This window comes from Bradyrhizobium macuxiense, from assembly GCF_007993935.1.
In the GTDB taxonomy this organism is placed as follows: domain Bacteria; phylum Pseudomonadota; class Alphaproteobacteria; order Rhizobiales; family Xanthobacteraceae; genus Bradyrhizobium; species Bradyrhizobium macuxiense_A.
In genome coordinates, this window is record NZ_VITY01000002.1 from 1 (window position 1) to 115,095 (window position 115,095).

Consider the following 115,095-nt stretch of genomic DNA (forward strand, 5'->3'; position numbering starts at 1 on the left):
AGAACGGCCTATAATCCTCTCGTAGGACCTCTCGAGCACGGTCTGCCCCCACACGCTTCTCCATCGCAACCTCCTTTGCTGGAGTGTTGCGACGAACGGTTGAATCCGCCCAGTACGCCGCGGCCTCTCCGCTCAATAGCAACTGCCTCTGGATACTGGATCACCCGCTTTCGCGGGTGATGACACCGAGAGCTTGGCTGTTTGACGTTTTGAATCGAGAACAATCCTCATCGTCGTCCTGGCGAAAGCCAGGACCCATTACCCCAGTTGCCAATTGTTGCACGACGCTGGGGCGGCAATCCCTCTCACAACTTGCATCGGTGGTTATGGGTCCTGGCTTTCGCCAGGACGACGACGGAGAGAGTTGTGTACTCCGGTGTCATCGACCGGGCGATCCAGTACGCCGCAGCCTCTCGGCTCAAGCACTGCTACCTCTGGAATACCGAATCACCCGCTTTCGCGGGTGATGACACCGAGCAAGCTGTTTGACGGTTGCGAGAGAACTACTCGGTCCGCGTCAGGATCGCCTGCTGTGCCGCATGCCAGCTCTCCTCGTCAGGCGCGCAGAGCAGGCCGCCGGTCAGATTGACCGGCTTGTAGGGTGATCCGTCGAAATGCGCGCTATAGCCGCCGGCCTCGCGATGCAACAGCCAGCCCGCGGCATGATCCCATGGCATCAGCTTGTTGTAGAACAACAGATGGCAATGGCCGGACGCCGCCATGCGATACTCATGGGCAGCGCATCGGAGCCAGGCGCTGACGCCAAGCTTGGACAGGTTGCCGGCGACGATCGGGCGCAGCGCCTCGGGCAGGAAATTGACGCCGATCACCGCGTCCATCTGATGGACCGGCACCGCCGGGGCCACCTTCAGGTCATGCCGCCGGCCGTCCGGCAATTCGAGCCATGCGCCCTCACCGCGCAGCGCGAACGCGGTGTCGTTGCAGACGGGATCATGGATCGCGCCGAACACGATCTCGCCGCGGATCGTGGCGGCCACCATGGTGCCGAACAGCGGCAGGCTCGAGGTGAAGTTCCGCGTGCCGTCGATCGGATCGACGATGAAGGCGAGCTCCGCGGTTCCGACCTGATCGAGCGCGGCCGGATCGCGCGATGTCGCTTCCTCGCCGATCACGGCCGCATTCGGAAACGCCCGGAGCAGCGCCGCCGAGATCGCCTGCTCGGCGAGCTCATCAGCTTCAGTGACGACGTCGAATGCCGATGTCTTGGTACGGACCTCGATCTCCCGGACGCGGCGAAACCGCGGCATGATCTCGGCACGGCCGACCTCAGTGAGGATGTTCCCGATGGTCAGCGCATCGGCATGGGACAGTTTCACGCGGCATTCTCCTGCGTTGCGCAGGCATCATATCGTGAAATCATGACCGCGCGGCAATCACCGGCGCTGGTTGTAGACATCGATGCAGACGGCGCCGAGCAGGACGAGGCCCTTGATCACCTGCTGATAATCGATGCCGATGCCGAGGATCGACATGCCGTTGTTCATCACGCCCATGATCATGGCGCCGACCACCGCGCCGCCGACCCGGCCGACGCCGCCATAGGCCGAGGCACCGCCGATGAAGCAGGCGGCGATCACGTCGAGCTCGAAGCCGAGCCCTGCCTTGGGCGTTGCGGTGTTGAGCCGCGCCGCGAACACCAGTCCGGCGAGCGCGGCCAGCACGCCCATGTTGACGAAGGTGAAGAAGGTCAGCCGCTCGGTCTTGACGCCCGACAGCTTCGCGGCCTTGGCGTTGCCGCCGACGGCGTAGATCTGCCGGCCGATCACGGTCCGCCGCGTGACAAAGCCATAGGCCGCGATCAGCACCGTCATGATGACGAGCACGTTCGGCAGGCCGCGATGCGAGGCGATCAGATAGGTGAAATAGAGCACCGCGCCCGCCAGCGCGATGCTCTTGGCGATGAAGAACGCGTAGGGCTCGACCTCGATGCCGTGCGACTGCTCGCGCGCCCGGCTCTTGGCGCTCGCCAGCACCAGCGCGAACGCCAGCACGACGCCGATCAGCAGCGAGGTCGGATACAACGTGCCGGCGCTCGGGAACAGTTCGGGTATGAAGCCCGACGACAGCTTCTGGAAGGTCGGCGGAAACGGCCCGACCGACCGGCCCTGCAGCACCGCGAGCGCAAGACCCTTGAACACCAGCATGCCCGCCAAGGTCACGATGAAGGACGGAATCTTGAAATAGGCGACCCAGTAGCCCTGCGCCGCGCCGATCGCGGCACCGATCAAGAGACAGGCAATGAAGGCGATCGGGTAGTCGACATGGTAGGTCACCATCAGCACCGCCGCGACCGCGCCGACGAACCCCGCGACCGAGCCGACCGACAGGTCGATATGCCCGGTGACGATCACCAGCAGCATGCCGAGCGCCATGATCACGATGTAGCTGTTCTGCAGCACGAGATTGGTGAGATTGACCGGCTGCAGCAGCGTGCCGTCGGTCACGATCTCGAAGAACAGCATGATCGCGAGCAGCGACAGCAGCATGCCGTAGTTGCGCAGATTGTTCTTGATGAAGCCGGAATGCTTGGGGGCCTCGGGAAGTGACACCGTCTTGTCGGTCATTGTGCTCCGCCTCCCGCGCGCGCCTCGCTGGCAGGGGCGCCGCTTCCGGACATCCTGACATTGCGCATGATGGCGCGCATGATCTTCTCCTGCGTCGCATCGTCCCTGGCGAACTCGCCGACGAAGGCGCCGTCATTCATCACACAGATCCGATCGCAGATGCCGAGCAATTCCGGCATCTCCGACGAGATCACCACGACGCCCTTGCCGGCCGCCGCGAGCTCATTGATGATACAATAAATCTCGTATTTTGCCCCGACGTCGATGCCGCGGGTCGGCTCGTCCAGCAACAGCACCTGCGGATCGGTCATCAGCCATTTCGACAGCACCACCTTCTGCTGGTTGCCGCCCGAGAGCTGCCCGGCCTCCTGATAGACGTCGGAACAGCGGATCCGCATCCGGTTGCGGTAATCGCTCGCAGCCTTCAGCTCGACGACATCGTCGATCACGCCGCGATCGGCGACCTGGCGAAGGCTCGCCAGCGTCACGTTCTTGCGGACGTCGTCGGCGAGGATCAACCCGAGCTGCTTGCGGTCCTCGGTGACATAGGCGAGGCCGGCATGGATCGCGGCCGGCACGTTGGCGAAGCTCGCCTCGCGTCCGTCAAGGCTGATCTTGCCGGTGATGTTGTAGCCCCAGGCCCTGCCGAACAGGCTCATGGCGAACTCGGTGCGGCCGGCGCCCATCAGACCGGCGATGCCGACCACCTCGCCGCGACGCACCTTGAAGTCGACGTTCTTGATCACCTGCCGGGTGGTGTGCAGCGGGTGATACACCGACCAGTTCTCCACATTCATCACGGGATCGCCGATCGCGACATTGCGCTCCGGGAAGCGATGCGCGAGATCGCGGTTGACCATGCTGCGGATGATCCGGTCCTCGTCGACCGCTTCGGTCCGGCAATCGATGCTGTCGACGGTGCGGCCGTCGCGCAGCACCGTGATGCGGTCGGCGACGCGTGCGACTTCGTTCAGCTTGTGCGAGATCAGGATCGAGGCGATGCCCTGCTCGCGGAAGGCCAGCAGCCGGTCGAGCAGCGCGGCGCTGTCGGCCTCGTTGAGGCTCGCGGTCGGCTCGTCGAGGATCAGGAGGCGCACCTGCTTCGACAGCGCCTTCGCGATCTCGACCAGCTGCTGCTTGCCGACGCCGAGATCGGTGACCAGGGTGTCCGGCGATTCCCGCAGGCCGACTTGCGCCAGCAGCTCCGCGGTCCGCCGGTACACCGCGTTGCGGTCGATCACTCCGTACCGCGACGGCGCGCGCGAGAGAAAAATATTCTCGGCGATCGACATCAGCGGGATCAGCGCCAGTTCCTGGTGGATGATGATGATCCCCAGCGCCTCGGAATCGTTGATGTCGCGGAACCGGCGCTCCGCGCCGTCGAACAGGATCGACCCTTCATAGCTGCCGGCGGGGTAGACCCCGCTCAGCACCTTCATCAGGGTCGACTTGCCGGCGCCGTTCTCGCCGACCAGAGCGTGAATCTGGCCGGCTTCCACGGTGAAGCTGACGTCACGCAACGCCTGCACGCCAGCAAAGCTCTTGCTGACGCCGCGCATCTCAAGCATTGCCGTCATCGGATCATGTCTCGCAGCGTCGATCGGTTTCGGCGGGGTGCGTCCAGCTCACCCGCCTTAGTCGAATTGCGAGCGCTTATAGTAGCCGCTGTCAATCAGGACTTTCTCCCAATTGGTCTTGTCCACCACGACCGGCTTGAGCAGATAGGACGGAACCACCTTGACCCCATTGTTGTAGGTCTTGGTGTCGTTGACGCTGACCTCCTTCTTGCTCAGCACGGCATCGACCATGTCGGCCGTGACCTTGGCAAGATCGCGGGTGTCCTTGAAGATGGTCGAGTATTGCTCGCCGCGCAACATCGCCTTGATCGACGGCACCTCGGCGTCCTGGCCGCTGATATACGGCATCGGCTGGTCCTTGCTGCCGTAGCCGACACCCTTCAGCGAGGAGATGATGCCGATCGACAGACCATCATAGGGCGACAGCACCGCATCGACCCGCTTCTTGCCGTAGAAGGCGCTGAGCAGATTGTCCATCCGCGCCTGCGCGGTCGCGCCGTCCCAGCGCAGGGTCGCGACCTTGTCCATGCCCATCTGGCCGCTTGCGACCACCAGCTTGCCGCTGTCGATATACGGCTTCAGCACCGACATCGCGCCGTCGTAGAAGAAGTAGGCGTTGTTGTCGTCGGGCGAGCCGCCGAACAGCTCGATGTTGAAGGGCCCCTTGCCATCCTTCAGCCCGAGCGCGCTCACGATCGAGCTCGCCTGCAGCACGCCGACCTGGAAATTGTCGAAAGTCGCGTAATAGTCGACGTTGGGCGTGTCACGGATCAGACGGTCATAGGCGATGACCGTGATGCCCTGGGCCTTGGCCTGCTTCAGCGCGTCGGACAGCGTGGTGCCGTCGATTGCCGCAATGACCAGCACCTTGGCGCCCTTGGTCACCATGTTCTCGACCTGGGAGAGCTGGTTCGGAATGTCGTCATCGGCATATTGCAGGTCGGTGCCGTAACCGCGCTCCTTCAGCACCTTGACCATGTTGTTGCCGTCGTCGATCCAGCGTGCCGAGGATTTGGTCGGCATCGCGATGCCGATGGTCGGCTTGCTCTGGGCGAGCGCGTCCGGTGCGGCCGCGGTGAGACCTGCCAACGCCAGCGCAATCAACGAGACCTTCAATCTGAACATGCATCACTCCCTTGGCTTTTTGAGTTGTGTGTCGTTGCCTTGGACAGCGTCAATCGACCGCCATCATTCGTTGGATGGTCGCAAATCTACGGCGACCGCGGATTGGCGCCGGGGCCCGTCACGAACCGAAATCGCGCAAATGTCGATTAGACTCGTCAACAGCGCCATGCTCGCTCCGCACGATCAACCATATCGATCCTGCGATGCCGAAGTCACGTGCGAGTCATGCCGTGCGACGAACGAGCCGCAGCAGTGACGCGGAGGATCATAAGGCTCTGTCTCCCGGAATTGTTGGCGAGCGCCAGCATCCCCCATAACCTCTGGTGGCTTTGCACGGCATCTGGCAACCTTTGGTGGATGCTGCCCTTGCCGTTCTCCGGATGCAAGCACCATTTATTCAATCACCCGAATAAATTGATCGGAGACACGGAGGGTCACGAGGCGCTATCTCCCGAAATTGTTGGCAGTCGTCACCACCCGCCAGAATTTCCGGCGATCTTGCACTGCTTCTGGCCGAAGATGCCCCTACTGCGCTACGGAAGCAAGCGCGATTTATTTAATTTACCGAAGAAATTATTCGGAACCGGCGCGCGACAGCGGCGGAGGCTGCGGCCCTCTAATCGTCGATCTCGGAGAGATCATCGACGACCAGAAGTGCCTCGGCGAAATCGTCATCGCTGAAATAGGTGCTGCGGGTGATGACCACGGGGATGCCGGCCCGCGCGGCGGCGGCGAGGCCGTTGCCGGAATCCTCCACCGCGATGCAATCCGCCGGTCCAAGCCCGAGCCGCGCCAGAACCTCGAGATAGACGTCCGGCGCCGGCTTCTTCCGTGGCACGTCGTCGCCGGCGACGATCGCCTCGAACTGACCCGCCCAGTCCTGCCCCAGCGCAACCGACAGCAGCGCATCGATATTGCCATGCGAGGTCGTGGTGGCGATCGCGAGCCGCTGGCCGCGGCGGCGCGCACCGGCGAGCCAGGCGCGCACACCCGGCCGCAACGGGCAGCCGCCTGCCGCGATCAGCGCCGCGTAGCGCGCGGTCTTGATCGCGTGCAGGTCGGCGATATCTGCGAATGTCAGCGTAGGCACCGCGTTGCGCTCATCGAAGGCGCGGATGCGCTCCTTGCCGCCGGCGACCCGAAGCAGCCGCCCGTAAGTCACCTGGTCCCAGAACCAGTCGAGGCCGGCCTCGGCGAACGCCTCGTTGAAGGCGCGGCGATGCACCTCCTCGGTCTCGGCGAGCGTGCCGTCGACATCGAAGATCAAGGCACGCGCACCCGCGATGATGTCGCGCATCCCGGCAGTCCGGATCATCGCGAGCGCCTGATTCATCGTCCCTCGCCCGCCCCTTTCGCGAACACCCGGCTCGCCAGCACATCGCCGGCCTCGATCGACATCACGTCGTCGGCCGTGAGGGTGCGGTCGAGCTTCGCCACGATCCGGTTGGCCTGGCGCAGCCGGATGCGGTCGAGCGCGTTGCGGATCGAGCGGGCATTGGAGAACAGCGGCTGTTCCTTGCGAATGCCGATGTACCGGGTGAAGGCCCCGCGTGCTTCCGGGGAGAAACGATAATTCTGCTGCTGCAGCATCAGCTCGGCGATCCAGAGCAACTCCGGATCCGAATAATCCGGGAAGTCGATGTGATGCGCGATGCGGGAGCGGAAGCCCGGATTGCTCTGGAAGAACTTCTCCATGCGGTCGCCATAGCCGGCCAGGATCACCACGAGGTCCTCGCGCTGCGCTTCCATGATCTGCAACAGGATCTCGATCGCCTCTTGCCCGTAGTCGCGCTCGTTCTCGGGACGGTACAGGTAATAGGCCTCGTCGATGAACAAGACGCCGCCCATCGCCTTCTTCAGTATCTCCTTCGTCTTCGGCGCGGTGTGGCCGATATATTGCCCGACCAGATCATCGCGCGTGACGCTGATGACGTGGCCGCGGCGAACGAAGCCGAGCTTGTGCAGGATGCCGGCCATCCGCAGCGCGACCGTGGTCTTGCCGGTGCCGGGGTTGCCGGTGAACGACATGTGCAGGGTCGGAAATGTCGTCGCCAGCGCCATCTTCTGCCTGATGCGTTCGACCAGCAGGAGCGAAGCGATCTCGCGGATGCGGGTCTTCACCGGCTTCAGGCCGATCAGTTCGGAATCGAGCTGGTCGAGCACGTCGCCGATGCCGAGGTCGGCGAATTCATGCCGGAGGTCGATGGTCTCGATCGGCGTCTCGCGGATCTGTTGGCTGACTTGTTCTTGCGGTTGCGTCATCATCCTCTCGCTTCGAAAAAAGCTCCGTCGCCGCGGCGGGCGACGACGGAGAAGTGCATCCGGACCAGGCGGTCGAGGGAGCAACCCGCCTGGTTTGCCAACCGGACGCGGTCACTGATCGGCGTAGCGTTCGCCCTCGGGGCGCCCCGCCGCATAGGAATACGTCGCGTAGCGGACGTTGCGGCCGGCAGCTTCCTGACGGTCGAGCCGGAAGCCGGGCTCCTCGCGCGGCCGGTTGACGATGAAGGAGATCCGAACCGACTCCCAGCCAGGGCTGGAATCAAAACCGGAGATCCGGATATAACGGTCGCCATAGACCCGCCGGCAATCGGCGAGCTCCTTCATGATGCCGGCCGCATCGCGCAGGTCGAACATCGGCAGGCCCCACATGTCCCAATAGGTGTTGCGGGGATGCGGATCGTCGGTGAACTCGATGTTCACCGCCCAGCCCTTGTCGAGGCAGTATTGCACCTGCGCGGCGATCTGCTCATCGGTCAGATCAGGCAGGAAAGAGAAGCAGCCTTGGGTCACGCGCATGAGAAACTCCTGTCAGACCGCCGTGCTCGGCGTGGGAATGAAATCGGGGGCGTCCGTCGATTCGTAGTTGAAGGTGACGTCCTTCCAGACATCGAGCGCCTCGCGCAGCGGCGTGCAGGTCTGCGCCGCCTTGGCCAGGATCTCCGGGCCTTCATGGACGTAGTCGCGGCCCTCGTTGCGGGCGAGGATCATGGCTTCCAGCGCGACGCGGTTGGCGGTGGCGCCGGCCTGGATGCCGCGGGGGTGACCGATAGTGCCGCCGCCGAACTGCAGCACGACGTCCTCGCCGAGCAGGTCGAGCAGCTGGTGCATCTGGCCGGCGTGAATGCCGCCGGAGGCCACCGGCATCAGCTTGTTGAGGCTCGCCCAGTTCTGGTCGAAGAACACGCCGTGCTCGAGCTGCATCGGGTTGAAGTCCTCGCGGCAGATGTCGTAGTAGCCGCGCGTGGTGTTCGGGTCGCCCTCGAGCTTGCCGACCACGGTGCCGGCATGGATGTGATCGACGCCGGCGAGCCGCATCCATTTCGCGATCACACGGAACGAGACACCGTGGCTGCGCTGCCTTGTGTAGGTCGAATGACCGGCGCGGTGCAGATGCAGGATCATGTTGTTCCGGCGCGCCCACTTCGCCATCGACTGGATCGCGGTGTAGCCGATCACGAGGTCGATCATGACGATGTTGGAGCCGAGCTCATGGGCGAATTCGGCGCGCTCGTACATGTCCTCCATGGTCGCCGCGGTGACGTTGAGGTAGGTGCCCTTGATCTCGCCGGTCGCGGCCTGCGCGCGGTTGACCGCTTCCATGCAGTACAGGAAGCGCTCGCGCCAGTGCATGAAGGGCTGCGAGTTGATGTTCTCATCGTCCTTGGTGAAGTCGAGGCCGCCCTTCAGCGCCTCGTAGACGACGCGGCCGTAGTTGCGGCCGGACAGGCCGAGCTTCGGCTTCACGGTGGCGCCGAGCAAGGGACGGCCGAACTTGTCGAGCCGCTCGCGCTCCACCACGATCCCGGTAGCCGGGCCCTGGAAGGTCTTCACATAGGCGGTCGGCAGCCGCATGTCCTCGAGCCGCAACGCCTTGAGCGGCTTGAAGCCGAACACGTTGCCGATGATCGAGGCGGTCAGGTTCGAGATCGATCCCGCCTCGAACAAATCGAGGTCATAGGCGATATAAGCGAAGTAGCTGCCCGGCGAGTTCGGCACCGGATCGACGCGATAGCATTTCGCCCGATACTTCTCCGCGGCCGTCAGCCGATCGGTCCACACAACGGTCCAGGTCGCGGTCGAGGATTCGCCCGCCACCGCCGCGCAGGCCTCGGTCGGATCGACGCCGTCCTGCGGCGTGACGCGGAACAAGGCGATGACGTCGGTGTCCTTGGGCTCGTAGTCCGGCTCCCAATAGCCCATCCGCTTGTATTCCATCACGCCGGACTTGTAGCGATCCTTGCCACGCACGGTGATCGACTGCTGGACGTTCATCACAATCTCCTGTGTTTCGCTGGCCATTTGCTCAGGCGGCCTGGGTCATTTTTCCAATCTGCGGATCGAGCGCACCGGCGCGATAGCGGCGGGCCATCTCCGGCAGCGCGACCACCTTGATCCTCGCGGCATTGCCGGCGGTGCCGAACTGCTCGAAGCGATCGCGGCAGAGCTCACGCAGTGCATCCATCGCAGGCTTCAGAAATTTGCGCGGATCGAATTCGCTCTTCGACTGCGTGGCGACCTTGCGGAAGGCCGCGGCCATCGCCAGGCGGCAATCGGTGTCGATGTTGACCTTGCGCACGCCATGCTTGATGCCGCGGACGATCTCCTCGACCGGCACGCCCCAGGTCTGCGGCATCTCGCCGCCGAACTGGTTGAACACGTCCTGCAGCGCCTGCGGCACCGAGGACGAGCCGTGCATCACCAGATGCGTGTTGGGCAGGCGCGTGTGGATTTCCTCGACCACGCGCATCGCCAGGATCTCGCCGTCGGGCTTGCGGGTGAACTTGTAGGCGCCGTGCGAGGTACCCATCGCGATCGCCAGCGCATCGACCTTGGTGGCGCGGACGAAATCGACCGCCTGGTCGGGATCGGTGAGCAGCTGGTCGTGGCTGATCTTGCCTTCAACCCCGTGACCGTCCTCCTGCTCGCCGCCGCCATGCTCGAGCGAGCCGAGCACGCCGAGCTCGCCTTCGACCGACGCGCCGACCCAGTGCGCCATCTCGACGACCCGGCGGGTGATATCGACATTGTAGTCATAATCGGCCGCGGTCTTGGCGTCGGCCTTGAGCGAGCCGTCCATCATCACGGAGGTGAAGCCGTAGCGGATCGCGGTGGCGCAGGTCGCCTCCTCGTTGCCGTGGTCGAGATGCAGGCAGAGCGGGATCTGCGGATGCATCTCCTCCAGCGCATCGATCATCTTCGCCAGCATGATGTCGTTGGCATAGGACCGCGCGCCGCGCGACGCCTGAATGATGACCGGCGCGTCGCAGGATGCCGCCGCCTCCATGATGGCGAGGCCCTGCTCCATATTGTTGATGTTGAAGGCCGGCACGCCGTAGCCGCGTTCGGCGGCGTGGTCCAGCAATTGCCTCAGTGTGATCCGCGCCATCGTGGCGTCCTCCTTTCAATTCGCTCGTTGCATGAGCTGTTTTGCCGCCGCGGCGATTGCCGCAGGCGTGATGCCGAATTCGCGGTACAGCACGTCGGCCGGCGCGGACGCGCCGAATCCGGTCATGCCCACGAAGGCTCCGTTGTCACCGAGCCAGCGGGCCCAGTCGCCTTCGACGGCGGCTTCGACGCCGACGCGCGGCGCGCTGCCCAGAACTTTTGCGCGATAGTCGCTCGGCTGCTGGCGGAACAGGTCGAAGCACGGGGCCGAGACGACCGCGGCTTGTACTCCTGCTTCCGCCAGCAGCTTTGCGGCTTCGAGCGCGATCGCCACCTCCGAACCCGTTGCAATCAGGGTGACGTCACGCGCGAAGGCCGGCTCGACGAGAACGTAGGCGCCGAGCGCAACCTGGTTGTCCCTGCTGCCCTCGCGCACCGTCGGCAGCGCCTGCCGCGACAGGCAGAGGATCGACGGCGAAGTCTCTGCCTTCAGCGCGCAGTCCCAGGCCTCCGCGGTCTCGACCGCGTCGGCCGGACGGAACACCAGCACGTTCGGGATCGCCCGCAGCGCCGCCAGATGCTCGACCGGCTGATGTGTCGGCCCGTCCTCGCCAAGCCCGATCGAATCGTGCGTCATCACATGGATGACGCGGATCCCCATCAGCGCCGCCATGCGGATCGCCGGGCGGCTGTAATCCGCAAAGCTGAGGAAGGTACCGCCATAGGGAATGAAGCCGCCATGCAAAGCGATGCCGTTCATCGCCGCCGCCATGCCATGCTCGCGAATGCCATAGTGGATATAGCTGCCGTCCAGCGTTTCCGGCCGCACCGAAACCTGCGACTTCGCCTGCGTCAGGTTGGAGTGCGTGAGGTCGGCCGAGCCGCCGAGCAGATTGGGCAAGGCTTCCGCGATCACGTCGATGACCTGCTGCGAGGCCTGCCGCGTCGCGAGCTTCGGCCGCTCGGTCGCAAAGCGCTCGACGAGCGCCGCCATCGCCTTGGTATAGGCGCAGGGCAATTTCCGGTTCAGCGCGTCGTGGAACGGCGATCGCTCACGCTTCTCGGCCTTGCAGGCGCAGCGCGAGCGCTCGATCCAGGCGCGCCGTGCGTCGCGGCCGCGGCCGCCGAGCTCACGCCATTCGGCCAGCACCGCCGCGGGGACTTCGAAGGCCGGATACGGCCAGCGCAGCGCGCTGCGGGTCTTCACCACCTCGTCGGCGCCGAGCGGCGCGCCATGCACCTTCTCGCTGCCCTGCCGGTTCGGCGCACCGAACCCGATCACGGTGCGGCAGGCGATCAGCGAGGGCCGATCGCTCGCGCGTGCCTGCCTGATCGCCGCGGAGATCGCCTGCGGATCGTGACCGTCGATGCGGCGGACGTTCCAGCCGCTGGCCGCAAACCGCGCCGTCTGGTCGTCCGAGCAGGACAGCGAGGTCGCACCATCGATCGAGATCTGGTTGTCGTCGAACAGCACGATCAGCCGGTTTAGCCGCAAATGGCCGGCGAGCGAGATCGCCTCATGGCTGAGGCCTTCCATCAGGCAGCCATCGCCGGCGATCACATAGGTGTAGTGGTCGACCAGATCGTCGCCGAAGCGGGCGTTCATCAAGCGCTCGGCGAGCGCCATTCCGACCGCGGTCGCGATCCCCTGCCCGAGCGGCCCGGTCGTGGTCTCGACACCCGGCGTATGGCCATACTCGGGATGGCCGGGGGTTTGCGATCCCCACTGCCGGAACGCCTTGAGCTGATCGAGCGTCATGCTCTCGTAGCCGGTGAGGTAGAGCAGCGCGTAGAGCAGCATCGAGCCGTGCCCCGCCGACAGCACGAAACGGTCGCGGTCGGGCCAGGCCGGATCGGCGGGATCGAACTTCAGGAAGTCGGTGAACAGCACAGTCGCGACATCGGCCATGCCCATCGGCATGCCGGGATGGCCGGACTTCGCCTGCTCCACCGCGTCGACGGCGAGGAAGCGGATGGCGTTCGCCATCTCGTCGTGGCTGATGTCGGGGCGGCTGGCAACGGACGCAAGTGCGGTCATATCGTTCGCCTCTTTCGTTCGATCAATTGCAGGATCAGCGGGGTCAGGATGAGCTGCATCGCGAGGTCGAGCTTGGCGCCGTGCACCACGATCGAATTGGCGCGCGACATGAAGCTGTTCGGGATCATCGAGAGCAGATAGGGAAAGTCGATGCCGCGCGGGTTCTTCAGCCGGATCACGACCATCGATTCATCCGGCGTCGGGATCCAGCGCGCGATGAACGGGTTCGAGGTATCGACCGTCGGCACGCGCTGGAAGTTGATGTCGGTCTCGGTGAATTGCGGGCAGATGTAGTTCACGTAATCCGGCATGCGGCGCAGGATGGTGTCGGTCACCGCCTCGGTGGAATAGCCGCGATGGCTGCGGTCACGGTGCAGCTTCTGGATCCATTCGAGGTTAATGACCGGCACGACGCCGATCTTGAGGTCGGCGTGCTGCGCGACGTTCACCTTGTCGGTGACCACGGCGCCGTGCAGGCCCTCGTAGAACAAGAGGTCGGAGTTCTCCGGCAACGCCTCCCAGGCGGTAAATGTGCCGGGCTTGGCGCCATAGAGCCGCGCCTCCTCCTCGTCGTGCACATAGTGCCGCGTCGTTCCGGTGCCGGTCTCGGCATAGTCGCGGAACAGCTTCTCCAGCTCCTCGAACAGATTGGTCTCGGGGCTGAAATGGCTGAAGTTCTTGTTGCCGCGCTCGGCCCGCTCCGCCATCAGGCTGCGCATCTCGGCGCGGTCGTAGCGGTGGAAGGCGTCGCCCTCGATATAGGCCGCAACCACGTTCTCGCGGCGGAAGATGTTCTCGAACGTCTTCTTCACCGAGGTGGTGCCGGCGCCGGACGAGCCGGTGATCGAAATGATGGGATATCGACGAGACATACGGTCCCCCTTCAGCGGAACAGGCCGCGCCGCGCGAACAGCGGGGCATCGCTGCTCTCGAACAACGGCTCGACGGTCAGGTGGATCGCATCGACGTCGCGCACGGCGCGCGCCGATCCCATGATCAGCGGCACGCGCTGATGCGGCGTGCGTGCCGACAGTTCGAGAATCCGCGACCGGCCGCTGGATGCCGCGCCGCCGGCCCATTCCATGATCAGCGCGATGGGATGCGCTTCATACAGCAGCCGCAGCCGGCCTTCGCGGTAGCCCTGGCGCGCATCCGCCGGATACAGGAACACGCCGCCGCGCATCAGGATGCGGTAGGCTTCCGCCACCAGCGAGCCGATCCAGCGCATGTTGAAGTCCTGCCCGCGCTCGCCGTTCACGCCGGCCAGGCACTCGTCGATATAGTTGCGCACCTGGCCGCTCCAGTGCCGACGGTTGGAGGCATTGATGGCGAATTCCGGCGTATCCTGTGGCACCCGCAGGTCGCGCGCAGTCAGCACGAACTCGCCGGTTCGCGGATCCAGCGTGAAGCAGTCGACGCGCTGGTCGAGCGCCAGCACCAGAACGGTCTGTGGACCGTAGATGAAGCAACCGGCGGCGCATTGCGCCGTGCCGGGCTCGAAGAAGGTCGAGATGATGTCGTTGCCCTTCGGCCGGATCGAGAAGATCGTGCCGATCGAGATATTGTTTTCGAGATTGGCGGATCCATCGAGCGGATCGATCGCGACACAGAGCGACGCGTCCGGATCGAGCGTCTCGGGCAGTTCGACCTCCTCCGAGACAACGGCGGCGACCGGCGCGGCGCGCAGCGCGTCGCGCATCAGGCGGTCGGCGACGATGTCGATGGTCTTCTGGCGATCGCCGTCGGGATTGACACCACCGCTCTCGCCGACCATGCCGGCGAGCGGCCCGGCGGCAATGATGCGCGACAGCTCGATCGCGGCACCGGCAAGCGCTTCGATCACCGCAACGGTCGCGGCGCGCAACGGGCTATGCTGCGTCGGCCACTCCAGATGGGCATGCAATGCAGGACGAATCTCCACCGGCCTCTCCCTTTGATCGCGCCCTCTGTCCCGAGGTGTCGAGAGGCGACCGCTGGGGAGTCGCCTTCGCCGTATCAACGCGCGAATTGCCCAATTAGGGAAATTTTATTATCTTTGGTCCGGGCAAAGTATTTCTTATGGAGCTGGGCATGGCCGGCAACTTCACGCGGGATCTCACCATTCGCCAGTTGCGCGCACTCTCCACCCTGCACGAGGCCGGCTCGATCACGTCGGCGGCCAACCGGTTGAACCTGACGCAACCCGCGGTGACACTGCAGCTCCGCAACCTGCAAACGCTCGCGGGACTGCCGTTGATCCAACGCACCGGCGACGGCATGGCGCTGACGGATGCCGGCGCGCATGTGCTGACGCTGGTCGAGCGGATCGAGGCGGCGCTGAAGGATTGCGAGCAGTCGCTCGACATGATCGCGGGCCGCAGCGGCGGCCGCGTCGCGATGGGCGCGGTCTCGACCGCGAAATATTTCGTGCCGTTCGCGATCGCGGCGTTCTCGCGCCGCTTTCCCAAGATCGAGGTGACGCTGCGGATCGGCAACCGCGAGGAAATCCGCGACGCGCTGCGCGGCTACGACCTCGACATCGCGGTCATGGGCAGGCCGCCGGCCGATGTCGAGGTCGAGATGAAGCCGCTCGGCCGCCATCCGCACTTCATCATCGCCGCCCCCGATCATCGGCTGGCGCGGCGACGGCACGTCTCCCCGCCGGAGCTCGCCAATGAAACCTTCATCACCCGCGAGCAGGGATCCGGAACGCGGATGCTGATGCAGCAATATTTCGAGCGTGTCGGGCTTGAGCCGAAGCTCGGCATGGCCATGGACAGCAACGAGACCATCAAGCAGGCGGTCATGGCCGGGCTCGGCATCGCCTTCATTTCCCAGCACACCGTGTTCCACGAGCTGGAGGACGGCCGGCTGGTGGTGCTCAAGGTGAAGGGCCTGCCGATCGTCCGGCAGTGGCATGCAATCAGGCGGTCCGACAAGATCCTGCTGCCGCCCGCGCAGGCGATGCTGGACTTCCTCGGCAAGGAGGGCTGGCGCTACTTGCCGAATTCGCACTAGCCGCAACGCGTGCGCGATCGAGAAAATCAAGCCGCTACCGTATGTTAACCATTGAAGTTCCGGCAAGCGCATGGCACATCTTGAGCGCGGTCGCCTGGCGGACCGTATCCCTGCGAGGGAGGATGAACTGCAAAACCAGTCCCCGCCGATGCCTGACTTCAAGGCGTTATTCGAGGCGGCGCCCGGCCTCTATCTGGTGCTGACCCAGCCCGACTTCCGTATCGTGGCAGCAAGCGACGCCTATCTGCGCGCCACCAAGACCGAGCGCGCCGCTATCCTTGGGCGCGGGCTGTTCGACGTGTTTCCCGATAATCCGGACGATCCGGCCGCCGACGGGGTGCGGAACCTGCGCGCCTCGCTCGAGCGCGTGGTCCAGTTCCGCCGCCCCGACACCATGTCGGTGCAGAAATACGATATCCGCAAACCCGAGTCGGAGGGCGGCGGATTCGAGGAAAAGTACTGGAGCCCGCGCAATACACCGGTGTTCGGGCCGAGCGGGCAGTTCATCTACATCATCCATCGGGTCGAAGACGTCACCGGCTTCATTCAGCTGAAGCAGCGCGGCGCCGAGCAGGACAAGCTGACCGACCGGCTGCGCGAGCGCACCGAGCAGATGGAAGCCGAGATCTTCATGCGCGCCCGCGAGGTCGAGGCCGCCCGCGAGCAGCTCGAAACCGAGCAGAAGCTGCGCCAGGTGCAGAAGATGGAGGCCGTCGGGCACCTCTCCGGCGGCATCGCGCACGACTTCAACAACATCCTGACCGTCATCACCGGCCTAATCGACATCCTCGCGGAAGCCGTTGCACATGATGCCGCGCTGTCGTCCGTGGCCAAGATGATCACCGACGCCGCATTCCGCGGTGCCGAGGTGACCAAGCACCTGCTGGCCTTCTCGCGGCTGCAGCCGCTGCAGCCGCGTGAAGCCAATCTCAACACGCTGGTACAGGACACCGCGCGGCTGCTGCGGCCTTCGCTCGGCGAGCAGATCGAAATCGACACCGCACTCGAACCCGACGCCTGGACCGCATTCATCGATCCGAACCATATGGCAACGGCGCTGCTCAATCTCGCCGTCAACGCCCGCGACGCGATGCCCGACGGCGGCAAGCTGATGCTGGAGACCAGCAACGTCATCCTCGACGAGGTCTATGCCGCCGCCAACCCCGATGTGCGGGCCGGTGAATATGTGATGGTCGCGGTCAGCGACACCGGCGAAGGAATCCCCGCGGCGATCCGCGACAAGGTGTTCGAACCGTTCTTCACCACCAAGGATACCGGCAAGGGCACCGGCCTCGGGCTGAGCATGGTCTACGGCTTCATCAAGCAGTCCGACGGCCATCTCAAGATCTATTCCGAAGAAGGCCACGGCACCTCGATCAAGCTCTATCTGCCGCGCAGCATGGGCGACATGGTCGATGTCGAGCCGCCTGCTCCGGTCGACACGCGCGGCGGCCATGAATCCATCCTGGTCGTCGAAGACGATCCGCTGGTGCGCAACTATGTCAGCGCCCAGCTCGAGCAGCTCGGCTACCGAACGATGGTCACCGCCAACGGTCCGGAAGCATTGGCCGCCGTCGACAACGGGTTCGTCTGCGACGTGCTGTTCACCGACGTCATCATGTCCGGCGGCATGAACGGCCGGCAGGTGGCCGATGCCGTGACCGCCAGGCTGCCCTCGGTGCGTGTGCTCTTCACCTCCGGCTATACCGAGGACGCGATCATCCACCACGGCCGCCTCGATCCCGACGTAACGCTGTTGCCGAAGCCGTATCGCAAGGCCGATCTCGCCCGGATGATCCGGCAGGTGCTGACGCAGCCCCCCGCATCGGCAGTGGCTGCCAAGTAACGCCTAAAGCGCGATGAGTTTTGGTTGAATCAGCTTGGCGCGGTCTCGCTTCACCTCTCCCCATTGGGGAGAGGTCGGATTGCGAAGCAATCCGGGTGAGGGTTCTTGCTCTCTCGATAGACCGCAACCCCTCACCCGATTTGCTGCGCAAATCGACCTCTCCCAAGGGAGAGGTGAACTACCGACGCCGTTCCAGCTCAGCGTAATCTCGTCAGGCTCTAGGGACCAAAGCTCGAGCGGCTCTGGATCTTCCAGGCGCCGCCGAGCAGGCTCAGCACGTAGAGCGAATCGTAGATCCCGATGACCGATCCATCCTCGCGGTAGCGCGTGTAGCGGACGGCGTAATGCGCCTTCGCCGGCGAGGACTGGACCAGCCTGGTCTCGTTCCAGGCGCTGTGATGCCAGCCGTCCTGCTTCCGCAACCGCTCGAACAGGTCCATCGGATTGTTGCCGCTCTGCTGATAGACGGTGACCGCCCCACCCGCGATCCGCACATGCGGGAAGTGCATCAAAGCGTCCATCGCAGCGGCATCGTAGTGATTGAGCGCGGTCATCCAGCGCGTCAGCACATCCTCGCATCTCACTTCATCGTCGCGCGAGATCTGCGCTTCGACGGTGTAGGTCGCGGCTGGCTCAGCCATCATGCCTCTCCGCTCTGCTTTCTGATCTGGTCAGCCGGCACCGCACAGCCGGACAGGAAGAGCGCCGCACACGCCTTGGCGCGCGCTTCCATCTCGCTGTGCAGTGGCGCAGGCTTGTGCCCGTACATGACATCGCGCTGCGGCTTGAAGACGAGCATACCGAGCAGCATGCCCGCCGCGGCCTCAGTATCATCGAGCACGATCCGTCCGCGCCGCTGCTGCACATTCAGCCAGCTCGCGAGCGAGGCAATGGTTCGCTGCATCGCCTTTTCGTAGAACGTCTCGGCGATGTCGGGAAACTTGTCGCTGTCGGCCAGGATGATGCGTTGCAGGGCGATGACCTCGGCATCGAGCACGAGCTCGGCGCAGGTCAAAAGCACGCCCTCCAGCGCCGCCGCCACGTCGCGGCCGTCGCAGGCGCCGAAATTCACGATCGACACGAACCGATCCATCCGATCCGTCACCGTTTCCTCGAACAGCGCCAGCTTGGTCGGGACCAGCCGGTACAGCGTCTTGGTGGAGACGCCGGCGCGGCAGGCCACGTCGGCGATGTTCGCCGCCGCGAACCCGCGCTCCGAGAACTCGCGCCGCGCGGCGTCATAGATCAGCGCCCGCGTCTCGTCGTCGGAGCGAAGCTGCGGCCGCCCGCGGCCGCGCCGTTCCGGCACAGCCAGGCTTTGCTCAGTCTGATCTTTGTCATTCCGGTTCATCGGCAAGCCATGCTTTTAGATGATGCCTGTCATTCTATTGACAGTCCCAATATGGGCTCTATTTTGGAAAACATCAAGTTTCCTAATTATCCCGGGCAACCGATAGCAGAATTCACAAGGTTTCCCAGATGGATAGAAAGATTTCAGGAGCGACTGCCATGAGCCAGCATGAAACCTCTTTCAAGGCCGAGAGCCAGGTTCCGGCCGAAACCGCCAAGCAATTGATCGCCACCTCGGAAACGGCCAAGCCCCCCGCCGCCAAGGGCAAGCTTCGCCGCCTCCTCCTCGCCGGAGCGGCCTTGGCCGTCCTCGCGGGCGGCGCCTGGTACAGCTGGGACTACTGGACGGTCGGCCGCTTTCAGGTCTCGACCGACGACGCATATGTGAAGGCCGACAACACGACCATTGCGCCGAAAGTCTCCGGCTATCTCAGCGCGGTGCTGGTGGGCGACAATGAGCATGTACGTGCCGGCCAGATGCTGGCGCGGATCGACGATCGCGATTTCAAGGTCGCACTCGATCAGGCCAAGGCCGACGTCGCCGCCGCTGAAGCCGCGATCACAAGCAAGCGCGCGCAGCTCGACGTGCAGCAGTCGGTGATCGAAGCGGCCCGCGCAACGCTCGCCGTCGATACCGCGAACCAGACCTTTGCCGAGCAGGAGAACAAGCGCTACACCGATCTCGCCGGCACCGGTTTCGGCAGCGTGCAGAACGCACAGCAGGCGCAGTCGCGCTACGCCAGCGCGCAGGCCGCCGTCGCCCGCGATAACGCGAACCTCGCCTCCGCGCTGCATCAGGTGGAGCTGCTCAAGGCCGACATCGCCCAGGCCGTCGCGTCGCAGGCACGGGCGACCGCGCTCCAGCACCAGGCCGAATTGAACCTCGGCTACACCACCATCACCGCGCCGATCGACGGCGTGGTCGGCAACCGCACGCTGCGCACCGGCCAGTTCGTCCAGGCCGGCACGCAACTGATGTCGCTGGTGCCGGCCACCGGCGCCTATGTGATCGCGAACTACAAGGAGACGCAGCTCACCAATGTCCGCAAGGGCCAGCCGGTCGAGATCGCCGTCGATATGTTCCCGGGCCACGTGGTGCGCGGCCATGTCGACAGCCTCGCGCCCGCCAGCGGTCAGGAATTCGCGCTGCTGCCGCCGGATAACGCGACCGGCAACTTCACCAAGGTGGTGCAGCGCATCCCGGTGAAGATCGCGCTCGATGCAACGCCGGTCGAACTGCGGCCCGGCATGTCGGTCATCCCGACCATCGCGACCACAACGCAAACCGCTGAAGCCCCGCGCTCCAGCGCTTCTCCCAAGCTCGCTGTCGCCTCTTTCAAATAGGTGATGTCATGTCCGACCTCGCGCTCTCCTCCCCGGCTGCGGCGCCCCGCGCAGCAGCCGCAGTCGATCCCAACCGCGCCAGCATGGCCGTCTGGATTTCCATCGTCGCCGCGATGATCGGCGCCTTCATGGCGATCCTCAACATCCAGATCACCAACGCCTCGCTGCTCAACATCGAAGGCGGCATCGGAACCGGTGTCGACAACGGCTCCTGGATCTCGACGTCCTATCTGATCGGCGAGATCGTGGTGATCCCGCTGACCGACTATCTCAGCCGCGTCTTTTCCTTCCGCAAGATCATCATCTCCTTCGCCACGCTGTTCGCACTCTTCTCGGTCGCCTGTGCCTTCACCCACGACCTGCCGTCGATGATCGCGATGCGCGGCCTGCAAGGCTTCTTCGGCGGCGTGCTGATTCCGATGGCCTTTACGCTGGTCTTCACCAAGCTGCCGAAGGTGCAGCAGCCGATCGGGCTTGCGATGTTCGCGCTCGCGGTGACGTTTGCCCCGGCGATCGGACCGACCATCGGCGGTTACCTGACCGAGAATTACGGCTGGCAGACCATCTTCTTCGTCAACGTGGTCCCGACCGCCGTCATGGTCGGCACCCTCTATCTCACGCTGGAACGGCAACCGATGCAGTTGCATCTGCTCCGCGAAGGCGACTGGGTCGGCATCATCACGATGGCGATCGGTCTGTCGGCGCTGCAGGCCGTGCTCGAGGAAGGCAACAAGGACGACTGGTTCGGCTCGCCCTTCATCGTCAAGCTCGCTGTCATCGCGGCGGTCAGCCTCACTTTGTTCGTCTGGATCGAGCTCGTGGTGGAGAAGCCGCTGATCCGGCTGCACCTCCTGACCCAGCGCAGCTTCGGCTTCGGCACGATTTCGGCGGTGTTCGTCGGCTTCGCGCTGTTCGGCTCGGTCTATCTGCTGCCGGCCTATCTCGGCCAGGTGCAGCGCTACAACGCCGAGCAGATCGGCCAGGTCTTGGCCTGGACCGGCCTGCCGCAGCTGATCCTGATCCCGCTGGTGCCGAAGCTGATGCAGCGTTTCGATGCCCGCTACATCGCCTTCACCGGCATGATGCTGTTCGCGGCCTCGTCCTTCATGAACATCCAGATGTCGCTCGACTATTCCGGCGACCAGTTCTTCGTCCCGAACATCGTCCGCGCCATCGGCCAGGCGATCATGCTGGCGCCGTTGTCGGCCGTCAGCCTCGGCAGCGTCGCACCGCAGGATGCACCGGCGGCCTCCGGCATCTCTAACATGATGCGCAACCTCGGCGGCGCGATCGGCACGGCGCTGCTGTCGACCATCGTCACCAAGCGCGAGCAGTTCCACTCCAACATCATCGGCCAGTCCGTCGATCTCGGCCGCGAGGAAGTGCGCACAAGGATCGCCGAGGTCACCAATTACTTCCTGAGCCACGGCATCTCCGATCCGGCGACCGCGCACAACCAGGCGATCGTGGCGCTCGGCAACATCGTGAAGCGTCAGGCACTGGTGCTCGGCTTCAGCGACACCTTTGCCGTGATCGGCATCGTGCTGGTGCTCGCCGCGATCGCGATCCTGCTGACCGGCAAGCCGAAGAACACCGCAGGCGGCGGCGCGGCGCACTAATCCCGGGGGCGACCGTCGTAGGCCGCCGTCCACTCAGAATGACGGTACTATCCTCGTCATTGCGAGCCAACGGGTCGCGCGAACGCGCGCCCGATGACAGGCCCCGCGAAGCAATCCATCGCGCAGCATACACGGAAGCATGGATTGCTTCGCTTCTCGCAATGACGGGGTGAATAGACCCACCGCCTCTCAGCTCGCCTCGCGCAGCTTGAAACGCTGGATCTTCCCGGTCTGGGTCTTCGGCAGCGCCTCGACGAAGGCGATCGCGCGGGGATATTTGTAGGGCGCGATCGTCGCCTTGACGTGATCCTGCAACAGCTTGACCTCGACATCGTCGCAGCGCGCGCCCTGCTTCAGCACGATGAAGGCCGAGACGATCTGTCCCCGCTCCTCGTCGGGCGCGCCGATCACCGCACATTCCGCGACATCGGGATGGCCGAGCAGCGCCGCCTCGACCTCGGGACCTGCGATGTTGTAGCCCGCCGAGATGATCATGTCGTCGGCGCGCGCCACGAAGGACAGCCGGCCGTTCTCGTCGCTGACGAAGGCATCGCCGGTGATGTTCCAGCCGTCGCGGACATACTTCGTCTGTCTGGCGTCCGCGAGATAGCGGCAGCCGGTCGGGCCGCGAACCGCCAGCTTGCCGACCTGCCCCGGCGGCAGCTCGTTCATGTCCTCGTCGACGATCTTCGCCTGGTAGCCGGTGACGGGCGTGCCCGTGGTGCCGCCAACGGCGCTGCCGGTGCGGTTGGTGATGAAGATGTGCAGCAGCTCGGTGCTGCCGATGCCGTCGAGGATCGGCTTGCCGGTCTTCTTGGTCCAGCTCTCGAACACCGGCGCCGGCAGCGTCTCGCCCGCCGAGACCGCGAGCCGCAGTGACGACAGATCGGCGCCCTTGTCCATCGCGGCCATCATCGCCCGATAGGCGGTCGGCGCGGTGAAGCAGATCGTCGCCTTGTAGGTCTCGATGATCCGGATCATCTCGCTCGGCGCCGCATTCTCCAGCAGCGTCGCGGTGGCGCCGAAGCGCAGCGGGAAGATCGCGAGCCCGCCGAGACCGAAGGTGAAGGCAAGCGGTGGCGAGCCGACGAACACGTCGTCCGGCGTCACCTTGAGCACTTCCTTCGCATAGCCGTCCGCGACGATCAGGAGATCGCGGTGGAAATGCATCGTCGCCTTGGGTTCACCTGTCGTGCCCGACGTGAAGCCGAGCAGCGCGACATCGTCGCGGCCGGTCTTCACCGCATCGAACTTGACCGGCTTGTTCAGCGCTATCCGGTCGAGTTCGGCATCGTGGTTCTGGGTGCCGTCGAAATTGACCACCTGCTTGAGGAATTTGCTGGTCTTGGCGCAGGCCACCAGTTCGTCGGCGATGCGGCTGTCGGTCAGCGCCAGCGCGATCTCGGCCTTGTCGACGATCTTGGCCAGTTCACCCGCGCGCAGCATCGGCATGGTGTTGACGACGACGGCGCCCGCTTTCGTCGCCGCGAGCCAGGCCGCGACCAGCGCCGGGTTGTTGCCCGAGCGGATCAGCACCCGATTGCCGGGCTTGACGCCGTAATTCTCCACCAGCGCATGCGCCAGGCGGTTCGACCAGTCGGTCAATTCCTTGTAGGTGCGCTGGCGGCCGTTGCCGATCAGCGCGATGCGATCGCCCATGCCCTGCTCGACGATCCGGTCGGTCAGTTCGACCGCAGCGTTGAGATAATCGGGATAGCTGAATTCCGGTCGGTCGAGCAGCAGCTGCGGCCATTGTGCTGATGGCGGCAAGTTGCGCCGTGCGAAATCGTCGACATGCCCGGATGGGCCGAGCCCGGGAAATTCACCTGACATTCGATTGCCCCTCGCTTTCCATCCAGAAAGGCCAAAGACCAACGTCGAGACGACTGATATCGGGGACGCCCGGCAGCGTTCCAATCGCCAATCATTTTATACTTAAAATAATTTGGCGCAAGCGTAGATATCGCGTCGAAATCGCCGGCGCCCCTCCGAACTCAGATCTGCGTGAGCTGCTTCAGCCGCGCGACCATCGCCGAGCCCGGGTCGGCGAGCGGTGCGATCGCGGTGAAATGATTGGCGTCGGGCACAGTGCCGAAGCGTGTTGCCACGCCCGCCTTGCCCCAGACATCGGCGATGGTCCGGCTCTGCCGGTGATATTCCGCGCTCTCGGCGCCGCCGACGACGGCATCGAGCGTCGCGCCGGCGGGTGCTTTCCAGAGCCGCGGGCTTGCCGCCCTTGCTGCGTCGCGGTCGAGGCCGAGCGCCTTGTTGATGGAGGTGGCGACCAGCGGCTCGAGCTCGAACAGGCCTGATATCGCGTAAGCAGCCCTGACCAGATTGTTCGGCAGCGCCGCATCATAGGCGGCCCAATCGGTCGCGAGCATGCATGCGGCAAGGTGTCCGCCGGCAGAATGTCCCGACACGACCAGCGACCGGCCGAGCTTCGCCAGCTCGCGGCACGCCGCGCGCATCTCGCCGATGATGTCAGCGACCGAGACCGTGGGGCACAGATCATAGCTCGGCACCGCGACGCTGATGCCGTGGCCATTGAGGCCTCGCGCGCAGTGGCTTGATGACGAGCCGTCCAGCGCCTGCCAGTAACCACCGTGGATGAAGACTACGAGCGGCCCCTCGCGATCGCCCTCGAACAGGTCGATGGCGTTGCGCTCGCCCGGACCATAGCTCAGACGCCGCGGCGGGTGCTGCTCGCGATAGGCCGCGGAGTCCCGCGCCCAACCTGCCATGATCGTCGGGTTCTCCGGCACCCGCGCCCGGTTGTTGTACTCGACCTCGTAGTCGATCCCGCTCACGGCTTAAGCGCTCCGCGCCTTGGCGGAGCGCTGGGCCGAGCCCTTGGTCTTGGCGAGCAGCCGCATCAGCTCGCGGATATCCTTCGGCGACAGGTCGCCGAAGACATCGGCGATCCATTTCTCGTGCTCGGCCGCCATCTTGCGGAACTCGGCGCGGCCGGCCTTGGTCAGCCGGATGAATTGCACGCGGCGGTCCGTTTCCGAGGTACGGCGATCGAGATGGCCTGATTCAACCAGGCGCTCGACCAGCCCGGTGACGTTGCCGTTCGACACCATCATCCGCTTCGACAGGTCCGACAGCGTCATGCCGTCCGACACCTTGTCGAGCTGGGCCATCAGGTCGAAGCGCGGCAGCGTAACGTCGAATTTCTCGCGCAGCCGGCTGCGGACCTCGCCTTCGATCAGCGTGGTGCAGGTCAACAGCCGCAGCCACAGCCGCAGCTCGGTGCCGTGATCGTCGGGCAGTTCGACGGCTTTGGTTTCGGAATCGAGGATCATGCGGCGATCGTGCCTCCGCGGCGGGGTCCGGCCGGACCGATTACTTTGAGCTTCAAGCAATTCGTGGCGTCCCGCAAGGACAATTGCGAATCTTGCGGGGAACGCCGACGCCATCCTGCAATTTCTTTAGACTTCAAGCAAATTGGCGCGGCGCTTGCATGGTCGCGCGACAGCGCTTGCGACTTGCGCAACTGACAGCCTGACGCAATGCCACATCGCTTGCAGCGGTCGCGCGCGTCAGACTAAGCTGAGAGCAAACAAGCAGAGGCCAATTCGGCTGAGACAAAGACATCAAGCCTGTGATCGGGGGAGCGACATGAAACAATTGGCGAAGCTTGCGGGATTGGCGGCGCTGCTCGGGATCGCGGCGACCCCGGCGGCCGCGCAGGAAAAGATCAAGATCGGCGTGCTGGTCACGACTTCCGGCCCTGCCGCAGCGCTGGGTCAGCAGGTCCGCGACGGCTTTGCGCTCGCGGTCAAGGATCTCGGCGGCAGGATGGCCGGCCGCGATGTCGAGATCGTCAACGCTGACGACGAGCTGAAGCCCGACGGCGCCGTAGTCAAGGTGCGCGGCCTGCTCGAACGCGACAAGGTCGATTTCGTGGTCGGCCCGATCTTCTCCAACATCCTGCTGGCGATCCACCGCCCGGTCACCGACAGCAAGACCTTCCTGATCAGCCCGAATGCCGGGCCCTCCAGCTACGCCGGCAAGGAGTGCAACCCGTTCTTCTATGTGACGTCGTACCAGAACGACCAGGTGCACGAGATCCTCGGCAAGGTGGCGCAGGACCGCGGCTACAAGCGCGTCTATCTCCTGGTGCCGAACTATCAGGCCGGCCGCGATTCCGTCGCCGGCTTCAAGCTCGACTACAAGGGCGAGATAACAGAGGAATCCTACACGCCGCTGAACACGCTGGATTTCCAGCCGGAACTGTCCAAGATCGCCGCGCAGAAGCCGGACGCGCTGTTCACCTTCATGCCGGGCGGCATGGGCGTGAACCTCGTCAAGCAGTACAAGCAGGCCGGCGCCACCGTGCCGGTGCTCTCGGCCTTCACTGTCGACGAATCCACCCTGCCCGCGCAACAGGACGCCGCGGTCGGCATGTTCGGCGGGGCGAACTGGGCCCCGAACCTCGACAATCCCCAGAGCAAGAAATTCGTCGCCGCCTATGAGGCGGCCTATAGCGGCGTACCGGGCACCTATGCCATGCAGGCCTATGACGCGGCGCTGTTGATCGACAGCGCGGTGAAGGCGGTGAAGGGCGACCTCTCCAACAAGGACGCGGTCGCGGCGGCGCTGAAGAAGGCCGACTTCACCTCGCTGCGCGGTAACTTCAAGTTCAACAACAACGGCTATCCGATCCAGGATTTCTACCTCACCAAGGTCGCCAAGCGGCCAGACGGCAAATTCCAGACCGAGATCGTCGAAAAGGTGTTCTCGAATTACGGCGACCGCTACGCCAAGGACTGCGCCGCCAAGTAAATCGCTCAGCGCTTTCGCTCGCTTGAAGAAAACGCGTCAAATGGAGACACAGGAGGAAACATGACGATGAAAGACGAGATCGCCGGCATCACCCGCGCCAATGAAGGCATGCAGGGCATTTCCTGGGGCATCCTCGGCCAGACCTACGTGCCGAAGAGCCGCACCGAGCATTCCTTCTCCTGGCACGCCACCTTCCCGCCCGGCACCTTCGTGCCGCCGCACATCCATCCCGACCAGGACGAGTATCTCTATATCCTCGAGGGCAAGCTCGACTTCATGCTCGACGGCGCCGACGAATCCGCAACGCCGGGCGACCTGGTGCGCCTGCCGATGGGCAAGCCGCACGGCATCTTCAACAAGTCGCAGCAGACGGCGAAGACGCTGTTCTGGGTGTCGCCGACGCGCCGGCTCTATGACCTGTTCTGGGCGATCCACAACATGAAGGAACAGAACCCGGACGACGTGGTGCGGCTCGCCGCCGAACACAACATCCACTTCCTGCCGCCGCCCCCGGCGTAGGCCTCTTCCGTCATTGCGAGCGAAGCGAAGCAATCCATGGTTCCGCAATCGCGGTGCGATGGATTGCTTCGTCGCTTCGCTCCTCGCAATGACGATGTGGAGATGGCCAGCCGAGCCTCTCCTTCAAGGACCTACTGCCGCGCCACCACGCGTGCGGCGAAGCCGGCCTTGGCGGCATAGCCGCGCACGATCGCCTCGCGCGCCTCGTAATTGAGGATGGTGTCGACGTCGGTAAAGCCCTGCGGCGCGAGCTGCTCGACGGCGTCGATCACGCCCTCCGGCCCGCCGCGGCGGTTGGAGGCGACGATGTCGGCGGTCATCGGCAGCCGCTGCCGCTCATAGGCCGCCAGCGCCTGGCGCGGATGCTCCGATCGCGCCAGCAGGTCGGCAAGGCAGCGCGCATCGAGGATCGCCTGCGAGGCGCCGTTCGAGCCCACGGGATACATCGGATGCGCGGCGTCACCGAGCAGCGTGACGCGGCCGCTCGACCAATAGGGCAGCGGATCGCGGTCGCAGCACGGATACTCCCAGAACTCCGGCGTCGCGTTGATCAGGCCGGCGAAATCGACCTGCGGGATCGTGAAACCAGTGACATAGGGCATCATCTCGTCGCGCCGGCCGAGATTGGACCAGCCCTCGCGGCGCGGCGGCGGCGAAGTGCCATCCCCGATCCGCACCAGCACCGCCCAATTGGTGAGCCGGCTTGCCGGGCTCGAGCCCGGCGCGATCGGATAGATCACGGCCTTGGCGTTCAGCCCGCCGGCAATGATCATCGAGCGTCCGGTCAGGAAGGCCGGCCAGTCGGTGGCGCCGCGCCACAGCATCAGCCCGTTCCAGCAGGGTCCGCCCTCACCCGGGAACAGCGTCTCGCGCACCTTGGAGTGGATGCCGTCGGCGCCGATCAGGATGTCGCCACGCGCGGTGTGCACATGGGCTCCGCTGCGATCGAAGAAATAGGCCGAGACGCCGCCCTCGTCCTGCGTGAACGAGCCGAGCCGGCAGCCGGTGCGGATCGCATCCGCGCCGAGCCGGTCGATCACCGCCTGATGGATCACACCTTGCAGGCGGCCGCGATGAACAGAGAATTGCGGCACCTCGTGGCCGGCATCGAGCCCGCGCTTCTCGTGCCAGACCTGCTGGCCATGTCGCGTCAGATAAAACAGCTCATAGGTGCGGATCGCGACATCGTCGAGCTTGTCGAGCAGGCCAAGCCCCGCCAGCTCGCGGATCGCATGCGGCAATGTGTTGATGCCGACGCCGAGCTCGCGGATCGTCTCCGACTGTTCGTACAGCTCGCAAGCAATGCCACGCGAGCGCAGCATCAACGCAGTGGTGAGGCCTCCGATTCCGCCTCCGACGATAATCGCCTTCATCGTCCCTTACTCCACTCACAACAGGACGTTTTACGCTTTGGCTTAGGGTCGCATGGCCGGTTGCTCGGCCGCAAGCGGGTTTGTCGTCCGGGACCCGGACCCACCTGTGCTGGTTCGCCTTAGGATTAACATTCGCTCAGCGTACCCCAATCTATACCCGTCACCCTGAGGAGCGCGGAACGCGCGTCTCGAAGGGTCGACGGCCACCAGCTGGGCCGTGCATCCTTCGAGACGCGCGTTCCGCGCTCCTCAGGATGACGGGAGCAGCAGGAGCTGCGATCCTTCAATCCGGCACCACCGCGATGGCTTGGATTTCCACCTTGGCGCGATCTTCGATCAGGCCGGCAACCTGGATTGCGGTCATTGCCGGAAAGCGCCGGCCGATCACGTCGCGATAGACGGCGCCGATCTCCTTCAGCCGCGCGGAATATTCCTTGCGATCGAGCAAGAACCAGGTCATCGACACGATGTGCTCCGGCCCCGCGCCGCCGGCGGCAGCGACCGCGACGATGTTGCGCAGGGTCTGGCCGATCTGCGCCACGAGATCGTCGGTCTCGAACACGCACTGCCCGTTCCAGCCGATCTGGCCCGCGATGAAGATCTGTTTGCCGCGCGCGGCCATGCCGTTGGCGTAGCCGATCGGCTTGGCCCATCCGTCCGGTTGCAGGATCTCGATCATCTCAATTGCCCTCGAAGGCGGGTTTCTGCTTGGCGGCGAACGCTTCAAAGGCGCGGCGGAAATCGCCGGTCACCATGCAGATCGCCTGCGCCTGCGCTTCGGACTCGATCATCTCGTCGACGCCCATCGCCCATTCCTGGTTGAACATCGTCTTGGTGACGCCATGCGCGAACCACGGTCCATCCGCGAGCGAGCGCGCCAGCTCCTGCGCGGCAGCGGCGAGCTCGGCCGGCGGCACCAGGCGGTTGTGGAAGCCCCACGCGAAACCTTCGTCAGCGCTCATCGCGCGGCCGGTGTAGAGCAGATCGGCGGCATGGCCCTGCCCGATCACCCGCGGCAGCAATCCGCACGCGCCCATGTCGGCGCCGGCAAGGCCGACGCGGGTGAACAGGAACGCGGTCTTGGCCTGCGGCGTCGCCAGCCTGAGGTCAGACGCCAGCGCCAGCATCGCGCCGGCCCCGGCGCAGATGCCGTCGATCGCGGCGACAATAATCTGCGGGCATTTGCGCATCGCGCGCACCACCTCGCCGGTCATGCGGGTGAAGGCGAGCAGATCCGGCATCGCCATCCGCGTCAACGGCTCGATGATCTCGAACACGTCGCCGCCGGAGCAGAAATTGCCCTCGGCGCCGGTCAACACGATGGCGCGAACGTCGGAGGCATATTTGAGGTTGGTGAAGAGGTCGCGCAGCTCCTCGTAGGATTCGAAGGTCAGCGGGTTCTTCTTGTCCGGCCGGTTCAGCGTGATGGTTGCGACGCGGCCGCTCGCATCGGCCTGCCAGCGGAAGTGCTTGGCGGGATAATCCTTGAACGGCCGGAGCTTTGCTTTCATCTCGGACATGATTTTTTCCTTCACCCGGTAAAGACTTCGCCGCCGGCAACCGCGACGGCTTGTCCGTTGATTGACGATGCGCTCTCGGAGGCAAGCCAGAGGATGCTGTCTGCGACCTCCTCCGGCGTCACTAGCCGCTGCATCGGATTGACCTTTGCCAGCGCGGCGCGCGCTTCCTGCTCGCTGCGCCCGGTCTTGGCCACGATGTTCGCGGCGGCATCCGCCACCAGCGGCGTATCGGTATAGCCGGGGCAGACCGCATTCACGGTGACGCCGCGCCGTGCATATTCCAGCGCCAACGAGCGCGTCAGGCCGACGACGCCGTGCTTGGCCGCGACATAGGCCGAGACGTAAGCGTAACCCGTGAGGCCCGCGGTCGAGGCGACATTGATCACGCGCCCGCGGCCGCGCTGCGCCATCCCCGGCAGCACGGCCTGCGTCACCAGGAACACGCTCGAGAGATTGCTCGCCAGCATGTCGGCCCACAGCTCAGCGTTCGTCTTGTCGAACGGCGCGCTGCCGGCCTTGCCGGCGTTGTTGACGAGGATATCGATCGGGCCCGCCTCGCGCTCGATGTCAGCGACACCCTTGGTCACCGCAGCCTCATCGGTCACGTCGATCGAGACGACAGCGCCCGCCTGTTGGCCGAGCGACGCTGCCGTCGCTTTCAGCGCATCGATCCGGCGCCCGGCGATGCTGACGCGCACGCCGGCCGCTGCGAATGCGATCGCCGTCGCGGCGCCGATGCCGGAACCGGCGCCGGTCACCAGCGCATGTGCGTTGGGCCAGAAGCGTGTCATGCCTTCCCTCCCGCCGCGGCGCGCTCGAGATTGGCCTCATATTGCGACTTGCCGGACAGATACTGTTTCGGCCAGGAGACAGATTTGACGCCGATCTTCGCGGCCTCGTGCAGTGTCCAGGCCGGATCGGCGAGATGCGGCCGGGCGATGGCGCAGAGATCGGCGCGGCCGGCGGCGATGATCGAGTTGGCGTGGTCAGCTTCCGAGATCGCACCGACCGCGATGGTGGCGATGCCGACCTCGTTGCGGATCTTGTCGGCGAACGGCGTCTGGTAGAGCCGGCCGTAGATCGGATGGTCGTCGGCCCAGACCTGCCCCGACGAGCAGTCGATCAGATCGGCGCCGGCCTGCTTGAACAGCTTTGCGAAGGCAAGCGCATCCTCGGGCGTGTTGCCGCCCTCGGCCCAGTCGTGACAGGACAGGCGGACCGACATCGGCTTGTCCTCCGGCCACACCGCGCGGACGGCGCGGAACACCTCCAGCGGATAACGCGCGCGGTTCTCGATCGATCCGCCGTAGTCATCGGTGCGGCGGTTGGTCAGCGGCGAGAGGAAGCTCGACAGCAGGTAGCCGTGCGCGCAGTGCAGCTCCAGAATATCGAAGCCGGCGGCGGCGCCGCGCCGGGCCGCCGCGACGAATTGGTCGCGCACCTCGTCCATCTCGGCGCGGCTCATCGGCTCCGGGATCTGGCCGTCGGGCAGATAAGGCACGGGCGAGGCCGACACCAGCGGCCAGTTGTGATCGGGCAGCGGCTCGTCCATTCCTTCCCAGGCAACGCGGGTCGAGCCCTTGCGGCCGGCATGGCCGAGCTGGATGCCGATCTTCGCTTCCGAATTGCGATGCACGAAGTCGACGATGCGCTTGTAGGCCGCCGCCTGTGCGTCATTCCACAGGCCGCAGCAGCCGGGCGTGATCCGCGCCTCCGGCGAGACGCAGGTCATCTCGGTGAACAAGAGGCCGGCGCCGCCGAGCGCGCGGGAGCCGAAATGCACCAAATGGAAGTCGTTGGGCACGCCCTCCTCGGCCGAATACATCGCCATCGGCGAGACGATGATCCGGTTATGCAGCGACAGGCCGCGGATGTGGAACGGCGTCAGCATCGGCGGCGTGACGCGGTCGTTGGTGGCGGGCACGCCGTTGCGCTCCGCGAACCAGCGCTCATAGCCTTCGAGCCAGGTCTTGTCGCGCAGCCGCAGGTTTTCATGGCTGATGCGCTGGGAGCGGGTCAACAGCGAATACATGAACTGCTCAGGCTCGAGCGTATCGGCATAGCGCGAGCCAACCACCTCGAACCATTCCATCGCGTTGCGCGCGGCGTTCTGGATCCGCGCCACGTCGACCCGCCGCAGCTCCTCGTACGCCCTCAGTACGGCGGGAATGCTGTCCTTGCTCGCACCGTGGATCTTGAACTGGTTGGTGAGCTCGATCGCATCTTCCAGCGCGAGCTTGGTGCCCGAGCCGATCGCGAAATGCGCGGTGTGCGCGGCATCGCCCATCAGCACGACGTGGCTGTTGCCGTTGAACGCAGTCCACTTGCCGCAGATCAGCCGCGGGAACGACAGCCAGGCCGAGCCGCGCAGATGCCGCGCGTTGGAGACCAGATGATGACCTTCGAGAATCTCACTGAACACGTTCTCGCAGAACGCGATGGAGTCGCCCTGCTCCATCTTGTCGAGGCCGTGGGCGAGATACGCCTCCTCGGTGGTCTCGACGATGAAGGTCGCCGCGCCGTCCTCGAACTTGTAGATGTGCGCCTGGAACCAGCCGTGCTCGGTCTTGCGGAAATCGAAGGTGAAGGCATCGAAGGGACGGTTGGTACCCAGCCAGATGTAGCGGTTCGGCCGCATCAGCATGTCGGGCTGGAACGCCTCGGTGTATTTGGCGCGGATCTTCGAGTTCACGCCGTCGCACGCCACGATCAGATCGGCATCGGGGAACTCCAGGTCGGAATTCACCTCGCGCTCGAAGATCAGTTCGACGCCGAGCTCCTCGGCCCGCGCCTGCAGGATGTTGAGCAGCCGCTTGCGGCCGATGCCGACGAAGCCGTGCCCGGTGGTGCGCATGCGTCGGCCCTTGATCAGGACCTCGATGTCGTCCCAGTGATTGAAGGCCTGCTCGATCGTGTCAGCGGTGACCGGGTCCCATTTGCGCATGTTGTCCATGGTCGCATCCGAGAACACCACGCCGAAGCCGAACGTGTCGTACGGCCGGTTGCGCTCGACCACCGAGATCACGTGCGTCGGATCCAGCATCTTCATCAGGATGCCGAGGTAGAGCCCGGCCGGCCCGCCTCCAATGCAAACGATGCGCATGGCGTTCTCGCCTTTCGGTTTGAGCATGATCTTCTCGAAAAACCGGTTGCCACTTTTTCGGATCATGCTCTGGCTTCGGCGGCCGGGGCGTCTTCTCCAGCGGGCCGATGGGGAGATAATATTTTATACTTAAAATAATTGTCAAGGGCGGGTTTGGCCGCACCACAACCGTCGTCCCTGCGAAAGCAGGGACCCATAACCCCAGGCCTTTGTTGTTGAATTAGGCTGCGGACCCAGCGCTGCAAAACAACAGCGATTGGTGGCTATGGGTCCCTGCTTTCGCAGGGACGACATCGAATCTGAGGTGCCTGGCGCGCGCCCATCTACTCGTCATTCCGGGGCAGCCCAAAGGGCTGAGCCCGGAATCCATCAGGCCGCATCATGCGCGGCCGAATGGATTCCGGGCTCTCGCTTCGCGAGCCCTCAGGTGCGCAATCGCGCACCGGGGAATGACGGTGGAGAGAGGTCGGGCCGCGTCACGGCCCTCAATGCACCGCGGCGTACAGGATCTTGTCCTGGGTCGCGTCGGCCGCGTCGAACTCGGCGACGATGCGGCCGGTGCGGGCGACCAGGATGCGGTCGGAGACGGCGAGAATCTCCGGCAGGTAGGACGAGATCACTACCACCGCCTTGCCCTCGTCGGCGAGCCGGCGGATTTCGCCGTGGATGTGCGGGATGGTGCCGACGTCGACGCCGCGGGTCGGCTCGTCGAAGAAGATGATCGAGGGTTCCTGCACCAGGGTCTTGGCCAGCACCACCTTCTGCTGGTTGCCGCCGGACAGCTCGATGATCCGCGCCTTGCGTTGCAACGCGCTGATCTTGAGCCGGTCGACCCAGTAGTTGGCGAGCTTGCTGCGCTTTGCGCGCGACAACAGGAAGCTCCAGCCCTTCTTCGTGGCAAGGCTGCCGATATAGACGTTGTCGTCGACCACCATGGTTTCGAAGAAGCCGTTGGCCTTGCGGTCCTCGGTGATGTAGGCGATGCCGTCATTGATCGCCTGCCGCGGCACGCGGTAGCGGATCGGCTTTCCGCGCAAGCGGATGGTGCCGCCATTGACCAGATTGCGCTTCAGCGCGCCGTAGATGATTTTTGCGATTTCGGTGCGGCCCGAGCCGATCAGGCCGGCGATGCCGACCACCTCGCCGGCATAGACCGAGAACGACATGTTCTTGACCGCCATGCCCATGGTGACGTTCTCGACCGTCAGCACCTTCTCGCGGCGCTGATGGGTCTTGGCCTTGCCGCCATAGACCGCCTGCGCCACCTCGCGCCCGACCATGTGCTGCACCAGCGCATCGCGGGTCAGCTGCTTGGCGGGCGCCGTGATCACCAGCTTGCCGTCGCGCAGCACGGTGATGCGGTCGGCGATCTGCAGCGACTCTTCCAGCGCATGCGAGATGTAGATGATCGAAACGCCGCGGGCGCGCAGGTCGCGCACCAGGTGGAAGAAATGGACGATCTCCTCCGGTGTCAGCGACGCGGTCGGCTCGTCGAAGATGATGATGCGCGCCTTGTTGTAGATCGCGCGCGCGATCTCCACCATCTGCTTCTTGGCGGTGCCGAGCAGCGCCACCGGGGTTGCCGGGTCGACATGGAAGTTGAGCGACTGCAACAGCTGCTGGGCCTGGATGTTCAGGGTGCGGAAGCGCGTCAAGAGCTTCTCGTTGCCGAGCTCGATGTTCTGCGCCGCGGTCATGGTCGGCACCAGGCTGGTCTCCTGATAGACCATGCAGATACCGGCATCGAGCGCGTCGCGCGGCTGCTCGAAATTGGCCGGCTTGCCGTCGAGCAGATAGTCGCCGGAGGTGAGGTTGATCGCGCCCGCGATCGCCTTGCACAGCGTCGACTTGCCGGCGCCGTTCTCGCCGACCAGCGCATGCACCTCGCCGGGATAGAGGTCGAAATTGACGCCTTCGATGGCGTGGACGCCGCCATAGATCTTGGAGCCGTTGCTGATCCGCAGCACCGGCTCGCGGGCTGCCGACTGGGTCGCGGTCGCCGCCTGCATCACGCCGTCATTCATCGCAGCTCTCCCGTGGTGCGCAGCAGCCGTCCCGCGCCACGCGCGGCGATCACGATGCCCGAAGGCGTCGCGCAGGCGGCCGTGATGCCGTGGAAGCGACCGCCGGCGCGGCTGTGCAGGCTGTCGGTCGCATCGCCCTCGGCGTCGAGATGCACCAGCAGGCCATAGGAGCGCGGCGGCGCCCATGGCTTCTGGATGCCGAGCGCCTTGACGCTGCCGATCTGCATCGGCTCCAGGCAATCGCTGCCGCCGACCAGCGCCGGCGCCACCCAATAGTCGGGCGGCATCGTCGCCATCATCTCCTCGCGGAAATCGTCTTCCTTGAGCACGAACTCGATCAGATGGGTGCGGCGCGCGAACATGCCGAGCAGCAAGCCGCCATCGCCGTCCGGATGCAGTCGCGCCGGATAGCCCGGCATGTTGGCGGCGATAATCTCGCGCGGACCAAGCCCGTTGCTACCGAGCGCGAACCGGCTCAGGCGATGCGCCCAGCTCTCGGTGAGCCACAGGCTGTTGCCGTCGGCGGAGACCATCACACCGTAGGGATATGGCAGGTCGCGCAGCAGCACCTGCGGATTGTCGAGGCCGGCCCCGCAGCTGATCAGGCGGCCAGCCGCGCGCTTCTCCATCAGATCGTGCCGCCACTCGCCGGGTCGGCGGCCGATGCTGCCTTCGACCGCATAGATACGGCCATCGGGCGCCGCCGTGACCGACAACAATCCTGTGAGCGCGCTGCCGCCGACTGCATCCAGCCAGCGCGGCACGGGCTTGGCGGGATCGATCGCGGCAAGCCCCCTGCCCGCGACGCAGACCAGCAGGCGGCCGTCCGGATGCAGCGCAAGCCCGCCCGCGTCGTCCTCGAACTCGGCGATGACGGTGCGGGTCGAGAAGTCGTCGCCGCTGAGCTTCAGCACCTTTCGGCCGGCGGAGACATAGATCGCGCCGTCGCCGGCAGCGATCACGTCGTCGACGCCGGGCAGCGGCTCGCCGATCGCGACAGCGGTGTCGAGCCGGTCGTTCGGGCTCAGCGCACCGTCGAGCGGCGGGATCGCGTTCTGGCCGCCGTCGCGGTCGACGACGCTGCGGATGTCGCGCAGCAGATGATCGAAGAATCCCATTATGTCGTCACCCTGCTTTTTGCGCCCCAGTACGCGTCGTAGCCGGTCCAGCTGTCGTCGACGCCGTCGAGCTTGACGCGGCCGATCCGGTTGTTCTCGAGCCCGCCGAGATAGAGATAGCCCTGGTGCTCGCGCATCGAGGTCAGGGTCGAGTGCGAAATGCCGGTCGGGTCCCACCACGATTCCAGCGCCTCGCCCTGCTCGTTGAACTTCAGCACGCAGCCATGGTTGAGCGCTGGCGCCAGCCATTCGTCGGTCGGCACCTGCTTGACCATGCGCAGGCGGAAGCCGGGCTTTCGCGCGGCAAGATCGAAGGTCGGGGTGCGGATGCCGACCAGCGCCAGCCAGTAGGTGCCGTCGGAGGCGCGGTTGATGTTGTCGGGATTGCCCGGCAGCTCGTCCATCAGCACTTCGGTCTTGCCCTTGTTCGGCCCCGCGATCCAGTGCCGGAACACCTTGCACAGCGAGGTCGACGCAATCAGGATCGACTTCCCGTCATGGGAGACGCAGATCCCGTTCGGGAAGTAGAAGTGGTTGATCACCGTGCGCGTGGTCTTGGTCGCCGGGTCGTAGCAGACCACGCGGCCGTTCGGCCGGCCCTCGAGGATGTCGAGGGTGTTGGTGGTCATCTCGTAGCGCGTGGTGCAGTCGCTGAAATAGATCTTGCCGTCGGGCGCGATGTCGAGGTCGTCGGCCATGCGCAGGCGCGAGTCGTCGTTCAGCTTGTACCAGGTGCGGTTGGTCTCGTCGGTGACCTTGAAGATGCGGCCGTCCGGCGCGACGCCGTAGACGCCCATGCCGGCCACGGCGACAATCAGGTTCTCGTCGCGATCGAACTGCATGCCGAGCGGCCGGCCGCCGATATGGGCGAACACCTCGCGGGTTTCGAAGTTCGGCCCGGAGAAGCGGATCACATTGCCGTCGCGGGTCGAGCCGTAGAGCCGGCCCTGGCGGTCGAGGATGACGTCCTCGGGGCCCTCGACCTGGTCGACGCCGATCGCCTGCGCCTTGATCAGCCGGTCGTTCTGCGCGTAGGGCGATGCCGCGCCCGGCTGCACCGCCGGCGCCGAGGCCAGCGGCACGAAGGCCGGATTGACGTAGATCTTCTGGATCGCCTTGCCGCGGTTCTTCGACCATTTGACGTCGATGCCGACGGCGGCGAGCAGGATCATGCCGGTCACCGCCGAGGTGACGTAGCCCGGGATGCCCATCCGCACGAGGCCGTTGATCAGGAGGAAGATGATCAGCGCGCCGATCATCGCCCGCCACACCGTGCCCTTGCCGCCGGCCAGCGACACGCCGCCGAGCACCACGGCGGTCAGCGCCTGGAACTCCCAGCCGACGCCGGTGGTGGAATCGGTCGAGGCCTGACGCGCGGCATAGAAGATGCCGCTCGCCGCGCACAGCGTGCCCGACAGCACATAGGTCATGAACAGCATCAGGCGGACGCGGATGCCGGCATGGCGCGCCGCCTTGCGGCTGGCGCCGATCGCGGTGAGATGCCAGCCGTAGCGCGAGCGCGACAGGAAGATGTGGCAGATCAGCAGCACCGCGAACAGCGTCGCGGCGTTGACCGGGATTCCGAGCACGCTGCCGCCGCCGATGAAATCCCAGGTGTCGCTGTCGATCGAGTTGGTCGCAAACACCTGCGCATAGCTGGTGTTGAGCAGATTGACCGAGGCGCGCAGGATGATCAGCGTCACCAGCGTGGTCAGGAACGGCCGTGTCTTCAAGAACCCGATCAGGAAGCCGTTGATGCTGCCGAGCAGCGCGCCGACCAGGAGCGTCGCCGGTACCGCGAGGCCGACCGGCCATTCGCGCACCAAGAGGAAATACAGCGCCGCGAAATTGCACAGCGCGAAGATCGCGCCGACCGAAAGGTCGATGCCGCCGGTGACGAGGCAGAAGCCCATCGCGAGCGCGACGAAGCCGAACTCGGCGAACAGCCGCAGCAGCGACACCGAGTTCTGCACCGAGGCGTAGTCGGGAATGGTCAGCGCGAAATACGCCCACAGCCCGATCATCACGGTGAACGGAACGACCGGCTCGAACCATTGTTTCAGCAACAGCTCCGACAGCAGGAGCCGGGGTGAGAACCGCCGCACCGATGCGGCAAAGGAATCAACGGCCATCGACATCGTCAAAGCACTCCCTCGATCCGGCTTCCACTTTTCCGGATCATGCTCGTGATACAGCCGGCGCGGGAATGCCCCCCGCGCCGGCTGCCCCGCGCCTTGTTAGTTCTTCTTGGGTAGCGCGAAACAGTTGGCGCCGGAGGCGTTCGACTTATCGAGCCAGATCGGCCGCGTGTAATAGGACAGGTTCTTCGTGCCGGGCTTGTCGCTGGACATCAGCAGCGTCTCGGCCGCGAACATCAGATCGTGGCCCTGCTCGGTCGCCTTGTAGCTCAGGAATTTGTCGAAATTGCCCGAGTTGACCTGGTCGCAATCCAGCTGCGACCCCTCGCCGGAGGCGAACACCTTGACGTCGTCGATCTTGCCCGCATTGCGGATCGCTTGCGCGGCGCCCGACTCCATGATGCCCCAGAAGCCGATCGAGGCGCAGAGATCGGGATGCTGCTGGATCACGGTCGCGGTGATGTTGAGCGCGGTGTTGGCGTCCCAGTTCGCCGCCTGGTTCGACACCACCTTGATGTTGGGATCCTTGTTCAGGACGTCCATGATGGCGCCGACCTGGTCGACGCTGGCGGCCGCGGTCAGTTCGCCCTGCACGATCTGCACCTTGCCCGACTTGCCGGACCCGGTGCCGCAGGCTTTGACGGTTTCGTTGGCGAGCATCCTGCCGATCTCGCGCCAGTCGACGCCGACGAAGGCGCCGGACTTGTAGTTCGAGGCCATGTTGACCTGAATGACATGCGTGCCCTGGGCCTCGGCGCGCTTGAGGTCTTTCATCAGCAGCGTCACGCTCGGGTTCTGCACGATCAGGACGTCGGGCTTCTGGTCGACCAGCGCGGTCAGCGCCTGCTGCATGGCGGATGGGTTGTTGTTGGGATCGCGCACGACGTATTTCATGCCGCGCCACTCGGCCTCTTCCTGCACCACGCGGCCCCATTCGTCCGACAGCGGCACGCCGAGCGCGATCGGCAGATAGGCGATGGTCTTGCCTTGCAGCGATTTGTCGTAGGCGGCGCGCAATTCGCGCCCGGCCTTGGTGCCTTCCTCCTGCGCCGACGCCGCGAACGGCATCGCGGCGAGCGCCGCGCCGGCGAGCAGGATCGTCCAGAACTTCGTCGTCTTCATCGTCTCCTCCACACAAAATTCTTTTGATTGATTTGGACTTGTTATGATTGATCTTGGCGCTGGGGACACTCGCATCAGTCGCCTTGTTTCAGTCCCCTTGCCGCGCGGTCTCCTCGTCGCGGGGATGCAGCCAGTTGTCGAGCACGATCGCGGCCAGCAGCACCACGCCCTTGATGATGTTCTGCACCTCGCTGTTGACGTCCATGATCGTGAAGGCGTTGAGCAGCGTGCCGATCAGGACGCAGCCGACCACGACGCTGAACACGCTGCCGCGGCCGCCGATCAGGCTGATGCCGCCGATCACGACGACGAGGACGACGTCGAAGATCATGGTGCCCTGCGTGATCGCCATCTGCATGCTGCCCGTGGTGCCGACCCAGACCAGGCCTGCAATCCAGGCGAGCAGCGCAACCAGCACGTGCTCGAGCACGATCAGCGGCCGCAGCGGAATGCCGGTCAGCCGCGCCGCGTCCGGATTGTCGCCCTGCGCATAGATGAAGCGGCCGATCGAGGTGCGCGATAGGAACAGATGCATCGCGATCGCACAGGCCGCGAACACCAGGATCGGAACCGGGACGCCGAACAGCCGTCCGGCGCCGAGATACATCAGGCCCGGCGCATCCTTCGGCGCGTAGACCACCCAGGCCGGCGCGATCCAGAACGCGAGGCCGTAAATCACGAAACCGGCGGCCAGCGTCACGAACAGCGCCGGCGCCTCGACGAAGGCCACCATCACGCCGTTGACGACGCCGATCAGCACCGCAATTGCCAACGCCAGCAGCACTGCCGTGAAAACGGGCATGCCGTTCTGCATATAGATCAGCGCGATCGCCCAGGAACCCGCCATGATCGCGACCTCGGAGAGGTCGATGCCGCGGCTGATCACGATCAGCCCCATGCCGAGGCCGAGCACGCCGAGGATGGAAATACTGCGCAACAGATTGAGCAGGTTGGAGACGGTGGCAAAACCGTTCAGCGTCAGGCCGAACACCACCAGAAGCGCGATCGTGATCAGGAGCACGATCTGCTCCTGGCTCGGCTTTGCGAACATTGAGCCCGAGCGAGATGATGCCGCAGGGACAGCAACGCCGCGCGATGGCGATTGCACGCTCATCGTTTCCTCCAGGTATTATTTTGCTTGAGACTTTAAGAGTGGCAACTCATATTCGTCAAATGCATTCGACGGATACGGATTGATTATTTACATGCATGTGCGCGATATCGATCTGAACCTGTTCGTGGTGTTCGACGCGATCTATTCCGAGGGCGGCGTCAGCCGTGCCTGCTTCCGTCTCAACCTGACGCAGCCCGCGGTGAGCCACGCGCTGAGCCGGCTGCGCGCGATGTTCAACGATCCCTTGTTCGTGCGCCGCCATCACGTGATGACGCCGACGCCGCTGGCGCGCCAGATCATCACCACGGTGCGCCAGGCGCTCAACGGCCTCGAGACGACGCTGACCCACACCAACCGCTTCGATCCGGCGAAGACGCCGAAGCGCTTCGTGATCGGCCTGCGCAACAATCTCGAGGCGCCGATGCTGAGCGCGCTGATCAACCGCATCAGCAGCGTCGCGCCGCTGGTCGAGATCGCCACGGTGCGCAGCGAGCGCAACAATCTGGAGCGGGAGCTCGCCGCCGGCACGCTCGATGTTGCGATCGATACGCTGCTGCCGCTGTCGACCGAGGTGCGGCGCGAGCAGGTCCTGACCGAGCATATCGCGGTGTTCGCCCGGCGCGGCCATCCCGAGCTCGGCGCGCGGCTCGACAAGAAGGCCTATCTGCGCATGGAGCATGTCTGCGTGACGTCGCGGCGCAGCGGCGTGTCGTTCGAGGATTTCCAGCTGCAGCGCCTCGGCTTGACCCGCACCGTCCGCCTGACCTGCCAGAATTTCGCGACCGCCTGCCATGTCGTGAGCCGCAGCAACATGCTGCTGACGGCATCGGAAAGCGCCGCCTCGGTGCTGGAGGATCCCGGGTTGTTGCAGTGCTTCCCCTGCCCGTTCCCGATCAGCCCGCACGTCAACTATCTCTACTGGCATGCCACCGCCGAGGGCGACACCACCAATCAATGGCTGCGCGAGCAGCTGCGTGCCGCCGCCGCGCTGCTGGCCGGCAGCCGCTTCAGCAAGAAGAGCCGCCGCGCGGCGAAGACCGGCCCGAAGGTGGCAATCCCGATCCCGACCAGCATCGCCGCAGAATAGAAGCGCGGCCTCGCGCCTCCGCTTCACCTCGCCCCGCGTGCGGGGAGAGGTCGCATCGCATCAAAGATGCGATGCGGGTGAGGGGGAGTCTCCGCGCACGCACCTATCGCCATATTCGCGGAGACAGCCCCTCACCCCACCCCTCCAAGAGCAAGCTTCGCTTGTCTCGACCCCGTAAGAACGGGGAGAGGGAGCACATCGGGATGCGCCGCTAAAGTCCGCTCAGCCCACTATCCACCGCCAGCGTCTGCGCGGTGACATAGACGCTCTCATCCGACATGAAGAACAGCACGGCATAGGCGATCTCCCACGCCGTCGCCTGGCGGCCGAACGGGACCTGGCTCTTGCCGCGTGACGGCCGGCCTGCGCCGGCCTCGCGGCCGTTCGGCGTATCGACCAGGCCGGGATAGACCAGGTTGGCGCGGATGCCGCGCCGCGCGCCGGTATGGGCGATGTTGCGCATCAGACCGCCGAGCGCGGCCTTGGAGGAATCATACACCGCCATCTGCGATCCCGCCTTCAGCGCCGCGATCGAGGAGATGAACACGATCGAGCCGCCATCGGCGAATTTCGGCAGAGCGGCGCGGCAGCACAGCATCGGACCGCGGACGTTCACGTCGTAGATTTTGTTCCATTCCTCGGCGCTGACATTATCGAGCCCGGTCTTGCCGAAGGTGCCGATGTTCAGCACCATGCCGTCGAGCCCGCCCATCGCGTGATGAGCTTCATCAATCATCCTGATGACGTCGGCTTCCCTGGTCACGTCGGCGGCGATCGCGAAGGCGCGACCGCCATCAGCGGCGATGCGCGCGACTGTGTCCTCGGCGGAGGCGCGGTTGAGGTCGGCGACCGCGACATGCGCGCCCTCGCGGGCGAACAGCAGGCTCATCGCGCGGCCATTGCCGATCGGATCGGTCGCGGCATCGAACACGCGCTGGCCGCCGCCAACCACCAGGATGCGGCGGCCAGTGAGGCGTCCCCTGCCCGGCGCCGTGCCGGACGATTCCGCGCTTAGGGGACGGACATAGCGCTCCGGCTTGGAGTCTTGCGAGATCTCCGACATCCGATCACCCACGCTTCCTGCCGCTCTCGTAGACCACCATGCCGGCGGCCGGATCGAGATCGGTCTCGGTCGCTTCCGTCAGTCGCGCCATCATCATGTAGAAGCCGAGCGTGACGATCGCCTCGACGATCTCCTGATCGCTGAAATGCTCGCGCACCCCTGCGAAGGCCACATCGCCGACCCGCACCTTCTCGACCACCTCGCGGCCGAAGCCGAGCAGCGCACGCTCGGCAGCGTTCAGCGAAGCATCGTCGTAATGGCCGCGCTCGACGGCATCGATCTGCGCTTGCGTCACGCCGACGCCGAGCGCGATCGGCACATGCTGGCGCCATTCATAGGCGCCGCCCTCGAGCTGCGCCGCCTGCAGGATCAGCAGCTCGCGATTGACCGCGGAGAGTTTCTGCTTGTGCAGGATCGAGTTGGCGAGCCGCATCAGGGGCATCGCATTGGTCTCGGCATGGGCCATCATGCAGAAGATGTTGAGCTTGACCGGCATGCGGTCGAACGCCGCGCGGATGTCGCCGCTCGTGGTATCCGGATCAATCAAAGGCAGCCTTGCCACGCGTCTCTCCCTTTTTTCGTTGTTTGTTGTCCGAGATATCTGCGTCCCTGGCCGCAATCAGCGACAGGAAGAACGCGAGATAGCGGTCGATCGCCTCGATCACCTTCGGTCGCGGCGAGGCCTCCGCGCCCATCACGTAATGTTCGAGCCTGACATAGATCAGGCCGGCCGCGAACAGCCGCGCCGCCTCGCGCGGATCCGAGGTCGAGATCAATCCGGCCAGCGCGAAGCCGCGGAAGTAGTCCGTCATCAGGCTTTGTTCGCGCGCATAGAAATGGTCGGCGAACTTGGCCCGAATGCCGGGCACGCGGTTGCGTTCGGCGGTGATGACCTTCTGGAACTGATGCTCGCGCGGATCGGACCATTGTTCGACGAGATCGAGCGCGAACTGGCGGCAGAACGCGGTCGGCCGCCGTGCCAGCTGCCGGTAGCGCGACTCCTCGAGCCGGTCGGCCGAACTCGCCGGGCCGTGCTCGCTGACGATCGCTTCGAGGATCGCGGCCTTGCCGGGAAAATGATTGTAGAGGCTGCTCTCGCGGATGCCGACGCGGCGCGCGAGTTCGCGCATCGAGGCCCCGCCATAGCCGCTCTGCGCGAACAGGCAGAGCGCCTCGCTGAGGATGCGCTCACGGGTGGATGTTGCGACCGCCTCGGCCGCGCTGGATATGGAAGCCGCCATGGCGCCTTGACTAACGAACGATCGTTCGCTAGTCAACCGTACGAACGATCGTTCGTCTGCTCGACGGCGGGTCAAGATCCCCGGCGAGGCGAAGTGCTCGCGTTTCAACTCCGCCCCGAAGAGGCGGAGGGCAATCTGGGGAGATCACGTCATGGCGTACCTCGTCCGCTCTCATTTGCGCGCGGCCCTTGTCCTGCTGCCGCTCATCGCCGCAGGTGCCGCGCGAGCCGAGAGCGCGAAATACGACGCAGGCACCGATGACAAGTCGATCAAGATCGGAACCACTGCGCCGCTCTCCGGTCCTGTCTCCGCTTTCGCGCAGATCGCGAAATCGGCGGAGGCCTATTTCCGCAAGGTGAACGACGACGGCGGCATCAACGGCCGGCGCATCCAGATGATGATCGCCGACGACGCCTACAGCCCGCCGAAGACGGTGGAGCAGACACGCCGCCTGGTCGAGAGCGACGAGGTGCTGTTGATCTTCGGCGGCGTCGGCACGCCGACCAACAGCGCCGTGCACAAATATCTCAACGACAGGAAGGTGCCGCAGCTCTTCCTCGGCTCGGGTGCGGCGAAGTGGGACGATCCGAAGAATTTTCCGTGGACCGTCGGTTGGCAGCCGACCTATCGCGACGAGGCGATCGCCTACGCCAAATACATCAAGGCGAGCCATCCGAACGCCAAGGTCGGCGTGCTCTATCAGAATGACGACCTCGGCAAGGACTATCTGAAGGCGCTGGAGGAAGGCCTCGGCAGCACCGAGGCCATCGCGGCGCGCGCGCCGTATGAGACGTCAGCGCCCACCATCGACACGCAGATATTGCTGCTCAAGAGCAGCGGCGCCGACGTGGTGCTGGTCGCGGCGACACCGAAATTCGCGGCGCAGGCGATCCGCAAGATCGGCGAGATCGGGTGGAAGCCCACCACCATCATCTCCAATGTCTCGGCCTCGATCAGCGGCGTGCTCGAACCCGCCGGCCGCGACAATTCCACCGGCGTGATCTCGAGCCAGTACCTGAAGGATTCGACCGACCCGACGCTGAAGGACGATTCCGGCTACAAGCAATGGGTCGCCTTCATGGACAAGTATTTGCCCGACGCCAACAAGAGCGACTGGCTCAATGTCTACGGCTACACCATCGCACAGACGCTGGTCGCGGTGCTGAAGGCCTCCGGCAACGACCTGACCCGCGCCAATGTGATGAAGCAGGCGACCAGCATGAGGGATCTGCATCTGCCGATGCTGATCAACGGCACGGCGGTCAGCAATTCGCCGGAGCACTATACGCCGATGACCAGCCTGCAACTGATCCGCTACGATGGCACGCGCTGGGTGCCGTTCGGCGACCTCATCAAGAACTGAGCACGGCATGCGCCAGATCACCATCGGCAGCATGCGGATCGATCGGCTGGTCGAAATCCCCGCGCTCGCCTTCGAAAAGACATGGCTGTTCGCCAACGTCACCGACGAGGTCATCGCCGCGAACCGAAGCTGGCTCGATCACCGCTATATCGAGCCGGAGACCGGCCGCTTCATCCTGAGCCACCACTCCTATCTGGTGCGTACGCCGCGCTGGACCGCTGTCGTCGATACCTGCTGCGGCAATCACAAGCCACGTCCGCGCGTGCCGGTGTGGGACAATCTCAACCAGCCCTATCTGGAAAACATGGCCGCGCTGGGCGTGCAACCCGAGCAGGTCGACTTCGTGATGTGCACGCATCTCCATGTTGACCACGTCGGCTGGAACACGCGGCTGCTCAACGGGCGCTGGGTGCCGACCTTTCCGAAGGCGCGCTATCTGATGGGACGCGCCGAGTTCCGGCACTGGGAGGCCGCGCACCGCGCGAGCCCGTCGGCACCGGTCAATCACGGCTCGTTCGAGGACTCCGTGCTACCGGTCGTCGCGGCCGGACAGGCCGAATTCGTCGAGACCAATCATCTGTTGTTCGACGATCGCGATGCGGGCTTGCGCTTTGCGCCGGCGCCGGGCCACACCGCCGGCAACATGCAGATCCATCTCGACGGCGGCGGCGCTCATGCCGTGATGTCGGGCGATGTGATCCATCATCCGATCCAGTGCGCGGAGCCTTGGCTATCCAATGCCGCCGACGTCGATCCCGCGGCAGCGCTCGCCACCCGCGTGACGCTGCTGGCGCAGTTGGCCGATACACCGAGCTATTTGCTGACAGGGCACTTCCCTGCCCCGACGGCAGGCCGCGTGGTCCGGCATGGCGACGCGTTCAGGTTCAGGTTCGAGGATTGAGCGTCTGAGAAGATCGGGCCAGGAGGGCTCCGCGAAACCAGCGACGCCCCGTCTTCCGTTCGCCCTCGCCAGCGCGGCCGGGATCGAAGTCAAATAGCGCGATCCAGCCATGCGGTTCCGCGCTTGAATCCGCATCGACGGGCAGGCATAAGGGCTGCCATCTCCCTTAAAAAATGACCTTAGCCCAAGGATTTATGATGCCCGCCTATCGCTCCCGCACCACCACCCACGGCCGCAACATGGCGGGTGCTCGCGGCCTCTGGCGCGCCACCGGCATGAAGAACGAGGACTTCGGCAAGCCGATCATCGCGGTGGTCAATTCCTTCACCCAGTTCGTGCCCGGCCACGTCCATCTCCAGAACCTGGGCCAGCTGGTCGCACGCGAGATCGAGAAGGCCGGCGGGGTGGCAAAAGAGTTCAACACCATCGCGGTCGACGACGGCATCGCGATGGGCCATGACGGCATGCTCTACAGCCTGCCCTCGCGCGAGCTGATCGCCGACAGCGTCGAATACATGGTCAACGCGCATTGCGCCGACGCGATGGTCTGCATCTCCAACTGCGACAAGATCACGCCCGGCATGCTGATGGCGACGCTGCGCCTCAACATCCCGACCGTGTTCGTCTCGGGCGGCCCGATGGAATCGGGCAAGATCCTGCTCAAGGGCAAGAAGCGCGCGGTCGACCTGATCGACGCGATGGTCGCCGCCGCCGACTCCAATGTGTCAGACGACGAGGTCGAGGTGATCGAGCGCTCGGCCTGCCCGACCTGCGGCTCCTGCTCGGGCATGTTCACCGCGAATTCGATGAACTGCCTGACCGAGGCGCTCGGCCTCGCGCTGCCCGGCAACGGCTCGGTGCTGGCGACCCATGCCGACCGCAAGAGCCTGTTCGTCGAGGCCGGCCATTTGATCGTCGATCTCGCCCGCCGCTATTACGAGCAGGACGACGCCAAGGTGCTGCCGCGCAACATCGCGAACTTCAAGTCGTTCGAGAACGCGATGACGCTCGACATCGCGATGGGCGGCTCGACCAACACCGTGCTGCATCTGCTCGCCGCCGCGCGCGAGGGCGAGGTGCCGTTCACGATGGCCGACATCGACCGTCTGTCGCGCAAGGTGCCGGTGCTGTGCAAGGTCGCACCTTCGGTGCAGGACGTCCACATGGAGGACGTGCATCACGCCGGCGGCATCATGGCGATCCTCGGCGAGCTCGACCGCGCCAAGCTGCTCACGACCGACGGCCCGACCGTGCACGCCTCGACGCTCGACGACGCGCTGAACCGCTGGGACGTGGTGCGGACCACGAGCGACAAGGTGCGCAATTTCTATCGCGCAGCCCCCGGCGGCGTGCCGACCCAGGAAGCCTTCAGCCAGGACCGTCGCTTCGACGAGGTCGATCTCGACCGCGAAAAGGGCGTCATCCGCGGCGCCGCGCATGCCTATTCCAAGGACGGCGGGCTCGCCGTGCTGTTCGGCAATCTTGCGGAAGACGGCTGCATCGTGAAGACCGCCGGCGTCGATCAGAGCATCCTGAAGTTTTCGGGTCCCGCCCGCATTTTCGAAAGCCAGGACGCATCGGTCGACGCCATCCTCACCAACAAGGTGAAGGCCGGCGATGTCGTGCTGATCCGCTATGAAGGTCCGCGCGGCGGCCCGGGCATGCAGGAGATGCTCTATCCGACCAGCTATCTGAAGTCGAAGGGGCTCGGAAAGGCCTGCGCGCTGATCACCGACGGCCGCTTCTCCGGCGGATCGTCGGGCCTGTCGATCGGCCACGTCTCGCCGGAAGCCGCCGAAGGCGGCCTGATCGGCCTGGTCGAGGAAGGCGACATCATCGAGTTCGACATCCCGAACCGCAAGGTCAACCTCAAGGTCGACGATGCCGAGTTGAAACGGCGGCGTGCGGCGATGGAAGCCAAGGGCAACGCGGCGTGGAAGCCGGCAGCGCCGCGCAAGCGCGCGGTCTCGACCGCGCTGAAAGCCTATGCGGCGTTCGCCAGCAGCGCGGCGAAGGGAGCCGTGCGCATCCTGCCGGAGTGATACGCGCGACGATGTCCGCAGCGTCCCCTACCTCTCCCAAGGGAGAGGTGATTTTCGATGCCAATCGTGTCCGGCTGCGCGCGCGATGCGTCAGTTCACGTGCAAGTCGGCCGCTTCGATCCGGATGCGGTCGGCGTGCAGTGACCAGTCGCACAGCGATTGTTCCTGACAGAATTTGACCTTGGCCATCTCGGTGGCCTGGCCTTCGCTCATCGCGTCGATCTCGAGCGCGCCCTGGCAGACCTCGCGCTCGCGGCCATTGCCGCCGAGCACGTCCTTCATGAAATGAACGACGAAGCGTGACATGGAACCCTCCCTGCAGGACCGGCAGAGCCCGGGAGTACCACGTTAGCACTAACGCGAAATGGGGGTGAGTTAATTCGGAAGGACGCGTGCGACCGTTCGCAGCGGGGAAAGCTAGGCGCCGGCCTGGGGCAGGCTGGCGGCAGCGATCGCGACGATCTGCGCAATGCGGCGGCCGATCTTGGCGGGCGCGTTGCGGAGCAATGACTGGACCTGTCGCATGACACATCTTCCTTCCATGCCCGGTATGGTCGGGCACATCGGGAAAATGGCGATTTGGGGCTAAGTCGTCGATATCTCAGGGAAAATAACAACGGACGCTTCGCGAGGCGGCGCTTTGGCAGTGGGTTTGTTGCCTCGATCGAGGCTCCGGCGAAGGAGATATTCTCCGGCGTTTTTGGGCCCACACACCCGCGCACGGCTCGCCATCTGCGTAAGCGACGCACCGGCGCAAGGGTTTCCTTCCCCTCGCGGTAACCCTCCCCCCGCAAGGGTCCCACAAGGGGGGCGTTTGCACGATTTCGGAATATTAGAAATGTACCCCTGAGTTGCCCGACGCGTCAAGTCGCCTGGTCGAACGCCGGCAGCCGCCGGCTCCTTTGCATGGGGTTGTTTTCGATATTTTGGCCGCGCGCGCAGCCGCGGCACCCCTCGCGAGTGAGGGACGCACCAACGGCAGGGTTCCCTCCCCCCTTGCGGGGGAGGGTTAGGGAGAGGGGTACCACACGGGTGCTCTCTCACTCTGCGTTCGGACGACGCAGGGTCCGAATTGCGATGATCGTGCCTTCGTCGGTTGTCTCGCCCGGGGCCACCCCTCTCCCCACCCTCTCCCGCAAGGGGAGAGGGTGCCCACGAGCGTGCTCCCCTGACAAGATCAGGCAGTGCGTGCCAGTATCAGCGCCACCTAGCCGGGCATAAACCCGAACGCCTTCTCGAACCGCTTCGCATAGACCGGCCAGACCTCGGGATTGATGACGCGCGGCGGGCGCTTGCCGTCGAGCGCATCGAGGATCTGTTCAGCGGCGATCCGGCCCATGTTGATGCGCGCTTCGCGGGTGACGCCGGCGGTGTGCGGGCTCGCCAGCACGTTGTCGAACTGCAGCAGCGGATGATCCGGCGGCGGCGGCTCCTTGGCCCAGACGTCGAGGCCGGCGCCGGCGATGCGTTTTTCACGCAGCGCCTCCTCGAGCGCCTTCTCATCATGGATGAAGCCGCGCGCGGTCGTGACGAAGTAAGCGTGCGGCTGCATCAGCGCGAATTCGCGCGCGCCGATCATGCCCCGGCTCTTGCTGTCCAGCGGACAGGAGATCGAGACGAAATCCGCCCGGCGCAGGAGATCGTCGAGCTCGACCTTCTCGCCGCCCCGCTTCGCCATCTCGTCTGCCGCCAGATACGGATCGTAGGCAATCACCTTCATGTGCAAGAGGCCCTTGCACAGCTCGGCGATGCGGCGGCCGACATTGCCGAGACCGACGATGCCGACGGTCTTCTCCTTCAGCTCGTTGCCGATCAGATCGTTGCGGTTGACATTGGCCTCGCGCCGCAGCCGGCGGTCGGACTGGATGATCCGCTTCGACAGCGTCAGCATCATGCCGAGCGCGTGCTCGGCGACCGAATTGGCATTGCCGCCGGACTGGTTGACGACCAGCACCCCCGCCGCGGTGCAGGCCTCGACGTCGACGGGATCGAAGCCGGCGCCGTTCGAGGACACGATCAGAAGGTTCGGCGCGCGCTTCAACAGCTCGGCATGGGCATGGAAATGCGGCGCCAGCTCATCGCGGGCGGCGCCGATCTGGTAGGCATGCGCATCCGCCAGCACGGGGGCGAATTGCGCCTCCGGCGTCTCGTTCTCCAGACGGTCGAGCCGGACATCCGGCCGCTTCTTCAGGATATCGACATAGATCTCGTGGGCGAGGTATTTGACGTAGAACACGCGCTTGTTGTTGACGGTCATATCTTCGGGCAGCTTTCAGTTTGGGAAGCCATAGAGTTTTGCGGGATTGTCGACGAGGATGCGGTGCCGGGTCGCGGCGTCCGGCGTCCACGCCTGGAACAGCGTCAGAAGATGGCCGGCATCGGGCATTTCGCCCTCGACCCGCGGATGCGGCCAGTCGCCGCCCCACACCAGCCGCTCCGGATTGGCGGATACCAGCGCCTCGTGGAACGGCCGCGCATCCGGATAATCCGGCGCGCGCTGGCTGAGGCGATGGGCGCCTGACAGCTTGGCCCAGCACCAGCCCTCGCCGACCGCACGCAGCAGGCTCTGAAAGCCGGCGGTGTTGATGCCGGCGGCAGCATCGGTGCGCCCCATGTGATCGACCACCACCGGCAGCCCCAGCGCCTTCAGCGTCGGGATCGTGTCGGGCAGATCCTTCACGTCGATCCAGAGCTGCAGGTGCCAGCCGAGCTCAGCCATCACGGCCGCATGGGTCTCGGCGACGCCGAGCGGGATGCCGCCGCGGTAGTGCAACTGGCCACCGCGGAAGAAATGATTGAAGCGCAACGCGCGCACGCCGAGCACATGCCATTGCCGCAGCGTGCCCACCGCCACGTCGGCATCGGCCACCGCGACGCCGCGCAGCCGCGCCGGCTCGCGCTGCAAGGCATCCAGCATCGCCGAATTGTCGCGGCCATGCGCACTGCCCTGCACCAGCACGCCGCGGGCAAATCCAAGCGCGTCGAGCATGCCGAGATAGGTCTTAAGCGGCGCGTCGGGCGGCGTGTAGCTGCGATCATTGGCATAGGGGAAGCGGTCGGCCGGGCCGAACACATGCGCATGCGTATCGCAGGCCTTCGCCGGCAGCTTCTCGCGCGGCGGCGTGACGGGTCGCGGCGGCAGGCAGGCGGGAATCTCTGATGCGGCCATCGCTATTCCGCCTTCATGCCGGCGGCCTTGATGATCGGCCCCCATTTGTCGTAGTCGGCCTTGATCTTGGCAGCGAACTTGTCCGGCGTGCTCCCGATCGAGATCGCACCGAGCTTGCCGAGCCGCTCCTTCACGGCATCGGTGTTCACCGCCGCGACGAAATCGTGCGAGATCTTCGCAACGAGATCGGGCGGCATGTTACCGGGACCGAGCAGGCCCCACCACACCTCGGTGTCGTAGCCCGGCACGGTCTCCGACATGCTGGGCACGTCAGGCAGGAACGGCGCGCGCGAGGCCGTCGTCACCGCCAGCGCGCGAACGGTGCCGGCCTGCAACTGCCCGACCGATTCCGGCCCGTTGTTGAACGACATCGGAATTTGTCCACCGATCAGATCGTTGATCGCGGGCGCGCCGCCCTTGTAGGGGATCGCATTGATCTCGATTTTTGCGAGATAGTTCAGCAGCTCGCCGGCGAGATGGGTCGAGGTGCCGTTGCCGGCATGGGCGAATGACAGGCTGCCGGGCTTCGCCTTCGCCGCGGCGATGACGTCGCTGACCGACTTGAACGGGGAGTCCGCCCGCACCAGCAGCACGTTCGGCGACGACGCCAACAGCGAGATCGGCGAGAAATCCTTGAAGGTGTCGTAGGGCAGCTTTGGATAAAGGAACGGATTGGTGGCGTGCCCGCTCGCCACCATGATCAGATTGTAGCCATCAGGCGCGGAGCTTGCGATCGCCTGCGAGGCGATCACCCCGCCGGCGCCGGGACGGTTCTCGACGACGATCGATTGCGTCCAGGTTTTCGATACGGCTTCGGCCAGCGTGCGCGTCAGCACGTCGACGCCTCCGCCGGACGGATATGGAACGAGGATGTGAACGGCCTTGGCCGGGTATGGCTGCGCGGACGCGAAGCCGGCCGCAACCATGGCCGCTGCCACAATGGCGGTCCGCCAGACCCATCCGGCCATCGACGCCTCCCGTCCCTTGATCGTTCCGTCCCTTTGTCGTTACCGTCTGTATCGCACGCCGGTTCGACTCAGCGATGGCCGAATTGCGCAGATCACGTTGCGGCCGCGGCATGTTGACAATCACAGGCACCGCGTCAAGTTTCGATCCGCAAGCGAACATCAGCGTCGCACGAGCAGGGAGGACAGGATGGCGGCCGCGGAACAAGCCTCGTCCCAGAAGACGGCGACCACCTGGCACGGCATCGTGCTGCAGACGCTGAAGCGGAACGAGATCAAGCTGGTGCCCTATGTGCCCGACCGGGTGCTGACCACGCTGATCAAGGACCTGCACGCCGATCCCTATTTCACGACATTTCCGGCCGCGCGCGAGGAAGAGGCCGTCGGCATCGTCTCCGGCGCCTGGATGGCCGGCATGCGCGGCGCGGTGCTGATGCAGACCTCGGGCTTTGCCACGCTCGCCAACGTGCTGGCCTCGCTCGCGGTGCCCTATCAGATCCCGCTGATCATGTTCGTCTCGGAGCGCGGCACGCTCGGCGAGTTCAACTACGGCCAGGCGCTGGTCTGCCGCACCATGCGCCCGGTGCTGGATTCGCTGGCGATGGAGCACCACACCATCACAAGACTCGACGAGCTCGAATTCATCGCCGACCGCTCGATCAAGCAGGCCGTCACCACCCAGGCGCCGGTGGCGCTGATCCTCTCGCCGCTGTTGACCGGCGGCAAGACCTTCGACAAGTGAGATCAGCCATGACCAACACCCCCGCGCGCAACACCAAGGTGATGAACCGCTTCGATCTGACCCAGCGCCTCGTCGCCGGATTGAAGGACGAGGCCGTGATCGGCGGCATCGGCAACACCAATTTCGATCTCTGGGCCGCCGGCCACCGCCCCGAGAATTTTTACATGCTGGGCAGCATGGGGCTGGCGTTTCCGATCGCACTCGGCGTTGCCCTCGCGCAGCCGAAACGGCGCGTGTTCGCGCTCGAAGGCGACGGCTCGCTGCTGATGCAACTCGGCTGCCTCTCGACCATCGCGACGCTGGCGCCGAAAAACCTGACGATGGTGGTGATGGACAACGGCATCTACCAGATCACCGGAAGCCAGCCGACGCCTGCCGCGGGCCATACCGATCTCGTCGCAGTCGCGATCGCCAGCGGCCTCGCCAACAGCTCATGGGCCGCCGACGAGGACGATTTCGAGCGACTGATCGCGCAGTCGAAGCAGGCTGCAGGGCCCACGCTGATCGGCGTCCGCATCGACGACAAGCCCGGCACCGGAACCACCCGCCGCGACCCCGTGCAGATCCGCGAACGGTTCATGCATGGGATGGGAGTGAGGCAGCCTTTGTAGCCGAGGAAGAGCTCGCAGCCTACGCCCCGTCATTGCGAGGAGCGAAGCGACCAAGCAATCCATCTTTCTACGCATCCGGAGAGATGGACTGCTTCGCTTCACTCGCAATGACGGCAATGGATGCTCAATTCATCCGCAATTCGGTAATGTGCCGCGGATCCGGCTTCAGCTCGCCGCGTTCGACGCGCTTGACGATGTCGGTCAGCGCGGCGTTGGCCGCGCATGACATGCCGAGCTTCTCGCCCTCGCGCACCACAAAACCGTTGAGGAATTCGATCTCGGTGCGGCGGCCCTTCTGCATGTCCTGGCCCATCGAGGGTCGCTGCGCGGACGAGGTGCGCTTGGCATCCTTGAAGCGCTGCTCGTCGCAGGCACGGGTCGCGGCCTCGTCGCCCTCGCCGGCGCGGGCGATGGTCTCGGGCGGCAGATGCAGGATCTCTTCCAGCTGATAGCCATGCGCCTGGCCAACGCGGATCGCCTCGCTGCCGAGCCGCGTCGAGAACCGGCGCAGCGGTTCGCTCTGCAGCACCTCGCCGCCCGCCAGACCCGTGCAGGCCGAGAGCCCTTTGCCCATCACATTGGCGACGAGCTTGGACCAGCGCTCGCCCCAGAGATTTGAGGTGACCTTGGCGCTGTCGGAATGAGCGACCAGCCGGCACACCTCCTCCGCCCGCGCGGTGATGCGGCCATGCACCTCGCCGGCGCGAAACACGGTATGCGCTGCGCCGCCCTTGCCGGCGCCGCGGTGGATATGGCCGGGCCCGGGCAGATTGACGGTGATGCTGCTCGCGATGCAGCCGAGCGTCTTGCCCCAGCCGACGACGCCGGCGATCGTCTCCTCGTTCATGCAGTTCTGCAGCGACACGACATAGCCGTCCGCCGCCAGATATTGCCGGATCAGCATGGTGGCCCAGGCCGTGTCGTAGGACTTCATGCAGACGAAGGCGATGTCGACCGGCTTCTCCTTGGCGAGCTGCTGCGCGTCGGTGATATCAAGCGCACGCACCGGCACCGAGAACTCGGCAACATCCATCGCGTGGGTGACGCGCAGTCCGTGCTTGCGCATGTGCTCGACATGCTCGGGCCAGGGATCGATGAAGGTGACGTCCTCACCCGCCTGCGCCATATGCGCACCGGCATAGCCGCCGACCGCACCCGCGCCGACGATCGCGATCTTCCGACCCATGTTTCCATCCCCTGATCTTGTCCGAAGCAGACGCTTGCTGCGTCCGTTGCCGACCAGTCTAGGGGATCAGGCGGTCAGGCCAACCGGTCGCTTCATGAAAAAACGGGCCTGTGCCATGCCAGTATTCATGGGGCCGAAAAAAATCCCCGCGGGCGAGCTGCCCGCGAGGATGTCCGCAGTCAGATGAAGCCAGGCGCAATCAGTCGATGATCTTGACGATCCGGTGGGTGCGCGCGTCAACGATCACACGGCGATCATTGACGACCGCATAGCGATACTCGGTGTAGCGCGGCACCGGGCGGAGCACGACGGTGTCGGGCAGCGGCTCACCGACCACGACGCGTTCGCGCACCACGACCGACGGCTCGTTGCGCGGGATCGAGGAGATCACCGCATTCGGAATCTCGAGGCCGGCGCCGACCGCAGCACCAACCGTACCGCCGACGATCTCGCCCAGCGGGCCCGCGATCTCGCCGCCGGTCCGCGCACCGTTCGCGGCGCCCGCAGCAGTCGTGGACTGCGCGAAGGCCGAACCGGACGCGAGCAGCGACGCAGCAACGACAAGGGAAACGGCAAAACGCTTGTTCATCATTCTCCTCCTCCGAGTTGATCGACGCATCTCAACATCGGAGCGAATGAGACGTTCCAGTTCCAGCGCGGCAACTTGCGCGTAAATTCTGGTTCCGCAGCAACCACCTGTGGTTCCGGCGCAAATGAGAATGCTGCTTCGAGCATGTCGCAATCGGCATTCATCATTGGTTCAGGTTCAGAGACGGTTCAGTGCAGTCCGCAGTGCGCGTCCTTCACTGCGGCGGCTTCTGTTCGGTGCGTCGTCTTGACGTTCGCGGTCTCGGCGCCGGTGTAGCCACCGGCTTGATGCGGATCCGCATCGCGCCACCCTTCGGATGATCGATCTCGAAGGCGTTGGTCCTGCGCACCAGTTCGCCGAGGGTGCGGAAGCCGTAAGTCCGTTGATCGAAATCCGATGCGACATTGGCAAGCTGGCGTCCGACCTCGCCAAGCGTCACCCAGCCATCTTCACTGGCGATCTGGCCGAGCACCTTCTTGATGATCGGCGTCGCGGTCTCGGGCGGCTGCAATGGCTGAGCACGCGCGGCCGAGTCCTGGTTGCTGGCCGCACCGCCGCGCAAATTCTCGGTATAGACGAACCTGCGGCAGGCCTGCCGGAAACTTTCCGGCGTCTTCTGCTCGCCGAACCCAAACACATCGATGCCGTGCTCGCGGATGCGCGCGGCAAGCCGGGTGAAATCGCTGTCCGACGACACCAGGCAGAAGCCATCGAACCGGCCGCTGTGCAGCAGGTCCATCGCGTCGATCACGAGGGTGATGTCGGATGCATTCTTGCCGGTGGTGTAGGCGAATTGCTGCTGCGGGATGATGGCGTGCTTGGACAGGATGTCGGCCCAGCCCTTGGACCTCGGGTTGGAGAAGTCGCCATAGATGCGGCGCACGCTGGCCTCGCCGATCTTGGCGATCTCCTCGAACAGCCCGTCGGCGATCTTTGCGGATGCATTGTCGGCGTCGATCAGGACGGCGAGACGGGGCGAGCGAAGTTCGGACGGCATGGCATTTCTCAGCTGGGACGCGATGGATCAAGATTCGCACATCGCGCGTCCCAGGCATAGACCAAGCGGCCGCCGGTTCGCCGTCACGGCAGTGGCCGGTCGTGCGGCTCAGATCACCTCGCCGAGGTCGATCGCGCGCCTGGCGAACTCGATGGCCTTCTCGGCGGTGATCGCATCCGCTGTGGTCGTGGCCTCGTCGCGCACCGACGGCGGCGAGGCGATCCGGATCTTCTTGCCGTTCGAGCGGCGGATGGTCGCGCGCCAGCGATCGACATCGCGGCGGTAGGCATCGATGACAAAGTCCCGGTAGGCGACGCCGCTCATCAGCGGCTGAAGCGTTGCCATTTCGGCACCGGCCGGCCGGCTCGCGATCTCGCGCACCATCTCGACAATCGTCTCGACGGCGTGCTCACGCGCGACGCCGGTCACGTCCCTGAGCAAATAGCTCACCGCCGCGCCGATCTGCGCCCTGGCGCGATCGTCGCTCGCAAAATCCGAATCGACCTGAATTGACATGATGGGGAATACGCCTCCTCCGGACGCAATATCGGACGCTTCCAGGCATCCGGCACGCTGCAACCAAGAGACGTTTAGTCGGCTCCCCATTAAAGCCGGATTATCCGTTAGCCCCCGATTTCTCGGACGCCGTTAACCGGGTCTTGATGTCGCTTCGGAACCTGTCCGAAGCGGCATCGAACCGCGGTCCGATCACAGAGCACCCCCGCTCCGCGCCGATTTGTCCCCAGCCCCGTCGGGCGCCGCCGGCGGGTTCGCGCCGCCAATCCGCTCGTGATCTCCAATTGACATATCACTGCTATTTGTGTGACATTTTATGAAATGGGCCGACAAGAGCCCGGCCACGTCCACTTGGGCAAGTCCACTTGGGGAGGACAGCAATGACCATTTCCGACGTCACCGCATCGGCCGGAAGCCGGGCTCCGGCCGCCGTCGCGCGCACCGCGCAGGCGCAGCAGGTCGCCGACATCGCGGCACGCCTCGAACGCCTGCCGCTGACCTCCTATCAGCGCTGGATCTTCGGGATCATCGCAACCGCATGGCTCTTCGACAGCATGGACCTGGCCGCGCTCACTTTCGTGCTCGGCTCGATCCGCCAGACCTTCGGCCTGTCGACGGCGGAAGCCGGGCTGCTGTCCAGCATGAGCTTCCTCGGCATGTTCGCGGGCGCCGCGTCCGCCGGCCTGCTGGCCGACCGCTTCGGCCGCGCCCGCGTCTTCCAGGTCAGCATGATCTTCTGGGGATTGGGCAGCCTGTGCTGCGGTCTCTCGACGACGGCGACCGCGCTCGGCGCGTCCCGCCTGCTGCTCGGCTTCGGCATGGGCATGGAGTTTCCCGTCGCGCAATCGATGGTCTCGGAAATCATGCCGGCCAGCAACCGGGGCCGCTACATCGCGTTCCTTGAAGGGTTTTGGCCGCTCGGCTTCATCGCGTCGGGCCTGTTGACCTACTTCGTGCTGCAGGCCGCCGACTGGCGCTGGGTCTTCATCCTGCAGGCGATCCCGGCCGTCTTCGTACTTGTGGTACGGCGCTATGTTCCGGAATCGCCGCGCTGGCTCGCCTCCCACGGCTATTCCGAGCGGGCCGAAGCGACCGTGCGCGACATCGAAAGCAGGGTGCGTGATCGCATGGGCAGCAAGGACCTGCCGCCGGTCGTGCGCCAAGCCGCCGCTCCCGCGTCCGAAACGACCGGGCTGAGGACGCTGTTCTCAGGCATCTACGCCAGGCGGACCACAATGTTGTGGACCTTGTGGTTCTTCGCGCTGCTCGGCTTCTACGGTCTGACCACGTGGCTCGGCGCGCTGCTGCAGGCAAAGGGATTCCCGATCACCAAGTCGGTGTTCTACACCATCATGATCTCGCTCGCGGGCATCCCCGGCTTCCTGGTCTCGGCGTGGCTCGTCGAATCCTGGGGCCGCAAGGCGACGCTGGTGATGAACCTGCTCTGCGGCGCAATCGCCTGCCATTTCTACGGCTCGGCGGCGGACCAGACCCAGCTCATCATTGCCGGCCTCTGCATGCAATTCTTCCTGTTCGGCATGTGGTCGGCGCTCTACGCCTATACGCCTGAATTGTACCCGACCCATGTCCGGGCGACCGGAACCGGATTTGCCTCCGCGGTCGGCCGAATCGGTTCGCTGATCGGTCCATATGTGATCGGCGTGATCCTGCCCGCGGCGGGACAGAGCGGTGTGTTCGCACTGGGCGCCGGCGCGTTCGTGGTGGCGGCGCTGGCCGTGCTGTTGCTCGGCGAGGAAACCCGCGGCCGGACCCTGGAAAGCATTTCGCACTGATGATGCGCTGCTGTTCGCTGCACGCGGCCGGATTCGGTGTAACGCCGATCGAGTGGCCTTGTCAGTGCCATCGGGGCGTGTGAGATATCTGCTGTACAGCAGCACGCAAGATCCCGATGGCAGATTCGAGCAAACGATCAAGCACGGTGCGCGCCCGCGCAGCAGGAAGCCGTCGGCCGGCGCGGCAATCGTCCGCCGGCGGCAAGCCGCGCTCTGCCGCGCAGGCCCTTCTCCCGCAAGGCGACGTCACCCTCACCGATCGCGCCTATGCCGAGCTGGAAGAGCTGATCGTGACGCTGCAACTGCCGCCCGGCACCGCGCTCTCCGAACTCGTGCTCGCCAAGCGGCTCGACATCGGCCGGACCCCGATCCGAGAGGCGCTGCAGCGGCTGTCGCGCGACGGCCTCGTCAACATCCTGGCTCGCCGCGGCGTGCTGGTGTCCGAGATCGACCTTCGCGCCCAGCTCCGCCTGCTCGAAGTGCGGCGCGAGCTGGAACGGCTGATGGCGCGCGGCGCCGCCGAGCGCGCCACCAGCGAGCAGCGTGCGCAGTTCTCCGAAATCGCCGCAGGCATGCGGCGCGCGGCGGAAAAATCCGACGATCTGCTGTTCATGCGGCTCGATCACCAGTTCAACACGCTGATCTCCACAGCGTCACGCAACGAGTTCGCCTCGCGCGCCATGGGCCTGATGCACGGTCTGTCGCGCCGATTCTGGTACCAGCATTACAAGGAAGCAGCCGATCTGCCGCTCGCGGCGCGGCTGCATGCCGACGTCGCCGAGGCCATCGCCGAACGCCGCACCGACGCCGCGGGCGCTGCCTCCGACAGCCTGATCGATTACATCGAGAGTTTCGCGCGTTCGACGCTGTAGGCCTTCATAGCTCGACGACCGTGCGGATCGACCTTCCGCGCCGCAACGCCTCGAAGCCGTCATTGATGCCGTCGAGCGTGCAGCGACCGGTGATCAGTTCGTCGAGCTTGAGCCTGCCATCGAGATAGGCCTGCGCCAGCCAGGGAAAGTCACGCCGCGGGCGCGCGCCGCCATAGCTCGAGCGACGAAATCGCTTCTCGCCCATCAACGCGCCCCAGCGGAAGCTCACGTCTTGCGTGACGTCGATCTTGCCGAGCCAGATCACCTCACCGCCCGGCCGCACCGCCTCCGCGGTCTGCCGGAACGCCAGCGGATGGCCGGCCGCTTCGAGGATGACGTCGGCCCCCCGGCCGCTGGTCACCTCCCTGGCGAACTGGACCGGGTCGCTGTGCGCTGCATTGACGGTGAGCGTCGCGCCGAGGTTCCGCGCCAGCGCAAGCTTTGCATCGTCGAGGTCGACCGCGATGATCGCTCCGGCCCCGGCGAGCCGGGCGCCCTGCACCGCGGCCAGCCCGACCGCGCCGCAGCCCGTGACCATCACGGTGTCGCCGTGGCCGATGGCGGCGACGTTCAGCGCCGCGCCGACGCCGGTCATGACACCGCAGCCGATCAGGCAGGCACGATCGAACGGAATCTCCTTGGGCACGACGATTGCCTGCTGCGCCGGCAGCACGACATATTCCGAGAACGCTCCAAGGAACATCAGATGCGCCAGACTCTTGCCGCCCGCGAGCTGCGCCTTCGACGCGCCGTCGAAATGCACGCCTTCCGCGCCTTTGGCGAGATAGGTCTCGCACAGGATCGGCTGCCCGCGGTCGCAGTGAAAGCAGTGCCCGCAATGCGGATTCCATGACAGGATCACGTGGTCGCCGGCGCTGACGTCCCGCACCGCGCTGCCGACCTCCTCGACCACGCCGGCCGCCTCGTGCCCGAGGATCATCGGCAAGGGATAACGTAGCGATCCGTCGATCACCTCCAGATCGGTATGGCAGAGCCCCGCGGCCCGCACCTTCACCACGACGTCGGTCGGCATCGGTGGTGCCAGCGAAACGCGCTCGACGGAGAGCGGCGTTCCGCTTTGATGCAGCACCGCCGCACGACAAATGAGGGTCATGTCAAAATTCTCTCGCGGAGCAATCAGCGTGGGTTAGGCCGTTGGTCCGGACCGCAGCGCCGCGACCGCCTCGTCGAGATCGGCCGACGAAAGCTCCCATTCATTGCCGAAATTGGCGACGATGCGCCGCATGAAGCTCTCGTGCAGCGCCTTCGCGGCGGCCGCGTCGTGCAGATGATCATAGAGCAGCGCGAAGGCCAGTTGTGCCGGCTCGGGCCCCTCGTAGCTCCATTCAAATCCGTGCTCGGTGAGACGAAGCTGGTCGTAATGTGGTGACAGCGGCTCGCCGTCGACCAGCACGGAAATGCCGTCGATGGTGCGGTCCCCGGCATAGCTCGCCATCGGAGTCTCCCTGTGCTGAAGCGTCATATCAGGATCTCTGTCAGGATCTTGGGGGACGCATCTTGAGGTCCTTCTTGACGACCTCGGGGAAGATCCACATCGCGACCGTGGCGAATACGCCGAGGAAGGCGACTGCGTAGCTCGGCCCCTGCTGTCCGAGATAGACCATGAAGAAGTATCCGCAGGCCGCCGTGGCAAGGCACGCCAGCGACAGCATGAGCTTGATGTGGCTTGGCATCGAGACCTCCCCTTCAGGTCCACATGTGGAATGATGGTGCGGCCACGCCGACCAGCAGCGCCAGCGCCGCGATCATGGCGCAACAGGACAACCGCAGTCCCGCGCGTCCGTCGCGCCACCATTCCGGCAGCGCCTGAAACAGCCCGGGCAGGAACAGGAACAGCACACCGCCCACCACAATGATGGTGGTCCAGCGCAGTTCGACCAACGCGAAGGCCAGCGTGCCGGCGAACAACATCACCCACAATGCGGTGGTCATCGTTACCGGCAGAACGGCGCGTCCGCGCAGCGGATACATCCCGGCCAGTTGGAGGAAGCCGATGCAGCACACGCTCCACAGCAGGCCGAACCAGGCCAGGCCGGCGAGATTGGGTTCAAGCTGCGGCATGCGGCACCGATTGCTCCTTCACCACGACCCGCGGCGTCCGCGCCGTCCGTCGCATATCGGTCTTCACATAGCGCGTGTTGTAGCCGTTGAAGATGTGGCCAAGCAGGCCGCGATTGAGATCGGAGGTGCCGAACACGTAGTCCATCACCGGGAAGGTCAGGTTCATGTTCCGCTCCATCATGATCGACTGGTTGTGATGGGCGGTATGATGCCGGCGGATGGTGTTGACGAACGGCATGTTGCGCACGAAGGCATTTTCCTCGACGTGACAGCAGAAATGCATGAATTCGTAGATCAGGTACATCGACGTGGTCGTGGTGATCAGCAGCCAGCCGGTATTGGCCGAGATCACCAGGCCTGCGACGATCGCCGGCGGGATCGACATCAGCGTGAACACCACGAGCGCATACGGCGGAAAGAAGGTGACGCGCCAATCGTGATGATCGGCAAAGCGCATCTCCTCCTCGGTGAAGAACTGATGGTGCATCAGCGTGTGGCGGCTGTAGATCGCGCGCAGCAGGGGCACGTTCGAGGGCCGGTGCATGACGAAGCGATGCACCGCCCATTCGAAGAAGTTCGCGATCAGGAAGACCACGGGAATGGTGAGGTATTCCCACCATTTCACATCGTGCACGTTGGCCAGGTAGACGTACAGCGCCGTGAAGCCGATCGTGTAGATCAGCACGACGTGGAGCCAGCCATTGTACCAGCCCACCACGCGCTCGCGGTAGGTCGCGCGATACTTGCGCTGGCGGTCGGTCATCCCTGTTGCAGCCAACTCCATCGCAGCTTCCTCCCATCGCCTCATCTGACATATCAGTAGCACATCAGACGCCAAAGGCAAGCCGCCTTGGTGGGCCGCACGCGACCGAAAAAGAGGGATGGCAGGCGGAACCCGCGCAAGACGGAGCAGGAAGGCTCGGGACGATTTCCGGCTGGTTTCGAACGATCGGGTTGATTGCGCCCCTTGCCGGCCAGCTCGCCGGCAGGCGCAGACCAGGACGATCTCATAAAAAAGCCGCCCCGGACGATGTCCGAGGCGGCCTCTGGTCTTCGACTGATCAGACGATCAGAGCAGGCCCGCGCCGCGTGCCCATTTGTACTTGGCGCCCAGCACCTCGACCGGCAATTCGGTCGAATAGGCGTAGGCCGGAATGCCGTTCTGATACAGGTACTCGGCAGCCTCCTCGACCTCGACGTCGCCGGCGAGCGAGGCGACGATCGGCTTGACGAAGCCCTTGGCCTCCATCTCCTTCTTCACCTCGACCATGTTGCGGGCGAACACCATCGGCGGCGTCACGATGGTGTGCCAGTAACCGAGGATCAGCGCGTGGATGCGCTCGTCCGACAGGCCGAGCTTCACGGTGTTGACGTAGGTGATCGGCGGCTCGCCGCCGGTGATATCCACAGGATTTCCTGCTGCGCCGAACGGCGGGATGAACTTGCGGAACGCCGCATCGAGGTCCGGCGGCATCTGCATCAGCGACAGGCCGTTGTCGACGACGGAGTCGGAGAGCAGCACGCCGGAGCCGCCGGCACCGGTGATGATCAGCACGTTCTCGCCCTTCGGCGTCGGCAGTACCGGCACGCCGCGGGCGAACTCGAGCAGCTGCCGGAGCGAGCGCGCGCGGATCACGCCGGACTGCTTGAACACGTCCTCGTAGATCTTGTCGTTGCCGGCAAGCGCGCCGGTATGCGACGACGCCGCCTTCGCACCCGCAGACGTGCGGCCGGCCTTGAGCACGACCACCGGCTTCTTCTTGGAGACGCGCTTGGCGGCCTCCGCGAAGGCACGGCCGTCCTTCAAGTCCTCGCAGTGCTGCGCGATCAAATTGGTGTTGGGATCCTGCTCGAAGAAGGCGAGCAGATCGTCCTCGTCGATGTCGGATTTGTTGCCGAGACCGACGATCGCCGACACGCCCATCTTGGCCGAGCGCGAGAAGCCGATGATCGCCATGCCGATGCCGCCCGACTGCGACGACAGCGCCGCGTGGCCCTTGACGTCATAGGCGGTGCAGAACGTGGCGCAGAGATTGGCCGGCGTGTAGTAGAAGCCGTAGATGTTCGGCCCCATCAGGCGGATATTGTACTTCTTGCCGACCTCGACGATCTCGGCCTGCAAATCCGGCGCACCGGCTTCGGCAAAGCCCGAGGGAATCAGCACTGCGCCGGGGATTTTCTTCTCGCCGCATTCGGCGAGCGCACCGGCAACGAATTTTGCGGGGATCGCGAACACCGCCGTGTCGATCACGCCGGGCACGTCCTTGACGCTCTTGTAGGCCTTGTAGCCCAAAATCTCTTCCGCCTTCGGATGGATCGGATAGATCTCGCCCTTGTAGCCGCCGTTGATGAGGTTCTTCATCACCGAGTTGCCGATCTTGCCGTCCTCGGCGGAGGCGCCGATCACGGCAACACCCTTCGGCTGCATGATGCGGCTCATCGCGGCGACGATCTCTTCGGTCGGACGCGGCGCCGGGCGCGGCTTGTAGTTGAAGTCGACGACGATGCGGACGTCGGCGGCGATCGCATTCTTGCTGGTGGCGAACACCGGGTTGAGGTCGAGCTCGACGATCTCCGGGAAGTCGCTGACCAGCTGCGACACCTTGACGATGACGTCGGCGAGCGCCTCGCGATTGACGGGGTCGCCGCCGCGCACGCCCTTCAGCATCTCATGGGCCTGGATGCCGTCGAGCATCGACAGCGCATCTTCCTTGGTCGCGGGCGCGAGGCGGAAGGTGATGTCCTTGAGGATTTCGACCAGCACGCCGCCGAGGCCGAAGGCGACCAGCTTGCCGAACGAGCCGTCGGTGATCGAGCCGACGATCACTTCGGTGCCACCGCCCAGCATCTGCTGGACCTGGATGCCCTCGATCTTGGCATCGGCCTTGTACTTCTTGGCGTTGGCGAGAATCGTCTCGTAGCTCTTCTCGGCGTCCGCGGCGCTCTTGACGCCGACCACGACGCCGCCGGCCTCGGTCTTATGCAGGATATCGGGCGAGACGATCTTCATCACGACCGGGAAGCCCATGTCGGAGGCGATCCGGGCGGCCTCGGCCGCCGACTTGGCAACGCCCTCCTTCGGCACCGGAATGCCGTAGGCGTCGCAAACCACCTTGCCCTCGGGCGCGGTGAGGCTCGTACGCTTGTCGGCCCTGACCGCATCGAGAATTTTGCGGACCGCATCCTTAGAATTTGACATTGGCTTCCTCCTGGGACAGATTTCGTGGCATTTGGTATGCCAAAAACGTAATTGTCAAGGTCGGCCGACGATCAAAAAGTCCGAAAAATAAGGGCAGCTTGACATTCTGGTATTTGGCATGCCAAAAATCTAGGGTAATTTCTTCTGCTAAGAAGACGTCTCCAAGAGGAGGAGACGAGTCGTGCCAGAACCGAAACAGACCAAGGCGTCGCCCACCATGGCTGACACAGATATCGCCATCGTCCGGATCGCGCCGGAGACGAGCTTCAAGAACAAGGCCTATGAGGCCTTGAAGGAAGCCATCCTGAAGATGGACATCTACGCGACGCCGGAGCCCGTGATGCTCGACGAGCGCGCATTGTCCGAGCGACTCGGCGTCAGCCGCACGCCGATCCGCGAAGCGATCGCGATGCTCGAGCAGGACGGCTTCGTGAAGACCGTGCCGCGCCGCGGCATCGTCGTGGTCCGCCGCACCAAGGCGGAGATCGTCGACATGATCCGCGCCTGGGCGGCGCTGGAGAGCATGGCCGCGCGCCTGATCACGACCACCGCGCGCAAGAAGGACATCTCGTCGCTGCGCGACTTCTTCAAGGACTTCAGCGACGACCGGCTGCCGCAGGATCACATCGAGGAATATTCCAAGGCCAACATCGCCTTCCACCAGGCGCTGATCTCGCTGTCGGAATCGCCCGTGCTGGTCGATCTCACCAACGACCTGCTGCTGCATGTGCGTGGCTATCGCCAGCTCACGATCGGCCGCAAGGACCGCACCGCGACCTCGCTGCCCGAGCATCTCGGGATCATCGAGGCGCTGGAGGCGCGCGACACCGAGCTCGCCGAGAAGCGCGCACGCGATCACACGCTCGGCCTTGCCGCCTATGTCGAGGCCCACGGCCAAGAGTTGTTCACGTAGAGAACTGTTCACGTAAGTTTGAGAATCCACACCCGCTTCAGACGACAATCAGATCGTCCGAACAAAGAACGATCAGGGAGACGATGCCGATGCTGAATACCGCTACGAAGTCCGAGGCACCGGGCACCGAGCAGGAACTGACCGATGGCTTCCACCTCGTCATCGATGCGCTCAAGCTCAACGGCATCGACACCGTTTATGGTGTGCCGGGTATCCCGATCACGGACCTGGGCCGCATGGCCCAGGCGGAGGGCATTCGCGTGCTCTCGTTCCGCCACGAGCAGAATGCCGGCTATGCGGCATCGATCGCCGGCTTCCTGACCAAGCGTCCCGGCGTCTGCCTGACGGTCTCGGCGCCCGGCTTCCTCAATGGCCTCACGGCCCTTGCCCACGCCACCACCAACTGCTTCCCGATGATCCTGATCTCCGGCTCGTCCGAGCGCGAGATCGTCGACCTGCAACAGGGCGACTATGAGGAGATGGACCAGCTCGCGATCGCCAAGCCGCTGTGCAAGGCGGCGTTCCGCGTGCTGCACGCCCAGGACATCGGCATCGGCCTCGCGCGCGCGATCCGCGCCGCGGTGTCTGGCCGTCCGGGCGGTGTTTATCTCGATCTGCCGGCAAAACTGTTCGGCCAGGTGATGGACGCGGCGGCCGGCGAGAAGTCGCTGGTCAAGGTGATCGACGCGGCACCCGAGCAGATCCCCTCCCCGTCCTCGGTGAAGCGCGCGCTGGATGTGCTGAAGAGCGCAAAGCGTCCGCTCATCATCCTCGGCAAGGGCGCGGCCTATGCGCAGGCCGACGAGGCGATCAAGAATTTCGTCGAGAAGAGCGGCGTGCCGTTCCTGCCGATGAGCATGGCGAAGGGCCTGTTGCCCGATCTGCATCCGCAATGCGCGGGCGCGGCACGCTCGACCGTGCTGAAGGAAGCTGACGTCGTGATGCTGATCGGCGCCCGCCTCAACTGGCTGCTCTCGCACGGCAAGGGCAAGACCTGGGGCGAAGCCCCGAAGAAGTTCATCCAGGTGGACATCGAGCCGAAGGAAATGGATTCCAACGTCGAGATCGTCGCCCCCGTGGTCGGCGATATCGGCTCCTGCGTCTCCGCCTTCCTCGACGCGATGGGCGCGAACTGGTCGGCCGCGCCGAGCGATTGGCTCGCGACCGTCGCGAAGAAGCGTGACGACAACGTCGCCAAGATGGCGCCGAAGCTGATGAGCAACGCTTCGCCGATGGATTATCACGGTGCGCTCGGCGCGCTGCGTGCGATCATCGCGGAACGTCCGGACACCATCTTCGTGAACGAGGGCGCCAACACGCTCGACCTCGCCCGCGGCGTCGTCGACATGCACAAGCCGCGCAAGCGGCTCGACGTCGGCACCTGGGGCGTGATGGGCATCGGCATGGGCTATTCGATCGCGGCTGCGGTCGAGACCGGCCTGCCCGTGCTCGCGGTCGAAGGCGACAGCGCGTTTGGTTTCTCGGGTATGGAGGTCGAGACCATCTGCCGCTACAAGCTGCCGATCTGCGTCGTGATCTTCAACAATGACGGCATCTATCGCGGCACCGACGTCAACAGCGCCGGCGACGATCCGGCGACCACGGTGTTCGTCAAGGGCTCGCGCTACGACAAGATGATGGAAGCCTTCGGCGGCGTCGGCGTCAACGCCACCTCGCCGGACGAGCTGAAGCGCGCGGTCAATGCGGCGCTGGATTCCGGCAAGCCGACCCTGATCAACGCGGTGATCGATCCGGCGGCGGGCTCGGAGAGCGGCCGCATCGGCAATCTCAATCCGCAGAGCGTTTTGAAGAAGAAGTAACCCCTCAAACCCACATCACTCCCTGCGGGTGCAGGGGCAGACAGAGTACGGAGCAATAGATATGACCAAGGCGCTCAAGGGCGTTCGCATTCTCGATTTCACCCACGTCCAGTCGGGTCCGACCTGCACGCAATTGCTGGCCTGGTTCGGCGCCGACGTGATCAAGGTCGAGCGTCCCGGCGTCGGCGACATCACGCGTGGCCAGCTGCAGGACATCCCGAACGTGGACAGCCTGTATTTCACCATGCTGAACCACAACAAGCGCTCGATCACGCTCGACACCAAGAACCCGAAGGGCAAGGAAGTGTTGACCGCGCTGATCAAGCAGTGCGACGTGCTGGTCGAGAATTTCGGCCCCGGCGTGCTGGATCGCATGGGCTTCCCCTGGGAGAAGATCCACGCCATCAACCCGAAGATGATCGTCGCCTCGATCAAGGGTTTCGGCCCCGGCCCGTATGAGGATTGCAAGGTCTACGAGAACGTCGCGCAGTGCACCGGCGGCGCCGCCTCGACCACCGGCTTCCGCGACGGCCTGCCGCTCGTCACCGGCGCGCAGATCGGCGACTCGGGCACCGGCCTCCACCTCGCGCTCGGCATCGTCACCGCGCTCTATCAGCGCACCCATTCCGGCCAGGGCCAGCGCGTCACCGCGGCGATGCAGGACGGCGTGCTCAACCTCGCCCGCGTCAAGCTGCGCGACCAGCAGCGCCTCGCCCACGGCCCGCTCAAGGAATACAGCCAGTTCGGCGAAGGCATCCCGTTCGGCGATGCCGTGCCGCGGGCCGGCAACGATTCCGGCGGCGGCCAGCCCGGCCGCATCCTGAAGTGCAAGGGCTGGGAGACCGACCCGAACGCCTACATCTACTTCATTACCCAGGCCCCGGTCTGGGAGAAGATCTGCGACGTAATCGGCGAGCCGACCTGGAAGACCGATCCGAACTACGCCAAGCCGCCGGCCCGCCTGCCGCGCCTCAACGAGATCTTCGCCCGCATCGAGCAGTGGACGATGACCAAGACCAAGTTCGAGGCGATGGAGATCCTCAACAAGGACGACATCCCCTGCGGCCCGATCCTGTCGATGAAGGAGATCGCGGAAGACCAGTCGCTGCGCGCGACCGGCACCGTGGTCGAGGTCGATCACCCGACCCGCGGCAAGTACGTCTCGGTCGGCAACCCGATCAAGCTGTCGGATTCACCGAGCGATGTGCAGCGCTCGCCGCTGCTCGGCGAGCACACCGACGAGATCCTCCGCGAGGTGCTCGGCTTCTCAGATCACCAGGTCGCCGAGATCCACGACTCCGGCGCGCTCGACCCGCCGCGCAAGCAGGCCGCCGAGTAAGCCGCACGCTCAAGCAACACGCCAAATGGCCGCGGGCAACCGCGGCCATTTTTGTTTGGCTTGGAATCACGGATCTAGTGTGTTGATCCGCTAAGGATCATCTTCGACCGATCAAGCCGGTTTTGCCTGCCGGTTCATGTCCGCTTCGCGCCTAGAATGACCATCGCGCCGTGTCGCCGCGAAACCGACGCGATGCGCGATCAGAAGCGGAATATTCGCCGCCGTTCGCGTCGGCCCGAATTTACTTCGTGATCGGCGCTGCGGATCGTACTGCGCTCTGATAATCACCAAGGAGTTTGGCGTCTTCGATTGATCCGTGATGGTGCATCTGGCGCCAGCGACCATTCATCAGTTGAAAAATTCGGCTGGTGCGGATGTTCAGATTTTTTACGACATCACCATCATGGTAGGTGCCGCGCTCCCGCCCCACGGCCCAAAAGACGTCGCCCGCGCGATGTATGGTATAGTCCCAAAATTCAACGTGAACGTCCGCCGAACTTTTGAAGACTCCCTGGTACATCAAGTGCGGCTGATCTGCTCCCCGCCGAATCCCTCCGAGAGGATTGTCAATTGCGACCTCATTGGAATCAGCAAAGTTCTCGTCGATCATCTTCAGATCGCGAGTGTTGAACCCGCGGTAAAATTGGGCCAGGGCCTGTTGAGGCTGGCTTAGGTCACCGAGATCTTCGTTACCTGTGATGGGATCCTGTATCGGTTTTTGGCCCTGGACCTCGGCGAGAGGCGTCGAAATCAAAGCACAATTGACGGCCAATCCGAATATCGCCGAGATGAGCAGGCTCCTTTGGTGCAGCGTAGTCGACATGGTCTGTCTCCTCATACTTCTATCGATATCTCCATTTCGATCGATCTCGTCCCAGCGCGTCGTCACCTTTTGCCCGAAGCAATGGAAAGAATTCCAGCGTTAGTGCGCGGCCATCTCAAACAGCCGGGTTTTATGGTCGAGCCCCTTCAATGTGCGGCTGCCATAATCCTGAAATTTAATGTTCGACCGAGCCACGAGATTCTTCAATGTGCTGGATACGAGGACCTGGTTTGGTGCCGCTGCTGCCACAACCGCAGCGCGATCACCTGCCCGATGCAAGAGCAGGCACGGCGTCCTTACGGAGCCAAGTATCGGGCCAAAATCGAGCTCGGCGTTCATCCTTATGAGCGATTTGAGGGCCGAGGGGCTGGCGCCGGCGCGCTCATGACGAGCCGTGGTCCGCAGAATTGAATATGAAGGAAATTGCTTCTTCACGGTAGTCCTCCTCAGGGAGCGACGACCTCTAAGCGCGTTTTGCCCCTGCTCCTCTTGCGACTCGCGCCCGCCTGAGTGCAAAAGGACCCCGAAAAAGAGCGGATCCGAAGGAAATTGGATTAAAAAATTGGTCGCCTGAGAGGCGACTCCGTCTTTGCCCCACCAAACCAAAATGCTATTTGGGCAAAAAAGCTACCTCAATCTCAGGACAAAGTCACTCATTCGGTGGTGGTGTGCCTGCGAGATTTTCGCCCACATCGAACAGTGGACGATGATGAAGACCAGTCGCTGCGCGCACGTCCGCCAAAGCCCATGTGTGGACCAATGCAGCGCAGCAAATAGCGCCCTGTTCGATTACCTCTTCGGCGCGGGCGGCGACCGGATCGGATCGTAAACGAACGAGCACGCTGTTTGCTTTTGGTGCTCAGCGTCCTTCAGATAGCAATTCTCAATTTCGATGCTGTCGCTCTCACAGAAGGCGCTCCGCCTTCCGCATTTGTTTCCGGCCATGTCCTTGTCCTCGGGGCACGCGCAGGGACCCTCTCTTTATGATATTGCTGCGCAGTCATGGGTTGCGCCGCGACAAGTGTCGGAACAGCGATCGTGGCCCCGAGGGTGAGAATAGTCAGCCTTCGCATGACGGGCACCTCCTTCCTTGGGGCGTTGGCTATCATCACACCATGATCCGCATCTCCGCGTCGTCCCGGGCTCGTGGAATCGAAGTGAAGGCTCGCGTGCCTCGCGCTCCTCAAAGAGAACGAAATCACCGGCATCGCCGCGCAGACGATAGAGATGCTTCCCAAATCGCCGCGAGAACAGCACCAACGCGCTGACCGGCCCAGCGTAAGATAGGGGAACAAGACGAAGGGTGCGACAGCATGAATGTTCGCTCGGGTGTTCTGGATGCGATCGGCAATACACCCCTGATCAAGCTGCGCGGGCCATCGGATGCCACCGGTTGCGACATCTACGGCAAGGCCGAATTCCTCAATCCGGGCGGCTCGATCAAGGATCGGGCGGCCCTCGCGATCATCAACGACGCCGAGCAACGCGGCCTGCTCAAGCCGGGCGGCACCATCGTCGAAGGCACGGCCGGCAATGTCGGCATCGGCATTGCGCTCGTGGCCAATGCCCGCGGCTATCGTTCCGTGATCGTGATGCCCGACACGCAAAGTCAGGAGAAGCAGGACCTGCTGCGGCTCTACGGCGCCGACCTGCGCCTGATACCCGCCGTGCCCTATTCCGACCCGAGCCACTATGCGCGCTATTCCGCGCGCCTTGCCGCGGAGGTGGGCGCATTTTGGGCAAACCAGTTCGACAACGTCGCCAACAGCGACGGCCACTATCGCACGACCGGCCGCGAGATCTGGCAGCAGACTGACGGCAAGATCGACGGCTTCACCTGTGCCGTCGGCAGTGGCGGCACCCTGGGCGGCGTTGCGCGCGCCCTCAAGGAGCGCAATCCGAACGTGAAGATTGCGCTCAGCGATCCGATGGGCGCCGCGCTTTACAACTGGTTCACCAAGGGCAAGCTGACGACGGAGGGCGACTCGGTCACGGAGGGCATCGGCCAGGTCCGCGTGACGAAGAACCTCGAAGGCGCGCCGATCGACATGGCCTACCAGATCACGGATGAGGAGGCGCTGCCCGTCCTGTTCGACCTGATCGAACATGAGGGGCTGGTGCTGGGCGGTTCGAGCGCGATCAACATCGTCGGAGCGATGCGGCTTGCACGCGACCTCGGCCCCGGCAAGACCATCGTCACCATCCTCGCCGACGGCGGCCAGCGCTACCAGTCTAAGCTTTTCAATCCGGATTTCCTGCGCAAGAAAAACCTGCCGCTGCCGCGCTGGTTGAGTTGAGCCGGCGGTCGCCCTCGCCCCGCCGAGGAGGCAGGCGGCGGCGTAAACCTCACTCAACTCGGCCAACAAACGACAACGGGGACCTGCGTCAGACCAGTTGGTGGCGCAAAAGCCGGCGGCTCATTGCCAGCCCGGCACTCCATGCATGTCGGGCAGGTGATGGGCAATGCCCTTGTGGCAATCGATGCAGGTCTTTTCGCCGGTGAACAGGAAGCGCTGGTGAGCCACCGAGGCGCGCGGGGACTGCTTGGTGATATCCATCGATTCAGCGCTGTGACAGTTGCGGCATTCGAGTGAATCGTTGGCCTTGAAGCGCGCCCATTCATGCAGCGCGAGCTCGAGCCGCTTGTCGACGAACTTGTCGCGGGTGTCGATGAAGCCGAACACATGGCCCCAAACCTCCTTCGAGGCCTGCATCTTGCGCGCGATCTTGTCGGTCCAGTTGTGTGGAACGTGACAGTCCGGGCAGGTGGCGCGAACGCCGGAGCGATTGCTGAAATGGATGGTCGATTTCAACTCCGCAAATACATTCTCGCGCATCTCGTGGCAGCCGGTGCAGAACTTCTCGGTATTGGTCAGTTCGAGCGCGGTATTGAAGCCGCCCCAGAAGATCACGCCGGCGGCGAAGCCGGCGATCACCAGCACGCCGAGCCCGAACACCGTGCTCGGCCGCACCAGCACATCCCACAGCTCGCGCGCAAAGGCCCACGCACGCCGTAGCAGGCCCTCGTTCGAGGTCTTCGGATCGGCCGCGCTCATCGGCGGCCGCCCGGAGCCGCGCGGCTCAGCATCGTGTCGATGTCGACGAAGTCGTTGCTGACAGGTGGGTTGGTCACGCTCTGCGGGACGTGACATTCGGTGCAGAAGAACCGGCGCGGCGAAATCGACGCCAGGAACTGGCCGTCGCGATCCATGAAATGTGTGATCGAGACCATCGGCGCCTGCGACTCGCCTGTGCGGGCACGTGCGTGGCAGGACAGGCATTTGTTGCTGTTGAGGTCGACCTGGTAGCCATCGATCGAATGCGGGATGACGGGAGGTTGCTCGGGATAGTTCCTGACCTCCCGCTCCGACGTGTTGCGCGTCGGCGCCATCGGCGGCGCAGGCCCTTCATCGTTGAGCGGTGTCGGCCCGCGCAGCCCGGAATTGAGCGACTGCGCTGCCAACGTGCCTGTGCCGGCCCCGATCGCCAACACCAGCAGGACGATGTGCAGGTTCCTGGTCATGACTGCTGCACCTTCTCGATGCGCACGGCACATTTCTTGAAATCGGTCTGCAGCGAGAGCGGATCGGTGGCATCGAGCGTCACCTTGTTGATCAGCTTCGACTCGTCGAACCAGGGCACGAACACGAGGCCGCGCGGCGGACGGTCGCGGCCGCGGGTCTCCAGCCGCGCCCGGATGAAGCCGCGGCGCGAGATCACCTTGACCTCGTCGCCGCGCCGTAGCTTGGCCTCCTGCGCATCATCCGGATGCATGAAGCAGACCGCCTCGGGAAACGCCCGGTAAAGCTCGGGCACGCGCCGGGTCATGGTGCCGGAATGCCAGTGTTCCAGCACGCGGCCGGTAGAGAGCCAGAGGGGGTATTCGCCATCGGGCGATTCCGCCGGCGGTTCGTAGGGAAGCGCAAAGATGCGCGCCTTGCCATCCGCAAAGCCGTAGAACTGCACGCCCCTGCCCTGCCCGACGAACGGGTCCGAGCCTTCGCGGAAGCGCCACTTCGTCTCCTTGCCGTTGACGACGGGCCAGCGCAGCCCACGCTCGCTGTGATAGGTGTCGAACGGCGCGAGGTCGTGACCGTGGCCGCGGCCGAAGCCGGCATATTCCTCGAACAGCCCTTTCTGGACGTAGAATCCGAACGCCTTCGATTCATCGTTGGCGTAGCCCGCCTCGATGTCGGAGAGCGGAAATCTGTCGACCTGGCCGTTGCGATAGAGCACGTCGAACATCGTCTTGCCGCGGTACTCCGGCTTCTTCGCCAGCAGTTCCTCCGGCCAGACTTCCTCGATCTTGAAGCGCTTCGAGAACTCCATCAATTGCCAGAGATCGGAACGCGACTCGCCCGGCGCAGTCACGAGCTGGTGCCAGAACTGCGTGCGCCGCTCAGCGTTGCCGTAGGCGCCCTCCTTCTCGACCCACATCGCGGTCGGCAGGATCAGGTCGGCGCCGAGCGCCGTGACGGTCGGATAGACTTCCGACACCACGATGAAATTGTCGGGATTGCGGAAGCCCGGATAGATCTCCTCGTTGATATTGGGACCGGCCTGCAGATTGTTGTTCACCTGCACCCAGTAAGCGTTGAGCAGACCGTCCTTCAGCATCCGGCTTTGCAACACCGCGTGATAGCCCGGCTTGTCCGGGATCGTGCCTTCCGGCAGTTTCCAGATCTCTTCCGCCTTGTCGCGATGCGCCTTGTTGGTGACGACCATGTCGGCCGGTAACCGGTGCGAGAAGGTACCGACCTCGCGCGCGGTGCCGCAGGCCGAGGGCTGGCCGGTCAGCGAGAACGGACTGTTGCCCGGCTCCGAGATCTTCCCGGTCAGGAGGTGAAGATTGTAGACGAGGTTGTTGCACCAGACGCCGCGGGTGTGCTGGTTGAAGCCCATGGTCCAGAAGCTGACGACCTTGGTCTTCGGGTCGGCGTAAAGCTCGGCCAGCGCCTCCAGGCGATTGAGCGGAACGCCCGACATCTTCGCCGCCTTCTCCAGCGTGTAGTCGGCGACGAATTTGACATAGTCGTCGTAGCTCATGTCGGTGGCATCGTTGGCCTTGGCCGCGCCCGTCGCCTTCTTCTGCAGCGGATGATCGGGCCTCAAGCCGTAGCCGATGTCGGTCTGGCCGCGCTTGAACACGGTATGCGCCGTGACGAAATCCTTGTTCACGCGTCCGGTCTTGATGATGTGATTGGCGATCGCATTGAGCATGTAGAGATCGGAGTGCGGCGTGAACACGATCCCGATGTCGGCGAGATCGAACGAGCGGTGTTCGAAAGTCGAAAGCACGGCGACCCGCACATGCGAGGCCGAGAGCCTGCGGTCGGTGACCCGCGTCCACAGGATCGGATGCATCTCCGCCATGTTGGAGCCCCACAGCACGAAGGCGTCTGTAGCCTCGATGTCGTCGTAGCAACCGGCCGGCTCATCCATGCCGAAGGTGCGCATCATGCCGACCACTGCGGAGGCCATGCAGTGGCGTGCGTTGGGATCGATGTTGTTGGAACGGAAGCCGGCCTTGAACAGCTTCGAAGCCGCATAGCCCTCCCAGATCGTCCATTGGCCGGAGCCGAACATGCCGATGCCGCTCGGCCCGCGCTGCTTCAGCGCCGCCTTGAACTTCTCGGCCATGATGTCGAACGCTTCGTCCCACGAGACCGGGGTGAAGTCCCCGTTCTTGTCATACTTACCGTTGGTCTTGCGCAACATCGGCTGCGTCAGGCGATCATGGCCGTACATGATCTTGGAGAGGAAGTAGCCCTTGACGCAGTTGAGGCCGCGATTGACCTCGGCCTTGATGTCGCCATGGGTGGCAACGACGCGATTGTCCTTGGTCGCCACCATGACGCTGCAGCCGGTGCCGCAGAAGCGGCAAGGCGCCTTGTTCCAGTCGAGTTCGCTGGCATCGCGCTCGGTGACGAGATTTGCGGCGACCGACGCGACCGGCATTCCACCGGCGGCCGCGGCGATGGCGGCGGCCTCGAGCTTCAGCATCTGGCGGCGGTCGAGCTTGGTTTCGGTCATGGCTGGTCTCTCCGGCGCGCTTCAGCAGACGTCGATGGCGTGAAACACCAGCGAGGCGGAATGGACGTGCGGCAACAGGGCGATCGTGTTCAGCGTCGCCCCGAGCGCGCCGGCATCGGGGGCATCGACCACGACAACGAGCTTGCCCCTGGGATCGCGGCCGAAGATCTCGCAGCCGGACAGCGCGAGGATGGCGGCTTCGACCGCATCGAGGCGCTCGGGCCGGGCCTGGACCAGGATGCTGGCGATCTCGTCGCCGGGTGGCGCCACGACGCGCTCCATCGTCAGCTGGCGGCCGGTGATCAGCGTACGGCGATTGATTGCGGTGTCGCGCACGGTGTCGCTCCCTGTCTCAATGTGGCGGAGGCGCACCGGGCGGGCCGGCGACCATCTGGTAAATCCAGACCGCGAGCCCGTATGAGCCCACCGTCGCGACCGCGAGCCCCGGCATCAGGATGGCGGTCAGGAACAGGAAGGCGAAGATTTCCATCCGCGTTCGGCGAAGCCGCGCGCTCGCGTCGCTGTCTGCGACCGCCATGACCGTGTCTCTCATTCAGGACGTTGGAGGGACGGCATCCGGGCCGCTGCCTTGGGCGTCAATCTAGTGAGCGCCGGTCACCCAACATTGATTCAGATCAACGGGCGGCGCAGAGGCCTCGCGCAGCGAATTTGGCTCGCCGTGTCACCGTGATGCTTGGCGACTGATTGTCGGCATCAACCACCCTCGCCGCTCTCGGCATCACCGCCCTCATCGCCCGGCACATATTCCAATATGTCCCCCGGCCGGCAGTCCAACTCGCGGCAGATCGCCGACAGTGTCGAGAAGCGCATCGCCTTGGCCTTGCCGGTCTTCAGGATCGACAGGTTCTGAATCGAAATGCCGATCGCGTCCGCAAGGTCTCCGAGGCGGCGCTTGCGCTTGGCGAGCATGACATCGAGGTTCACCACGATGGGCACCGGCATCACCTCAGATCGTCAGCTCGTTTTCGGACTGCAGCAGGATGGCGTGCTCGATCACGAACTTCAGCGCCATCAGGAAGACGCCGCCGGCGACGGTGCTGACGTCGACGCCGTAGCTCGGCAGGAAGAATTTGATGTCGCCGAGTTGATACAAGGCATAGCTCACCGCAACGGTCGTGATCGTATCCACAAACGGCCAGACCACCAGGAAGATCCCCATCCACCAGACACCTTGCAGCGTTTCGGACACGAAGATCCGCCCGTTGGCGAATCGATTGACCATGCGATGAAGGATGCCGATCAACACCGCGTAAAACGATACCCCAAGCGCGAACAGCGACCAGAACAGCACCTGGCCCTTGGCCGACATGGTGAGCGGGTTGGCGACGATGGCGGCGCATTTGGCCTGCTCGCCGGTGAGGCTTTCGGCGATCGTGACCGAGGCGGTGGTGGTGCGGTAATAGGCGAGCCACAGCACCACCGGCAGCGCGGCCCAGATTACCCAGAACGCCCGATCGAGCCTTCGAAACCAAAGCTGGCGCTGCTCGCGAACCGATTTCCCCATCGCACCCACCCGAAAAAAATTTTGCCAAACAGGCCATTACGGCTGGGATGCATCATGCCTTGGTAATGTTGTTGACTCAACCTAAAACGTGATTTATTTCATGCTTATCATGAAATTTTTCATGAATAAGGTGGATGATGACTTTACCCGCAGATAGTAATGGCCAGCTCAAGGCCCTAAAGCAGCTGATCCACGCTCACCTTACCCGCCGCCTGATCGTGGCGGCGTTGCACATCCCGCTCCTCGGCGGCACCGCCGACGCCGCCAAAGCCACCGACAAGGCCAACGATCCGGCCGGCGTTTGGCTGACCCAGTCCGGCGACGCCAGGATCAAGGTCCACCGCTGCGGCGCCGCGCTGTGCGGCCGTGTCGTCTGGCTGAAGGAGCCGACCGACAAGGCCACCGGCAAGCCGCAGCTCGACGACAAGAATGCCGATCCCGCGCAGCGCACCCGGCCGGTAATGGGCATGTCGCTGTTCATCAACATGCAGCCTGCCGGCCCGAACAAATGGGCGGGCCGGATCTACAACGCCGACGACGGCAAGACCTATGAGAGCTCGGTGACGCTGGTGTCGTCGGGCACGTTGAACGTGCGCGGCTGCATGGGAACGCTGTGCGCGGGCGAAGACTGGACGCGGTGAAGGGATCTGGCCCCGACCCTTCACTCGGCCAAGAAGAAAAGCAAACCCAGTCACTCAAGGCCGCCCATCGGGGCGGCCTTCTTTATGACGGCCGCGCCGCGCGGGCGCGACGGGGGCCGCGGCCCGAAATCCGGCTGCCGGGAACGCCTGATCCAAGGCTCTGGTTTCACGCCGCTTTCCCCCGGATCTGGGATGCCAGGGGCCCAACTATGCTGCAATGCACAGTGGCGAATGCTGCTATGCAAACAAGTCCGTTGCATCTGGCATCTGGTATACATAGTTTGGCTGCAGATGATGCCGGCCCATTGCTGGCCTCCAGTGAAAGGGGACACCAATGTCCAAGACGACTGCTACCGCCATCGCGCTCGCGCCCTCCTCCACCCTGTTCGGCCGCCTGCTGGCTTCGATCGACCGCCTGCTGATGAAGAGCGCGGAGATCTCCAACCGCAACGGCGACCTGCCGCGCTTCGGCCTCTGAGGCACAGCAATTTCCCGGCGCCCTTCGCCGCGCGTGTTTCGCTGCAAGATGCGATCTGACATTGAACCTTCGACCAATGGCCCCGATTTCCGGGGCCATTTTTTTGCGCGCTGAACTAGTGTTCCCGCGCGCCTGAGTCTTCTGCGGCATATGCGCACGCTGCCCATGCGACAGCTTGAACCTTGGCATATCGGATACCAAGATGATCGCGCCGCGCCACAAGCAGAACGACAAAGCGCGCACTGGGAGGATGAATGTCGGACATGGTTCAGGCAACTGCGGCCCCCGCGGCCGCGCGTGTCAGCGACACCTATCGCTGGACGCAACTTGCGATCGGCGTCGCCGCAATGGTGATGATCGCAAACTATCAATACGGGTGGACGTTCTTCGTGCCGGACATCCAGAAGAAGTTTGGATGGGATCGCGCATCGATCCAGTGGGCCTTTACGCTCTTCGTGCTGTTCGAGACCTGGCTGGTGCCGGTCGAAGGCTGGTTCGTTGATAAATACGGTCCGCGCCTCGTCGTGCTGATCGGCGGCATCCTCTGCGCGATCGGCTGGGCGATCAACGCGCAGGCGACCTCGCTGAACGGCTACTATCTCGGCATGATCATCGCCGGCATCGGCGCCGGCGGCGTCTACGGCACCTGCGTCGGCAACGCGCTGAAATGGTTTCCCGACAAGCGCGGGCTTGCGGCGGGCATCACCGCAGCCGGCTTCGGCGCGGGCTCCGCGCTCACGGTCGCGCCGATCCAGGCGATGATCAAGGACTCCGGCTTCCAGACCACCTTCCTGTATTTCGGTCTCGGCCAGGGCATCATCATCGTGCTGCTCGCCTTCTTCCTGCTCGCGCCGAAGGCCGGACAGGTGCCGGCCGTCGTGCAGAACGCCAACATCATCCAGACCCGACGCAATTATCAGCCGACCGAAGTGCTGCGGCAGCCGATCTTCTGGCTGATGTACTTCATGTTCGTGATCGTCGGCGCCGGCGGCCTGATGGTGACGGCGAACCTGAAGCCGATCGCGGTCGACTGGAAGGTCGACAGCGTGCCGGTCACGCTGATGGCGGTGACGATGACGGCCGTGACCTTCGCAGCCACCATCGACCGCGTCCTCAACGGCCTGACGCGTCCGTTCTTCGGCTGGATCTCCGACATGATCGGCCGCGAGAACACGATGTTCATCGCCTTCGGCATGGAAGGCTTGGGCATCTGGATGCTCTACCTCTGGGGCCACGATCCGATCTGGTTCGTGCTGCTCTCGGGCTTCGTGTTCTTCGCCTGGGGCGAGATCTACTCGCTGTTCCCCTCGACCTGCACCGACACGTTCGGCGCCAAGTTCGCGACGACGAATGCGGGCCTGCTCTACACCGCGAAAGGCACCGCGGCGCTGCTAGTGCCGATCGCCAACTACATGCAGCAATCGTCGGGCAATTGGGACAACGTGTTCATCATCGCAGCCGGCGCCAACATCCTGGCCTCGCTGCTCGCGATATCCGTGCTCAAGCCATGGCGGAAAACCGTGGTCGCGAAATCAACGGCGATGGCTTAGGCAACGCGCCACTTCTGCTGACGAAAACGCCCGGCCAATGCCGGGCGTTTTTCATTTTGCGGCACCGATCGCGAGTCCAAATCAGCCCAAAGTATGCCAGTTTTGCTGCGGCGCAGCAGAAAGATGGGCTTGCTTTCTGGAATATAGTATACCAACCTCCCGCCAAGTGCTTGCGACGATACGCCACAACAATTGCGACACTGGGTCACAAGAAGACCAGGCGCGCTCGGGAGGATTTGATGGTTTCCAGCAATACTGCCGCAACACAAGCCCAACCTTCGTTCAGCGGCTTCCGCTGGCTGCAGCTCGTCATGGGCATCGTCTGCATGGCGATGATCGCCAACCTGCAATACGGCTGGACGCTGTTCGTCGATCCGATCGACGGCGCGCATCACTGGGGCCGCGCGGCAATCCAGTTCGCCTTCACGATCTTCGTGGTGACCGAGACCTGGCTGGTGCCGGTCGAGGCCTGGTTCGTCGACAAATACGGCCCGCGGATCGTCATCATGTTCGGCGGCGTGATGATCATGCTGTCCTGGGTGCTGAACTCCTACGCGGATTCACTCACCATGCTGTATGCCGCGGCCGTCATCGGCGGCATCGGCGCCGGCTCGGTCTACGGCACCTGTGTCGGCAATGCGCTGAAATGGTTTCCCGATCGCCGCGGCCTCGCCGCCGGTGCCACCGCGGCAGGCTTCGGCGCTGGCGCGGCGCTGACCGTGGTGCCGATCGCCAACATGATCGCCTCGAGCGGTTACCAGACCGCGTTCTTCGATTTCGGCATCGGTCAAGGCCTGATCGTGTTCCTGCTCGCCTTCTTCATCCAGAAGCCCGCGGTCTCGATCCCGCCGAAGAAGAAGCAGCTCAACCTGCCGCAGACCAAGATCGACTTCACGCCGCCGCAGGTGCTGCGCAGCCCGATCTTCTGGGTGATGTATCTGGTGTTCGTGATGGTCGCCTCCGGCGGCCTGATGGCGGCGGCGCAGATCGCGCCGATCGCCCACGACTACAAGATCGCCACGACGCCGGTCTCGCTCGCCGGCTTCCAGATGGCCGCGCTGACCTTCGCGATCTCGCTCGACCGCATCTTCGACGGTTTCGGACGGCCGTTCTTCGGCTGGGTCTCCGACAATATCGGCCGTGAGCACACCATGTTCATCGCGTTCGGCACCGGCGCGCTGATGCTGCTGACGCTGTCGACCTGGGGTCATAACCCGCTGGTGTTCGTGCTGGCCACCGCGGTTTATTTCGGCGTGTTCGGCGAGATCTACTCGCTGTTCCCGGCGACCTGCGGCGACACCTTCGGCTCGAAATTCGCGACCACCAACAACGGCATGCTCTACACCGCGAAAGGCACCGCAGCGCTCCTGGTGCCGGCCGCCAGCATCGTTGCCGCCAGCTATGGCTGGCAGGCGGTGTTCGTGATCGCGGTCGCCCTCAACGCCACCGCGGCGCTGATGGCGCTGCTCGTGATCAAGCCGATGCGCCGCGCGTTCATCAACGGCAACGAGGCAGCTGCGGCCGCAGCCGAGACCGCGACCAACGCCAAGACGGCCTGAGATGCCGGCCTAGCGAAGACAGCCTGAGATGCCGACCTGATTTGACTGGCGGATTTCGGGATTTCCCGTTGAACTGATGGAGGCGCACTTCGGTGCGCCTCTTTCGTTTGGCGGGCTTAGGAATACCAGATGCCAGAGATACCCAGAGCGGCGGATGACCCGCCTGCTCACCTCCAGTCACAATCGTCTGAAACGTCAGCTATTCTGCCTATTTCAGCTGTTTCCTGGTGATAGATTTCTGCGACGGCGGCGTTGACAATTGGTATTTTGTATACCAGAATCCTATCAACAATAACCAAGGAGGTTGCCATGCAAGTCGGAGATATCCTGCGCAAGAAGACCCCTCGCGTCGCCACGGTTCGCATGAACGAGACGGTGGCGATCGCCGCGCAATTGATGCGCGCCAGCAATATCAGCGCGCTCGTGGTCAAGGATGTCGTTCGCACCGAGGGCAACACCGCCGTCGGCATGTTCACCGAGCGCGACGTGGTGCGCGCGATCGCCGAGCACGGCGCGGCCGGCGCCAGCATGAAGGTCTCGCAACTGGTCTCGGTGCAGCAGCTGGTGTCGTGCACCTCGAGCGACACGCTCGAGCACATCCGTCATCTGATGACCAAGCACCACATTCGCCACGTGCCTGTGATCGACAATTACAGCCTGATCGGCGTCGTCAGCATGCGCGACATCGCGGCCGCGTTCGACGAGGAGACCGCCGCGTCGAAGAAGGACGCTGTGCCGGCGTAACGCCAACCACCGTCATTGCGAGGAGCGGCAGCGACGAAGCAATCCATCGCTCCGCAAGTGGCGAAATGGATTGCTTCGCTTCGCTCGCAATGACGCGGATGAAACAGTGCGCTCCGGGTCCGCGCTCCTGAGCGGTTGACCAAAACTCTTTGCTCTACCCTCGCCTGACCTCCGCGCCCCGGCATTTCCGCATGGGCACGCCGCAGGTCACCGGTAGACATTTGCCGGACAGGACTGCATCCTTCCCTCGACATCCAAAAACAACACCGTGCGCGGCCGTCCGCGTCGCGGAAAATTCCGATGGAAACGAGGGCAGAATGATCAAGACACGGTTCACCGAAATGTTCGGCGTCGACCACCCGATCGTGCAAGGCGGCATGCAATGGGTCGGCCGCGCGGAGCTGGTTGCCGCCGTCGCCAATGCCGGCGCGCTCGGCATGATCACCGCGCTGACGCAGCCGACGCCGGACGATCTGCGCAAGGAGATCGCGCGCTGCCGCGAGCTGACCGACAAGCCGTTCGGCGTGAACCTCACCATCCTGCCCGCGATCAAGCCGCCGCCCTACGCCGAGTATCGCCAGGCCATCATCGAGAGCGGCATCAAGATCGTCGAGACCGCCGGCAACAAGCCGCAGGAGCATGTCGACGAGTTCAAGAAGCACGGCGTCAAGGTGCTGCACAAGTGCACCAGCGTGCGCCACGCGCTGTCCGCCGAGCGGATGGGCGCCGACGCGATCTCGATCGACGGCTTTGAATGCGCCGGCCATCCCGGCGAGGACGACACGCCCGGCCTGATCCTGATTCCGGCCGCGGCCGACAAGGTGAAGATCCCGATGATCGCCTCCGGCGGCTTCGGCGATGCCCGCGGCCTGGTGGCAGCGCTGGCGCTCGGTGCCGAAGGCATCAACATGGGCACGCGCTTCATGTGCACCAAGGAGAGCCCGATCCATCAGCTCGTCAAGGAACGCATCGTCGCCAATGACGAGCGCGAGACCGAGCTGATCTTCCGCACCATGCGCAACACCTCGCGCGTCGCCAAGAATGCGATCTCGACCAAGGTCGTTGCGATGGAGAAGGAAGGCGCCAAGTTCGAGGACGTCCGCGAACTGGTCGCCGGCGCCCGCGGCAAGATGGTCTACGCGACCGGCGATGCCGACGAGGGCATCTGGTCGGCCGGCCAGGTGCAGGGCCTGATCCACGACATCCCGTCCTGCGCTGAACTGATCTCGCGCATCGTGCACGAGGCGGAAGCGATCATCCGCGAACGGCTGGAGGCGATGATGTCCGGTGGCAAGCGCCAGGCTGCGGAGTAAGTCTCAAGAAGTGATCCGTCACCCTGAGGAGCGCGAAGCGCGTCTCGAAGGGTCGACGGCCACCAGCCGGGCCGTTCATCCTTCGAGGCTCGCTCCGCTCGCACGTCCGGCGACAAAAGGCGGAGCCTTTGCGCGGGGATGACGGGGATAATGCGCATCGCCTTATCCACGTCATTGCGAGCGAAGCGAAGCAATCCATCGGGCGGCATACGCGGAAGCATGGATTGCTTGGTCGCTATCGCTCCTCGCAATGACGGGGTGAACGGATTCACAGCCTCGCAGGATCACGGTACACATACTGCCGAGTTAAGCCACTCAAACGAGAACAAGCCCATGAAAGCTTACGTATACGGCGCCAACGGCCCTGAAATCACCGACGTCGCAAAGCCCATCCCGAAGGGCACCCAGGTGCTGGTCAAGGTTCACGCCTGCGGGCTGAACCGCGCCGATCTCGGCATGACCAAGGGCCACGCACACGGCGCAGCCGGCGGCATCGGCACCGTGCTCGGCATGGAATGGGCCGGCGAGGTTGCCGAGCTCGGTCCCGACGCCAAAGGCGTCAAGGTCGGCGACAAGATCATGGGCTCGGGCGGCGCGGCGTTCGCCGAGTACACGCTCGCCGATCATGGCAGGCTGTTTCGCAGCTCCTCGAACATGAATTTCGACGAGGCCGCCACCCTGCCCGTCGCGCTCACCACCATGCACAACGCCGTCGTCACGTCAGGCGCGTTGCAGCCCGGCCAGACCGTGCTGATCCAGGGCGCGAGCTCCGGCGTCGGCCTGATGGCAATGCAGATCGCAAAGCTGAAAGGCGCCAAGCTCGTCGTGGGCTCCTCGACCGACGCGATGCGCCGCGGCCGCTTGACGGAATTCGGCGCCGATCTTGCGGTGGATTCCAAGGATCCCGCCTGGGTCGATCAGGTGTTGCAAGCGACCAATGGCGAAGGCGTCGATCTGATCGTCGACCAGGTCTCCGGATCGGTCGCCAACCAGAATCTCAAAGCGACCAAGGTCAACGGCCGCATCGTCAATGTCGGCCGGCTCGGCGGCACCCACGGCGACTTCAACTTCGACCTGCACGCGGCGCGCCGCATCCAGTATATCGGCGTCACCTTCCGCACCCGCACGATCGAGGAGATCCGCGAGATCTTCGAGGCGGTGCGCAAGGACATCTGGCCCGCCGTCGAGGCGCGCAAGCTGCAGCTGCCGATCGACCAGGTCTACAAATTCGCCGACATCGGCAAGGCCTTCGAGCACATGGAAGCCAACAAGCACCTCGGCAAGATCGTGGTGACGCTGTAGCGGGGTGCGCAGCGCGGAGCGTATCCGCCATCTTCTACCGGATGCACGGCGGATGACGCCGGAGCCTGTCATCGGGCCGCGCTTCGCGCGAACCCGGTGGGCCAATCCGCCCTCCGAGCCGGCGTTAACGACGATTAACGACTTCCCGCCTGAGCGAAATCGCTTGGCAGTTTGTTAGAATTTGCTGGGTAACTCGTCCAGACGAAGCGGTCTGGGGAAAGATATGGCAAAGCGGGCAAAGCGTGCGAAGACGGAGACGCTCGCGCTACCGGTGGCCGGAAGAGTTGCAATCGGCGCCATGGCCGCTGCCGCATTGGGGTACGGTTTGCTGTCTCGCCCGGCGAGCATTCAACCGACAAAAAAATCGACCGCGCATCAAGTCCTCGCGCTGTCAACTCCAGCTCCAGCCCGCACACCAACTCCGGTTCACATACCAGTGCCAGTTCCGGCTCCGGTCTCGGCTCCTATCGCGCCCCCGTCGCCTCGGATCGAAACACCAAAAGCCGCTGTCGCCCCCGGAAGACTTGATCGGCAGGTGGTTGACTACGTCAGCCGCCAGACGCCGGGCACCGTCGTCATCGATACCGAAAACACATTCCTCTATCTCGTTCTGAACGACGGGCAAGCGATGCGCTACGGCATCGGTGTCGGCCGCGAAGGCTTCACATGGTCCGGTGAACAGACCGTGGCCCGCAAAACAGCATGGCCGGATTGGCGCCCGCCTTCGGAGATGATTTCGCGTCAGCCTTATCTGCCGCGGTTCATGGCGGGCGGTCCCGGAAATCCGCTTGGCGCTCGGGCGATGTATCTGGGCGAGACCGAATATAGAATTCACGGCACCAACAAACCCGATACGATCGGGAAGCGGGTCTCATCCGGCTGCATCCGGCTGACCAATGACGACGTCACGGATCTTTATGAGCGGGTGAAAATCGGAGCCAAAGTGATCGTGCTTCCAGCAACATCAGCCCATCGATCATCCCCGGGAACGCCACCCGACGCCGCCTTCCAAACACCGGACCAGGCATCGCCGTCGCAACGGTCGTGATCGACTTGGTTGCATCACGGAGAAGCGCGCGGCGCGCGCGTACTTGTGAGCCGGCCGGAAGAAGAGCCGCATGTGAAGCCCAACACCGGGACCAGCGATGCCGTGCCGTCTTTTCGCGCGCGATGTTCAGCTCACCGGTCCGGGACTCCAATAATCCCCGGCAAGCGGGCTGACTTTTACATCATTGATGACCCCGAGCTGCAGGCTGGGATCGAAATAGCTCATCGTCCGCTCATTGAGGTCAATGATGCGGCCAGGCCTGAGTGGCCCCACATCGTTGATCTTGACGATGACCTTCTTGCCTGCCGCCTCGACCAGGGCATATTTCGGCCTTGCGCCGAATTCGACCCCGCCAAACTTTCGACGCAGACTTGTCTTGATGGCGGCCGCCCAGGCCGAGCGATCATAGCGCTCGCCGGAAGCAGTGCTCGGACCGCCTTCCTCCTTGCCGGGCTTGAACGGATTGTACATGGATGCCGCGCCAACGATCGTATCCCCACAAGCAGCATTGACGACATCGCTTGAATGAACCGCACCGATTTCACTTCCAGCAGCTCGGCCAAAAATGGTGAGCGCAACTACGGCGCCGCAAACTGCGGCGCTCGAGCCGAACAGCATCATAACTCCTTGACTGATTTTTCTCGCGTTCGGTTCCCGATTCCGCAGAACATGGCGAGTGACCGTGGAGGTGTTAACTCGAGGCCAGTTCTTTGCGGATTCGTGCCAATTCCGGCGACGGAACCATTGTGGGAACCGCAGCGGTCCCACACAGTATTTTAGTTGCCGCCGACTAAGACAGAGATTGCGTCAGCAGCATGACTGAACAGAACGTTTTCGGGGCGCGTGAACAGTGTGGCGACGTCACATTCCGCACCCGCTCGATTACGGAGATCTGCGAGATCTTCGACGAGTGCGCAAGGACATCTGGCCCGCGCCTGAAGCGCGCAAGCTGCAGCTGCCAATCAAGCAGGTCGACAGATTCGCCGACATCGCAAGGCGCTCGATGATCGTGGCGACGTGGGGGCCGTAGGATGGGTAGAGCGCAGCGAAACCCATCATCTCACCGCACGGCTCGCAAGCGATGGGTTTCGCTTCGCTCTATCCATCCTACGGTGCTGCATCGAGGCGCTGTTGCCGGGGAGATTCGATGATCATCGCATCGACGGCTACCAGTCGTCGTAGAGCCACTCCCTTGGCGGCATCCGAGGCGGCCCTCTCGCGTAGGGCGGCTCATATGTTCGCTGGGGCTTGCGAGGGCTCGGAGCCGGCTGCGTTGGAGGCGGCTGCGTCGGAGGCGCCGACGCCTTCTGCTCGGAAACCTTCGCAAGCGCCCGCTTCAATTCCTCCTGGCTTGCCTTGAGCTGCTCGATGGCTTTGGAGCTCTCGCGCGCCGTTTGTTGCTGCTCCGCCTTGAGCTGCTCGATGTTTCGCTGCACGTTCGCGAGATCGCGCGCGATGGTTTGCAGCAGCTCGGTCCCATCCGGAGCCGCTGCAGGAGCCGGCGGCGCGGTGTCCGGCGTTGCTTTCGGCGCGGCGTCCTGCGTTGCGGCCGGCGGCGCGGGCGCCGGTTGCGGCGGCGCAGGCTCCGCCGCGGCAACTTGAACGGCAGATGGAGCCCGCTGCGCCGGAAGCGGCGGATCATTCGGCGGCAATGATGGCGCCGAAGCGAGCTGCGGCACCCAGCGGGCGACAACCAGCTTGGCTCTCGCACCATAGGACGACTGCGAAGCCAGCACAGCGACGACGATACACGCCGCTATCGACAAGGCGGCAAGGGCCCGGAAAGCCGGCCTTCCGGACGATGATTGCGCGCCAGGTCCGGACGAAGCAGGTCCGGTGGAAGCACCAGGACCGGATGAAGCGGCAGGTCCGGCCGAGGGCGGGACAGGTTCAGCCGACGCTGGCGACGGTGGCGACAGTGCCGACGGTGGGGGCGCAGCGTCGCGCTCCATCTTTGCAAGCCGCTCGCTCAAGCGCGTGAGCTCTTCATCCGCGCGGACGATCTGCTTGTGGGCTTCCGCAAGCCGTTCATCGGCGCTCACAGCTGGGCCCGCGCCAGCTTCACCTGCATTCGGAGTGGGTGTGGAGTTCATTGGCGTGTCCCTCTTCCGTCCAATGTCATCCAAGACTGCCGTCTCGGTATTCGTCAGGGTCGATCAGCGCCCAGCCTCCCGTTCAGTCTTGTCCAAGCTATGGCATGATAGCGTGCTTGACGTCTCGTGATAAGCGGGATCGCCTTCTTGCGGCGATGAGAATTGTTGCCATCGCGCGAGGACCATCGGTGTCGTCCTGGCGAAAGCCAGGACCCATTACCCCGATTGCCAGTTCTGACGCGATGCAGTGGCTACAGCTCAGTTCAACGACACGACCCTGTGGTTGTGGGTCCTGGCTTTCGCCAGGACGACAGCGTGATTTTGGCGCGAAGGTGCTCTTGCAAGTGAGTTGCGATTGCGCATGGCGAACGACGACTGACACTTGATGTTCACGGACTCCCTGCTACACCGCCGCCCATGACCTCTTCAAACACCAGCACATCCTCGACCAAGACATCCGTCGCCGCGATCTCGATCCTTGCCAGCGGCAGCATGGCCGTCGCGAAATTCGTCGTCGGCATCGCCATCGGATCGCTGGCCTTGATCTCCGAGGCGCTGCACTCCTCGATCGACCTGGTCGCCACCATCATCACCTGGGCGGTGGTGCGGGTGTCGGATCAGCCGGCCGACGCCGAACATCATTACGGCCATGGCAAGTTCGAGAGCGTTTCGGCGCTCGGCATCATCGCCATGCTCTATGTGCTGGCCGGCGGCATCCTGGTGCAGGCCTACAGCCATTTGCGCGAGGGAGCCCCGCCGCCGTCGATCTCGGCCATCCCCTTCATCGTTCTCCTCCTCGATATCGGCGTCAATCTGTGGCGCGCCCGCGCGCTGCACCGCGCCGCGCGCGACACCAAGAGCCAGGCGCTGGCCGCCGACGCGCTGCACTTCGCCTCCGACGTGATGGGCTCGACCGCCGTCATCGTCGGCCTGGTGCTGGCGGGCTTCGGCTTCTGGTGGGGCGACGCGGCGGCGGCGATCGCGGTCGCCGTGATGATCGCCCTGCTCGGCCTGCGCATGGCGCGGGAGACGGTCGAGACCCTGCTCGACCGCGCGCCCGAAGGCGCGCTGGAAAAGGCCACCGCGGCCATCAAGGCCGTACCGGGCGTGGTCGACGTCGACCGGCTGCGGGTCCGCATGGTCGGCGCGACGCATTTCATCGATGCCATCGCCAAGGTGCCGCGCACCTACCCGATCGACCGCGTCGAGGACATCAAGCGCCGGGCGCAGGAGGCGATGAGCAAGGCGTTCGGCGATGCCGACCTCACCTTCACCGCGGTGCCGGTGGCGCGCGATAATGAGAGCGTGCGCGAACGCATCATGGTGATCGCGCGCAATTCCGGCCTCGCCATCCACCACGTCACCGTGCACGACATCGACGGCAAGCTGATCGTCGGCATCGACCTCGAGGTCGACAGCGACATGGCGCTGGATGCCGCACACGACATCGCCCACGAGCTCGAACGCGCGATCCGCGAGGATTTCGGCGAGGACGTCGAGGTCGACACCCATATCGAGCCGCTGGAGCCGGAACTGCCGTGGGGAACAGACGCCGCGCCCGACCGCGTCGAAGCGATCAAGACCGCGTTGACCGGATTTGCCGATGGCGGCGCGATTCATGACATTCACAATGTGCGGGTGCGCAACACCGACGCCGGCGAGATCGTCAACTTCCATTGCCGCGCCGAGCCTTCGATGAGTGTGATCAAGGTGCACGAAAGCGTCGACGAGATCGAACGCAGACTGCGCCGCGCGTTCCCGACCGTGAAGCGTGTGATCAGTCACGCAGAACCGACGCGCGCGTAATTCTACGGAGCCGTTCTCCTTTCGGACTCACTTTGCGCAACCCGATTCTGTTTTTGACAAGAATTATTTCGCATTAACGAATCGTTGACTCTCGACAGCCCCGGAAATCTGGATTCAAATGATCATGATTCGGATGCATCGTGGGGAGCATCCGAGCCGGGTAAAAATCAGCTTAGAGCGGGGGTCTAAGGCATGGCGCGCGCGCATGCAGCGAACGCGTGCGTCCAATCCGATTCGATCAAAGGATTGGCGCAGTCGATCGCGAAACCGGCCTATCACAGGCTCTTGACGGCCGAGCCTGCACTGCGCCGCGCTGTCCCGACGCTCATCATCGCCTTCCTCATCACGATCTGCCTCGGCGCCTTCGTCCAGGTGATCGACCAGAACCGGCAGAAGCGCGGCGCGATGAAGCGCGACCTTGCCGCACTCTCCGACATCCTCGCCGAACGTCTCGACCGCCTGACCTCGGTGCGCCGCGAGCGACTCGCCAATATCGAGAAGCTGCAGGAGCTGCTGCCGGACCTGATCCCGTCATGGGGCATCGCCTATGGCCGCCACGTCATCATCACCAGCGCCGATCACCGCGTGCTGGCGCGCGTGCCAATCGACGGCGCCGGCGAGAACGACCGCATCCTCGACATCGTCTCGACCGCGCAGCTCCTGATCGCGCCGGGCCAGCAGGGTGCGGTCAGTGACATGACGCTGCCGAACGGCACCGGCGCGCTGGCGATCTCGCAACTCGTCAAGTCGCTGCCCGGCCAGGTCGTCGTCATCCAGGAGATGAACGAGCCGATCTGGGGATCGGACGCCGCGCTCTCGGTGACGCTGTCGGCGACCACGAGCTTCGTGGTGCTGATCCTCGGCTTCGCGTTCCACTGGCAATCGACCCGCGCCCGCGAGGGCGACCTGATCAACGACGCCGTGCGCGGCCGCATCGACACCGCGCTCAACCGCGGCCGCTGCGGATTGTGGGACTGGGACCTGTCGCGCGGCAGGATCTTCTGGTCGCAGTCGATGTTCACGCTGCTCGGTCTCGACAGCCGCAACGACCTCCTCACCTTCGGCGAGGTCAACGCGCTGGTGAATTCGGACGACATCAACCTGTTCGACATCGCCGACCAGCTGATCTCGAACAAGATCGATCACATCGACCAGAGCTTCCGCATGCGCCATGTCGGCGGCCACTGGATCTGGCTGCGCGTGCGCTGCGAGCTCAGCCACGCCGCCGCCGACGGCGGCCTGCACCTGATCGGCATCGCGGTCGACATCACCGAGCAGAAGAGCCTCGCCGAGAAGTCGGTGGAAGCCGACCTGCGGCTGCGCGACGCCATCGAGACCATTCCGGAGGCCTTCGTGCTCTGGGATGCCGATGATCGCCTCGTGCTCTGCAACTCGCATTTCCAGCGGCTGCACAAGCTGCCCGATATCGCCGTCAGCCCCGGCACCTCCTACGAGACCGTGATCGAGGTCGGCAGCATGCCCGAGGTGCGCACCCGCCTGCACGAGAGCGGCGTGCCGGCGCCGGGCGCGCGCACCTTCGAGGCCCAGCTCGACGACGGCAGCTGGCTGCACATCAGCGAGCGCCGCACCAAGGACGGCGGCTACGTCTCCGTCGGCACCGACATCACCCGCATCAAGGCGCACGAGCAGAAGCTGGTCGACAACGATCTGCGCCTGCGCGCCACCGTGATTGATCTGCAGCGCTCGCAATCCGAGCTGGAGCGGCAGGCCGTCGAACTCGCCGACCTCGCCGAGAAATACTCGCAGGAAAAGACCCGCGCCGAGGACGCCAACGCCGCGAAGTCGAAATTCCTCGCCAATATGAGCCATGAGCTGCGCACGCCGCTCAACGCCATCATCGGCTTCTCCGAGATCATGGGCAGCGGCCTGTTCGGCACGCTCGGCTCGGACAAGTACGAGGAGTACTGCCACGACATCCTGACCTCGGGAAAATACCTGCTCGAGGTCATCAACGACATTCTCGACATGTCGAAGATCGAGGCCGGCCGCATGAAGTTCGACATGGAGCCGCTCGACCTCTCCGGCATCCTCGCCGAGTCGCTGCGTGTGGTCTCGGGCCGCGCCGAGCACAAGGGCCTGTCGCTGGAATCGGATATCGAAAGCACGATCTCGGTCGTCGCCGACCGCCGCTCGGTCAAGCAGATCATCGTCAACCTGCTCTCCAACGCCGTGAAGTTCACGCCCGACAACGGCCGCGTGCTGGTGCGCGGCCAGATGCTCGACGACTCGATCGTGCTGCTGATCGCCGACAGCGGCATCGGCATCGCGCCGGAATCGCTGCGGCGGCTCGGCAAGCCGTTCGAGCAGGTCGAGAGCCAGCTCACCAAAAGTTACCAAGGCTCGGGCCTCGGGCTTGCGATCGCCCGCTCGCTCACCAACCTGCACGGCGGCTCGATGAAGCTGCGCTCCAAGCTCGGCGTCGGCACCGTCGTCCGCATCACCCTGCCCCGCGATCCGCGGCCCTACCAGACCAGGCTGCCGGAAGCGGCCTGAGCCCCAACTACTTCGCGAGTGCCTCTTCCAGCAGCGCCGGATCGCCGAGAACGGCGAGCGTCTCGCGCGGCGTGAGATGATCGACTGCCTCCTCGAAGCTGTCGCTTGCTTCGATCCGCGCGCGCGCCACCGCGCGGTGAAGGTCGATCTCGCCCGGACCGTCGCGCCGCGCCGGCGGAAGCGATGACAGATGCCGATGCCGCAGGCCGGTATCCTGCCGCAGCGCCGCGAGCGCCGGGGCCGATGCGTGGGCAGGCTTCGCCGCCAGCTCGTTGGCGCGGACCAGCACGCTCGGTGGTCCGCTCTCCTCCGGCGTCACGAACAGCGCGCGCATCGCGGGCTTGGCCGTCCAGGCTCCGATCGGGATCGCAAACAGAAGGCCAACGATCACCGGCGACATCCACAGCAGCAGCGGCAACGACACGGCATAGGCGCTGGCGGCCATCGCGACGCCGCAGGCGGTCGGGACGCCGTATTTCCGATATAGCTCCCGCCGTTCGACCTCGCCGTCGTCGCGCCGCTGCGTCTGCCAGCCGGCGTCGCGGCCGAGCAGGATCTCGACCACCGCGATCGACTGGAACACCATCATGACCGGCGCGATCATCGCGGATATCAGCACCTCGGCGATGACGCCGGTAAACGTCCGGAAGCCGCCGCCGAATTGCCGGCGCATGTCCGAGCGCGTCAGCAACAGGATGAAGCCGAGCAGCTTCGGCACGATCAGCAGCGCCATGGTGAGGCCGAACACCCAGGCGGCGAGCACCGGGTCCTGCGCCGGCCAGTTGGGAAACAGCGAAAAGCCCTTCGGAAAATACTCCGGGCGAATGAAGCGCGCCTGCAACGAGATCAGGATTCCGAGCAGCAGGAACGAGAGCCAGAGCGGCGCGGTGATGTAGGAGCCGATCCCTGTCATGAAATGCAGCCGGGAGATCCAGTGCAGGCGGCGCGTGGTCAGCACCGCGAGATGCTGCAGATTGCCCTGGCACCAGCGCCGGTCGCGCGCGGCGAAATCCAAGAGCGACGGCGGCACCTCCTCGAAACTGCCGCCAAGCGTCGGCGCCATGTAGATGCCCCAGCCGGCGCGGCGCATCAGCGCAGCCTCGACGAAATCGTGGCTCAGGATATGGCCGCCGAACGGCTTGCGTCCGGAGAGTTCAGGCAGGCCCGCCTGCTCCGCGAAGGCCTGGATCCTGATGATCGCATTGTGACCCCAGTAATTGCCCTCGGAGCCGTGCCACCACGCCACACCGGCGGCGACCATCGGTCCGTACAGGCGGCCGGCGAACTGTTGCAGGCGGCTGAACAGGCTGCGCGCATTGACGATGACGGGAAGCGTCTGCAGCAGCGCCGCCTGCGGATTGGTCTCCATGGCGTGAACCATCCGCACCATGGTGTCGCCCGACATCAGGCTGTCAGCGTCGAGCACGAGCATGAACTGGTAGGCGCCGCCAAAGCGCGTGATCCACTCGCCGACATTGCCGGATTTCCGCGCGGTGTTGTCGGCGCGATGCCGGTAGTAGAGCCGTCCGCCGCCGCAGGCCTCGCTGAGCGCGAGGAACGCCTGCTCCTCGGCGATCCAGATATCGGGATCGCGCGTGTCGCTCAGCACGAACCAGTCGAAGCGCTCAGCCTGTCCAGTGGCCTCGATGGACTCATAGATGGCGCGGAGGCGCGCCATCAATTGATGCGGATTCTCGTTATAGGTCGGGAGCAGCACCGCGGTCCGGCTCGCAAGCTGCGGCAACGGACCGTCGACGCGGATCGGCAAGGCATTGCCCTTGCGCCGAAGCAGCACGAAGAAGCCGGCCAGCGCCGAAGCGAACGAAAACGCGATCCAGGCGAGCAGCGCCACGAACAGCACCAGCACCATCCATTCCATGATCGTCACGCCGCCGACCTGGACCACCATGTACATCTCGTAGGCGCCCGCACCGGTCAGCGCCGCCGTCAGCACCAGAATGAACGCGCGACGCATCAACATGCCGGCACCGACCGGCACCGGCTTGCTCACCGCGAGCGGCGGCTCGGCGAGATCGGCCGCCGACATCGCCAGCGGGCTCTCTCGTGGCAGGAATCCGTCGGCCGCCGTGGCGGCGCCGGGATGCGGCGACGTGACTATGGCGCCCATCGATAGACCCAGATCTCCGAGAGTGGCTTGTCATCCTGCGCCAGATGCGCGCGCAGCTCGATCGGATCCTTCTTGACGGCACACTGGAAGCTGAGCCGCCAGCCACCCGTGTTCGGGTTCGGCTGCGTGACGATGTTGGTGATCTCGGCCTTCTCGGCCGACACCACGCCCCTGATACTATCGGGATCGACCCCCTTCAGATTGTCTCCGATCAGATCGAGCACGAACAGCTTGCCGTCCTCGCCGCGGGCACCGATGCCGGTGCGGGTGAAGCGCGCGAGCGAATGCGGCTTCGGTGCGTCGGGTCCCCAATGCAGGCGATAGGTCAGATTGGTCTCGCTCTTCGCCTTGAGCTGTGCCTTAGGCCGCCAGAACGCGGCGATATTGTCGTGAATCTCTTCCTTGGTCGGAATCTCGATCAGGATGACCGCGCCCTCGCCCCAGTCGCCGATCGGCTCGACCCACAGGCTCGGACGCTTCTCGAAGCGCGATTCAATGTCCTGATAGGCGAAGAAATTCTTCTCCCGCTGCATCAGCCCGAAGCCGTGCGGATTGATGTCCTGGAAGGTGCTGATCTGGAGATCGCGCGGATTGCTCAGCGGACGCCACAGGCTCTCGCCCTTGCCGTTGTAGATCGCAAGCCCGTCGGAATCATGCACCGACGGCCTGAAGTCGTCGACCTCGTTGCGATCATTGGGCCCGAAGAAGAACATGCTCGTCATCGGCGCAACGCCGGCATGCTCGAGATCGGCACGCGGATAGAGCGATGCCTCGACATCGAACACCGTGGTCTTCCCGGGTCTGATCGTGAAGCGGTAGCTCGCCGCGCAGCTCTTGCTGTCGAGCAAAGCGTGAATGACCAGCGAGGTCGCGTTGGGCACGGGACGCTCGAGCCAGAACGCCTTGAAGAACGGAAACTCCTCGCCCTTCGCCTCGCCGGTATCGATCGACAGGCCGCGCGCCGACAGGCCGTAGGTCTCATCCTTGGCGACGGCGCGGAAATAGCTCGCGCCCAGGAAGACGCAGACCTCGTCGTAATAGTCCGGCTTGTTGATCGGCGCGTGGACGCGGAATCCGGCAAAGCCGAGGTCGGTCTCGGTGAATGCGGGCACATCCTTGCCGAACGAAAAACTGTCCTTGCTGTAGCTGACTTCGCTGACCTTGCCGTCCGCGACCTCGAAGATCTGGACCTTGTTCTTGTAGAAGAAACCGCGGTGGAAGAACTGCGCTTCGAACGGCAGCTTCTGGCCGCGCCACAGCGCGCGCTCGGGCACGAAGCGGATGGTGCGGTATTGATCGTAGGTCAGATCCTTCAGGCCGCTCGGCAACTTCTCGTCGGGCGCCTCGAACGCCTTGCTCGCAAGGTTGCGGGCGAGGTCCCTCACCATCGATGGATCGAAAGGTGCGTCCGAATTGTTCCCAGCGGCTGCGGCTCCTCGCTGCGGCAACAGCAATAGTGTCGGCAACACGGCCGATCCGTGGAGTAACTGGCGACGATTCAAAGCGGCTCCTCTCGCTGACCGGGACGCCGCAATGAAACCGTCGAGCCGCCGCTGAGTTCCCCGATTGCCGCGCGTACGAGAAGATTGCTTCGCGGCGGGCCGGGCCCGGCGAATGCCTGAAGCGGGAACCGTCGTGAGAGAGCTCGGCTGATCGCCGGGCGCTATGCGCTCTCCAGCTTGGGCGCGACCTCGCGCGCGACCTGCACCAGCGCTGCGATCAGCGGCGTCATCGGATCGCGTTGCGGGATCACGAGGCCGATGCTGTAGTCCACCACCGGATCGACGATCGGAATGCTGCGCACGGCATCGGCAAGACCCAGCGTCTCGGCGAGCTTGGCCGGCATCACGCTGGCCCAGCGGCCGGTCTTCACATGGGTGTAGAGCACGAGCAGCGAGTTCGAGGTCAGCGTCGGCGTCGCCTCCGCACCGACCGAGGTCAGCGCGCGATCGATGATGCGGCGGTTCTGCATGTCGGGCGTGAGCAGGCAGAGTGGTACGGTGCCGACTTCCTTCCATGTCACCTGCTTGCGGTCGCCGAACATCGCATCCGGCGCCGTCAGCAGACGATAGCTCTCATTGTAGAGCGGGATGGTGCGGACCTTGCCGATCGGCTCGTTCTCGATGTAGGTCAGCCCGGCATCGACCTCGAGATTTTCAAGCAGCCCGAGCACATCGGCGGACGTGCAGGACTGGATGCGGAAACGCACATCGGGATGGCGCGCCCGGAACGGCGTGGTGAGCGAGGCGACCATGCCGAGCGCGGTCGGGATCGCCGCGATCCGGATTTCGCCCGACAGCTTGTCCTTGAGGCTGTTGATCTCCTGCTTCATCGCCCGCGCGTCGCCGACGATGCGCCGCGCCCAGTCCAGCGTCCGCTCGCCCTCCGGCGTGAAGCCCTGGAAGCGCGATCCGCGCTGCACCAGCATGACGCCGAGGATCTCCTCGAGCTGCTTGAGGCTGGTCGACATGGTCGGCTGGGTGACGCCGCAGGCCTCCGCAGCCCGGCCAAAATGCCGCTCCTTGGCCAGCGCCAGCAGAAGTTCCAGCTTGTCGATCAAGGTTCAAACCCCCTTCCGAAAACGGCGCCCCAGATGGCTGCCCGACGTGTCCATAGGTAGCACGATCCGGGTGGGATTCCGAAATCCAAAGCCGCCCCGGAAGTGCGTGATTCCAGAACATTATTGCGATCCCGGATCGCCCCATTCGGCAACGCTATTAATCGCGTTTCGCAATCGCCGCATGAGACAGCTTTATTGATGTTTCGAACGATTCCAACTCTGATGCGCGCAGCAAAAAATGGATCGTGAGAAGCGCGGATGACGGTGGGATACGAACCTTGGGACACGACGCGCGGCGCTGAGATCATCGCCGAGCATGCTGGGCTTGAAGGCGCCACGCTGGTGATCCTGCACGCGCTGCAGGAAGCCTTCGGCTACGTGCCGGAGCCTGCGATCCCGATGGTCGCGGAGGCGCTCAACCTGTCGCGCGCCGAGGTGCACGGCGTGTTCACCTTCTATCATGATTTCCGCAAGCAACCGGCCGGCCGCCACGTCCTCAAGCTGTGCCGCGCCGAGGCCTGCCAGGCCGCCGGCGGCGATGCGCTGGCGGCGCGGGCGGAGGCCAAACTGGGTGTCTCACTCGGACACACCACGGCAGATGAGCGGGTGACCTTGGAGCCGATCTACTGCCTCGGGCTCTGCGCCACCGCGCCGTCGGCGATGCTGGATGGCCGCGTGGTCGGCCGGCTCGATGAAGCGCGGATCGATGCGCTGGTCGCGGAGGCACAGCGATGACGATACGAATCTACGTTCCCCGCGATGCCGCGGCCGTCGCCGTCGGCGCCGACGAGGTCGCCCTCGCCTTCGCGCAGGCCGCAGCGGCGCGTGGCGCAGCAATCGAGATCGTCAGGAACGGCTCGCGCGGGCTGTGCTGGCTGGAGCCGATGGTTGAGCTTTCGACCGCGCAGGGCCGCATCGCATTCGGCCCGGTGACCGCGGCGGACGTGCCATCCCTGCTCGATGCGATGGCCGGCAATGGCCAGCATGCCCTGCGGCTTGGTGTCACGGACGAGATCCCCTGGCTGAAGCGCCAGACCCGGCTGACCTTCGCCCGCTGCGGTGTGGTCGATCCGCGCTCGGTCGACGACTACCGCGCCCATGGCGGCTACAAGGGTCTGGAGCGGACGCTGACGCTGAGCTCCGATCAGATCCTTGACGACGTCACTAGGTCCGGCCTGCGCGGCCGCGGCGGCGCCGGCTTCCCGACCGGCATCAAGTGGAAGACCGTGGCGCAGGCCAGCGCCGACCGCAAATACATCGTCTGCAACGCCGACGAAGGCGACAGCGGTACCTTCGCCGACCGCATGATCATGGAAGGCGACCCCTTCGTCGTCATCGAGGGCATGACGATCGCGGGTATCACGGTCGGCGCCACCAAGGGCTACATCTACATCCGCTCGGAATATCCGCACGCGGTCGAGGCGATGAACGCGGCGATCGCAGGCGCGCGCCGCGCCGGCCTGCTCGGCAAGCGGATCGGCGGCTCTGCGCATGAGTTCGATCTCGAAGTGCGGGTCGGCGCCGGCGCCTATGTCTGCGGCGAAGAGACCTCGCTCTTGGAAAGCCTCGAGGGCCGCCGCGGCATCGTGCGGGCCAAGCCGCCGCTGCCCGCGCATAAGGGCCTGTTCGGCCGCCCGAGCGTGATCAACAACGTGTTGTCGTTCGCGGCGATCCCCTTCATCCTCGACAGCGGCGCCAAGGCCTATGCCGATTTCGGCATGGGCCGCTCGCGCGGCACGATGCCGATCCAGCTCGCCGGCAACATCAAATATGGCGGGCTGTTCGAGACCGCGTTCGGCGTCACGCTCGGCGAGCTCGTCGACGAGATCGGCGGCGGCACCTTCACCGGACGCGAGGTGCGCGCGGTGCAGGTCGGCGGCCCGCTCGGCGCCTACTTCCCCCGGGCGCTGTTCGACACGCCGTTCGACTACGAGGCGTTTGCCGCGCGCGACGGCCTGATCGGCCATGGCGGCATCGTGGTGTTCGACGACACCGTCGACATGGTCAAGCAGGCGCGCTTCGCGATGGAGTTCTGCGCCATCGAATCCTGCGGCAAGTGCACGCCGTGCCGGATCGGTTCGACCCGCGGCGTCGAGACCATCAACAAGGTCATCAACGGCGAGCGCGTCGCGGAAAACCTCGCCGTGATCGAAGACCTCTGCAACACCATGAAGTTCGGCTCGCTGTGCGCGCTCGGCGGCTTCACGCCCTACCCCGTGATGAGCGCACTGAAACACTTCCGGGAAGATTTCGGTCCCGCACCGGCCCGGCTGCAGGCCGCGGAATAGCAAGGAAATCACGATGTCGCTGATCCAGGAAACCGATTTCGGCACGCCCAAATCCAAGTCCGAGACGATGGTCACGCTGACCATCGACGGCAATCAGATCACCGTGCCCGAGGGCACCTCGATCATGCGCGCGGCGATGGAAGCCGGCACCCAGATTCCAAAGCTCTGCGCGACCGACATGGTCGACGCCTTCGGTTCCTGCCGGCTCTGCCTGGTCGAGATCGAGGGCCGCGCCGGCACGCCGGCCTCCTGCACCACGCCGGTCATGCCCGGCCTCGTGGTGCACACCCAGAGCGAGCGGCTGAAGAAACTGCGCAAGGGCGTGATGGAGCTCTACATCTCCGACCATCCGCTGGACTGCCTGACCTGCGCCGCGAATGGCGACTGCGAATTGCAGGACATGGCGGGCGCCGTCGGCCTGCGCGACGTGCGCTACGGCTATGAGGGCGAGAACCACGTCTTCGCCAAATCGCACGGCTGCGAAAACGACAACTGGATGCCGAAGGATGAATCCAATCCGTACTTCACCTACGATCCCTCGAAGTGCATCGTCTGCTCGCGCTGCGTCCGCGCCTGCGAGGAGGTGCAAGGCACCTTCGCGCTGACGATTTCCGGCCGCGGCTTCGACAGCCGCGTCTCGCCCGGCATGAACGAGAGCTTCCTCGGCTCCGAATGCGTCTCCTGCGGCGCCTGCGTGCAGGCCTGCCCGACCGCGACGCTGACCGAGAAATCCGTGATCGAGATCGGCCAGCCCGAGCACTCGGTCGTCACCACCTGCGCCTATTGCGGCGTCGGCTGCGCCTTCAAGGCCGAAATGCGCGGCGAGGAAGTGGTGCGCATGGTGCCGTGGAAGGACGGCAAGGCCAATCGCGGCCATTCCTGCGTCAAGGGCCGCTTCGCCTGGGGCTACACCACCCACAGGGAGCGCATCCTGAAGCCGATGATCCGCGAACGGATCGAGGATCCCTGGCAGGAAGTGTCGTGGGACGAGGCGCTGAATTTCGCCGCCGCGAAATTCAAGGGCATCCAGCAGAAATACGGCCGCGACGCGGTCGGCGGCATCACCTCGTCGCGCTGCACCAACGAAGAGACCTATCTGGTGCAGAAGCTGATCCGCGCCGGCTTCGGCAACAACAATGTCGACACCTGCGCCCGGGTCTGCCATTCGCCGACCGGCTACGGCCTGTCGCAGACCTACGGCACCTCGGCCGGTACCCAGGATTTCGACTCGGTGGAGGACACCGACGTCGTGCTGATCATCGGCGCCAATCCGGCCTCGGCCCATCCGGTGTTCGCCTCGCGGCTGAAGAAGCGGTTGCGCCAGGGCGCCAAGCTGATCGTGATCGATCCGCGCCGCACCGAGATGGTGGAATCGCCGCATGTGAAGGCGCTGCATCTGCCGCTGATGCCCGGCACCAACGTCGCCGTGCTCACCGCGCTGGCCCATGTCATCGTCACCGAAGGGCTCGCCGACGAGGCGTTCGTGCGCGAGCGCTGCGACTGGAGCGAGTTCGAGGACTGGGCCGCCTTCGTCGCCCAGGACAAGCACAGCCCCGAAGCCACCGCGATCATGACCGGCGTCGATCCGAATGATCTGCGCGAAGCGGCGCGGATCTATGCCACCGGCGGCAACGGCGCGATCTATTACGGGCTCGGCGTCACCGAGCACAGCCAGGGCTCGACCACGGTGATCGCGATCGCCAACCTCGCGATGGCGACCGGCAATATCGGCCGGCCCGGCGTCGGCGTGAACCCGCTGCGCGGCCAGAACAACGTGCAGGGCTCCTGCGACATGGGCTCGTTCCCGCATGAGCTGCCGGGCTACCGCCACATCGCGGGCGATGCGGTGCGCGAGCAGTTCGAGGCGATGTGGAACGTCAAGCTCAACAACGAGCCGGGCCTGCGCATCCCCAACATGTTCGATGCCGCGATCGAAGGCAGCTTCATGGGGCTCTACGTGCAGGGCGAGGACATCCTGCAGTCCGACCCGAACACCAAGCACGTGGTGGCGGCGCTGTCGGCGATGGAATGCGTCATCGTCCATGACCTCTTCCTGAACGAGACCGCGAACTACGCCCACGTCTTCCTGCCCGGCTCGACCTTCCTCGAGAAAGACGGTACCTTCACCAATGCCGAACGCCGCATCCAGCGCGTCCGCAAGGTGATGACGCCGCTCAACGGCTATGCCGACTGGGAAGTGACGATCATGCTTGGCAAGGCGATGGGCTTCACGATGAACTACTCTCATCCGTCCGAGATCATGGACGAGATCGCCGCGTTGACGCCGACCTTCGCCGGCGTCTCCTACGCCAAGCTCGACGAGCTCGGCTCGGTGCAGTGGCCCTGCAACGAGAAGGCGCCGGAAGGCACCCCGGTGATGCATATCGGCGGCTTCGTGCGCGGCAAGGGCAAGTTCATCCTCACCGAATACATCGCGACCGACGAACGCACCGGCCCGCGCTACCCGCTGCTGCTCACCACTGGGCGCATCCTCAGCCAGTACAATGTCGGCGCGCAGACCCGCCGCACCGAGAACGTGGTGTGGCACGCCGAGGACCGGCTCGAGATCCATCCGCACGACGCCGAGCAGCGCGGCGTGCGCGACGGCGACTGGGTGCGGCTGACGAGCCGCGCCGGCGAGACCACGCTGCGCGCCGAGATCACCGACCGCGTGGCGCCAGGCGTGGTCTACACCACGTTCCACCATCCGGACACCCAGGCCAACGTCATCACGACCGACTTCTCGGACTGGGCGACCAACTGTCCGGAGTATAAGGTCACCGCCGTGCAGATCTCGCCGTCGAACGGTCCGTCCGATTGGCAGAAGGCCTATGACGAACAGGCACGCAACTCGCGCCGCATCGCGCCTGTCGTGGAAGCCGCGGAGTAACGATGCGCGAGCCCGTCCACAAGGCGATCCGGAAGGTCTGGCGCGACGGCGTCTTCAGCGAGGGCGCGCGCCTGATCCCGGAGGAGACGCCGCTGGCGCTGACCTATAATGGCGGCACCTATGCCGTGATGATGGGCTCGCCCGAGGATCTCGGCGACTTCGCTGTCGGATTCAGCCTGAGCGAAGGCATCGTGCAATCCGTCGACGATATCGAGACCCTCGACATCGTCGAGCTCGACGACGGCATCGAGCTGCGGATGTGGCTCGGGCCCCACAAGGCGGCGCGGATCGCCGAGCGGCGCCGCAACATCGCCGGCCCGACCGGCTGCGGCCTGTGCGGGCTCGATTCGATCAGCGAGGCGGTGCGGCCGGCCGCGGTGGTGCCGGCGGGCCGCGTGTTCTCGCCGCGCGAGATCATGGCCGCGGTGGCGGCGGTGGCGCCGCTGCAGGAGATCAACCACCAGACCCGCGCGGTGCACGCCGCCGCGTTCTGGACCGCCGCGCGCGGCATCGTGGCGCTGCGCGAGGATGTCGGCCGGCACAACGCGCTCGACAAGCTCGCCGGCGCGCTGGCCCGCGACAAGATCGTCGCCAGCGACGGCATTGTGCTGCTGACCAGCCGCGTCTCGGTCGAAATGGTGCAGAAGACCGCCGCGATCGGCGCGCCGCTGATTGCAGCCGTGTCGGCGCCGACAGCGCTTGCGGTACGGATGGCGGATGCCGCCGGCATCACGCTCGCCGCGATCGCCCGCGCCGATGGATTTGAGATCTTTACCCATCCGGAACGCGTCACAGGCGCGGTGCCCGGCAAGGAGTCCGCCTATGTCGTCGTCGCCTGACAAACTGGTCTATATGGCGAACCAGATCGGGAAGTTCTTCCAGAGCCAGGGGCACGACCGCGCCGTGCAGGGCATCTCCGAGCACATCTGGAAGTTCTGGGACCCGCGGATGCGCAAGCAGATCTTCGCCCATCTCGACGCCGGCGGCGCCGGCCTCGAGCCCGACGTCCGCGATGCGCTGCTCAAGCTGAAGCTGCAGGCGTAGTCGGCCGCGCCCTGCTCTATCACCGTCACCCTGAGGAGCGCGCTCTTGCGCGCGTCTCGAAGGGTCGACGGCCCGGCTGGTGGCCGTGCATCCTTCGAGACGCCGCTACGCGGCTCCTCAGGACGACGGGATTAGCTTTAGCTCACGGTTCGGTTAACCCCCGCCCACGATCGCGTTGAAGACGCGGCGCACTTCGCTTTGCGTCTCGCGCAGGCGCGCCTCCAGCGCGGAGAAATCCGGCGTGTCGCCGGCCCGCGCCATCACGCGCAGCAGGTCTTCGCCCGCGGTCTCCGGATTGAACTTGCCGGTGACGCACAGCCGCAGGATCTGCGTCAGGTCATGATAGAGCCGCGCCGCCGAGCGCAGGATCTCGGCCTCGGACTGGCCGAGCAGGCCGAGCTTGGCGGCATTGTCGAGCACTTGAAGCGTCGAGACGCTGAGGATCTCCGGCTTCACCGAAGCATGTGCGAGCTGGAGATGCTGCGCGATGAAATCGATGTCGACGAGCCCGCCGGCGGCGAGCTTGAGGTCCCAGACATCATCCTCGCCCTTCTCCAGCGCGATCGCGCGCCGCATGTCGGCAACGTCAGCCGCGGTCGATGCCGCATCGCGCGGTCTCGTCAGCACGCTGCGGATGATCGCCTCGATCCTCTCGCGGAATTCCGGCGACGACGAGATCACGCGGGCGCGGGTCAGCGCCATGTGCTCCCAGGTCCACGCCTCGCGCTCCTGATAGTCTGCGAACGCATCGATGCGCGAGGCGACCGGGCCGGCACGGCCGGACGGGCGCAGCCGCATGTCGACCTCGTAGAGCACGCCGTAATTGGTCCGGGTCGTGAAGGCGCTGATCAGGCGCTGGGTGAAGCGGGCAAAATACTGCGCGCCGTGCAGCGAGCGTTCGCCGTCGGAATCCGGCGCCTCGCTGTCGAAATCGTAGAGCGTGATCAGATCGAGGTCGGAGGACGCCGTCATCTCGCGGCTGCCGAGCCGGCCCATCGCGACGATCGCGGTCTCCTGCCCCTTGATCCGGCCGTATTGCGCGGCGAACTGGTCGGTGACGAGGCCGTGCACGGTGTGCACGATCCCCTCCGCGACATCGGCAAAGGCCGTGCTGGCGTGCTGCGCCGACACCGTGCCGGACAGGATCCGCGTGCCGATCAGGAACAGGCTCTCCTGGCCGAACAACCTCAGACGATCGAGGAAGTCCTCGTAGGACGAGGCATCCTGCAAGGTGGTGGCAAGCCGCTCCGACAGCTCTTTCTTGTCCGGCATCGCGCCGAAGAAGCGCGGATCGACCAGGCCATCCATGATCTGCGGCTGCCGCGCCAGCATGTCGCCGAGCCGCGGCGCAGCGCCAAGGATCAGCGCCACCAGCGCGACGAAATCGCGGTTCTGGCTGAGCAGCGAGATCAGCCGCCCGCCCCGTTGCAGCGCGCCGAGGAAACGGTCGAATGCCACAACCGCGTCGTCGGGCTCCTCGGCATGCGCGAGGCCGTCGATCAGGCCGGGAATGAATTCGAGGAATGCCGCCCGCGTCGCCTCGACGCGCAGCGCGCGATAATCGCCCTCGATCCATTGCTGCACGGTGCCGGCCACCGCAACGGGCTTTTTGAAGCCGAGTTGGGCGAGATGCTCGATCAGGCGGCCGTCTTCGGGCCCGGCGCCATAGTCGATATCCGGCAGCTTCGCCGTGCCGGTCGGATCGTCGCCCTCGAACAGCTTGCCGTAGTGGTTCTGCACGATCTTGAGCTGACCGAGCAGATCACTGGCGAAGGCCTCGCGATTCTCGTAGCCGAAGAAATGCGCGAAGCGCTCGACGTCCTCAGGCGCTTCGGGCAGCGAATGGGTCTGCTCGTCGGCGATCATCTGCAGCCGGTGCTCGACCCGGCGCAGGAATTCATAGGCCGTCGTCAGCTCGTCGCGTGCCTCGTAAGTGATCCAGTTGCTGTTGGCGAGCACATTGAGCGCCTCCAGCGTCGGCCGCACCCGCAGCTCGGGATGGCGGCCGCCGGCGATCAGCTGCTGGGTCTGGGCGAAGAACTCGATCTCGCGGATGCCGCCGCGGCCGACCTTGACGTTGTGCCCCTCGACCGAGATCTCGCTCTGGCCGCGATAGGTCTGCATCTGCCGCTTCATGTCGTGGACGTCGGCGAGCGCGGCAAAATCCAGGTGCTTGCGCCAGACGAACGGCGCGAGCTCGGCGATCAGCGCCTCGCCCGCCCTGGGATCGCCGGCGCAAGGCCGCGCCTTGATCATCGCGGCGCGCTCCCAGGTGCGCCCTTCGCGTTCGTAGTAGTGCAAGGCCGCATCGGTCGAGATCGCGACCTGGGTCGAGGCCGGGTCCGGGCGCAGCCTGAGATCGACCCGGAACACATAGCCCTCGCCCGAGCGCTGCTGCAGCATCCGCGCCATCGCCTGGGTGACGCGGACGAAGAACGGCTGCGGCTCGATATCCTCGGCAAGCGAGGTCGCCGTGCGATCGAAGAACACGATCAGGTCGATGTCGCTGGAATAGTTCAGCTCGCCCGCGCCCATCTTGCCCATCGCAAGCACGATCAGGCCGGAGCCGACTTCCGGATGCTCGGGATCGACGGCGGTCATCCGGCCGCGGGCGACTTCCTGCCGGAACAGATAGCGCAGCGCCGACTGCACCGAATTCACCGCGATGTCGGTCAGCGCCGCCGTCACCCGCATCACCGGCCAGACGCCGCCGATGTCGCACAGTGCGATCATCAGCGCGGCCTCCGCCTTCATGCGGCGAAGCAGCACCATCACGTCGGCCTCGCTGCCGGCGGCGAGCACATCGCGCGAGGTGGTCTCGATCAGGCCGGCCAGATGCGACTCGGGGTCGCATGACAGGATCCGGATCAGCCGCCCGGCATCGGCGCGCACGAGCTCGAACAGATAGGGCGAGAACTCGGCGATGCCGCGCAGGATGTCCCGTGCGAACGGATGCTCCAGCAAGGCTGCGAGCGCGGCCGATCGCGCCGGCTCGAGCTCGGCGAACCAGTCAGTCAGGCGCTGATCGGCGGATTCGGGCGCGGCGACACGCGGTCCATCCGCGAACCGCGCGGCCAGACAGTGTCGATCCGCGTTTCCCGGCGCGGCGGCATTCATGCCGCCTTCTGTGGCACATCCTGCGTTTGAGCCGCAAGCCTGTCACTGCCGCCCGCCCGTGCGGGCAGCACCAGGGTGGCCACCAGCCCGGGATGGGCATCGCCGAGCCGCAGCTCGCCGCCATGGAGCGTGGCGACCGCCGAGGCCAAGCTGAGGCCGAGACCGGAACCGGGTAGGGTGCGGCTCGCCTCGAGCCGGACGAAGCGCTCCACCGCGTGCTTGCGATCGCCCTCGGGGATACCAGGACCGTGGTCGGTGACGCTGAGCAGGACCTGATCGCCCTCGCGCCGCGCCTCGATCAGGATCTCCCGCGCATCCGCCTTCATCGGCTCGACGCCGGCGTCGGGCTTGCCATATTTGATGGCGTTCTCGACCAGGTTGGCGACCGCCTGGCTGATCAATTCGCGGTTGCCGTGAATCGGCGCCGGCGCGGTCTTCACCTGCAGCGTCATGCCGTCGTCCTCGGCCAGCGGCTCGTACAATTCGTGGATGCCGTTGGCGACGTCGGCACCGTCGAAATCGTCCATGTTGCCGCGCGCCTGGCCGGACTCGGCGCGTGCGATCATCAACAGCGCGTTGAAGGTGCGGATCAGCCCGTCGGATTCCTCGATCGTCCGCTCCAGCGCGGCGCGGTAGTCGGCCTCGCTATCCGACCGTGCCAGCGCCTCCTCGGCGCGGTTGCGCAACCGCGTCAGCGGCGTCTTGAGGTCGTGGGCGATGTTGTCGGACACCTCCTTCAGCCCCGTCATCAGCGCCTCGATGCGCTCCAGCATGGCATTGAGATTTTCCGCGAGACGGTCGAGCTCGTCGCCGCTGCGGCCGACCGGCAGCCGGCCTGTGAGATCGCCCGCCATGATGCGCCTGGTGGTGCCGGTCATGGCGTCGATCCGGTGCAGCACGCGGCGGGCGACGAAGATACCACCGCCGATGCCGAGCACGACCACGACGAGGATCGACCATTGCGCGGCCTTGGCGACGATGCCGAACAGCCGCCGCCGCTCCTCGAGGTCGCGCCCGACCAGGAGACGGAAGCCATTGTCCATCTCGGCGACCCGCACCAGCGCGCGATGATCGGTCTTGTCCTGGTCGTCGATCCGGCGATAGGCGGTCTCGCTCCAGCCCTGGACGCTCATCACGCCCGGCGCCAGCGAGCCGACATTGCCGGCCAGCGCCTGCCCGTTCGGCGCGGTCAGGAGATAGAGGTTGGCGCCTGGCCGCAGCGCCCGATTGCCCATGGTGGTCAGTAGCCCATGCAGGCCGCGGCGGTTATAGATGGACGTGATCTCGCCGATCTCGACGTTGACGGTCGTCGTGATCTGCTCGGTGATCAGCCGCCGCGTGTTCCAGGCGAAGTAAGCCAGCAGCGAGGCGGCGAACAGCGCGAACAGGAACAGATAGACCAGCGTCAGCCGAAACGCCGTGGTCCGGATCAGTTTACCGAATGCCGTCACGGATCATATACCCCGCGCCGCGGATGGTATGCAGCAGCGGCCGCTCAAAACCCTTGTCGATCTTGGAGCGCAGCCGCGAGATGTGCACGTCGATGACGTTGGTCTGCGGATCGAAATGATAGTCCCAGACATTCTCGAGCAGCATGGTGCGCGTCACCACCTGCCCTGCATGCTTCATCAGATATTCGAGCAGGCGGAACTCGCGCGGCTGCAAGGTCAGCTCGTCCTTGCCGCGCGCGACGCGATGCGACAGCCGATCGAGCTCGAGGTCGCCGACCTTGTAGGTGGTCTCCTCGGCCGGCCCGACATTGCGCCGCGACAGCACCTCGACGCGCGCAAGCAGCTCGGCGAAGGAATAGGGTTTTGGCAGATAGTCGTCGCCGCCGGCGCGCAGGCCCTTGATGCGGTCATCGACCTGGCCGAGCGCCGACAGGATCAGGACCGGCGTCCGGTTGCCCTTGTCGCGCAGGCTGCCGATCAACGACAGGCCGTCCCGCTTCGGCAGCATCCGATCCACCACCAGCACGTCGTAGTCGCCGGTTTCGGCCATCGACAGGCCTTCCTCGCCGTCGGAGGCGAGATCGGCGATGTAGCCGACTTCACGGAATGCCTTGACCAGATAGTCGGCTGACTCGCGGTCGTCTTCGATGATCAGGATGCGCATTTGCGGAGCGGTGGCGGTCACGGGAATGGGCCCTCTGTCAGCATGGCGCGGCCGGCCTGCACATGCAAGACGACCGCGCATATTCCGGAATTGTCAGGAAAAAGTGGGCGGTGAAGCTGGGGGACTCCACCGCCCTGAGACCTTCCGACGGAGGGGGGCATATTCCATCGAAAGGCAACATAGGGAGCGAGCAAGGGGCCCACCCCCCGGAAAGCGCCGTCGGCGGGGGCGACTAATGCCGGCGACGCTTTCCAACTCATAGATAGTTATCCCTTGGCCAGCGGCACTGCCACGAAGCGCGACGAACCGCCGCTCTTCACGCGCATGAGAACGCTGTTCTTGTTGTCATTGCGCGCCGCGGTGATCGCATCACGCACCTCACCGGCGGTGCCGACGGACTTGCCGGCGACCTCGAGGATCACGTCGCCTTCCTTGAAGCCCCGCTCAGCGGCAGCACTCTTGGGATCGACTTCGGTCACGACCACGCCTTCCTTGCCGGCGCCGGCCACGCTGTTGGCGGGCGCCACGGTGAGGCCGAGCTTCGGCACGTCGGTGCCGCGGGAAGAGTTGCCCTTGTCGCTGTTGTTGTCGGTGTCAGCCTTGGCTTCGAGGCTGTTCGGCAACTGGCCGAGCGTCAGGTTGACGGTCTTGTCCTGACCCTTGTGCAGCACGTTCAGCTTTACGGCATTGCCGGGCGCGAGGCCGCCGATGGTGCGGGCGAGTTCGCGCGCGTCCTTCACCGGCTCGCCATTGACGGCGGTGATGACGTCACCGGACTCGATGCCGGCCTTGGCCGCGGGACCGTTGGCCTGCGGTTCGGCAACCAGTGCGCCTTCGGCCTTCTTCATGCCGAGGCTGTCGGCGATGTCGGATGTCACCGGCTGAATCTGGACGCCGATCCAGCCGCGGCTGACCGAGCCCTTGTCCTTCAGCTGGGCGACGACGCTCTTGACGGTCTGGGCCGGGATCGAGAACGCGATGCCGACGCTGCCGCCGGACGGCGAGTAGATCGCGGTGTTGACGCCCATCACCTCACCCGACACGTCGAACGCCGGGCCACCCGAATTGCCCTTGTTCACGGGCGCATCGATCTGGATGAAGTCGTCATACGGACCGTTGCCGATGTCGCGGCCGGAGGCGGAGACGATGCCCGCGGTCACGGTGCCGCCGAGACCGAAGGGGTTGCCGACCGCCAGCACCCAGTCGCCGATGCGCGGCTTGCTATCGGAGAGCTTGGCAAACTGGAAGTTGGAGCCGCCCTCGACCTTGATCAGCGCGAGGTCGGTGCGCGGATCGGTGCCGATCACCTTGGCGGAATAGGTCTTGCCGTCATCGGTCGTGACTTCGACCTTGTCGGCGCCGTCGACGACGTGATTGTTGGTCACGGCATAGCCGTCAGCCGAGATGAAGAAGCCGGAGCCCTGGCCCGTCACCACGCCACCGCCACGCGGTCCACCACGCAGACCCGGGGGCAAGCCATCCGGACCGCCGAAGCGGCGGAAGAAGCGCTCCATCGGCGAACCCGGCTGGAACGGCGAATCGTCATTGTTGCCGTCGTCCTTCGCGACCTTCTCGCGAATGTTGACCTTGACCGAGATCACCGACGGCTTCACGCGCTCGACGATGTCGGCAAACCCGACCGGCTGCTGGACCTTCTTGACCTCGTTATTGACCTGCGCATGCGCAGGCGTGGTGAACAGGTCGGCCGGGTTGTGGGTGGGGCTGAAGCCATAGGTCGCGGCACCGAGGCCGGCCACGACCGAGGCCATCAGCGCAAGTTTGCGGGCAGAGAACAGCGAGCGCTTCGGCGCCTTGTAGGACGGAAGGGACGAGAGGTCGGGACGATCGGTCATGTGTTGAAATCTCCAAGGCCAGAATCACCGGTGCGGGGGCGGGCACCTGATGCAGCTGAACATGGGGTCATCAGCCTTACGGCGCGCTGGCTGCGGAATTAAACTTTTGTAATCGAGCAGATCAGCGCTGCGGCAGAATAGCGCAGCCGAATTAAGGGCTTAGAAAGGAACTAAAGCGGCTTGTCCGGCGCGGATTCGGCCGCCAGCAGCCGTTCGAGGCGGGCCTGCTCGTCGGACGTCAGTCCGGGGCCGGAATCGCCCCCGGCGGCAACCGGATTGCCCTTGCGCCGGCCGAGGCGCCAGAGCGCGAACCCGCCCAGCAACAGCGCCAGCGGCGGGGTCAGCCACAGCACCAGCGTATGCTCGTTGAGACGCGGCTTCAGCAGCACGAATTCGCCGTAGCGGGCCACCAGGAAATCGATTACCTGGCGGTCGCTGTCGCCGGCCGAGATGCGTTCGCGCACCAGGAGGCGGAGGTCGCGGGCCAGCGGCGCCTCCGAATCGTCGATCGACTGGTTCTGGCAGACCATGCAGCGCAGCTCTTTGGAGAGCTCGCGCGCCCTCGCCTCCTTCGCCGGATCCGCCATGATCTCGTCGGGCAACACTGCGCGGGCGGGCATCGCGCCGAGCATGAGGCTCGCCGTAAGAAGAGCGGCTGCAAGCGCGCGCGACCGCATCACTCGGCCGCCTGCAATGCGCGCGCGGCTGCTTTGGCCGGCTTCGGCGCGCCGACCCGCAAACGGCGGTCGGACAACGACAGCAGGCCGCCGAACGCCATCAGCACCGGTCCCCACCAGATCATCAGCACCAGCGGCTTGTGATAGATGCGCACCGCGATCGCGCCGTCCGCGGAGGTATCGCCGAGCGAGATGTAGAGCTGGCTTGCGCCGCGCGTCAGCAGCGCGGCCTCGGTCGTCGAGGCGCCGCGGGTGGTGAAGTTGCGCTTCGACGGCGTCATCACGCTGACCTTCTCGCCGTCACGGCTCACGGTGAATTGCGCGACCATCTCGCGGAAGTTCGGCCCCTGGCGCGGGTTCAGCCCGTCGAGCCGCAACTGGTAGCCGGCGACGCGGGCGACGTCGTCGGGCTTCATGGAGCCGATATATTCGCTGTTCCAGGTGGTTTCGCAGACGATCCCGATCAGCGCCACGCCGAGACCGGCATGCGCAAACGCCGTGCCCCAGGTCGCACGCGGCAAACCACGCGCCCGGCGCAGCGAGAGCGAGAGCGGAATCCGGAACAGGGCGATCCGTTCGGCAAGGTCGCACAGCGCGCCCATGATGACGAAGGCCGCAAGGCCGATGGCGAGCGGCGCCAAGGTCGCGCCGCCATAGGTCCAGGCAAACACCAGGGCCATTGCCACCAGCGCGGCGACGCCGGCGACCATCAGCCGCTGCGCCGCGCCGAGCAGGTCGCCGCGCTTCCAGGCCAGCAGCGGCCCGAACGGCACCGCGAGCAGCAGCGGCACGAACAGCGGCGCGAAGGTGAAATTGAAGAACGGCGCGCCGACCGAGATCTTCTCGCCGGTCAGGACCTCGAGCGCCAGCGGATACAGCGTGCCGATGAACACCGTCGCACAGGCGGTGGTGAGCAGCAGATTGTTGAGCACCAGCGCGCCTTCGCGCGAGATCGGCGCGAACAGCCCACCCTGCTTCAGGGCCGGCGCGCGCCAGGCATAAAGCGACAGGCTGCCGCCGATGAACACGAACAGGATCAGCAGAATGAACACACCGCGGGTCGGATCGGTCGCGAAGGCGTGAACCGAGGTCAGCACGCCGGAGCGCACCAGGAAGGTGCCGAGCAGCGACAGCGAGAAGGTCAGGATCGACAGCAGGACGGTCCAAACCTTGAGCGCATTGCGCTTCTCCATCACCAGCGCCGAATGCAGCAGCGCGGTGCCGGCAAGCCACGGCATCAGCGAGGCGTTCTCGACCGGGTCCCAGAACCACCAGCCGCCCCAGCCGAGCTCGTAATAGGCCCAGTAGGAGCCCATCGCGATGCCGAGCGTCAGGAAGATCCACGCCATCAGCGTCCACGGCCGCACCCAGCGCGCCCAGGCGGCGTCGATCCGCCCCTCAAGCAGCGCCGCCACCGCGAATGAGAACGAGATCGAAAAGCCGACATAGCCGAGATAGAGCATCGGCGGATGCACCGCGAGGCCGATGTCCTGCAGCACCGGATTGAGGTCGCGTCCCTCGAGCGGCGGATTGGCGATGCGCAGAAACGGATTCGAGGTGATCAGGATGAACAGATAGAATGCGCTGGCGACCCAGCCCTGCACGGCCAGCACATGCGCGCGCAGCGACAGCGGCAGATTGTTGCCGAACGCCGCGACGAGGCCGCCGAACAGCGCCAGGATCGACACCCACAGCAGCATCGACCCTTCATGGTTTCCCCAGACGCCGGTGATCTTGTAGAGCAGCGGCTTCAGCGAATGCGAATTCTCGTAGACATTGGCGACCGAGAAATCCGAGGTGACGTGCAAGGTCACCAGCGCGGCGAACGATGCCGCCACGAACAGCAACTGGGCGAGCGCGGTCGAGCGCGCGACGTTCATCAGCGCCGCATCGCGCCAGCGCGCGCCGACGATCGGCACGATCGACTGGATCAGCGCGAGGGCGAGCGCGAGCACCAGGGCATAATGTCCGCTTTCGGCGATCACCGCATCGCTCCCTGGGTCGGCGCCGCGGAGGCGCTCGGCATGTTGCCTGGTTTGCCGTAGTCGTCCTTCCAGTGGCCCTGCTTCTTCAGGGCGTCGGCGACATCCTTCGGCATGTAGGTCTCGTCATGCTTGGCGAGAACGGTGTCGGCGCGGAACACACCTGACGCATCGAGCGCGCCTTCGGCAACCACGCCCTGCCCCTCGCGGAACAGATCCGGCAGTATGCCTTTGTACGCGACCGGCAGCGTCGCGCCGCCGTCGCCGACGGTGAAGGTCACGGCGAGATTGTCGCCGCGCTTCAGCGAGCCTTGCTCGACGAGGCCGCCGAGGCGGAAGCGCTTGCCGGGGCCGAGATGCTTTTCGGCCACCATCGACGGCGTCGAGAAGAACACGATGGAATCGCGCAGCGCATTCAGCACCAGGCCCGCGGCGACCGCGAGCACGACGAGCGCGCAGCCGATCAGTGTCAAACGCCGTTGCTTCCTGGTCATGGTCTATCCTTGCGCATGACGTTGTCCGAAAACCGCTGTGTACTTTTCGGCGTCATGCTCTATCCATCAAGCCCGAGATTCTTCAGCCCTTCATTGAGCTGACGCAACCGATCCGCATCGTTGGCGACCGCCTGACGGGCATCGGCGCGCGCGCTCATCGCCTTGTCGCGCTCGCCCATCACGAGATAGGCGCGGACCAGCCGCAGCCAGCCCTCGACGTCGTCGCCATTGGTCTTCAGCCGGCTCGCCAGCCGATCGACCATGCCCTTGATCATGCTGCCGCGATCGGCCTCGCTCATATCCTGGGCCGCGGCCACCGCGCCATCGGGCAGCGCCGGCGCGCTGACGCCACCGGGCGCACTGCCGCCGACCCGGACCAGCGCAGCCTGCACCAGCGGCCGCCACGGCGCGTCGGATGGCCCTTTCGCCAGCATCTTTTGCCAGAGCGCCGCGGCATCAGTCTTGCGGCCGTCCTGCTCGGCGGCAAGGCCGAGGAAGTAGTTCGCCTTGGCGTCGTCGCCATTCAGCGCGACGGAGCGCTCGAACTCAGCCTTGGCGTCCGCGGTGACGACGCCGCCGGCGCTCCCCATCAACGCTTCGCCGAGATCGGCGCGGCGATCGGCGCTGTCGCCGGCATAGGTGATAGCATTGCGATAGGCACGGACGGCGTCATCGTAGCGGCCGAGCCGCGACAGCACCGGCGCCAGCACCGTCCAGCCGCGGCCGTCGGTCGGGTTCTTCTCCAGATGGGCCTCGACCTGCGCGACCAGATTGGCGAGTGGCTGGTTGGCATCGGCCACCCGGCTGCGTTCGGCGAGCGGAAAGTCGCCGAGCCGCGGCGAGCCGAGCGCGAGATAGAAGCTCGAAGCAATCACCGGCAATCCGACCAGCGCGACGACCGCGGCGCCACGCCGCAGCGTGAGACTGCCCTGCCCCGGCGTGTCGCGCCCGCTCTGGTCGGCGGCGGCCAGCAGCCGGCGGCTGATCTCGATCCGCGCGGCATCGGCCTCAGCGGCGCCGATGATCCCTGAGGCCATGTCGCGGTCGATTTCGGCGAGCTGATCGCGGTAGACCACGACCTCGCTGCCGCCGGTGTCCGCCCGTCCGCGGCGGCTGAGCGGCCACAACACGGCAAAGATCGCCGCGACCGTCATCAGCGCGAACACAAACCACAGCGTCATCAAGCGGTTCCCGGATGGAACGGCGGCTTCCGGCAAGCCGCCTTAGAATCGCTTTACACCACCGGCGGCGAGCCCGGCAATTGACAATTGCTGGATCGACCGAAGGTCGAAATCAGGCTGTTTTCCGATGCCGTTCCGGCGGTCCAGCAACGGCGT

The 115,095-nt window shown here is 64.8% G+C and carries 99 protein-coding genes; 33 read left to right on the forward strand and 66 right to left on the reverse strand.

The annotated features are described in order from the left end of the window. Window positions 1–503: 503 nt before the first annotated feature. From FBZ93_RS04280 to FBZ93_RS04335, 12 genes are all read right to left on the reverse strand, one after another. The gene (locus FBZ93_RS04280) at window positions 504–1,337 is read right to left on the reverse strand and encodes an inositol monophosphatase family protein (protein ID WP_246667360.1); all 834 of its coding nucleotides are present in this window, start codon (window positions 1,335–1,337) and stop codon (window positions 504–506) included. Between the two features lie 57 nt (window positions 1,338–1,394). After that, window positions 1,395–2,585 carry a multiple monosaccharide ABC transporter permease gene (gene mmsB, locus FBZ93_RS04285; RefSeq protein ID WP_050421854.1) on the reverse strand — a complete coding sequence of 397 codons (1,191 nt, stop codon included), beginning with the start codon at window positions 2,583–2,585 and terminating at the stop codon, window positions 1,395–1,397. Further along, entirely contained in the window at window positions 2,582–4,162 is a 1,581-nt protein-coding gene (gene mmsA / locus FBZ93_RS04290) for a multiple monosaccharide ABC transporter ATP-binding protein (protein WP_146984750.1), read from the reverse strand. The genes mmsB and mmsA overlap by 4 nt, the downstream gene beginning before the upstream one ends. A gap of 57 nt (window positions 4,163–4,219) precedes the next feature. Beyond that, window positions 4,220–5,287, reverse strand: a complete 1,068-nt coding sequence (gene chvE, locus FBZ93_RS04295; RefSeq protein ID WP_146984751.1) for a multiple monosaccharide ABC transporter substrate-binding protein — start codon at window positions 5,285–5,287, stop codon at window positions 4,220–4,222. 616 nt (window positions 5,288–5,903) lie between these two features. Then, window positions 5,904–6,620, reverse strand: coding sequence for an HAD family hydrolase (locus tag FBZ93_RS04300; RefSeq protein ID WP_146984752.1), 717 nt, complete (start codon window positions 6,618–6,620; stop codon window positions 5,904–5,906). After that, a complete protein-coding gene (gene cbbX / locus FBZ93_RS04305; RefSeq protein WP_146984753.1) occupies window positions 6,617–7,549 on the reverse strand; it encodes a CbbX protein in 933 nt (310 codons plus the stop codon). The genes FBZ93_RS04300 and cbbX overlap by 4 nt, the downstream gene beginning before the upstream one ends. A gap of 111 nt (window positions 7,550–7,660) precedes the next feature. Beyond that, window positions 7,661–8,086: a ribulose bisphosphate carboxylase small subunit gene (locus FBZ93_RS04310; protein WP_146984754.1), complete on the reverse strand. Its 426-nt coding sequence runs from the start codon at window positions 8,084–8,086 to the stop codon at window positions 7,661–7,663. Window positions 8,087–8,098: 12 nt separating this feature from the next. Then, a complete protein-coding gene (locus FBZ93_RS04315; RefSeq protein ID WP_146984755.1) occupies window positions 8,099–9,562 on the reverse strand; it encodes a form I ribulose bisphosphate carboxylase large subunit in 1,464 nt (487 codons plus the stop codon). Window positions 9,563–9,593: 31 nt separating this feature from the next. Then, entirely contained in the window at window positions 9,594–10,676 is a 1,083-nt protein-coding gene (gene fba / locus FBZ93_RS04320) for a class II fructose-bisphosphate aldolase (RefSeq protein ID WP_146984756.1), read from the reverse strand. A 15-nt stretch (window positions 10,677–10,691) separates the two neighbouring features. Next, the gene (tkt, locus tag FBZ93_RS04325) at window positions 10,692–12,713 is read right to left on the reverse strand and encodes a transketolase (protein WP_146984757.1); all 2,022 of its coding nucleotides are present in this window, start codon (window positions 12,711–12,713) and stop codon (window positions 10,692–10,694) included. Then, window positions 12,710–13,585, reverse strand: coding sequence for a phosphoribulokinase (locus FBZ93_RS04330; RefSeq protein ID WP_146984758.1), 876 nt, complete (start codon window positions 13,583–13,585; stop codon window positions 12,710–12,712). Before FBZ93_RS04330 ends, tkt begins: the two co-directional genes overlap by 4 nt. 11 nt (window positions 13,586–13,596) lie before the next feature. Next, window positions 13,597–14,616: a class 1 fructose-bisphosphatase gene (locus tag FBZ93_RS04335; RefSeq protein WP_146985342.1), complete on the reverse strand. Its 1,020-nt coding sequence runs from the start codon at window positions 14,614–14,616 to the stop codon at window positions 13,597–13,599. A 167-nt stretch (window positions 14,617–14,783) separates the two neighbouring features. On the opposite strand from FBZ93_RS04335, the gene FBZ93_RS04340 reads away from it, so the two are divergent. Further along, window positions 14,784–15,710, forward strand: a complete 927-nt coding sequence (locus tag FBZ93_RS04340) for a LysR family transcriptional regulator (RefSeq protein ID WP_167528924.1) — start codon at window positions 14,784–14,786, stop codon at window positions 15,708–15,710. A 148-nt stretch (window positions 15,711–15,858) separates the two neighbouring features. After that, window positions 15,859–17,556: an ATP-binding protein gene (locus tag FBZ93_RS04345; RefSeq protein ID WP_146984760.1), complete on the forward strand. Its 1,698-nt coding sequence runs from the start codon at window positions 15,859–15,861 to the stop codon at window positions 17,554–17,556. 218 nt (window positions 17,557–17,774) lie between these two features. Here the strand turns inward: FBZ93_RS04345 and FBZ93_RS04350 are convergent, their stop codons facing one another. Together FBZ93_RS04350 and FBZ93_RS04355 are read right to left on the reverse strand one after the other, a co-directional pair. Beyond that, complete coding sequence (locus tag FBZ93_RS04350) at window positions 17,775–18,197, reverse strand: hypothetical protein (protein WP_146984761.1); 423 nt, start codon at window positions 18,195–18,197, stop codon at window positions 17,775–17,777. Next, window positions 18,197–18,907 (reverse strand): TetR/AcrR family transcriptional regulator, encoded by a 711-nt coding sequence (locus FBZ93_RS04355; RefSeq protein WP_146984762.1) that lies wholly within the window; start codon window positions 18,905–18,907, stop codon window positions 18,197–18,199. Before FBZ93_RS04355 ends, FBZ93_RS04350 begins: the two co-directional genes overlap by 1 nt. Window positions 18,908–19,065: 158 nt before the next feature. Between FBZ93_RS04355 and FBZ93_RS04360 the strand changes: the two genes are divergently transcribed. Together FBZ93_RS04360 and FBZ93_RS04365 are read left to right on the forward strand one after the other, a co-directional pair. Next, the gene (locus FBZ93_RS04360) at window positions 19,066–20,250 is read left to right on the forward strand and encodes an HlyD family secretion protein (RefSeq protein ID WP_146984763.1); all 1,185 of its coding nucleotides are present in this window, start codon (window positions 19,066–19,068) and stop codon (window positions 20,248–20,250) included. Window positions 20,251–20,258: 8 nt separating this feature from the next. Next, window positions 20,259–21,869, forward strand: coding sequence for an MDR family MFS transporter (locus FBZ93_RS04365; protein WP_433995378.1), 1,611 nt, complete (start codon window positions 20,259–20,261; stop codon window positions 21,867–21,869). 189 nt (window positions 21,870–22,058) lie between these two features. Here FBZ93_RS04365 and FBZ93_RS04370 read toward each other — a convergent pair whose 3' ends face one another. From FBZ93_RS04370 to FBZ93_RS04380, 3 genes are all read right to left on the reverse strand, one after another. Then, window positions 22,059–23,702 (reverse strand): benzoate-CoA ligase family protein, encoded by a 1,644-nt coding sequence (locus FBZ93_RS04370; protein WP_146984764.1) that lies wholly within the window; start codon window positions 23,700–23,702, stop codon window positions 22,059–22,061. Between the two features lie 161 nt (window positions 23,703–23,863). Beyond that, a complete protein-coding gene (locus FBZ93_RS04375) occupies window positions 23,864–24,679 on the reverse strand; it encodes an alpha/beta hydrolase (protein WP_146984765.1) in 816 nt (271 codons plus the stop codon). A gap of 3 nt (window positions 24,680–24,682) precedes the next feature. After that, the gene (locus FBZ93_RS04380) at window positions 24,683–25,177 is read right to left on the reverse strand and encodes a MarR family winged helix-turn-helix transcriptional regulator (protein ID WP_146984766.1); all 495 of its coding nucleotides are present in this window, start codon (window positions 25,175–25,177) and stop codon (window positions 24,683–24,685) included. A 316-nt stretch (window positions 25,178–25,493) separates the two neighbouring features. On the opposite strand from FBZ93_RS04380, the gene FBZ93_RS04385 reads away from it, so the two are divergent. After that, window positions 25,494–26,660, forward strand: a complete 1,167-nt coding sequence (locus FBZ93_RS04385; RefSeq protein WP_146984767.1) for an ABC transporter substrate-binding protein — start codon at window positions 25,494–25,496, stop codon at window positions 26,658–26,660. A 66-nt stretch (window positions 26,661–26,726) separates the two neighbouring features. After that, window positions 26,727–27,179 (forward strand): cupin domain-containing protein, encoded by a 453-nt coding sequence (locus FBZ93_RS04390; RefSeq protein WP_146985344.1) that lies wholly within the window; start codon window positions 26,727–26,729, stop codon window positions 27,177–27,179. A 131-nt stretch (window positions 27,180–27,310) separates the two neighbouring features. Here FBZ93_RS04390 and FBZ93_RS04395 read toward each other — a convergent pair whose 3' ends face one another. The 10 genes from FBZ93_RS04395 to FBZ93_RS04440 all read right to left on the reverse strand — a co-directional run bounded on the left by FBZ93_RS04395 (window position 27,311) and on the right by FBZ93_RS04440 (window position 40,628). Next, window positions 27,311–28,552, reverse strand: coding sequence for a flavin-dependent oxidoreductase (locus tag FBZ93_RS04395; protein WP_146984768.1), 1,242 nt, complete (start codon window positions 28,550–28,552; stop codon window positions 27,311–27,313). Between the two features lie 283 nt (window positions 28,553–28,835). Next, window positions 28,836–29,231: a RidA family protein gene (locus FBZ93_RS04400; RefSeq protein WP_146984769.1), complete on the reverse strand. Its 396-nt coding sequence runs from the start codon at window positions 29,229–29,231 to the stop codon at window positions 28,836–28,838. A gap of 1 nt (window position 29,232) precedes the next feature. Further along, window positions 29,233–30,072, reverse strand: a complete 840-nt coding sequence (locus FBZ93_RS04405) for an enoyl-CoA hydratase family protein (protein WP_208763964.1) — start codon at window positions 30,070–30,072, stop codon at window positions 29,233–29,235. Window positions 30,073–30,083: 11 nt separating this feature from the next. Further along, the gene (locus tag FBZ93_RS04410; protein WP_146984771.1) at window positions 30,084–30,863 is read right to left on the reverse strand and encodes an SDR family NAD(P)-dependent oxidoreductase; all 780 of its coding nucleotides are present in this window, start codon (window positions 30,861–30,863) and stop codon (window positions 30,084–30,086) included. Further along, window positions 30,860–33,175, reverse strand: a complete 2,316-nt coding sequence (locus tag FBZ93_RS04415) for a bifunctional salicylyl-CoA 5-hydroxylase/oxidoreductase (RefSeq protein ID WP_146985345.1) — start codon at window positions 33,173–33,175, stop codon at window positions 30,860–30,862. Before FBZ93_RS04415 ends, FBZ93_RS04410 begins: the two co-directional genes overlap by 4 nt. A gap of 485 nt (window positions 33,176–33,660) precedes the next feature. After that, on the reverse strand, window positions 33,661–35,199 hold the full coding sequence (locus FBZ93_RS04420; protein ID WP_246667361.1) for a sugar ABC transporter ATP-binding protein: 1,539 nt from the start codon (window positions 35,197–35,199) through the stop codon (window positions 33,661–33,663). After that, window positions 35,196–36,317: an SMP-30/gluconolactonase/LRE family protein gene (locus FBZ93_RS04425; RefSeq protein ID WP_146984772.1), complete on the reverse strand. Its 1,122-nt coding sequence runs from the start codon at window positions 36,315–36,317 to the stop codon at window positions 35,196–35,198. The genes FBZ93_RS04420 and FBZ93_RS04425 overlap by 4 nt, the downstream gene beginning before the upstream one ends. Continuing rightward, the gene (locus FBZ93_RS04430; protein ID WP_146984773.1) at window positions 36,317–38,455 is read right to left on the reverse strand and encodes an ABC transporter permease; all 2,139 of its coding nucleotides are present in this window, start codon (window positions 38,453–38,455) and stop codon (window positions 36,317–36,319) included. The genes FBZ93_RS04425 and FBZ93_RS04430 overlap by 1 nt, the downstream gene beginning before the upstream one ends. A gap of 99 nt (window positions 38,456–38,554) precedes the next feature. Next, entirely contained in the window at window positions 38,555–39,577 is a 1,023-nt protein-coding gene (locus FBZ93_RS04435) for a sugar ABC transporter substrate-binding protein (RefSeq protein ID WP_167528925.1), read from the reverse strand. Between the two features lie 88 nt (window positions 39,578–39,665). Further along, window positions 39,666–40,628: an ABC transporter permease gene (locus FBZ93_RS04440; RefSeq protein ID WP_146984775.1), complete on the reverse strand. Its 963-nt coding sequence runs from the start codon at window positions 40,626–40,628 to the stop codon at window positions 39,666–39,668. Window positions 40,629–40,782: 154 nt separating this feature from the next. On the opposite strand from FBZ93_RS04440, the gene FBZ93_RS04445 reads away from it, so the two are divergent. Further along, the gene (locus FBZ93_RS04445) at window positions 40,783–41,778 is read left to right on the forward strand and encodes a LysR family transcriptional regulator (protein ID WP_146984776.1); all 996 of its coding nucleotides are present in this window, start codon (window positions 40,783–40,785) and stop codon (window positions 41,776–41,778) included. A 211-nt stretch (window positions 41,779–41,989) separates the two neighbouring features. On the opposite strand, the gene FBZ93_RS04450 is transcribed toward FBZ93_RS04445, so the two are convergent. Genes FBZ93_RS04450 through FBZ93_RS04460 form a run of 3 tightly spaced genes read right to left on the reverse strand, consistent with a single transcriptional unit; the run spans window position 41,990 to window position 44,082 of the window. Then, window positions 41,990–42,841, reverse strand: coding sequence for an SDR family NAD(P)-dependent oxidoreductase (locus FBZ93_RS04450; RefSeq protein ID WP_146984777.1), 852 nt, complete (start codon window positions 42,839–42,841; stop codon window positions 41,990–41,992). Window positions 42,842–42,845: 4 nt separating this feature from the next. Then, entirely contained in the window at window positions 42,846–43,403 is a 558-nt protein-coding gene (locus tag FBZ93_RS04455; protein ID WP_146984778.1) for a carboxymuconolactone decarboxylase family protein, read from the reverse strand. Further along, window positions 43,381–44,082 (reverse strand): TetR/AcrR family transcriptional regulator, encoded by a 702-nt coding sequence (locus tag FBZ93_RS04460; protein WP_146984779.1) that lies wholly within the window; start codon window positions 44,080–44,082, stop codon window positions 43,381–43,383. The genes FBZ93_RS04455 and FBZ93_RS04460 overlap by 23 nt, the downstream gene beginning before the upstream one ends. A 151-nt stretch (window positions 44,083–44,233) precedes the next feature. On the opposite strand from FBZ93_RS04460, the gene FBZ93_RS04465 reads away from it, so the two are divergent. The 3 genes from FBZ93_RS04465 (at window position 44,234) to ilvD (ending at window position 48,388) form a co-directional block, all read left to right on the forward strand. Beyond that, entirely contained in the window at window positions 44,234–45,445 is a 1,212-nt protein-coding gene (locus FBZ93_RS04465; RefSeq protein ID WP_146984780.1) for an ABC transporter substrate-binding protein, read from the forward strand. Between the two features lie 7 nt (window positions 45,446–45,452). Next, window positions 45,453–46,346, forward strand: a complete 894-nt coding sequence (locus tag FBZ93_RS04470) for an MBL fold metallo-hydrolase (protein WP_146984781.1) — start codon at window positions 45,453–45,455, stop codon at window positions 46,344–46,346. 197 nt (window positions 46,347–46,543) lie between these two features. Then, window positions 46,544–48,388, forward strand: a complete 1,845-nt coding sequence (gene ilvD, locus FBZ93_RS04475; protein ID WP_146984782.1) for a dihydroxy-acid dehydratase — start codon at window positions 46,544–46,546, stop codon at window positions 48,386–48,388. 90 nt (window positions 48,389–48,478) lie between these two features. On the opposite strand, the gene FBZ93_RS04480 is transcribed toward ilvD, so the two are convergent. The 4 genes from FBZ93_RS04480 to FBZ93_RS04500 all read right to left on the reverse strand — a co-directional run bounded on the left by FBZ93_RS04480 (window position 48,479) and on the right by FBZ93_RS04500 (window position 52,525). Next, window positions 48,479–48,694, reverse strand: a complete 216-nt coding sequence (locus tag FBZ93_RS04480; RefSeq protein WP_146984783.1) for a hypothetical protein — start codon at window positions 48,692–48,694, stop codon at window positions 48,479–48,481. Between the two features lie 901 nt (window positions 48,695–49,595). Next, a complete protein-coding gene (locus tag FBZ93_RS04490; RefSeq protein ID WP_146984784.1) occupies window positions 49,596–50,645 on the reverse strand; it encodes a hydroxyacid dehydrogenase in 1,050 nt (349 codons plus the stop codon). A gap of 15 nt (window positions 50,646–50,660) precedes the next feature. Further along, on the reverse strand, window positions 50,661–51,557 hold the full coding sequence (locus FBZ93_RS04495; protein WP_146984785.1) for an amidohydrolase family protein: 897 nt from the start codon (window positions 51,555–51,557) through the stop codon (window positions 50,661–50,663). A 2-nt stretch (window positions 51,558–51,559) separates the two neighbouring features. Next, window positions 51,560–52,525, reverse strand: coding sequence for a Bug family tripartite tricarboxylate transporter substrate binding protein (locus tag FBZ93_RS04500; RefSeq protein WP_146984786.1), 966 nt, complete (start codon window positions 52,523–52,525; stop codon window positions 51,560–51,562). A 187-nt stretch (window positions 52,526–52,712) separates the two neighbouring features. Here FBZ93_RS04500 and FBZ93_RS04505 point away from each other — a divergent pair, with 187 nt between their 5' ends. Together FBZ93_RS04505 and FBZ93_RS04510 are read left to right on the forward strand one after the other, a co-directional pair. Further along, window positions 52,713–53,264, forward strand: a complete 552-nt coding sequence (locus FBZ93_RS04505; protein WP_146984787.1) for a thiamine pyrophosphate-binding protein — start codon at window positions 52,713–52,715, stop codon at window positions 53,262–53,264. An 8-nt stretch (window positions 53,265–53,272) separates the two neighbouring features. After that, window positions 53,273–53,875 (forward strand): thiamine pyrophosphate-dependent enzyme, encoded by a 603-nt coding sequence (locus FBZ93_RS04510; RefSeq protein ID WP_146984788.1) that lies wholly within the window; start codon window positions 53,273–53,275, stop codon window positions 53,873–53,875. Between the two features lie 124 nt (window positions 53,876–53,999). On the opposite strand, the gene FBZ93_RS04515 is transcribed toward FBZ93_RS04510, so the two are convergent. From FBZ93_RS04515 to FBZ93_RS04530, 4 genes are all read right to left on the reverse strand, one after another. Next, on the reverse strand, window positions 54,000–55,061 hold the full coding sequence (locus FBZ93_RS04515; RefSeq protein WP_146984789.1) for a ketopantoate reductase family protein: 1,062 nt from the start codon (window positions 55,059–55,061) through the stop codon (window positions 54,000–54,002). A 199-nt stretch (window positions 55,062–55,260) separates the two neighbouring features. After that, window positions 55,261–55,650: a DUF1236 domain-containing protein gene (locus tag FBZ93_RS04520; protein ID WP_146984790.1), complete on the reverse strand. Its 390-nt coding sequence runs from the start codon at window positions 55,648–55,650 to the stop codon at window positions 55,261–55,263. A gap of 214 nt (window positions 55,651–55,864) precedes the next feature. Further along, window positions 55,865–56,647, reverse strand: a complete 783-nt coding sequence (locus tag FBZ93_RS04525; RefSeq protein WP_146984791.1) for an NYN domain-containing protein — start codon at window positions 56,645–56,647, stop codon at window positions 55,865–55,867. 108 nt (window positions 56,648–56,755) lie between these two features. Continuing rightward, window positions 56,756–57,163 (reverse strand): hypothetical protein, encoded by a 408-nt coding sequence (locus FBZ93_RS04530; RefSeq protein ID WP_146984792.1) that lies wholly within the window; start codon window positions 57,161–57,163, stop codon window positions 56,756–56,758. A 380-nt stretch (window positions 57,164–57,543) separates the two neighbouring features. Between FBZ93_RS04530 and FBZ93_RS04535 the strand changes: the two genes are divergently transcribed. Together FBZ93_RS04535 and FBZ93_RS04540 are read left to right on the forward strand one after the other, a co-directional pair. Next, window positions 57,544–58,956 (forward strand): MFS transporter, encoded by a 1,413-nt coding sequence (locus tag FBZ93_RS04535; protein ID WP_146984793.1) that lies wholly within the window; start codon window positions 57,544–57,546, stop codon window positions 58,954–58,956. A gap of 116 nt (window positions 58,957–59,072) precedes the next feature. Further along, entirely contained in the window at window positions 59,073–59,828 is a 756-nt protein-coding gene (locus tag FBZ93_RS04540; RefSeq protein ID WP_146984794.1) for a GntR family transcriptional regulator, read from the forward strand. A 4-nt stretch (window positions 59,829–59,832) separates the two neighbouring features. Here FBZ93_RS04540 and FBZ93_RS04545 read toward each other — a convergent pair whose 3' ends face one another. From FBZ93_RS04545 to FBZ93_RS04570, 6 genes are all read right to left on the reverse strand, one after another. After that, window positions 59,833–60,942, reverse strand: a complete 1,110-nt coding sequence (locus FBZ93_RS04545; protein ID WP_146984795.1) for a Zn-dependent alcohol dehydrogenase — start codon at window positions 60,940–60,942, stop codon at window positions 59,833–59,835. Window positions 60,943–60,975: 33 nt separating this feature from the next. Next, window positions 60,976–61,284: a DUF6166 domain-containing protein gene (locus FBZ93_RS04550; protein ID WP_167528926.1), complete on the reverse strand. Its 309-nt coding sequence runs from the start codon at window positions 61,282–61,284 to the stop codon at window positions 60,976–60,978. Between the two features lie 40 nt (window positions 61,285–61,324). Next, window positions 61,325–61,522, reverse strand: coding sequence for a hypothetical protein (locus FBZ93_RS04555; RefSeq protein WP_146984797.1), 198 nt, complete (start codon window positions 61,520–61,522; stop codon window positions 61,325–61,327). Window positions 61,523–61,535: 13 nt separating this feature from the next. Next, window positions 61,536–61,910, reverse strand: a complete 375-nt coding sequence (locus tag FBZ93_RS04560; RefSeq protein ID WP_146984798.1) for a hypothetical protein — start codon at window positions 61,908–61,910, stop codon at window positions 61,536–61,538. Then, on the reverse strand, window positions 61,897–62,694 hold the full coding sequence (locus FBZ93_RS04565; protein ID WP_146984799.1) for a sterol desaturase family protein: 798 nt from the start codon (window positions 62,692–62,694) through the stop codon (window positions 61,897–61,899). The genes FBZ93_RS04560 and FBZ93_RS04565 overlap by 14 nt, the downstream gene beginning before the upstream one ends. Window positions 62,695–62,979: 285 nt before the next feature. Further along, window positions 62,980–65,109, reverse strand: coding sequence for an acetate--CoA ligase family protein (locus FBZ93_RS04570; protein WP_146984800.1), 2,130 nt, complete (start codon window positions 65,107–65,109; stop codon window positions 62,980–62,982). A gap of 217 nt (window positions 65,110–65,326) precedes the next feature. Here FBZ93_RS04570 and FBZ93_RS04575 point away from each other — a divergent pair, with 217 nt between their 5' ends. From FBZ93_RS04575 to frc, 3 genes are all read left to right on the forward strand, one after another. Further along, window positions 65,327–66,022, forward strand: coding sequence for a GntR family transcriptional regulator (locus FBZ93_RS04575; RefSeq protein WP_050423979.1), 696 nt, complete (start codon window positions 65,327–65,329; stop codon window positions 66,020–66,022). Between the two features lie 89 nt (window positions 66,023–66,111). Next, a complete protein-coding gene (gene oxc / locus FBZ93_RS04580; protein WP_146984801.1) occupies window positions 66,112–67,842 on the forward strand; it encodes an oxalyl-CoA decarboxylase in 1,731 nt (576 codons plus the stop codon). A gap of 61 nt (window positions 67,843–67,903) precedes the next feature. After that, entirely contained in the window at window positions 67,904–69,181 is a 1,278-nt protein-coding gene (gene frc, locus FBZ93_RS04585; RefSeq protein WP_050423978.1) for a formyl-CoA transferase, read from the forward strand. A 241-nt stretch (window positions 69,182–69,422) separates the two neighbouring features. Here the strand turns inward: frc and FBZ93_RS04590 are convergent, their stop codons facing one another. Together FBZ93_RS04590 and FBZ93_RS04595 are read right to left on the reverse strand one after the other, a co-directional pair. Beyond that, window positions 69,423–70,004 carry a YybH family protein gene (locus tag FBZ93_RS04590; RefSeq protein WP_146984802.1) on the reverse strand — a complete coding sequence of 194 codons (582 nt, stop codon included), beginning with the start codon at window positions 70,002–70,004 and terminating at the stop codon, window positions 69,423–69,425. A gap of 99 nt (window positions 70,005–70,103) precedes the next feature. After that, entirely contained in the window at window positions 70,104–70,439 is a 336-nt protein-coding gene (locus FBZ93_RS04595; protein ID WP_146984803.1) for a hypothetical protein, read from the reverse strand. An 878-nt stretch (window positions 70,440–71,317) separates the two neighbouring features. On the opposite strand from FBZ93_RS04595, the gene FBZ93_RS04600 reads away from it, so the two are divergent. Further along, a complete protein-coding gene (locus FBZ93_RS04600; RefSeq protein ID WP_146984804.1) occupies window positions 71,318–72,301 on the forward strand; it encodes a cysteine synthase A in 984 nt (327 codons plus the stop codon). Window positions 72,302–72,421: 120 nt separating this feature from the next. On the opposite strand, the gene FBZ93_RS04605 is transcribed toward FBZ93_RS04600, so the two are convergent. From FBZ93_RS04605 to FBZ93_RS04635, 7 genes are all read right to left on the reverse strand, one after another. Continuing rightward, complete coding sequence (locus FBZ93_RS04605; RefSeq protein WP_146984805.1) at window positions 72,422–73,060, reverse strand: NapC/NirT family cytochrome c; 639 nt, start codon at window positions 73,058–73,060, stop codon at window positions 72,422–72,424. Beyond that, window positions 73,057–73,527: a nitrate reductase cytochrome c-type subunit gene (locus tag FBZ93_RS04610; protein WP_433995379.1), complete on the reverse strand. Its 471-nt coding sequence runs from the start codon at window positions 73,525–73,527 to the stop codon at window positions 73,057–73,059. The genes FBZ93_RS04605 and FBZ93_RS04610 overlap by 4 nt, the downstream gene beginning before the upstream one ends. Then, window positions 73,524–76,037, reverse strand: coding sequence for a nitrate reductase catalytic subunit NapA (gene napA / locus FBZ93_RS04615; RefSeq protein ID WP_146984807.1), 2,514 nt, complete (start codon window positions 76,035–76,037; stop codon window positions 73,524–73,526). Before napA ends, FBZ93_RS04610 begins: the two co-directional genes overlap by 4 nt. A 21-nt stretch (window positions 76,038–76,058) precedes the next feature. Beyond that, entirely contained in the window at window positions 76,059–76,319 is a 261-nt protein-coding gene (locus FBZ93_RS04620) for a chaperone NapD (RefSeq protein WP_146985347.1), read from the reverse strand. A 70-nt stretch (window positions 76,320–76,389) separates the two neighbouring features. Continuing rightward, window positions 76,390–76,575 carry a periplasmic nitrate reductase, NapE protein gene (napE, locus tag FBZ93_RS04625; RefSeq protein WP_146984808.1) on the reverse strand — a complete coding sequence of 62 codons (186 nt, stop codon included), beginning with the start codon at window positions 76,573–76,575 and terminating at the stop codon, window positions 76,390–76,392. Between the two features lie 176 nt (window positions 76,576–76,751). Next, window positions 76,752–76,994 carry a helix-turn-helix domain-containing protein gene (locus FBZ93_RS04630; RefSeq protein ID WP_024579626.1) on the reverse strand — a complete coding sequence of 81 codons (243 nt, stop codon included), beginning with the start codon at window positions 76,992–76,994 and terminating at the stop codon, window positions 76,752–76,754. 10 nt (window positions 76,995–77,004) lie between these two features. Next, a complete protein-coding gene (locus tag FBZ93_RS04635) occupies window positions 77,005–77,562 on the reverse strand; it encodes a DUF2975 domain-containing protein (protein WP_146984809.1) in 558 nt (185 codons plus the stop codon). Window positions 77,563–77,696: 134 nt separating this feature from the next. Between FBZ93_RS04635 and FBZ93_RS04640 the strand changes: the two genes are divergently transcribed. The 8 genes from FBZ93_RS04640 to FBZ93_RS04670 all read left to right on the forward strand — a co-directional run bounded on the left by FBZ93_RS04640 (window position 77,697) and on the right by FBZ93_RS04670 (window position 86,197). Continuing rightward, entirely contained in the window at window positions 77,697–78,203 is a 507-nt protein-coding gene (locus FBZ93_RS04640) for a DUF2147 domain-containing protein (protein WP_146984810.1), read from the forward strand. A 334-nt stretch (window positions 78,204–78,537) separates the two neighbouring features. Then, window positions 78,538–78,681, forward strand: a complete 144-nt coding sequence (locus FBZ93_RS40475) for a hypothetical protein (protein WP_167350175.1) — start codon at window positions 78,538–78,540, stop codon at window positions 78,679–78,681. A gap of 254 nt (window positions 78,682–78,935) precedes the next feature. Further along, window positions 78,936–80,231: an oxalate/formate MFS antiporter gene (gene oxlT, locus FBZ93_RS04645; protein WP_146984811.1), complete on the forward strand. Its 1,296-nt coding sequence runs from the start codon at window positions 78,936–78,938 to the stop codon at window positions 80,229–80,231. 239 nt (window positions 80,232–80,470) lie between these two features. Next, window positions 80,471–81,790 carry an oxalate/formate MFS antiporter gene (gene oxlT, locus FBZ93_RS04650; RefSeq protein ID WP_146984812.1) on the forward strand — a complete coding sequence of 440 codons (1,320 nt, stop codon included), beginning with the start codon at window positions 80,471–80,473 and terminating at the stop codon, window positions 81,788–81,790. Window positions 81,791–82,099: 309 nt separating this feature from the next. Then, window positions 82,100–82,534 carry a CBS domain-containing protein gene (locus FBZ93_RS04655; RefSeq protein WP_050423996.1) on the forward strand — a complete coding sequence of 145 codons (435 nt, stop codon included), beginning with the start codon at window positions 82,100–82,102 and terminating at the stop codon, window positions 82,532–82,534. Between the two features lie 317 nt (window positions 82,535–82,851). Next, on the forward strand, window positions 82,852–83,847 hold the full coding sequence (locus tag FBZ93_RS04660) for an NAD(P)H-dependent flavin oxidoreductase (protein ID WP_146984813.1): 996 nt from the start codon (window positions 82,852–82,854) through the stop codon (window positions 83,845–83,847). A 333-nt stretch (window positions 83,848–84,180) separates the two neighbouring features. Continuing rightward, entirely contained in the window at window positions 84,181–85,149 is a 969-nt protein-coding gene (locus FBZ93_RS04665; RefSeq protein ID WP_146984814.1) for a zinc-binding dehydrogenase, read from the forward strand. Between the two features lie 223 nt (window positions 85,150–85,372). Further along, window positions 85,373–86,197, forward strand: a complete 825-nt coding sequence (locus tag FBZ93_RS04670) for a L,D-transpeptidase (protein ID WP_146984815.1) — start codon at window positions 85,373–85,375, stop codon at window positions 86,195–86,197. Window positions 86,198–86,323: 126 nt separating this feature from the next. Here FBZ93_RS04670 and FBZ93_RS04675 read toward each other — a convergent pair whose 3' ends face one another. Both FBZ93_RS04675 and FBZ93_RS04680 read right to left on the reverse strand, forming a co-directional pair. Then, window positions 86,324–86,818: a septal ring lytic transglycosylase RlpA family protein gene (locus FBZ93_RS04675; protein ID WP_208763965.1), complete on the reverse strand. Its 495-nt coding sequence runs from the start codon at window positions 86,816–86,818 to the stop codon at window positions 86,324–86,326. Between the two features lie 545 nt (window positions 86,819–87,363). After that, a complete protein-coding gene (locus FBZ93_RS04680) occupies window positions 87,364–87,963 on the reverse strand; it encodes a hypothetical protein (protein ID WP_146984817.1) in 600 nt (199 codons plus the stop codon). Between the two features lie 744 nt (window positions 87,964–88,707). Here FBZ93_RS04680 and FBZ93_RS04685 point away from each other — a divergent pair. Then, entirely contained in the window at window positions 88,708–90,096 is a 1,389-nt protein-coding gene (locus FBZ93_RS04685) for a cation-efflux pump (protein WP_146984818.1), read from the forward strand. A gap of 192 nt (window positions 90,097–90,288) precedes the next feature. Beyond that, window positions 90,289–92,610 (forward strand): sensor histidine kinase, encoded by a 2,322-nt coding sequence (locus tag FBZ93_RS04690; protein WP_146984819.1) that lies wholly within the window; start codon window positions 90,289–90,291, stop codon window positions 92,608–92,610. A gap of 7 nt (window positions 92,611–92,617) precedes the next feature. On the opposite strand, the gene mdoH is transcribed toward FBZ93_RS04690, so the two are convergent. The 3 genes from mdoH to FBZ93_RS04705 all read right to left on the reverse strand — a co-directional run bounded on the left by mdoH (window position 92,618) and on the right by FBZ93_RS04705 (window position 97,298). Beyond that, window positions 92,618–94,738: a glucans biosynthesis glucosyltransferase MdoH gene (mdoH, locus tag FBZ93_RS04695; RefSeq protein WP_146984820.1), complete on the reverse strand. Its 2,121-nt coding sequence runs from the start codon at window positions 94,736–94,738 to the stop codon at window positions 92,618–92,620. Beyond that, on the reverse strand, window positions 94,726–96,240 hold the full coding sequence (locus tag FBZ93_RS04700) for a glucan biosynthesis protein G (RefSeq protein ID WP_146984821.1): 1,515 nt from the start codon (window positions 96,238–96,240) through the stop codon (window positions 94,726–94,728). Before FBZ93_RS04700 ends, mdoH begins: the two co-directional genes overlap by 13 nt. A 161-nt stretch (window positions 96,241–96,401) precedes the next feature. Then, window positions 96,402–97,298 carry a LysR family transcriptional regulator gene (locus tag FBZ93_RS04705; RefSeq protein ID WP_021082045.1) on the reverse strand — a complete coding sequence of 299 codons (897 nt, stop codon included), beginning with the start codon at window positions 97,296–97,298 and terminating at the stop codon, window positions 96,402–96,404. 258 nt (window positions 97,299–97,556) lie between these two features. On the opposite strand from FBZ93_RS04705, the gene FBZ93_RS04710 reads away from it, so the two are divergent. Genes FBZ93_RS04710 through FBZ93_RS04730 form a run of 5 tightly spaced genes read left to right on the forward strand, consistent with a single transcriptional unit; the run spans window position 97,557 to window position 103,520 of the window. After that, complete coding sequence (locus tag FBZ93_RS04710; protein WP_146984822.1) at window positions 97,557–98,033, forward strand: formate dehydrogenase subunit gamma; 477 nt, start codon at window positions 97,557–97,559, stop codon at window positions 98,031–98,033. Then, on the forward strand, window positions 98,030–99,586 hold the full coding sequence (locus tag FBZ93_RS04715; RefSeq protein WP_146984823.1) for an NADH-ubiquinone oxidoreductase-F iron-sulfur binding region domain-containing protein: 1,557 nt from the start codon (window positions 98,030–98,032) through the stop codon (window positions 99,584–99,586). Before FBZ93_RS04710 ends, FBZ93_RS04715 begins: the two co-directional genes overlap by 4 nt. A gap of 13 nt (window positions 99,587–99,599) precedes the next feature. Next, a complete protein-coding gene (gene fdhF, locus FBZ93_RS04720) occupies window positions 99,600–102,476 on the forward strand; it encodes a formate dehydrogenase subunit alpha (RefSeq protein ID WP_146984824.1) in 2,877 nt (958 codons plus the stop codon). A gap of 2 nt (window positions 102,477–102,478) precedes the next feature. Continuing rightward, window positions 102,479–103,315 carry a formate dehydrogenase accessory sulfurtransferase FdhD gene (gene fdhD, locus FBZ93_RS04725; protein WP_146984825.1) on the forward strand — a complete coding sequence of 279 codons (837 nt, stop codon included), beginning with the start codon at window positions 102,479–102,481 and terminating at the stop codon, window positions 103,313–103,315. Further along, window positions 103,299–103,520, forward strand: a complete 222-nt coding sequence (locus FBZ93_RS04730) for a formate dehydrogenase subunit delta (RefSeq protein WP_146984826.1) — start codon at window positions 103,299–103,301, stop codon at window positions 103,518–103,520. Before fdhD ends, FBZ93_RS04730 begins: the two co-directional genes overlap by 17 nt. 153 nt (window positions 103,521–103,673) lie before the next feature. Here FBZ93_RS04730 and FBZ93_RS04735 read toward each other — a convergent pair whose 3' ends face one another. The 8 genes from FBZ93_RS04735 to ccmI all read right to left on the reverse strand — a co-directional run bounded on the left by FBZ93_RS04735 (window position 103,674) and on the right by ccmI (window position 114,939). Next, window positions 103,674–106,637: a bifunctional [glutamine synthetase] adenylyltransferase/[glutamine synthetase]-adenylyl-L-tyrosine phosphorylase gene (locus FBZ93_RS04735; RefSeq protein ID WP_146984827.1), complete on the reverse strand. Its 2,964-nt coding sequence runs from the start codon at window positions 106,635–106,637 to the stop codon at window positions 103,674–103,676. Continuing rightward, window positions 106,634–108,088, reverse strand: a complete 1,455-nt coding sequence (locus FBZ93_RS04740; RefSeq protein ID WP_146984828.1) for a sensor histidine kinase — start codon at window positions 108,086–108,088, stop codon at window positions 106,634–106,636. The genes FBZ93_RS04735 and FBZ93_RS04740 overlap by 4 nt, the downstream gene beginning before the upstream one ends. Then, window positions 108,072–108,752 (reverse strand): response regulator transcription factor, encoded by a 681-nt coding sequence (locus FBZ93_RS04745; RefSeq protein ID WP_029878846.1) that lies wholly within the window; start codon window positions 108,750–108,752, stop codon window positions 108,072–108,074. The genes FBZ93_RS04740 and FBZ93_RS04745 overlap by 17 nt, the downstream gene beginning before the upstream one ends. Before the next feature lie 266 nt (window positions 108,753–109,018). Further along, entirely contained in the window at window positions 109,019–110,605 is a 1,587-nt protein-coding gene (locus tag FBZ93_RS04750; RefSeq protein WP_146984829.1) for a Do family serine endopeptidase, read from the reverse strand. 170 nt (window positions 110,606–110,775) lie between these two features. Next, window positions 110,776–111,282: a cytochrome c-type biogenesis protein gene (locus FBZ93_RS04755; protein ID WP_146984830.1), complete on the reverse strand. Its 507-nt coding sequence runs from the start codon at window positions 111,280–111,282 to the stop codon at window positions 110,776–110,778. Next, window positions 111,282–113,267 carry a heme lyase CcmF/NrfE family subunit gene (locus FBZ93_RS04760; RefSeq protein ID WP_146984831.1) on the reverse strand — a complete coding sequence of 662 codons (1,986 nt, stop codon included), beginning with the start codon at window positions 113,265–113,267 and terminating at the stop codon, window positions 111,282–111,284. Before FBZ93_RS04760 ends, FBZ93_RS04755 begins: the two co-directional genes overlap by 1 nt. Next, the gene (gene ccmE, locus FBZ93_RS04765) at window positions 113,264–113,758 is read right to left on the reverse strand and encodes a cytochrome c maturation protein CcmE (protein WP_146984832.1); all 495 of its coding nucleotides are present in this window, start codon (window positions 113,756–113,758) and stop codon (window positions 113,264–113,266) included. The genes FBZ93_RS04760 and ccmE overlap by 4 nt, the downstream gene beginning before the upstream one ends. Before the next feature lie 59 nt (window positions 113,759–113,817). Beyond that, on the reverse strand, window positions 113,818–114,939 hold the full coding sequence (gene ccmI, locus FBZ93_RS04770; protein ID WP_146984833.1) for a c-type cytochrome biogenesis protein CcmI: 1,122 nt from the start codon (window positions 114,937–114,939) through the stop codon (window positions 113,818–113,820). Window positions 114,940–115,095 lie beyond the last annotated feature (156 nt).

Bases quoted from the DNA above. Each gene is read 5' to 3' on its own strand.
- mmsB (WP_050421854.1), bottom strand. From the start codon at position 2,585: ATGACCGACAAGACGGTGTCACTTCCCGAGGCCCCCAAGCATTCCGGC.
- mmsA (WP_146984750.1), bottom strand. From the start codon at position 4,162: ATGACGGCAATGCTTGAGATGCGCGGCGTCAGCAAGAGCTTTGCTGGC.
- chvE (WP_146984751.1), bottom strand. From the start codon at position 5,287: ATGTTCAGATTGAAGGTCTCGTTGATTGCGCTGGCGTTGGCAGGTCTC.
- FBZ93_RS04300 (WP_146984752.1), bottom strand. From the start codon at position 6,620: ATGAATCAGGCGCTCGCGATGATCCGGACTGCCGGGATGCGCGACATC.
- cbbX (WP_146984753.1), bottom strand. From the start codon at position 7,549: ATGACGCAACCGCAAGAACAAGTCAGCCAACAGATCCGCGAGACGCCG.
- FBZ93_RS04310 (WP_146984754.1), bottom strand. From the start codon at position 8,086: ATGCGCGTGACCCAAGGCTGCTTCTCTTTCCTGCCTGATCTGACCGAT.
- FBZ93_RS04315 (WP_146984755.1), bottom strand. From the start codon at position 9,562: ATGAACGTCCAGCAGTCGATCACCGTGCGTGGCAAGGATCGCTACAAG.
- fba (WP_146984756.1), bottom strand. From the start codon at position 10,676: ATGGCGCGGATCACACTGAGGCAATTGCTGGACCACGCCGCCGAACGC.
- tkt (WP_146984757.1), bottom strand. From the start codon at position 12,713: ATGACCGCACTTGCGTCCGTTGCCAGCCGCCCCGACATCAGCCACGAC.
- FBZ93_RS04330 (WP_146984758.1), bottom strand. From the start codon at position 13,585: ATGTCTCGTCGATATCCCATCATTTCGATCACCGGCTCGTCCGGCGCC.
- FBZ93_RS04340 (WP_167528924.1), top strand. From the start codon at position 14,784: ATGGCCGGCAACTTCACGCGGGATCTCACCATTCGCCAGTTGCGCGCA.
- FBZ93_RS04345 (WP_146984760.1), top strand. From the start codon at position 15,859: ATGCCTGACTTCAAGGCGTTATTCGAGGCGGCGCCCGGCCTCTATCTG.
- FBZ93_RS04350 (WP_146984761.1), bottom strand. From the start codon at position 18,197: ATGGCTGAGCCAGCCGCGACCTACACCGTCGAAGCGCAGATCTCGCGC.
- FBZ93_RS04355 (WP_146984762.1), bottom strand. From the start codon at position 18,907: ATGAACCGGAATGACAAAGATCAGACTGAGCAAAGCCTGGCTGTGCCG.
- FBZ93_RS04360 (WP_146984763.1), top strand. From the start codon at position 19,066: ATGAGCCAGCATGAAACCTCTTTCAAGGCCGAGAGCCAGGTTCCGGCC.
- FBZ93_RS04365 (WP_433995378.1), top strand. From the start codon at position 20,259: ATGTCCGACCTCGCGCTCTCCTCCCCGGCTGCGGCGCCCCGCGCAGCA.
- FBZ93_RS04370 (WP_146984764.1), bottom strand. From the start codon at position 23,702: ATGTCAGGTGAATTTCCCGGGCTCGGCCCATCCGGGCATGTCGACGAT.
- FBZ93_RS04380 (WP_146984766.1), bottom strand. From the start codon at position 25,177: ATGATCCTCGATTCCGAAACCAAAGCCGTCGAACTGCCCGACGATCAC.
- FBZ93_RS04385 (WP_146984767.1), top strand. From the start codon at position 25,494: ATGAAACAATTGGCGAAGCTTGCGGGATTGGCGGCGCTGCTCGGGATC.
- FBZ93_RS04390 (WP_146985344.1), top strand. From the start codon at position 26,727: ATGAAAGACGAGATCGCCGGCATCACCCGCGCCAATGAAGGCATGCAG.
- FBZ93_RS04395 (WP_146984768.1), bottom strand. From the start codon at position 28,552: ATGAAGGCGATTATCGTCGGAGGCGGAATCGGAGGCCTCACCACTGCG.
- FBZ93_RS04400 (WP_146984769.1), bottom strand. From the start codon at position 29,231: ATGATCGAGATCCTGCAACCGGACGGATGGGCCAAGCCGATCGGCTAC.
- FBZ93_RS04405 (WP_208763964.1), bottom strand. From the start codon at position 30,072: ATGTCCGAGATGAAAGCAAAGCTCCGGCCGTTCAAGGATTATCCCGCC.
- FBZ93_RS04410 (WP_146984771.1), bottom strand. From the start codon at position 30,863: ATGACACGCTTCTGGCCCAACGCACATGCGCTGGTGACCGGCGCCGGT.
- FBZ93_RS04415 (WP_146985345.1), bottom strand. From the start codon at position 33,175: ATGCGCATCGTTTGCATTGGAGGCGGGCCGGCCGGGCTCTACCTCGGC.
- FBZ93_RS04420 (WP_246667361.1), bottom strand. From the start codon at position 35,199: ATGAATGACGGCGTGATGCAGGCGGCGACCGCGACCCAGTCGGCAGCC.
- FBZ93_RS04425 (WP_146984772.1), bottom strand. From the start codon at position 36,317: ATGGGATTCTTCGATCATCTGCTGCGCGACATCCGCAGCGTCGTCGAC.
- FBZ93_RS04430 (WP_146984773.1), bottom strand. From the start codon at position 38,455: ATGTCGATGGCCGTTGATTCCTTTGCCGCATCGGTGCGGCGGTTCTCA.
- FBZ93_RS04435 (WP_167528925.1), bottom strand. From the start codon at position 39,577: ATGAAGACGACGAAGTTCTGGACGATCCTGCTCGCCGGCGCGGCGCTC.
- FBZ93_RS04440 (WP_146984775.1), bottom strand. From the start codon at position 40,628: ATGTTCGCAAAGCCGAGCCAGGAGCAGATCGTGCTCCTGATCACGATC.
- FBZ93_RS04445 (WP_146984776.1), top strand. From the start codon at position 40,783: ATGCATGTGCGCGATATCGATCTGAACCTGTTCGTGGTGTTCGACGCG.
- FBZ93_RS04450 (WP_146984777.1), bottom strand. From the start codon at position 42,841: ATGTCGGAGATCTCGCAAGACTCCAAGCCGGAGCGCTATGTCCGTCCC.
- FBZ93_RS04460 (WP_146984779.1), bottom strand. From the start codon at position 44,082: ATGGCGGCTTCCATATCCAGCGCGGCCGAGGCGGTCGCAACATCCACC.
- FBZ93_RS04465 (WP_146984780.1), top strand. From the start codon at position 44,234: ATGGCGTACCTCGTCCGCTCTCATTTGCGCGCGGCCCTTGTCCTGCTG.
- FBZ93_RS04470 (WP_146984781.1), top strand. From the start codon at position 45,453: ATGCGCCAGATCACCATCGGCAGCATGCGGATCGATCGGCTGGTCGAA.
- ilvD (WP_146984782.1), top strand. From the start codon at position 46,544: ATGCCCGCCTATCGCTCCCGCACCACCACCCACGGCCGCAACATGGCG.
- FBZ93_RS04480 (WP_146984783.1), bottom strand. From the start codon at position 48,694: ATGTCACGCTTCGTCGTTCATTTCATGAAGGACGTGCTCGGCGGCAAT.
- FBZ93_RS04490 (WP_146984784.1), bottom strand. From the start codon at position 50,645: ATGACCGTCAACAACAAGCGCGTGTTCTACGTCAAATACCTCGCCCAC.
- FBZ93_RS04495 (WP_146984785.1), bottom strand. From the start codon at position 51,557: ATGGCCGCATCAGAGATTCCCGCCTGCCTGCCGCCGCGACCCGTCACG.
- FBZ93_RS04500 (WP_146984786.1), bottom strand. From the start codon at position 52,525: ATGGCCGGATGGGTCTGGCGGACCGCCATTGTGGCAGCGGCCATGGTT.
- FBZ93_RS04505 (WP_146984787.1), top strand. From the start codon at position 52,713: ATGGCGGCCGCGGAACAAGCCTCGTCCCAGAAGACGGCGACCACCTGG.
- FBZ93_RS04510 (WP_146984788.1), top strand. From the start codon at position 53,273: ATGACCAACACCCCCGCGCGCAACACCAAGGTGATGAACCGCTTCGAT.
- FBZ93_RS04515 (WP_146984789.1), bottom strand. From the start codon at position 55,061: ATGGGTCGGAAGATCGCGATCGTCGGCGCGGGTGCGGTCGGCGGCTAT.
- FBZ93_RS04520 (WP_146984790.1), bottom strand. From the start codon at position 55,650: ATGAACAAGCGTTTTGCCGTTTCCCTTGTCGTTGCTGCGTCGCTGCTC.
- FBZ93_RS04525 (WP_146984791.1), bottom strand. From the start codon at position 56,647: ATGCCGTCCGAACTTCGCTCGCCCCGTCTCGCCGTCCTGATCGACGCC.
- FBZ93_RS04530 (WP_146984792.1), bottom strand. From the start codon at position 57,163: ATGTCAATTCAGGTCGATTCGGATTTTGCGAGCGACGATCGCGCCAGG.
- FBZ93_RS04535 (WP_146984793.1), top strand. From the start codon at position 57,544: ATGACCATTTCCGACGTCACCGCATCGGCCGGAAGCCGGGCTCCGGCC.
- FBZ93_RS04540 (WP_146984794.1), top strand. From the start codon at position 59,073: ATGGCAGATTCGAGCAAACGATCAAGCACGGTGCGCGCCCGCGCAGCA.
- FBZ93_RS04545 (WP_146984795.1), bottom strand. From the start codon at position 60,942: ATGACCCTCATTTGTCGTGCGGCGGTGCTGCATCAAAGCGGAACGCCG.
- FBZ93_RS04550 (WP_167528926.1), bottom strand. From the start codon at position 61,284: ATGGCGAGCTATGCCGGGGACCGCACCATCGACGGCATTTCCGTGCTG.
- FBZ93_RS04555 (WP_146984797.1), bottom strand. From the start codon at position 61,522: ATGCCAAGCCACATCAAGCTCATGCTGTCGCTGGCGTGCCTTGCCACG.
- FBZ93_RS04560 (WP_146984798.1), bottom strand. From the start codon at position 61,910: ATGCCGCAGCTTGAACCCAATCTCGCCGGCCTGGCCTGGTTCGGCCTG.
- FBZ93_RS04565 (WP_146984799.1), bottom strand. From the start codon at position 62,694: ATGGAGTTGGCTGCAACAGGGATGACCGACCGCCAGCGCAAGTATCGC.
- FBZ93_RS04570 (WP_146984800.1), bottom strand. From the start codon at position 65,109: ATGTCAAATTCTAAGGATGCGGTCCGCAAAATTCTCGATGCGGTCAGG.
- FBZ93_RS04575 (WP_050423979.1), top strand. From the start codon at position 65,327: ATGGCTGACACAGATATCGCCATCGTCCGGATCGCGCCGGAGACGAGC.
- oxc (WP_146984801.1), top strand. From the start codon at position 66,112: ATGCTGAATACCGCTACGAAGTCCGAGGCACCGGGCACCGAGCAGGAA.
- frc (WP_050423978.1), top strand. From the start codon at position 67,904: ATGACCAAGGCGCTCAAGGGCGTTCGCATTCTCGATTTCACCCACGTC.
- FBZ93_RS04590 (WP_146984802.1), bottom strand. From the start codon at position 70,004: ATGTCGACTACGCTGCACCAAAGGAGCCTGCTCATCTCGGCGATATTC.
- FBZ93_RS04600 (WP_146984804.1), top strand. From the start codon at position 71,318: ATGAATGTTCGCTCGGGTGTTCTGGATGCGATCGGCAATACACCCCTG.
- FBZ93_RS04605 (WP_146984805.1), bottom strand. From the start codon at position 73,060: ATGAGCGCGGCCGATCCGAAGACCTCGAACGAGGGCCTGCTACGGCGT.
- FBZ93_RS04610 (WP_433995379.1), bottom strand. From the start codon at position 73,527: ATGACCAGGAACCTGCACATCGTCCTGCTGGTGTTGGCGATCGGGGCC.
- napA (WP_146984807.1), bottom strand. From the start codon at position 76,037: ATGACCGAAACCAAGCTCGACCGCCGCCAGATGCTGAAGCTCGAGGCC.
- FBZ93_RS04620 (WP_146985347.1), bottom strand. From the start codon at position 76,319: ATGGAGCGCGTCGTGGCGCCACCCGGCGACGAGATCGCCAGCATCCTG.
- napE (WP_146984808.1), bottom strand. From the start codon at position 76,575: ATGGCGGTCGCAGACAGCGACGCGAGCGCGCGGCTTCGCCGAACGCGG.
- FBZ93_RS04635 (WP_146984809.1), bottom strand. From the start codon at position 77,562: ATGGGGAAATCGGTTCGCGAGCAGCGCCAGCTTTGGTTTCGAAGGCTC.
- FBZ93_RS04640 (WP_146984810.1), top strand. From the start codon at position 77,697: ATGATGACTTTACCCGCAGATAGTAATGGCCAGCTCAAGGCCCTAAAG.
- FBZ93_RS40475 (WP_167350175.1), top strand. From the start codon at position 78,538: ATGTCCAAGACGACTGCTACCGCCATCGCGCTCGCGCCCTCCTCCACC.
- oxlT (WP_146984811.1), top strand. From the start codon at position 78,936: ATGTCGGACATGGTTCAGGCAACTGCGGCCCCCGCGGCCGCGCGTGTC.
- oxlT (WP_146984812.1), top strand. From the start codon at position 80,471: ATGGTTTCCAGCAATACTGCCGCAACACAAGCCCAACCTTCGTTCAGC.
- FBZ93_RS04655 (WP_050423996.1), top strand. From the start codon at position 82,100: ATGCAAGTCGGAGATATCCTGCGCAAGAAGACCCCTCGCGTCGCCACG.
- FBZ93_RS04660 (WP_146984813.1), top strand. From the start codon at position 82,852: ATGATCAAGACACGGTTCACCGAAATGTTCGGCGTCGACCACCCGATC.
- FBZ93_RS04665 (WP_146984814.1), top strand. From the start codon at position 84,181: ATGAAAGCTTACGTATACGGCGCCAACGGCCCTGAAATCACCGACGTC.
- FBZ93_RS04670 (WP_146984815.1), top strand. From the start codon at position 85,373: ATGGCAAAGCGGGCAAAGCGTGCGAAGACGGAGACGCTCGCGCTACCG.
- FBZ93_RS04675 (WP_208763965.1), bottom strand. From the start codon at position 86,818: ATGATGCTGTTCGGCTCGAGCGCCGCAGTTTGCGGCGCCGTAGTTGCG.
- FBZ93_RS04685 (WP_146984818.1), top strand. From the start codon at position 88,708: ATGACCTCTTCAAACACCAGCACATCCTCGACCAAGACATCCGTCGCC.
- FBZ93_RS04690 (WP_146984819.1), top strand. From the start codon at position 90,289: ATGGCGCGCGCGCATGCAGCGAACGCGTGCGTCCAATCCGATTCGATC.
- mdoH (WP_146984820.1), bottom strand. From the start codon at position 94,738: ATGGGCGCCATAGTCACGTCGCCGCATCCCGGCGCCGCCACGGCGGCC.
- FBZ93_RS04710 (WP_146984822.1), top strand. From the start codon at position 97,557: ATGACGGTGGGATACGAACCTTGGGACACGACGCGCGGCGCTGAGATC.
- FBZ93_RS04715 (WP_146984823.1), top strand. From the start codon at position 98,030: ATGACGATACGAATCTACGTTCCCCGCGATGCCGCGGCCGTCGCCGTC.
- fdhF (WP_146984824.1), top strand. From the start codon at position 99,600: ATGTCGCTGATCCAGGAAACCGATTTCGGCACGCCCAAATCCAAGTCC.
- fdhD (WP_146984825.1), top strand. From the start codon at position 102,479: ATGCGCGAGCCCGTCCACAAGGCGATCCGGAAGGTCTGGCGCGACGGC.
- FBZ93_RS04730 (WP_146984826.1), top strand. From the start codon at position 103,299: ATGTCGTCGTCGCCTGACAAACTGGTCTATATGGCGAACCAGATCGGG.
- FBZ93_RS04735 (WP_146984827.1), bottom strand. From the start codon at position 106,637: ATGAATGCCGCCGCGCCGGGAAACGCGGATCGACACTGTCTGGCCGCG.
- FBZ93_RS04745 (WP_029878846.1), bottom strand. From the start codon at position 108,752: ATGCGCATCCTGATCATCGAAGACGACCGCGAGTCAGCCGACTATCTG.
- FBZ93_RS04750 (WP_146984829.1), bottom strand. From the start codon at position 110,605: ATGACCGATCGTCCCGACCTCTCGTCCCTTCCGTCCTACAAGGCGCCG.
- FBZ93_RS04755 (WP_146984830.1), bottom strand. From the start codon at position 111,282: ATGCGGTCGCGCGCGCTTGCAGCCGCTCTTCTTACGGCGAGCCTCATG.
- ccmE (WP_146984832.1), bottom strand. From the start codon at position 113,758: ATGACCAGGAAGCAACGGCGTTTGACACTGATCGGCTGCGCGCTCGTC.
- ccmI (WP_146984833.1), bottom strand. From the start codon at position 114,939: ATGACGCTGTGGTTTGTGTTCGCGCTGATGACGGTCGCGGCGATCTTT.